Origin of the sequence: Virgibacillus salinus (genome assembly GCF_900102415.1) — a bacterium.
Taxonomy (GTDB): Bacteria; Bacillota; Bacilli; order Bacillales; family Amphibacillaceae; genus Lentibacillus; species Lentibacillus subterraneus.
In genome coordinates this window covers 1-115,343 of sequence record NZ_FNKD01000001.1, presented here as the reverse complement: position 1 = coordinate 115,343, position 115,343 = coordinate 1, and the positions used below count along the sequence as shown (strand labels likewise).

The 115,343-nt window shown below is 37.4% G+C and carries 112 protein-coding genes, 3 tRNA genes, 1 rRNA gene, 1 other RNA gene, 1 pseudogene and 1 other annotated feature (1 of these 119 running past the window's edge); of the genes and pseudogenes, 86 read left to right on the top strand and 32 right to left on the bottom strand.

Going from position 1 to position 115,343, the window contains the following annotated elements; translation table 11 throughout:
* From rplI to BLS02_RS00600, 3 genes are all read right to left on the bottom strand, one after another.
* Positions 1-307, bottom strand: the 5' portion of a protein-coding gene (gene rplI / locus BLS02_RS00610) for a 50S ribosomal protein L9 (RefSeq protein ID WP_092491034.1). It extends 140 nt beyond the left edge of the window; the window shows 307 of its 447 coding nt (coding positions 1-307); the start codon lies at positions 305-307; its stop codon lies off the left edge, out of view.
* Positions 308-470: 163 nt separating this feature from the next.
* Positions 471-2,432, bottom strand: coding sequence for a DHH family phosphoesterase (locus BLS02_RS00605; protein ID WP_092491033.1), 1,962 nt, complete (start codon positions 2,430-2,432; stop codon positions 471-473).
* A gap of 28 nt (positions 2,433-2,460) precedes the next feature.
* A complete protein-coding gene (locus BLS02_RS00600) occupies positions 2,461-3,408 on the bottom strand; it encodes a YybS family protein (protein WP_092491032.1) in 948 nt (315 codons plus the stop codon).
* A gap of 230 nt (positions 3,409-3,638) precedes the next feature.
* Between BLS02_RS00600 and BLS02_RS00595 the strand changes: the two genes are divergently transcribed.
* Genes BLS02_RS00595 through BLS02_RS00580 form a run of 4 tightly spaced genes read left to right on the top strand, consistent with a single transcriptional unit; the run spans position 3,639 to position 6,236 of the window.
* Positions 3,639-4,127, top strand: coding sequence for a DUF1189 family protein (locus BLS02_RS00595; protein ID WP_092491031.1), 489 nt, complete (start codon positions 3,639-3,641; stop codon positions 4,125-4,127).
* A gap of 11 nt (positions 4,128-4,138) precedes the next feature.
* Positions 4,139-4,906, top strand: coding sequence for a molybdate ABC transporter substrate-binding protein (gene modA / locus BLS02_RS00590; protein WP_092491030.1), 768 nt, complete (start codon positions 4,139-4,141; stop codon positions 4,904-4,906).
* Between the two features lie 14 nt (positions 4,907-4,920).
* Complete coding sequence (gene modB / locus BLS02_RS00585) at positions 4,921-5,598, top strand: molybdate ABC transporter permease subunit (protein WP_092491029.1); 678 nt, start codon at positions 4,921-4,923, stop codon at positions 5,596-5,598.
* Between the two features lie 17 nt (positions 5,599-5,615).
* Positions 5,616-6,236: an ATP-binding cassette domain-containing protein gene (locus BLS02_RS00580; protein ID WP_092491028.1), complete on the top strand. Its 621-nt coding sequence runs from the start codon at positions 5,616-5,618 to the stop codon at positions 6,234-6,236.
* A gap of 378 nt (positions 6,237-6,614) precedes the next feature.
* Here BLS02_RS00580 and rpsR read toward each other — a convergent pair whose 3' ends face one another.
* The 7 genes from rpsR to BLS02_RS00540 all read right to left on the bottom strand — a co-directional run bounded on the left by rpsR (position 6,615) and on the right by BLS02_RS00540 (position 11,345).
* A complete protein-coding gene (rpsR, locus tag BLS02_RS00570; protein WP_092491026.1) occupies positions 6,615-6,845 on the bottom strand; it encodes a 30S ribosomal protein S18 in 231 nt (76 codons plus the stop codon).
* 39 nt (positions 6,846-6,884) lie between these two features.
* Positions 6,885-7,373 (bottom strand): single-stranded DNA-binding protein, encoded by a 489-nt coding sequence (gene ssb, locus BLS02_RS00565; RefSeq protein ID WP_092491025.1) that lies wholly within the window; start codon positions 7,371-7,373, stop codon positions 6,885-6,887.
* Between the two features lie 15 nt (positions 7,374-7,388).
* Entirely contained in the window at positions 7,389-7,679 is a 291-nt protein-coding gene (rpsF, locus tag BLS02_RS00560; protein WP_092491024.1) for a 30S ribosomal protein S6, read from the bottom strand.
* Positions 7,680-7,820: 141 nt separating this feature from the next.
* Positions 7,821-8,921 (bottom strand): redox-regulated ATPase YchF, encoded by a 1,101-nt coding sequence (ychF, locus tag BLS02_RS00555; protein ID WP_092491023.1) that lies wholly within the window; start codon positions 8,919-8,921, stop codon positions 7,821-7,823.
* 212 nt (positions 8,922-9,133) lie between these two features.
* Positions 9,134-9,331 (bottom strand): DUF951 domain-containing protein, encoded by a 198-nt coding sequence (locus BLS02_RS00550; protein WP_092491022.1) that lies wholly within the window; start codon positions 9,329-9,331, stop codon positions 9,134-9,136.
* Between the two features lie 14 nt (positions 9,332-9,345).
* Entirely contained in the window at positions 9,346-10,248 is a 903-nt protein-coding gene (locus BLS02_RS00545; RefSeq protein WP_092491021.1) for a mechanosensitive ion channel family protein, read from the bottom strand.
* 74 nt (positions 10,249-10,322) lie between these two features.
* Entirely contained in the window at positions 10,323-11,345 is a 1,023-nt protein-coding gene (locus BLS02_RS00540) for a YkvI family membrane protein (protein WP_092491020.1), read from the bottom strand.
* Between the two features lie 88 nt (positions 11,346-11,433).
* Between BLS02_RS00540 and yyaC the strand changes: the two genes are divergently transcribed.
* Positions 11,434-12,060 carry a spore protease YyaC gene (gene yyaC / locus BLS02_RS00535; RefSeq protein ID WP_092491019.1) on the top strand — a complete coding sequence of 209 codons (627 nt, stop codon included), beginning with the start codon at positions 11,434-11,436 and terminating at the stop codon, positions 12,058-12,060.
* Positions 12,061-12,102: 42 nt separating this feature from the next.
* On the opposite strand, the gene BLS02_RS00530 is transcribed toward yyaC, so the two are convergent.
* The 13 genes from BLS02_RS00530 to rpmH form a co-directional block, all read right to left on the bottom strand.
* Positions 12,103-12,807, bottom strand: coding sequence for a DUF554 domain-containing protein (locus BLS02_RS00530; RefSeq protein WP_092491018.1), 705 nt, complete (start codon positions 12,805-12,807; stop codon positions 12,103-12,105).
* A gap of 27 nt (positions 12,808-12,834) precedes the next feature.
* Positions 12,835-13,989, bottom strand: a complete 1,155-nt coding sequence (locus BLS02_RS00525) for an aminotransferase class V-fold PLP-dependent enzyme (protein WP_092491017.1) — start codon at positions 13,987-13,989, stop codon at positions 12,835-12,837.
* A 177-nt stretch (positions 13,990-14,166) separates the two neighbouring features.
* Entirely contained in the window at positions 14,167-15,003 is an 837-nt protein-coding gene (locus BLS02_RS00520; protein ID WP_092491016.1) for a ParB/RepB/Spo0J family partition protein, read from the bottom strand.
* On the bottom strand, positions 14,984-15,757 hold the full coding sequence (locus BLS02_RS00515) for a ParA family protein (protein WP_092491015.1): 774 nt from the start codon (positions 15,755-15,757) through the stop codon (positions 14,984-14,986). The genes BLS02_RS00520 and BLS02_RS00515 overlap by 20 nt, the downstream gene beginning before the upstream one ends.
* Before the next feature lie 200 nt (positions 15,758-15,957).
* Complete coding sequence (gene noc, locus BLS02_RS00510) at positions 15,958-16,818, bottom strand: nucleoid occlusion protein (RefSeq protein ID WP_092491014.1); 861 nt, start codon at positions 16,816-16,818, stop codon at positions 15,958-15,960.
* 304 nt (positions 16,819-17,122) lie between these two features.
* Entirely contained in the window at positions 17,123-17,839 is a 717-nt protein-coding gene (rsmG, locus tag BLS02_RS00505; protein ID WP_092491013.1) for a 16S rRNA (guanine(527)-N(7))-methyltransferase RsmG, read from the bottom strand.
* 23 nt (positions 17,840-17,862) lie between these two features.
* Complete coding sequence (gene mnmG, locus BLS02_RS00500) at positions 17,863-19,749, bottom strand: tRNA uridine-5-carboxymethylaminomethyl(34) synthesis enzyme MnmG (protein WP_092491012.1); 1,887 nt, start codon at positions 19,747-19,749, stop codon at positions 17,863-17,865.
* Positions 19,750-19,777: 28 nt separating this feature from the next.
* Positions 19,778-21,154, bottom strand: a complete 1,377-nt coding sequence (mnmE, locus tag BLS02_RS00495; protein ID WP_092491011.1) for a tRNA uridine-5-carboxymethylaminomethyl(34) synthesis GTPase MnmE — start codon at positions 21,152-21,154, stop codon at positions 19,778-19,780.
* A 194-nt stretch (positions 21,155-21,348) separates the two neighbouring features.
* On the bottom strand, positions 21,349-22,335 hold the full coding sequence (locus BLS02_RS00490; RefSeq protein WP_092491010.1) for a M20/M25/M40 family metallo-hydrolase: 987 nt from the start codon (positions 22,333-22,335) through the stop codon (positions 21,349-21,351).
* A 961-nt stretch (positions 22,336-23,296) separates the two neighbouring features.
* Positions 23,297-23,911 carry an RNA-binding cell elongation regulator Jag/EloR gene (gene jag / locus BLS02_RS00485; RefSeq protein ID WP_092491009.1) on the bottom strand — a complete coding sequence of 205 codons (615 nt, stop codon included), beginning with the start codon at positions 23,909-23,911 and terminating at the stop codon, positions 23,297-23,299.
* Positions 23,908-24,678, bottom strand: a complete 771-nt coding sequence (gene spoIIIJ / locus BLS02_RS00480) for a YidC family membrane integrase SpoIIIJ (protein WP_092491008.1) — start codon at positions 24,676-24,678, stop codon at positions 23,908-23,910. Before spoIIIJ ends, jag begins: the two co-directional genes overlap by 4 nt.
* A 202-nt stretch (positions 24,679-24,880) precedes the next feature.
* Entirely contained in the window at positions 24,881-25,234 is a 354-nt protein-coding gene (rnpA, locus tag BLS02_RS00475; RefSeq protein ID WP_092491007.1) for a ribonuclease P protein component, read from the bottom strand.
* Positions 25,235-25,442: 208 nt separating this feature from the next.
* Positions 25,443-25,577, bottom strand: coding sequence for a 50S ribosomal protein L34 (gene rpmH / locus BLS02_RS00470; RefSeq protein ID WP_092491006.1), 135 nt, complete (start codon positions 25,575-25,577; stop codon positions 25,443-25,445).
* Between the two features lie 589 nt (positions 25,578-26,166).
* On the opposite strand from rpmH, the gene dnaA reads away from it, so the two are divergent.
* The 8 genes from dnaA to BLS02_RS00430 all read left to right on the top strand — a co-directional run bounded on the left by dnaA (position 26,167) and on the right by BLS02_RS00430 (position 36,908).
* Positions 26,167-27,519, top strand: coding sequence for a chromosomal replication initiator protein DnaA (gene dnaA / locus BLS02_RS00465; protein WP_092491005.1), 1,353 nt, complete (start codon positions 26,167-26,169; stop codon positions 27,517-27,519).
* Positions 27,520-27,704: 185 nt separating this feature from the next.
* Positions 27,705-28,841: a DNA polymerase III subunit beta gene (gene dnaN, locus BLS02_RS00460; protein WP_092491004.1), complete on the top strand. Its 1,137-nt coding sequence runs from the start codon at positions 27,705-27,707 to the stop codon at positions 28,839-28,841.
* 162 nt (positions 28,842-29,003) lie between these two features.
* On the top strand, positions 29,004-29,222 hold the full coding sequence (yaaA, locus tag BLS02_RS00455) for a S4 domain-containing protein YaaA (RefSeq protein ID WP_092491003.1): 219 nt from the start codon (positions 29,004-29,006) through the stop codon (positions 29,220-29,222).
* Between the two features lie 15 nt (positions 29,223-29,237).
* Complete coding sequence (gene recF, locus BLS02_RS00450; protein ID WP_092491002.1) at positions 29,238-30,350, top strand: DNA replication/repair protein RecF; 1,113 nt, start codon at positions 29,238-29,240, stop codon at positions 30,348-30,350.
* Between the two features lie 15 nt (positions 30,351-30,365).
* Positions 30,366-30,644, top strand: a complete 279-nt coding sequence (remB, locus tag BLS02_RS00445; RefSeq protein ID WP_092491001.1) for an extracellular matrix regulator RemB — start codon at positions 30,366-30,368, stop codon at positions 30,642-30,644.
* A 63-nt stretch (positions 30,645-30,707) separates the two neighbouring features.
* On the top strand, positions 30,708-32,615 hold the full coding sequence (gene gyrB, locus BLS02_RS00440) for a DNA topoisomerase (ATP-hydrolyzing) subunit B (protein WP_439144708.1): 1,908 nt from the start codon (positions 30,708-30,710) through the stop codon (positions 32,613-32,615).
* A gap of 589 nt (positions 32,616-33,204) precedes the next feature.
* Entirely contained in the window at positions 33,205-35,712 is a 2,508-nt protein-coding gene (gyrA, locus tag BLS02_RS00435; protein ID WP_092490999.1) for a DNA gyrase subunit A, read from the top strand.
* A 98-nt stretch (positions 35,713-35,810) separates the two neighbouring features.
* Entirely contained in the window at positions 35,811-36,908 is a 1,098-nt protein-coding gene (locus BLS02_RS00430; RefSeq protein WP_092490998.1) for an HD-GYP domain-containing protein, read from the top strand.
* Here the strand turns inward: BLS02_RS00430 and BLS02_RS00425 are convergent.
* Positions 36,905-37,858 carry a YaaC family protein gene (locus BLS02_RS00425; RefSeq protein WP_092490997.1) on the bottom strand — a complete coding sequence of 318 codons (954 nt, stop codon included), beginning with the start codon at positions 37,856-37,858 and terminating at the stop codon, positions 36,905-36,907. The genes BLS02_RS00430 and BLS02_RS00425 overlap by 4 nt on opposite strands.
* Positions 37,859-38,051: 193 nt before the next feature.
* Between BLS02_RS00425 and guaB the strand changes: the two genes are divergently transcribed.
* From guaB to proC, 9 genes are all read left to right on the top strand, one after another.
* Positions 38,052-39,524 carry an IMP dehydrogenase gene (guaB, locus tag BLS02_RS00420; RefSeq protein ID WP_092490996.1) on the top strand — a complete coding sequence of 491 codons (1,473 nt, stop codon included), beginning with the start codon at positions 38,052-38,054 and terminating at the stop codon, positions 39,522-39,524.
* A gap of 236 nt (positions 39,525-39,760) precedes the next feature.
* Complete coding sequence (locus tag BLS02_RS00415) at positions 39,761-41,098, top strand: D-alanyl-D-alanine carboxypeptidase family protein (protein WP_092490995.1); 1,338 nt, start codon at positions 39,761-39,763, stop codon at positions 41,096-41,098.
* Positions 41,099-41,156: 58 nt separating this feature from the next.
* A complete protein-coding gene (pdxS, locus tag BLS02_RS00410) occupies positions 41,157-42,041 on the top strand; it encodes a pyridoxal 5'-phosphate synthase lyase subunit PdxS (RefSeq protein WP_092490994.1) in 885 nt (294 codons plus the stop codon).
* Between the two features lie 15 nt (positions 42,042-42,056).
* Positions 42,057-42,647, top strand: coding sequence for a pyridoxal 5'-phosphate synthase glutaminase subunit PdxT (gene pdxT, locus BLS02_RS00405; protein ID WP_092490993.1), 591 nt, complete (start codon positions 42,057-42,059; stop codon positions 42,645-42,647).
* 31 nt (positions 42,648-42,678) lie between these two features.
* Positions 42,679-42,898: a binding site (T-box leader), on the top strand.
* Between the two features lie 527 nt (positions 42,899-43,425).
* A complete protein-coding gene (gene serS, locus BLS02_RS00395; protein WP_092490991.1) occupies positions 43,426-44,700 on the top strand; it encodes a serine--tRNA ligase in 1,275 nt (424 codons plus the stop codon).
* A 192-nt stretch (positions 44,701-44,892) separates the two neighbouring features.
* Positions 44,893-45,234: a P-II family nitrogen regulator gene (locus tag BLS02_RS00390; RefSeq protein ID WP_092490990.1), complete on the top strand. Its 342-nt coding sequence runs from the start codon at positions 44,893-44,895 to the stop codon at positions 45,232-45,234.
* Between the two features lie 18 nt (positions 45,235-45,252).
* On the top strand, positions 45,253-46,614 hold the full coding sequence (locus tag BLS02_RS00385; protein WP_092490989.1) for an ammonium transporter: 1,362 nt from the start codon (positions 45,253-45,255) through the stop codon (positions 46,612-46,614).
* A 331-nt stretch (positions 46,615-46,945) separates the two neighbouring features.
* A tRNA-Ser gene (locus BLS02_RS00380) sits at positions 46,946-47,038 on the top strand.
* A gap of 186 nt (positions 47,039-47,224) precedes the next feature.
* The gene (gene proC / locus BLS02_RS00375) at positions 47,225-48,040 is read left to right on the top strand and encodes a pyrroline-5-carboxylate reductase (RefSeq protein ID WP_092490988.1); all 816 of its coding nucleotides are present in this window, start codon (positions 47,225-47,227) and stop codon (positions 48,038-48,040) included.
* 16 nt (positions 48,041-48,056) lie between these two features.
* On the opposite strand, the gene BLS02_RS00370 is transcribed toward proC, so the two are convergent.
* The 3 genes from BLS02_RS00370 to BLS02_RS00360 all read right to left on the bottom strand — a co-directional run bounded on the left by BLS02_RS00370 (position 48,057) and on the right by BLS02_RS00360 (position 49,902).
* On the bottom strand, positions 48,057-48,395 hold the full coding sequence (locus tag BLS02_RS00370; RefSeq protein WP_092490987.1) for a hypothetical protein: 339 nt from the start codon (positions 48,393-48,395) through the stop codon (positions 48,057-48,059).
* 161 nt (positions 48,396-48,556) lie between these two features.
* The gene (locus tag BLS02_RS00365; RefSeq protein ID WP_092490986.1) at positions 48,557-49,240 is read right to left on the bottom strand and encodes a deoxynucleoside kinase; all 684 of its coding nucleotides are present in this window, start codon (positions 49,238-49,240) and stop codon (positions 48,557-48,559) included.
* Between the two features lie 14 nt (positions 49,241-49,254).
* The gene (locus tag BLS02_RS00360) at positions 49,255-49,902 is read right to left on the bottom strand and encodes a deoxynucleoside kinase (RefSeq protein ID WP_092490985.1); all 648 of its coding nucleotides are present in this window, start codon (positions 49,900-49,902) and stop codon (positions 49,255-49,257) included.
* 533 nt (positions 49,903-50,435) lie between these two features.
* Between BLS02_RS00360 and BLS02_RS00355 the strand changes: the two genes are divergently transcribed.
* A tRNA-Arg gene (locus BLS02_RS00355) sits at positions 50,436-50,508 on the top strand.
* A gap of 498 nt (positions 50,509-51,006) precedes the next feature.
* On the top strand, positions 51,007-52,722 hold the full coding sequence (gene acsA / locus BLS02_RS00350) for an acetate--CoA ligase (RefSeq protein ID WP_092490984.1): 1,716 nt from the start codon (positions 51,007-51,009) through the stop codon (positions 52,720-52,722).
* 82 nt (positions 52,723-52,804) lie between these two features.
* Here acsA and hmpA read toward each other — a convergent pair whose 3' ends face one another.
* Positions 52,805-54,040, bottom strand: a complete 1,236-nt coding sequence (gene hmpA, locus BLS02_RS00345; protein ID WP_175559409.1) for an NO-inducible flavohemoprotein — start codon at positions 54,038-54,040, stop codon at positions 52,805-52,807.
* 141 nt (positions 54,041-54,181) lie between these two features.
* On the opposite strand from hmpA, the gene BLS02_RS00340 reads away from it, so the two are divergent.
* Entirely contained in the window at positions 54,182-54,619 is a 438-nt protein-coding gene (locus BLS02_RS00340; protein ID WP_092490983.1) for an Rrf2 family transcriptional regulator, read from the top strand.
* Between the two features lie 501 nt (positions 54,620-55,120).
* The gene (locus BLS02_RS00335) at positions 55,121-55,639 is read left to right on the top strand and encodes a type 1 glutamine amidotransferase domain-containing protein (protein ID WP_092490982.1); all 519 of its coding nucleotides are present in this window, start codon (positions 55,121-55,123) and stop codon (positions 55,637-55,639) included.
* A gap of 115 nt (positions 55,640-55,754) precedes the next feature.
* On the opposite strand, the gene BLS02_RS00330 is transcribed toward BLS02_RS00335, so the two are convergent.
* A complete protein-coding gene (locus BLS02_RS00330) occupies positions 55,755-57,044 on the bottom strand; it encodes a glycoside hydrolase family 18 protein (RefSeq protein WP_092490981.1) in 1,290 nt (429 codons plus the stop codon).
* Positions 57,045-57,107: 63 nt separating this feature from the next.
* On the bottom strand, positions 57,108-57,641 hold the full coding sequence (locus BLS02_RS00325; RefSeq protein ID WP_092490980.1) for a cysteine hydrolase family protein: 534 nt from the start codon (positions 57,639-57,641) through the stop codon (positions 57,108-57,110).
* A 39-nt stretch (positions 57,642-57,680) separates the two neighbouring features.
* On the opposite strand from BLS02_RS00325, the gene tadA reads away from it, so the two are divergent.
* The 18 genes and pseudogenes from tadA (at position 57,681) to rsmI (ending at position 70,102) form a co-directional block, all read left to right on the top strand.
* Positions 57,681-58,172: a tRNA adenosine(34) deaminase TadA gene (gene tadA / locus BLS02_RS00320; RefSeq protein WP_439144707.1), complete on the top strand. Its 492-nt coding sequence runs from the start codon at positions 57,681-57,683 to the stop codon at positions 58,170-58,172.
* 64 nt (positions 58,173-58,236) lie between these two features.
* Positions 58,237-58,502: signal recognition particle sRNA large type (gene ffs / locus BLS02_RS00315), an RNA gene on the top strand.
* Between the two features lie 197 nt (positions 58,503-58,699).
* Positions 58,700-60,391, top strand: a complete 1,692-nt coding sequence (gene dnaX / locus BLS02_RS00305) for a DNA polymerase III subunit gamma/tau (protein WP_092490977.1) — start codon at positions 58,700-58,702, stop codon at positions 60,389-60,391.
* Between the two features lie 23 nt (positions 60,392-60,414).
* On the top strand, positions 60,415-60,732 hold the full coding sequence (locus BLS02_RS00300; protein WP_092490976.1) for a YbaB/EbfC family nucleoid-associated protein: 318 nt from the start codon (positions 60,415-60,417) through the stop codon (positions 60,730-60,732).
* Positions 60,733-60,743: 11 nt separating this feature from the next.
* The gene (gene recR, locus BLS02_RS00295; protein WP_092490975.1) at positions 60,744-61,340 is read left to right on the top strand and encodes a recombination mediator RecR; all 597 of its coding nucleotides are present in this window, start codon (positions 60,744-60,746) and stop codon (positions 61,338-61,340) included.
* A 94-nt stretch (positions 61,341-61,434) separates the two neighbouring features.
* Positions 61,435-61,659: a YaaL family protein gene (locus BLS02_RS00290; protein WP_092490974.1), complete on the top strand. Its 225-nt coding sequence runs from the start codon at positions 61,435-61,437 to the stop codon at positions 61,657-61,659.
* Between the two features lie 70 nt (positions 61,660-61,729).
* Complete coding sequence (locus BLS02_RS00285; RefSeq protein WP_092490973.1) at positions 61,730-61,993, top strand: pro-sigmaK processing inhibitor BofA family protein; 264 nt, start codon at positions 61,730-61,732, stop codon at positions 61,991-61,993.
* A 572-nt stretch (positions 61,994-62,565) separates the two neighbouring features.
* Complete coding sequence (locus BLS02_RS00280) at positions 62,566-62,757, top strand: sigma factor G inhibitor Gin (RefSeq protein ID WP_092490972.1); 192 nt, start codon at positions 62,566-62,568, stop codon at positions 62,755-62,757.
* 82 nt (positions 62,758-62,839) lie between these two features.
* Positions 62,840-64,267 carry an aminotransferase class I/II-fold pyridoxal phosphate-dependent enzyme gene (locus BLS02_RS00275; RefSeq protein ID WP_092490971.1) on the top strand — a complete coding sequence of 476 codons (1,428 nt, stop codon included), beginning with the start codon at positions 62,840-62,842 and terminating at the stop codon, positions 64,265-64,267.
* Positions 64,264-64,945: pseudogene (tmk, locus tag BLS02_RS00270) on the top strand (dTMP kinase). The gene BLS02_RS00275 and the pseudogene tmk overlap by 4 nt, the downstream one beginning before the upstream one ends.
* On the top strand, positions 64,914-65,243 hold the full coding sequence (locus BLS02_RS00265; RefSeq protein ID WP_092490969.1) for a cyclic-di-AMP receptor: 330 nt from the start codon (positions 64,914-64,916) through the stop codon (positions 65,241-65,243). The pseudogene tmk and the gene BLS02_RS00265 overlap by 32 nt, the downstream one beginning before the upstream one ends.
* Before the next feature lie 132 nt (positions 65,244-65,375).
* Entirely contained in the window at positions 65,376-65,816 is a 441-nt protein-coding gene (locus tag BLS02_RS00260; protein ID WP_245736156.1) for a YaaR family protein, read from the top strand.
* A 30-nt stretch (positions 65,817-65,846) separates the two neighbouring features.
* A complete protein-coding gene (gene holB, locus BLS02_RS00255) occupies positions 65,847-66,836 on the top strand; it encodes a DNA polymerase III subunit delta' (RefSeq protein ID WP_092490968.1) in 990 nt (329 codons plus the stop codon).
* Between the two features lie 4 nt (positions 66,837-66,840).
* Positions 66,841-67,665, top strand: a complete 825-nt coding sequence (locus BLS02_RS00250; protein ID WP_092490967.1) for a PSP1 domain-containing protein — start codon at positions 66,841-66,843, stop codon at positions 67,663-67,665.
* Positions 67,666-67,715: 50 nt separating this feature from the next.
* Positions 67,716-68,024, top strand: a complete 309-nt coding sequence (gene yabA / locus BLS02_RS00245; RefSeq protein WP_245251766.1) for a DNA replication initiation control protein YabA — start codon at positions 67,716-67,718, stop codon at positions 68,022-68,024.
* 195 nt (positions 68,025-68,219) lie between these two features.
* The gene (locus BLS02_RS00240) at positions 68,220-68,966 is read left to right on the top strand and encodes a tRNA1(Val) (adenine(37)-N6)-methyltransferase (protein ID WP_092490965.1); all 747 of its coding nucleotides are present in this window, start codon (positions 68,220-68,222) and stop codon (positions 68,964-68,966) included.
* The gene (locus tag BLS02_RS00235) at positions 68,953-69,246 is read left to right on the top strand and encodes a GIY-YIG nuclease family protein (RefSeq protein WP_092490964.1); all 294 of its coding nucleotides are present in this window, start codon (positions 68,953-68,955) and stop codon (positions 69,244-69,246) included. The genes BLS02_RS00240 and BLS02_RS00235 overlap by 14 nt, the downstream gene beginning before the upstream one ends.
* Positions 69,224-70,102, top strand: a complete 879-nt coding sequence (rsmI, locus tag BLS02_RS00230; RefSeq protein ID WP_092490963.1) for a 16S rRNA (cytidine(1402)-2'-O)-methyltransferase — start codon at positions 69,224-69,226, stop codon at positions 70,100-70,102. Before BLS02_RS00235 ends, rsmI begins: the two co-directional genes overlap by 23 nt.
* Positions 70,103-70,415: 313 nt before the next feature.
* Here the strand turns inward: rsmI and BLS02_RS00225 are convergent, their stop codons facing one another.
* On the bottom strand, positions 70,416-70,694 hold the full coding sequence (locus tag BLS02_RS00225; protein WP_092490962.1) for an AbrB/MazE/SpoVT family DNA-binding domain-containing protein: 279 nt from the start codon (positions 70,692-70,694) through the stop codon (positions 70,416-70,418).
* A 356-nt stretch (positions 70,695-71,050) separates the two neighbouring features.
* On the opposite strand from BLS02_RS00225, the gene metG reads away from it, so the two are divergent.
* The 26 genes from metG (at position 71,051) to BLS02_RS00095 (ending at position 96,692) form a co-directional block, all read left to right on the top strand.
* Positions 71,051-73,009 (top strand): methionine--tRNA ligase, encoded by a 1,959-nt coding sequence (gene metG / locus BLS02_RS00220; RefSeq protein WP_092490961.1) that lies wholly within the window; start codon positions 71,051-71,053, stop codon positions 73,007-73,009.
* 138 nt (positions 73,010-73,147) lie between these two features.
* The gene (locus tag BLS02_RS00215) at positions 73,148-73,924 is read left to right on the top strand and encodes a TatD family hydrolase (RefSeq protein ID WP_092490960.1); all 777 of its coding nucleotides are present in this window, start codon (positions 73,148-73,150) and stop codon (positions 73,922-73,924) included.
* 240 nt (positions 73,925-74,164) lie between these two features.
* Entirely contained in the window at positions 74,165-75,358 is a 1,194-nt protein-coding gene (locus BLS02_RS00210; protein WP_092490959.1) for a G5 and 3D domain-containing protein, read from the top strand.
* Positions 75,359-75,429: 71 nt separating this feature from the next.
* Positions 75,430-75,996 (top strand): ribonuclease M5, encoded by a 567-nt coding sequence (gene rnmV, locus BLS02_RS00205; RefSeq protein ID WP_092490958.1) that lies wholly within the window; start codon positions 75,430-75,432, stop codon positions 75,994-75,996.
* Positions 75,986-76,867 (top strand): 16S rRNA (adenine(1518)-N(6)/adenine(1519)-N(6))-dimethyltransferase RsmA, encoded by an 882-nt coding sequence (gene rsmA, locus BLS02_RS00200; RefSeq protein WP_092490957.1) that lies wholly within the window; start codon positions 75,986-75,988, stop codon positions 76,865-76,867. Before rnmV ends, rsmA begins: the two co-directional genes overlap by 11 nt.
* A gap of 246 nt (positions 76,868-77,113) precedes the next feature.
* Positions 77,114-77,986: a sporulation peptidase YabG gene (gene yabG / locus BLS02_RS00195; protein ID WP_092490956.1), complete on the top strand. Its 873-nt coding sequence runs from the start codon at positions 77,114-77,116 to the stop codon at positions 77,984-77,986.
* Between the two features lie 304 nt (positions 77,987-78,290).
* A complete protein-coding gene (gene veg / locus BLS02_RS00190) occupies positions 78,291-78,551 on the top strand; it encodes a biofilm formation stimulator Veg (RefSeq protein ID WP_092490955.1) in 261 nt (86 codons plus the stop codon).
* Positions 78,552-78,597: 46 nt separating this feature from the next.
* Positions 78,598-78,954 carry an SCP2 sterol-binding domain-containing protein gene (locus tag BLS02_RS00185; protein ID WP_092490954.1) on the top strand — a complete coding sequence of 119 codons (357 nt, stop codon included), beginning with the start codon at positions 78,598-78,600 and terminating at the stop codon, positions 78,952-78,954.
* Between the two features lie 105 nt (positions 78,955-79,059).
* On the top strand, positions 79,060-79,242 hold the full coding sequence (locus tag BLS02_RS00180; RefSeq protein ID WP_092490953.1) for a small, acid-soluble spore protein, alpha/beta type: 183 nt from the start codon (positions 79,060-79,062) through the stop codon (positions 79,240-79,242).
* Positions 79,243-79,480: 238 nt separating this feature from the next.
* A complete protein-coding gene (ispE, locus tag BLS02_RS00175; RefSeq protein WP_092490952.1) occupies positions 79,481-80,338 on the top strand; it encodes a 4-(cytidine 5'-diphospho)-2-C-methyl-D-erythritol kinase in 858 nt (285 codons plus the stop codon).
* Between the two features lie 66 nt (positions 80,339-80,404).
* On the top strand, positions 80,405-81,217 hold the full coding sequence (gene purR, locus BLS02_RS00170; RefSeq protein ID WP_092490951.1) for a pur operon repressor: 813 nt from the start codon (positions 80,405-80,407) through the stop codon (positions 81,215-81,217).
* Between the two features lie 301 nt (positions 81,218-81,518).
* Entirely contained in the window at positions 81,519-81,809 is a 291-nt protein-coding gene (gene spoVG, locus BLS02_RS00165) for a septation regulator SpoVG (RefSeq protein WP_092490950.1), read from the top strand.
* Positions 81,810-82,517: 708 nt separating this feature from the next.
* A complete protein-coding gene (gene glmU, locus BLS02_RS00160; protein WP_092490949.1) occupies positions 82,518-83,897 on the top strand; it encodes a bifunctional UDP-N-acetylglucosamine diphosphorylase/glucosamine-1-phosphate N-acetyltransferase GlmU in 1,380 nt (459 codons plus the stop codon).
* A gap of 14 nt (positions 83,898-83,911) precedes the next feature.
* On the top strand, positions 83,912-84,865 hold the full coding sequence (locus BLS02_RS00155) for a ribose-phosphate diphosphokinase (RefSeq protein ID WP_092490948.1): 954 nt from the start codon (positions 83,912-83,914) through the stop codon (positions 84,863-84,865).
* 199 nt (positions 84,866-85,064) lie between these two features.
* On the top strand, positions 85,065-85,694 hold the full coding sequence (locus tag BLS02_RS00150; RefSeq protein ID WP_092490947.1) for a 50S ribosomal protein L25/general stress protein Ctc: 630 nt from the start codon (positions 85,065-85,067) through the stop codon (positions 85,692-85,694).
* Between the two features lie 124 nt (positions 85,695-85,818).
* Entirely contained in the window at positions 85,819-86,379 is a 561-nt protein-coding gene (gene pth, locus BLS02_RS00145) for an aminoacyl-tRNA hydrolase (protein WP_092490946.1), read from the top strand.
* Between the two features lie 76 nt (positions 86,380-86,455).
* Complete coding sequence (locus BLS02_RS00140; RefSeq protein ID WP_092490945.1) at positions 86,456-86,686, top strand: anti-sigma-F factor Fin; 231 nt, start codon at positions 86,456-86,458, stop codon at positions 86,684-86,686.
* A 142-nt stretch (positions 86,687-86,828) separates the two neighbouring features.
* Entirely contained in the window at positions 86,829-90,353 is a 3,525-nt protein-coding gene (gene mfd, locus BLS02_RS00135; RefSeq protein WP_092490944.1) for a transcription-repair coupling factor, read from the top strand.
* A 136-nt stretch (positions 90,354-90,489) separates the two neighbouring features.
* Complete coding sequence (gene spoVT, locus BLS02_RS00130) at positions 90,490-91,026, top strand: stage V sporulation protein T (protein ID WP_092490943.1); 537 nt, start codon at positions 90,490-90,492, stop codon at positions 91,024-91,026.
* A 576-nt stretch (positions 91,027-91,602) separates the two neighbouring features.
* Complete coding sequence (locus BLS02_RS00125) at positions 91,603-93,198, top strand: putative polysaccharide biosynthesis protein (RefSeq protein ID WP_092490942.1); 1,596 nt, start codon at positions 91,603-91,605, stop codon at positions 93,196-93,198.
* A complete protein-coding gene (gene mazG, locus BLS02_RS00120) occupies positions 93,182-94,630 on the top strand; it encodes a bifunctional methyltransferase/pyrophosphohydrolase YabN (RefSeq protein ID WP_092490941.1) in 1,449 nt (482 codons plus the stop codon). Before BLS02_RS00125 ends, mazG begins: the two co-directional genes overlap by 17 nt.
* A 5-nt stretch (positions 94,631-94,635) precedes the next feature.
* The gene (locus BLS02_RS00115; protein WP_092490940.1) at positions 94,636-94,893 is read left to right on the top strand and encodes an RNA-binding S4 domain-containing protein; all 258 of its coding nucleotides are present in this window, start codon (positions 94,636-94,638) and stop codon (positions 94,891-94,893) included.
* 59 nt (positions 94,894-94,952) lie between these two features.
* Positions 94,953-95,252, top strand: a complete 300-nt coding sequence (gene yabP / locus BLS02_RS00110) for a sporulation protein YabP (RefSeq protein WP_092490939.1) — start codon at positions 94,953-94,955, stop codon at positions 95,250-95,252.
* Complete coding sequence (yabQ, locus tag BLS02_RS00105; protein WP_092490938.1) at positions 95,249-95,848, top strand: spore cortex biosynthesis protein YabQ; 600 nt, start codon at positions 95,249-95,251, stop codon at positions 95,846-95,848. The genes yabP and yabQ overlap by 4 nt, the downstream gene beginning before the upstream one ends.
* A gap of 6 nt (positions 95,849-95,854) precedes the next feature.
* Positions 95,855-96,235, top strand: coding sequence for an FtsB family cell division protein (locus tag BLS02_RS00100; RefSeq protein ID WP_092490937.1), 381 nt, complete (start codon positions 95,855-95,857; stop codon positions 96,233-96,235).
* Positions 96,236-96,308: 73 nt separating this feature from the next.
* Positions 96,309-96,692, top strand: a complete 384-nt coding sequence (locus BLS02_RS00095) for a S1 domain-containing RNA-binding protein (RefSeq protein WP_092490936.1) — start codon at positions 96,309-96,311, stop codon at positions 96,690-96,692.
* Positions 96,693-97,506: 814 nt separating this feature from the next.
* Here the strand turns inward: BLS02_RS00095 and BLS02_RS00090 are convergent.
* Positions 97,507-97,580, bottom strand: a tRNA-Met gene (locus tag BLS02_RS00090).
* A 424-nt stretch (positions 97,581-98,004) separates the two neighbouring features.
* Between BLS02_RS00090 and spoIIE the strand changes: the two genes are divergently transcribed.
* From spoIIE to BLS02_RS00005, 16 genes are all read left to right on the top strand, one after another.
* Positions 98,005-100,455 (top strand): stage II sporulation protein E, encoded by a 2,451-nt coding sequence (gene spoIIE, locus BLS02_RS00085; RefSeq protein WP_092490935.1) that lies wholly within the window; start codon positions 98,005-98,007, stop codon positions 100,453-100,455.
* A 378-nt stretch (positions 100,456-100,833) separates the two neighbouring features.
* On the top strand, positions 100,834-101,574 hold the full coding sequence (locus BLS02_RS00080; RefSeq protein WP_092490934.1) for a VWA domain-containing protein: 741 nt from the start codon (positions 100,834-100,836) through the stop codon (positions 101,572-101,574).
* Positions 101,537-102,475 carry a protein kinase domain-containing protein gene (locus tag BLS02_RS00075; protein ID WP_092490933.1) on the top strand — a complete coding sequence of 313 codons (939 nt, stop codon included), beginning with the start codon at positions 101,537-101,539 and terminating at the stop codon, positions 102,473-102,475. Before BLS02_RS00080 ends, BLS02_RS00075 begins: the two co-directional genes overlap by 38 nt.
* A gap of 89 nt (positions 102,476-102,564) precedes the next feature.
* Positions 102,565-103,959, top strand: coding sequence for a tRNA lysidine(34) synthetase TilS (tilS, locus tag BLS02_RS00070; protein WP_092490932.1), 1,395 nt, complete (start codon positions 102,565-102,567; stop codon positions 103,957-103,959).
* Between the two features lie 10 nt (positions 103,960-103,969).
* The gene (gene hpt / locus BLS02_RS00065) at positions 103,970-104,518 is read left to right on the top strand and encodes a hypoxanthine phosphoribosyltransferase (protein WP_092490931.1); all 549 of its coding nucleotides are present in this window, start codon (positions 103,970-103,972) and stop codon (positions 104,516-104,518) included.
* A 190-nt stretch (positions 104,519-104,708) separates the two neighbouring features.
* Positions 104,709-106,766, top strand: a complete 2,058-nt coding sequence (ftsH, locus tag BLS02_RS00060; protein ID WP_092490930.1) for an ATP-dependent zinc metalloprotease FtsH — start codon at positions 104,709-104,711, stop codon at positions 106,764-106,766.
* 297 nt (positions 106,767-107,063) lie between these two features.
* On the top strand, positions 107,064-107,846 hold the full coding sequence (locus tag BLS02_RS00055) for a type III pantothenate kinase (protein ID WP_092492183.1): 783 nt from the start codon (positions 107,064-107,066) through the stop codon (positions 107,844-107,846).
* 18 nt (positions 107,847-107,864) lie between these two features.
* Entirely contained in the window at positions 107,865-108,746 is an 882-nt protein-coding gene (gene hslO, locus BLS02_RS00050) for an Hsp33 family molecular chaperone HslO (protein ID WP_092490929.1), read from the top strand.
* Positions 108,747-108,762: 16 nt separating this feature from the next.
* Complete coding sequence (locus BLS02_RS00045) at positions 108,763-109,662, top strand: peptidylprolyl isomerase (protein WP_092490928.1); 900 nt, start codon at positions 108,763-108,765, stop codon at positions 109,660-109,662.
* A 117-nt stretch (positions 109,663-109,779) separates the two neighbouring features.
* Positions 109,780-110,712, top strand: coding sequence for a cysteine synthase A (cysK, locus tag BLS02_RS00040; RefSeq protein WP_092490927.1), 933 nt, complete (start codon positions 109,780-109,782; stop codon positions 110,710-110,712).
* Between the two features lie 265 nt (positions 110,713-110,977).
* Complete coding sequence (gene folP, locus BLS02_RS00035; protein WP_254788683.1) at positions 110,978-111,811, top strand: dihydropteroate synthase; 834 nt, start codon at positions 110,978-110,980, stop codon at positions 111,809-111,811.
* Positions 111,804-112,169 (top strand): dihydroneopterin aldolase, encoded by a 366-nt coding sequence (gene folB, locus BLS02_RS00030; RefSeq protein ID WP_092490926.1) that lies wholly within the window; start codon positions 111,804-111,806, stop codon positions 112,167-112,169. Before folP ends, folB begins: the two co-directional genes overlap by 8 nt.
* Entirely contained in the window at positions 112,166-112,678 is a 513-nt protein-coding gene (gene folK, locus BLS02_RS00025) for a 2-amino-4-hydroxy-6-hydroxymethyldihydropteridine diphosphokinase (RefSeq protein WP_092490925.1), read from the top strand. The genes folB and folK overlap by 4 nt, the downstream gene beginning before the upstream one ends.
* Complete coding sequence (locus BLS02_RS00020; RefSeq protein ID WP_092490924.1) at positions 112,648-112,872, top strand: helix-turn-helix domain-containing protein; 225 nt, start codon at positions 112,648-112,650, stop codon at positions 112,870-112,872. The genes folK and BLS02_RS00020 overlap by 31 nt, the downstream gene beginning before the upstream one ends.
* 338 nt (positions 112,873-113,210) lie before the next feature.
* Positions 113,211-114,695, top strand: coding sequence for a lysine--tRNA ligase (gene lysS, locus BLS02_RS00010; protein WP_092490922.1), 1,485 nt, complete (start codon positions 113,211-113,213; stop codon positions 114,693-114,695).
* Positions 114,696-115,140: 445 nt separating this feature from the next.
* Positions 115,141-115,343 (top strand): 16S ribosomal RNA (locus BLS02_RS00005); the annotation flags it as partial.

The window sequence follows — 115,343 nt, the reverse complement described above, 5'->3', positions numbered from 1 at the left end:
TAAGGACTTCAGCAATTTGTTTACTTGTGATAGAACCGAATAAACGTCCGTTATCTCCAGATTTTGCTTTCACTTCAACATCAATTTCAGCTAACTTAGCTTTAAGCTGCTCAGCCTCTTCTACTTCTTTCTGTGCTTCTTCCTGTTGTTTATTCTTTTTAGCTTCCAGTTCTTTCATATTACCTGAAGTAGCTTCTTTTGCCAGGTTATATTTTAGTAAATAATTACGTGCGTAGCCGTCAGAGACGTTTTTTACTTCACCTTTTTTACCTTTTCCTTTTACATCTTTTACAAAAATTACTTTCATTTTTTGTCTCCTCCTTCATAGAAAACTTGGCATTTTAATGGGATTCTTATGAAAGCTTGCTTTGCTTTCATAGAACCCCTTATACTTTGGAGTTCAAGCCATAGTTGCACTTTTACTAACCTAAAAAGCTCTAACTTTATTGTAATTTCATTTAAAACGACTGTTAACTTGCAAAATATTCCTCTATTATATCCTTTAATAATGCTTCTGCATCATCTATTGTCGTATCCTCAATTTGAGTGGCAGCGTTTGTTAAATGCCCACCACCATTCATTTTTTCCATGATAATCTGAACATTTACTTCTCCAAGCGAACGGGCACTGATACCGATTCGGCCATCACTTCGTTCTGATATCACAAATGAAGCGTTAATACCGCTCATCGTTAGGAGCGTATCCGCTGCCTGTGCTATTAATACGCCACCATATATTTCTTCTGGTTTTCCTTTGGAAATAGCAATCGAATCCCGATAAACTTCAGCACGCTCGATTAGCTTACTGCGTTTAATATATATATCCAAATCTTCCTTCATAAATTGCTGTACCAACACGGTATCTGCACCTTTTGATCGTAAATAAGATGCCGCATCGAACGTACGCGAACCTGTTCGTAATGTGAAACTTTTGGTATCTACAATAATCCCCGCCAATAATGCTGTAGCTTCAAGCATTTTTAATTTAAGGCTTTTTGGCTGATATTCCAGTAATTCAGTAACCAGTTCCGCTGTAGAGGATGCATATGGCTCCATATAAACGAGCGTTGGATTATCAATAAATTCCTCTGCACGCCGATGGTGGTCAATAACAACTTTATACTCACTTTTACTCAACAAGCGCTGATTCGAGACCATCGATGGCTTGTGTGTATCAACAACTACAATAAGGCTTCTGCTCGTTACTACTGCTTCCGATTCCTCCGGGTCTATGAAATGTTCCCATAGCTCTTCATCCTCTTTTATTCCCTCAACAAGTCGGTAAACACCTGTATCTACGTCATCTGGATCCAATACAATATATCCTTCAACACCATTGGTCTTAGCAATATTTAATATACCAATTGCTGCACCAACCGAATCCATATCTGGTGATTTATGGCCCATAATAATAACATTATCACTTTCTTTAACTAGTTCTTTTAATGCATGTGAGATAACACGCGCTCGTACGCGGGTACGTTTTTCCATTGGGTTGGTACGTCCACCGTAAAAGCGAACTTTTCCAGCTTCATCTTTAATTGCAACCTGATCGCCACCCCGACCTAGTGCCAGATCAAGGCTCGATTGTGCTAATTCACCAAGCGTTGGAAGTTCGACACTTCCTAGACCAATCCCAATACTCAATGTAATCGGAATGTTTTGTTCGGCATTAAGTTCACGTACTTCATCCAGAATATCAAATTTTGATTTTTCCAGCTGATCCAGAATTTCTTTTGTCGAAACAGCCAGAAAACGATCCTGAGACGTTCGTTTCATATATATTCCATAATCATGTGCCCAATTATTTAACACAGAGGTAACCTTTGAATTTAATTGACTCTTTAACGTATCATCCATGTTTTGAGTAATTTCCTCGTAGTTATCAAGGAAAATTACTAACAGAACAGTTTGCTCATTTTGGTATAGCGTTTGTATTTCCGATTGTGTCGTTCGGTCAAACAGATATAGTAACCGTTCTTCCTTCTTTATTGTTGTTTGAAATTCAAATCCTTCCACATTGAACCATAATTCATCTTTACTTTCTTTAATTCTTGAAGTTAAATCATCAGATAGCGTATTAACTGATTTCCCAACTAAGGTATCTTCATCAGCAAAACGGTTCATGTAAGGATTTGCCCATTCAATAAAATAATCTTCATTATACAGAATGATTCCTATTGGCATTTCCAACAAAGCCTCTTCCCCAACACGTTTAATTCGATGGGAAAGTGTAGCTATATATTCTTCAGTTTCATTCTGCAGAGTTCTTTCCGTTCTTATACTATAATAAATCGACGCTGCTAATAGCAATGCCATCAACAATCCTAGCATCCATTGAAAATACCAAATAAACCCAAGCAGAGTAACGGACAAAAGGTAAATAACCCATAAGTGTCTGCTAAGTTTTGGTCTCCTTTGTAAATCGTGCATATAATCAGCTCCTACTACTTACTCCCACTTAATTCTTACCCTTTGAAATACGATCTCTTAGTGAGAATCCTATATCAATTATACCTAAGAGACGTACAAAATATAGGAAGAAAAATGGGAAAAGTATTGTCAATATAACACTTACTACTGGTAGTGCTTTTGACTTGTTTTTCTGATGAGCATAGAAAAAAATAAAAGATAATCCTTGCAACGTCATTAACATTCCTGCAACTATCATCACATTGTTTACAGCCAAATATAACGTACTCGATGGATCGAGTTCAAAAAATGTGAAAATCAATGCGAAGAAATAAATCCAAACTAATGAAACCGGTAAGCGCAACATACGAAACGGAGGAAATCCCAAATCCTTGCTGTCTAATCGATTGATCACTTTATAACTTACCCATTGACCAATAAAAGCCATAAAAATTCCAATGAATGCTATTCCAGCGGGAACCAGAGTCGAAAGCATACCAATCTGTTGTTCCAGTAACTCAACCTGTTCTTCTGCTTGATCCATAAGCCCAAATTGTTCCATTAAATCTTTAACCGTTTGTACATACTGGTTAAGTATTTGGTCTATTTCATTCATCAAATTCACTTGTAAAACGAATTGACTAAACACAAAAATAAATAAAAGTCCCACTACAAAACCTATCGTTCCTCTTCCCCATGTTTCATACGCGGGTAACTTTTTATGAATAGCACTACCAAGCATTATACCACCAAGACCCATTAGCACGGTTAACGGCAGGCTAATTATCGTTGCAAATAGAATAGATAATACAACCGCAACCCCAAACATTAAAAGAGAGGGCTTCCAATTATGTCTGGAAGCAAATATTATGAAAGGTACTGGCAGTAAAAATGTAGCAACTATTGTTATTACTGGTACAAAAGCTGCGATTAACAGCAATATAATATATATTGCTGTAAGCATGGCACCTTCTGTTAAAATTTTTGATTGATTCATGTATTGCACCTACATATCTAATTAATTTATCTCATTACAATATGATAACACGATTTAAGCATTAATTGGTATTCGAAATAACTGATTCTAATATTTCCCGGGTAATAACTTGTTGAATTTTGTAGACAAACAATAAAAATCAACGAATTTTCAAGGCCAGGAAGCGAATTTATTACAGATTTTTATTATAATGGATCTAATGGAAGATTCTAAGATGAAGGATGAAACTAATGATTTTATTGCATGCATTCTTAAACAGTGTTAAATTGCCAAATAAACAGGCAATGTTTAAATTAAATCGAATCGGAATGGACATTACTGTATTATATATGTCTATTCTTGTATTGCTTGTTTCTATTCCGTCGCTAGTTGACCGACTAACAGCAACTGGTGGTGCAAGTGCTGATGTGCAGTTATTTTTACTGTTCGTGTACTTTTTCTTATTTTATTACTTACCATTAATTATAATGGTTTTTCTGCTGCTTTCACTAATTGCTTACATAGGAACGGGCATATCCCGGTTAATGAGACGTAAAATCAGATTCCCAATACTGTGGAAAATGAGTGCTTATACAGCAACTATCCCTTTTTTACTATATACAATCATAGCTCTGATTTTTAAGATAGATGTTATGTATTTATGGATTTTCTTAATCTATTCTATTCTTTTTATAGTAAAAATAATCACCATTTATCCCAAGCGGAAAATTCGAAAATAGGAGTTTTTTTAATGAAATATATTGTATACATTCTTCTTGCATTATCTCTCCTGATTAACGCAGGCTGCAGCGATCAGGATAGTACTAAAGAACATGAGCTCTTCATATCAGCTGCATCAAGTTTATCCAATGTACTGTCAAAGCTAGCTGAAGCGTTTGAATCGGAACATCCAAATACGAAGCTTACATTAAACTATGGAGCTTCTGGCAAGCTTGCACAGCAAATACAGCAAGGTGCACCTGTTGATTTATTTCTGTCAGCAGACCAAAAATGGATGGACAACCTAGCAGAGCAAAAGATGATTCTCGATGATACAAGAATAAATTTTACACAAAATAAACTTGTACTAGTCTCAACAAATAATGCTAATCTATCCATTGATTCATTGAAAGATTTACCTTCTAGCGGACTGGACCAAATAGCAATTGGAAACCCTGAAAGCGTACCTGCAGGAAGTTATGCAAAAGAAGCATTAACCGCAAGTGGAACTTGGAAAAGTATAAAAAGTCAGCTTGTTCACGCCAAAGATGCACGACAAGTGCTTACATACGTTGAATCCGGTAACACTGACATTGGATTTGTTTATGCCAGTGACCTGAATCGTTCTAAAATGGTAACAGAGGTTACTAAAATAGATGAATCGTTGTATAAGAGAATCGATTATCCTGCCGCTGTAATTACATCAAGTGACACCATGGAGAAGGCAAAAGCATTTATCGACTTTCTGCAAACAGATGAAGCACAATCGATATTGGCCGAATATGGATTTAACTCTTAAGGGTGGGAACTGAAATGGACTACACACCATTATTTCTATCACTGAAAATAGCCAGTATTGCAACAGCTATAGTTGTAATTATTGGCATTTTCCTTGCTAGAATTATCTCCCGCTATCGATTTCCCGGAAAGAGAATACTAGAATCACTGTTAATGCTTCCATTGGTGCTTCCACCTACTGTTGTTGGATTTGGACTGCTTTATTTGTTTGGCAAAAATGGTCCATTCGGAAGTTTATTACTAGATCTGTTTGGTATTCAGATTGTATTCACATGGTTTGGGGCAGTGTTAGCTGCAATTGTCGTTTCCTTTCCATTAATGTATCAAAGCGCTGCCGCTTCTTTTCAAAATTATGATGCCAACATCGAAAATGCTGCATTGACGATGGGCGCATCAAAGTGGACGGTGTTTTGGACAATAACCTTTCCATTGGCATGGCCCGGATTATTAGCAGGGTTGGTATTAACATTTGCTCGGGCGCTTGGCGAGTTCGGCGCGACACTTATGATTGCCGGCTATATTCCAAATCAAACAGAAACAATCCCACTTGCCATCTATTTTGCTGTTGATGCTGGGAATATGGATGCTGCAGTGTTTTGGGTTATCAGTATTATCGCTGTTGGATTCACCGCCATTCTGTGGTTGAATTGGTGGAGTGGGCGGAATATTTTAAGATTTACAAGTGACAAATGAGCTAGGTGGGGTGAATAATGCTTTCATTGAAGATAAAGAAAACACTTAAAGCATACACGCTTAATGCTGTGTTAAACGTTAGCGAGGAAATTATAGTATTAACCGGACCATCTGGTGCTGGCAAAACCACAACATTGAACTGTATCTCAGGACTTATTCATCCTGATTCTGGTGAAATCGTATTAAATGACCGGATTCTTTTTCAGAAAAAAGAAAAGCCAATTCCTGTTCAAAAACGGAATATAGGATATGTGTTTCAGAATTATGCTTTATTCCCTCACATGACAATTAGAGGTAACATCAATTACAAAATGAAAGATATTAAACTTGTTAATACATTAGTTAACGTTGTTGGAATCGAACATATCCTTGAAAGTTACCCTGCTGAAATATCAGGTGGCGAGAAACAACGTGCAGCCCTCGTGAGAGCCTTAGCTACTAAGCCGGAGGCACTACTGTTGGATGAGCCTTTTTCCTCCTTAGATGATGAGACAAAGGAAGAATGCCAGAATGAACTACTGCGTCTGCATGCCATGTGGAAAATACCAATTATCATGGTTACACATGACCTTAAAGAAGCTGAGAGACTGGGCGATCGTATTCTGAGAATAGAACAAGGGAAAATAATCGATAATTGAGTGATTGTTGCGCCAACGATGGCGAAAGTCAAGATGAATCTTATGCTTGGAAAGCGAAAAGGATACACGAAGAGCGTAAGCTGCCCCACAGGACGTGGGGTAGTTCGACGTTGCCACAGGATGTGGTGGTATTAGTCGAACATCCTTTATTTCTTATCGTAGACACGGGGAGGGAAGTCTACTATGCGCTAGGCGCTGGCCGGTGAGAACGCCACGTCCTGTGGCGTCACCGGCACTAGTACATCCTGTACGTCGGAGCTGGAAGTCGCTGATTCGGAAGTCCAGTTATCCACAGCACTTAAATTTTATAATTTCCTAAGCAATAAAAAAAGCCTTTTGATAGTATTTACACTGTCAAAAGGCTTTTTATTGCTATTATTACTCTGTTACATATGGCAATAATGCCATTGTACGAGAGCGTTTAATCGCTTTTGTAAGTTTACGTTGATATTTTGCAGAAGTTCCAGTTACACGACGAGGAAGAATTTTCCCACGTTCTGAAATGAAACGTCTTAGTAAATCAACATCTTTATAATCGATGTGTGTAATTCCGTTGGCTGTGAAATAACACACTTTACGACGCTTTGCACGTCCGCGACGAGCTGCCATTAATACCCCTCCTTCTTTTTAGATTAACACTCTATCTATTTAGAATGGTAAATCATCGTCTGATATATCGATAGGCTCACCGTTGTTTTTGAACGGTTCCTCTTCGTTTTGATTTTGATTTTGATTTTGATTTGTTTGGTTCTGATTCTGGTTTTGACTTTGATTTTGTTGGTATCCTGATGCTTGTTGTCCACTGCTTTGTGAAGAACCTTTAGATTCAAGGAATTGAACACTGTCTGCAACAACTTCCGTTACAAATACAGTTTTCCCATCCTTTCCTTCGAATGTACGCGTTTGTAAACGTCCATCAACACCAATCAAACTGCCTTTTTTCATGTAATTTGCCAGGTTTTCTGCCGGTCTGCGCCAAACAACACAGTTGATAAAGTCAGCATCACGGTTACCTTGCTGATTTGAAAAAGGTCGATTAACTGCTATCGTAAAGTTGGCTACTGCCACTCCATTTGGTGTATAACGTAGATCAGGATCCTTCGTTAACCTGCCGACAAGTACGACACGATTCAACATCAGAACCACCCCTTATTATTGATCATCTTCTCGAATTACCATATGACGAATAATATCATCAGAAAACTTAGCTAAGCGATCAAATTCATTGATTGCATCTGCATCACTAGTAAAGTAAATGACTACATAATATCCATCACGATAATCATTGATTTCATATGCAAGACGTTTCTTGCCTTTTTCATCAACTTTTTCAATCTCCGCCCCATTGTCAGTTAAAACTTTATTAAAGCGCTCAACTAAAGCTGTTTGAGCTTCGTCTTCAATATCTGGGCGGATGATATACATGATTTCGTATTTTCTCATCCGGTACACCTCCTTTTGGTCTTAGCGGCTTCATTTAGTCAATGAAGCAAGGAGTAATCTTGTTTCATTACTCACAACATCGTATTATACCAAATATTATTATAAAAAACAACCATTCGAGGGATCCTGCTACGTTAAAGTTTACACATTAAAGCGAAAATGGATTACATCGCCATCTTTCACGATATATTCTTTACCTTCTAATCGGACATTTCCTTTTTCACGTGCTTGCGCCATTGCTCCTGCATCCATAAGATGATCATAGGATACGGTTTCGGCACGAATAAAGCCTTTTTCAAAATCTGTGTGAATAATTCCCGCAGCCTGTGGTGCTTTTATTCCTTTACGGAAAGTCCATGCACGCACTTCCTGTTCACCAGCAGTAAAATAGGTTGCCAAGCCCAATAAGTTATAAGAAGCTTTGATAAGCTTATCTAACCCAGATTCAGAAATACCTAAATCATCAAGAAACTCTTCCTTTTCCTCCTGATCAAGTTCAGCTATTTCTTCTTCAATTTTTGCACAAACTACAATTACCTCTGCACCTTCTGCCGCTGCATACTCTTTCACCCTTTGCACATTTTCATTTGCGTCAGGCTCGGTAATTTCTTCTTCACTTACATTTGCTACATACAGTGTTGGTTTACTAGTTAACAAATGAAGCCCTTTTACTATTTTCCAATGTTCTTCCGAAAACTCCAAAGCTCTTACAGGTTTTTCTTCTTCAAGCCCTGCTTTAAGCTTAAGGAGAATGTCATGCTCTGCAATAGCTTCCTTATCCTTCTGTCTAACAAGCTTTTCCACCCGTTGTATCCGTTTGTTTACAGATTCTAAGTCGGCTAAAATAAGCTCAAGATTGATAATCTCAATATCATCTATTGGATCAATTTTACCTGATACATGCGTAATATTATCATCTTGAAAACAACGCACAACTTGGCAGATTGCATCAACCTGGCGAATATGGGATAAAAATTGGTTTCCCAGTCCTTCCCCTTTACTCGCCCCTTTCACAATACCAGCAATATCGGTAAATTCGAATGCTGTTGGTACTGTTTTTTTCGGTTTTACTAATTCTGTTAATTTATTTAAGCGATTGTCTGGTACTTCTACAATCCCTACATTTGGATCAATGGTTGCAAACGGGTAGTTCGCAGCCTCTGCTCCAGCTTGTGTAATTGCATTAAACAATGTTGATTTACCAACATTGGGAAGTCCAACAATTCCTGCTGTTAAAGCCATTCAACTTTCACTCCTTAAGGATTTCATTCATATGAACGCGTTAGTCATATCAATTATAGATACAAGATGTTAAATTGACAAGCAATGAAAAAGCAAAAATAAGCAATTATAATTGCTTATTTTCATAGAGTGCTTCCACAATTTTTATTTTTCATTGATCATACCACAACTATAATTAATTTTTTTAGACACTTAAAAGAATTTTAGACAAATTATTCTTCTGCCTTCACAAGTATTTTTTTCATCTTTTTAGCGAATTCTTTCCTTGGGATCATGACGCTGTGATCACATCCCATACACTTAATTCGGATGTCCATACCCATTCGAACAATTTTCCAGCGATTTTCACCACAAGGATGCTGTTTTTTCATCTGAACAATATCATTTAATTCAAATTGTTTATCCGACATGTCGCACCCCCCTTTTATAATTCCTTGTCATGATTTAGCTCTAATGAAGTCGGTTCTTGGTTTCTGGAATACATCACTAGACGTGGTGATGGAATTTCAATACCTTCTTTATATAATACCTCCTGGACTTCTTTTCGAACTATTCGTGCACCTGCCCATTGATAGACTGGCAATGTTTCAGCAATAATACGAATTACATAATGAGAACTTTCCAATGTTTGTACACCTATTATTTCTGGAACTCGAACGATTTCTTCATATTTATCCGGCAATGTCTTACTCACACTCTCGATTATTTTCTCGGCACTGCCAACGTCACTCTCATAAGGTACGTTTACATCCACAACCGCAAGACCATTATAAATTGAATAATTAGTAACCTGGGTTACGTTTCCATTTGGAAGTACATGCTGTTCGCCAGTCCAGCTTTGAATTTTAGTTGTACGCATCCCGATTTCTTCTACTGTTCCTTCAACACCTGAAGTAAGTATATAATCCCCTACAGAAAATTGATCCTCAAAAATTATGAAGAACCCGGAAATAATATCACGTACAAGGTTCTGTGCACCGAAGCCTATAGCTAAACCTGCAACACCCGCACCAGCCAGCAAAGGCCCTATTTTTTGACCTAATACATTGTCTAATATCATTATAATTGCTGTAAAATACACGGTATACTTTAATGCATTTTTAATCAGTTTTTTAAGGGTATTCTCTCTTCTTTCTGTTATCCGAAAAGGACCACGTGATTTATTTTGGAAAACACGGCCTATTACATTATTTCCAACACGAATTATAACTATCGATAGGAATATGATTAAGATAATCTCAATTAATCCCTGCCCAATAACTATCCATAATTCAGGACCTGCAATATAGTCCCATAACTGCTCAAATTTATTTTTGATAAATTCCAAAATAAAACCTCCGACGTTCAACTCTATAGCTAAATTCTACAATAATGCCTCTATCATTGAAAGAGAAGAGAAATTCATTTATTATTTTCCATTTTTTTCCATATAGGGTAAAGTAATAATCTTGTTAATACATATAAATTAAGAATACCATATATCGGATAAATATAGCTTATTAACGTAGAGAAACCTAATGTCGTTAATGGAATCATTGCTATTAATATGAGAATGACTAATAACCAAATTGGCACATTTATTATGCTTTGGAGTCTGGAAACTATACCTAAAACCCCTGCAGCTGCCGTCGTAAAGATAGCAAACCATAGAAGGATTGACATAAATATAAGCATTCCAAATGGGTAGTGCTTTAGTATCGCGAATAATGGTATTTCATATAAAAGTAATTCATCTGCTATCTGTATTAAACTATTATTATATATGAATGATATCGTACCCAAGGTTAAACCGCTGCCAAGTGAGGCAATCCATATTTCCTGCTTGGATCTAACTTTATTTCCTATCGCTCCCAACACCGCAATTAAAGGTAAAATATTCAATGCTGTAAAAGGAAATGCTGCAGTCCAATTTCGTTGTTCAGACAAATGTGAAAACAATGAAAGTTCTTGATCCATTGTAAATATTAACAAAATATACAGAAGTCCACCAAGTAATAATGGCAAAATAACCTGATTCATTGCCAACAGTCCACTAATATCTTTCAAAAACAAAATAATTAAGCAAACTGCGATAACAAGCACTCCCCACCAATAGGAAAAGTTAAATGCTTGTCCCGTAGCACCACTACCAGCAATCATCACAACTGTTGTAGTAAATAAATATAAAAATATCATAACATCATATAGTTTTGTTAATTTAACTCCTACTATATCACCAAGTACCGGTAAATAGTCAGTTGACTGTTTTTCATAGCTTACATTCATTATTACATTACAGCATATCGAAAAAAATAACGTAAACAACAAAATGGCAAGTCCACTTTCATGACCAAAAAATTGCCATAATTCCCTGCCAGAAGCATATCCAGCCCCAATAGTTGTACCAATAATTAAAAACATCCACTTTAGACCAGCTCTCCACATCGCATTTCCTCCATTATTTTTCGTATCTACGTATAGATCGATAATTTTTTCCGTATACTTATACCAATATGTTTATGGAGGATAAGCTATGAATCTTATAAATCGTTTTGTTCCAAAAAATGATAAATTGCAATTGTTACATACTGACCCTACCCTAACGGATGCTATGAGCGAGAGGTTAATTTCTTGGTTTCCTAAGATACCTCGTGAATATGTTGTTGTTTGTATTGGAACCGATCGATCAACCGGGGATGCACTTGGTCCATTGACAGGATCCTTTTTTTCAGAAATGAAACCGAAACATATAAATGTTTATGGGACATTGGCAGACCCTGTTCATGCCATAAATCTAGAAGATCATATTAAATTAATAAATGCCCAACACAAAGAAGCATTTATTATTGCTGTAGATGCATCATTAGGGAAAATGACATCTGTGGGCAGTATCATTTCAGATGTTGGATCATTGAGGCCTGGAGCAGCATTAAATAAGAATCTTCCTTCTGTCGGGGATATTCATATTACTGGTGTGGTTAATATAAGTGGATTTATGGAATATTCTATCTTACAAAATACAAGATTATCACTTGTTGTAGACATGGCTAAGTCCATTGCTGCTTTACTAGAGGCATTAGATCAGCAATTAACATATAACAGGCCTTTACCAGCTATTATTGCTTCGAACCAAAAACGTAATAGAGGTGTAGAAGCCTAACTTGTTTTACATTAAAAAGAACCCTACTATATTGTAGAGTTCTTAGAATAATAAATAGATATAATAGACAAATCCTACTGTAAGAAGAGAGGGCAACAAATTTCCAACTCGTATCTGGACGATTTTCAGTAGATTTAATCCAATTGCTACGATAAGCAACCCGCCCACTGCAGTTAATTCTACAATCAATCCATTTAAAAAAGATTCAGGAAGCAGCTTTTCAATTTGCGTAGCTAAAAGTGCTATTGAACCTTGGTAAAGTAGAACAGGAATCACAGAAAATATGACACCAAACCCCAATGTTGTCGTTAATACTAGAGCAACGAAGCCATCGATCACGCCTTTTGTAATAAGAACTTCATGGTCTCCTCGCAGACCACCATCTAAAGCTCCAATCACAGACATAGCTCCTATAACAAATATTAGTGAGGCCGTTATAAATCCTTGTGCGATACTAAAATTGTCGTTTGTTGTCGTAAATCGGCCACCTATCCATGCACCTAGTCGATTTAAACCTTCTTCCACATGAATAAATTCTCCAATAATTGCACCAGTTAATAGACTCAATAACACAACAACAATAACTTCAGTAGTAAATGCCATTTGCATACCAATTAATATAACCGCAAGCCCAATTCCATGCATTACCGTTTCTTTATATCTTTCTGGTATTTTCGTAAAAAATAACCCTATTAAACACCCTGCTATAATAAGTGCCCCATTTACCAATGTTCCAAATAAGACCATAACTACAACTCCATTTGTTAGTAAATATTAAATCAAATTATATGAAGATGCTATTTCATCTATCGCTATAATGAATGCATCGACTTCTTCTTTAGTATTATATATACCCAGACTCGCCCTGACCACACCTTGATCAGTTGTGTTTAATGATTCGTGTGTTATCGGACTGCAATGAAGCCCTGATCTAACAGCTATTTTATAATGCGAGTCAAGGATCATCGCTATTTCCTGTGAAGATATATTAAAGATATTAAATGCCACAATCGGAATTCGGCGTTTATGCTTGGTTGGTCCGTAACAAGTAACCCCTTCAATATTTTCTAATCCTTCTAATAGTGTTCCTGCTAAAAATGTTTCACGTGGAACATTTACATTTTGTCTACTTTCAAATGCTTTTAGAGCAGCATTCAAGCCAGAAATCCCTGGGGTGTTTAATGTGCCACTTTCGAGTTTTTCAGGCATTTGACAAGGTTGCTCAGGTGCTACTGAAAAAGCGCCTGTCCCTCCCTGAAAAATTGGTTGAAGTTCAATATTTCCTTCAATTAGCAGCATACCTGTCCCCTGAGGTCCCATTAAACCTTTATGTCCGGAAAAGGCCATTAAATCTATTCCTATTTGACTCATATGTATAGGTATATGACCAGCAGTTTGTGATGCATCAACAAGTGTTAATACATTTTGACTCGATGCGATGCCAGTTATTTCTTCAATTGGTAATAGTGACCCAGTAACATTTGATGCATGTGTCATTGTTATTAGTTTGGTATTAGAATTAATGGATTTCTTTATATGTTCGATAAATGATCTATCATCTTCATTCCAATTAATGTATGAGATTTCAACACCACAGGTACGCTTAAGGTTCTCCAGGGGTCTCCGTATGGAGTTATGTTCAATTCTAGTGGCAATAATGTGATCTCCTTCTCGCCAAGGCAGACCCTTAATTGCTTGATTCAATGCGCCTGTTGCATTCTGGTGGAATATTGCTTTTTTAGGATCACTACAACCAAATATGCGAGCGGCTCTTTCTCTAGTATCCTGTATTATTTCAGATGCTTTTCTGGCTAATTGATGACCACCTCTGCCCGGGTTAGCTCCAACTTCGTTAAGTGCGAAAATCATTGCCTCCCCTACCTCTACTGGTTTTGGAAAAGATGATGCAGCCTGATCAAAATATATCATAACTAAAACACACCACTTCTTGTCAAAATTTTAGAAAACTAGGCATTCACCCAGTCTTAATGGCGTATGCCTAGTTTCACTTGTGCATTAAGAAAGTATTTATACTTCCTAACTGCCAAAAAAAGACTGACTATTTAATGAATCAACCTTTAAAAAGTCAGTCGTTCCTATTCATTACTAGTCCAATGTTTCCAATATACGCTGTAAGTCATCATTAGAGTAGAATTCTATTTCAATTTTCCCTTTACGTTTACCTTGGTTTATTGTCACAGCAGTACCTAGACGTTCACGCAATATTGATTCTCTTTCCTGAAGAAATATATCTTTTTTTGGCTTTTCTTTTTTCTTCTTACCAGCATTTTCATTCATTTCAAGAATGTATTGCTCTACTTGCCTTACATTCATCTTTTCTTTTCGTATTTTATCAACAAACGGCAGAACCTTCTGCTTATCTTTAATACCTAACAAAGCACGACCATGTCCCATCGTAAGTTCTCCGTTGTTTATGTAGGCTACAACTTGATCAGGAAGTGAGAGCAATCGAACAATATTAGCAATATGGGATCTACTTTTACCTAAACGCCGTGAAAGTTCATCTTGCGTAATTTCCAATTCATTCATCAAATTTTGATATGCATGTGCTTCTTCAATCGGAGTTAAATCTTCCCGTTGAAGGTTTTCCAATAAGGCAACTTCCATCATCTTTCCGTCAGTCAATTCTTTTACTACGGCTGGAACATTCTCAAGCCCGGCTTCCTTTGCAGCACGAAAGCGTCGCTCTCCTACAACAACCTCATAGCCTTTAATGCTTTTACGTAAGATTAAAGGCTGAATTATACCATATTCCAGAATTGAATCCTTTAGTTCCTCTATTGCATCTGCGTGAAAAGTTTTTCTTGGTTGATAAGGATTTGGTCGGCATTCATTAATGGGAACTTCCTGAATAACGTCGTCATCCTTCTCTTCTACGTCTGGGAAAAAAGCATTAATCCCCTTACCTAACCCTCTCGCCATTACTCATCACTTCCTTCGCTAATTCAAGATATACCTCAGAACCTTTTGATTTTGGATCATATGTTATGATAGGTTCCCCGTGACTCGGCGCTTCACCTAATCGAACATTTCTAGGGATGACTGATTTGTATACTTTGTCCTGAAAGTACTTTTTCACTTCCTCAATGACTTGTATGCCAAGGTTGGTTCTTGCGTCAAGCATTGTTAATAAAACACCTTCAATCATTAATGATTTATTTAAATGCTTTTGCACCAAACGAATGGTGTTTAATAACTGGCTTAGACCTTCTAATGCATAATACTCACATTGAACTGGTATTAATACAGTATCAGAGGATGTAAGTGCATTAATAGTAAGCAATCCTAAAGAAGGTGGACAATCAATTATAATATAATCATACTCTTCTTTTAGATTTTCCAAGGATTTTTTCAATCGAATTTCACGCGAAATAGTAGGAACTAATTCAATCTCAGCTCCCGAAAGTTGAATCGTAGCAGGTATAATGTCCAAATTCTCAACTTTAGTAGGGACACATACCTCTTCAGCAGGTAAATCCTCTACCAGTACATTATAGATACATTGATTCATGTCAGCTTTGTTAATGCCAACTCCGCTCGTGGCATTACCTTGAGGATCAATATCCACAATCAAAACTTTATTCTTCAAGTGTGCAAGACCTGCACTTAAGTTTACCGATGATGTTGTTTTTCCGACGCCACCCTTTTGATTGGCTATGGCTATAATTTTACCCATGCTGTCACCTACCTAAAATCTATACTTATTATTCTATCACTTTTTTTAGTAAAAGACCTATTAATATAGTTGATTGTTTAAAAAAATATTTAGAAATCTACTAACTGCTAATATAATGTTAAAAACCACTCATCTTTATTAGCAAAGATGAATGGTCCAATTGTGAATTTTAAAGGTATCTCATATAAATGAACAAAATATTATTTCTTTTTCGGGATTTTAATCGTTATTTGATAGAATTCATCGAGATCTTCCTCATTTGATTCCACATCAATACCAGTATCTGAAACCATACTTAATGACTGTCGAATGGTATTCATAGCAATTCGAATATCCTTATTTACACCTTTAAGTTTAGCTTGTTTTTTAGTCGGCTTATCTTTCGGCTGGTTCAACTTAGTAATATATTCTTCTGTCTGTTTTACATTTAATTCTTTTTCAAGAATTGCATTTAGGACTTTCAGTTGTTCATCGGGCTCGCTCAACTTTATTAACGCCCTAGCATGTCGTTCTGTAATATCCTTCTTTAATATCGAGTGCCTAACTTCCTCTGGCAGCTTTAGTAACCGTAATTTGTTAGCAATGGTTGATTGGTTTTTACCTAAACGTTGAGCTAAAGCTTCCTGTGTTAATGAATGCATTTCTAATAGACTAGCATATGCGCTTGCTTCCTCTATAACAGTTAATTCTTCTCGTTGAAGGTTTTCAATTAAAGCAACAGACGCTGTTTCTGCATCAGACATACCGCGGATGATAGTCGGTATGTTTTCCCATTCTAGTAGCTTTACAGCACGCCACCTTCGTTCACCGGCAATAAGTTCATACATTTCCCCATCATCAATTTTACGAACCACTATCGGCTGAATCATTCCATGTGTATGTATAGTTTGAGCTAGTTCTTGGATTTTATCGTCATCAAATACCGACCTTGGCTGGAATCTATTCGGTTCTATTTTCTGAACAGAAAGTTGGATTACTTCATCTGGATGGTACTTTTCTTCTTCTGATTCAGAATCAGATTTATCTCCCGAACCGAAAATTCGGTTAAAAGGGCTTACCATTACCAAACACCACCTTTATTAATACTATATAACAAAAATTGCTATATTAGAAAACTTTGGCTTATCGCCACGCATTAACGGCGATAAAATTATTTATACTTTCTTAACTGCTTAAAACTAGTAAAATGTTTCACGTGGAACATTTTTAAAAAGTTAAAACTATTAACAAGAAAAAAGCGCAGTATAAACACTGCTGCGTGTGAACGATATAACTCAGTTTATAAACCTATTTTATCATATATATACCTAGAAGAGTATTAAATAGAAAAATATTATTTCAGCAATCAGTTACCTATGTAGTAGTTTAGATAATTGGATTTTTACCTGGAACGCCAGGCTTTCTTGGATATTTATTTGGGGTATTACGTTTTTTATTTATAACAATAATAGACCTTTCGCTATTTTCATTTGGTAATGTAAACGTGTGTACAGAGTCCAGTTCCCCTCCCAGTAAATTAATTACTGTATTTGAATCATTTACTTCCTGATCACTTTGGGAACCTTTCATGGCTATAAATTCACCGTTCTTTGTTACTAGTGGTAAACATAACTCACTCAGCACAGTCATTCGTGCAACTGCCCTTGCTGTGACTATATCAAATGATTCTCTGAATTTTTTGTTTTTCCCAAAACTTTCCGCACGATCATGGTAAAAAGCCACTTTACTTATATCTAATTTTAAAGCTAATTCATTTAAAAATGTAATACGTTTCTTTAATGAATCCACAATTGTCACTTGTAAATCCGGAAAACATATTTTAAGTGGAATACTAGGGAAACCAGCCCCAGCACCCACATCACAAATATGCAGTTCTTTAGTAAAGTCATGATAAAAGGCTGCGGAAATCGAATCATAAAAATGTTTTAAATAAACATCTTCCTCATTCGTTAAAGCAGTCAAATTTATTTTATCATTCCATTCAACCAAAGTTTGAAAATAAATAGCAAATTGCTCTATCTGTTTATCTGTTAGTTCAATACCTTTTTGACGTAATGCTTCAACAAATTGTTCTGGATTCATAAAATAGAGCACCTCACACTCAATTAATTAGCAACTCGAGCAATTTTTCCCTGTTCAATATAGACAAGTAATATCGACACATCTGCTGGATTCACACCTGAAATACGAGATGCCTGACCAACTGAAAGTGGACGAACTTTTTTCAGTTTTTCTTTGGCTTCAGATGCAATCCCGCCAATATCATCATAATCAATATTGTCTGGAATTTTTTTATCTTCCATTTTAAGCATACGTTCCACTTGTTCGTTTGACTTCTTAATATAACCTTCATATTTTACTTGTATTTCAACTTGTTCCCGAACATCATGTGGAAGTAATTCATTTGGTTCAATTACTTTTTCAAGCAAATCATACGTTATTTCTGGTCTTTTTAGTAAATCATATGCTTTAACCGCTTCTTTTAACGGTGTAGCATTTGCTTCATTCATCATTTGTTGTACATGCTCTTCTGGCTTAATGACAATTTTTGACAATCTTTTCTTCTCTTCTTCTACCAATCGTTTCTTTTCAACAAATTTATTATAACGTTCTTCAGTTATTAAGCCTAGTTTGTAACCTGTTTCAGTCAAACGCAAATCTGCATTGTCATGACGTAGTAACAAACGATATTCTGCACGAGATGTTAGAAGACGATACGGTTCATTCGTTCCTTTAGTTACAAGATCATCGATCAGTACGCCAATATAAGCCTGAGAACGATCTAGAATTAATGGATCTTTTCCAAGTACTTTAGAAGCTGCATTAATTCCAGCCATAATTCCTTGCGCACCTGCTTCTTCGTAACCGGAAGTTCCGTTTATCTGGCCCGCAGTAAAAAGTCCTGGGATTTCTTTCAATTCTAATGTTGGCCATAACTGTGTAGGAACAACTGCGTCATACTCAATCGCATATCCTGCACGCATAATTTCAGCATTTTCCAGACCTGGAACTGATCTAACCATATCATGTTGAATAGATTCTGGAAGTGAAGTTGATAACCCTTGCACATAAACCTCTTCCGTATCTCTTCCTTCTGGCTCAAGGAAAATTTGGTGTCGTGGTTTATCATTAAATCGAACAATTTTATCTTCAATTGATGGACAATAACGTGGACCAGTACCACGTTTCATTCCAGAATACATTGCAGATAATGACAAATTATCATTAATTAGCTGATGGGTAACTTCATTCGTGTACGTTAACCAGCAAGGAATCTGATCCAGAATATATTCAGTTGTTTCATATGAAAAAGCTTGTGGTTTATTCTCACCAGGCTGGATTTCCGTTTTTGAATAGTCAATTGTATGGCTATTCACACGTGGCGGTGTACCAGTTTTAAACCGGGTAATTTCAATTCCAAGCTTTTCAAGATGCTCAGATAGTTTTACTGATACACGTTGATTGTTTGGACCACTTTCATATTCAAGGTCTCCCATTAACACTTTACCACGCATAAACGTACCTGTTGTAACAATTACAGTCTCTGCATGATAAGCAGCTTTTGATTCGGTAATAACCCCTTTACATACACCATCTTCCATTATTAGTTCATTTACCATACCTTGTCTTAATGTTAGATTTTCTTCGTTCTCAATAACATTTTTCATTTCTTTTATATATAAAGGTTTATCAGCTTGGGCACGTAATGCCTGTACTGCTGGCCCTTTTCCTGTATTTAACATGCGCATTTGAATATGAGTTTTATCAATTACTTTTGCCATTGCCCCACCTAATGCATCTATCTCACGTACGACAATTCCTTTAGCAGGCCCGCCTAATGATGGGTTACACGGCATAAAAGCTATCATATCTAAATTCAATGTCAGCATAAGTGTTTTTGCACCCATTTTAGATGCAGCAATACCAGCTTCTACACCTGCATGACCTGCGCCAACAACGATTACATCATAATGTCCTGCATCATATACCATACTTTGTCATCCTTTCTAATTTTTAAAGCTACTTTCCTAAACAAAATTGTGAAAATAACTGATCAATTAAGCTGTCACTAGCAGTATCTCCAATTATTTCCCCTAAAAACTCCCATGTTCTTGTTACATCGATTTGAACAATATCAAGTGGCATATTCATATCAAGGCTTACCATTGCATCTTCAAGTGCTTGTTTAGCTTGCTTTAGCAATTGAATATGTCTTATATTTGAAACATACGTCAAATCTCCGGCATCAAGTTCTCCAGCAAAGAATGTCTTAGCAATTGCGGACTCCATTTCATCAACACCCTCTTCTTTAATTAATGAAGTTGAAATGACTGGTTTACCATCAGCTAGTTCATTGACTTTATTCATATCAAGTTTTGGTTCCAAATCAGATTTATTAATAATAACAATATAATCCAATCCTTGAACAGCCGCAAAAAGTTTCTCGTCCTCAATGGTTAATTCTTCATTATAATTTAATACAAATAATATAAGATCTGATTCTTTCAACACTTTTCTAGACCGTTCAACACCTATTTTCTCAACAATATCTTCCGTTTCTCGGATACCAGCTGTATCTACAAGCCGAAGTGGGACACCCCGAACATTAACATATTCTTCAATCGTATCACGAGTTGTACCAGGTACTTCTGTTACAATTGCTTTATTTTCTTGAACAAGTGTATTCATTAATGAAGATTTACCAACGTTTGGACGTCCAATAATTGCTGTTCCTAAACCTTCACGCAAAATTTTTCCTTGCTTTGCAACCTGTAAAAGTTCCTCTATTTCAGCATGCACTTCTTTTGATTTGCTACGCATCATTTCGTTCGACATTTCTTCGACATCATCATACTCAGGGTAATCAATATTAACCTCTACGTGGGCAACTGTTTCAAGTAACTCCTGTCTGAGCCGTCCAATCAGTGCTGATAATCGTCCGTCCATTTGTTTTAACGCTACCGACATAGCTTTGTCCGTTTTAGATCGAATCAGATCCATTACAGCCTCTGCCTGTGATAAGTCAATTCTGCCATGCAAAAATGCCCGTTTTGTAAATTCTCCCGGTTCAGCAATTCGAACTCCTTCTCCAAGTATTATTTCCAAAACTCGGTTTACAGCAACCATACCACCGTGACAATTGATCTCAACAATATCCTCACGTGTGAATGTTTTTGGAGCACGCATCACCGAAACCATCACTTCCTCAGCAACATCATTTGTCGCAGGATCGATAATTTTTCCATAATGAATGGTATGCGAATCGACGTCAAGCAAGTTTTTCCCTTGGAACAACCCAGCTGTAACAGGAATTGCTTTTGGGCCACTTAATCGCACAATTGCAATTGCCCCTTCACCTATTGGTGTCGATATCGCAGTAATTGTATCTGTTTCCATTTCTCTCACCTCCATCATTTTCAACTTTAATTTAATTTATATTTAATTGCTTATATTTTTATTGTCACTAACTTAATAGAATATCACATTTTTAATCAAAAATAAACTTATCCACAATTACAAAAAACAAACATTAAAAAACCTTTTATCCACATGTGAATAAAAGGTTTTTTAGAATTGAAACTTATTAACAATTAAAGATTTGGTTCTTCATAATAATAATCCACAGGAACTGGTGCTACATTTGATCTCTCTAGTGCAGGTGTATCCTTCCGAGCCGCCTGATAAATAGCTGAGCCAACTATATCTGCCACATTTTTTAACTTTTCTTTACTAATGTGTTCCATTACATCATCTTCCGTATGATACCACGGCTCCAGAGGTGTATGAATAAATAATGCTGCAGGGATTCCTAAATTATGAAAAGCAACATGATCACTTCTGCCAAGCTCACTATATGGAACAAGTTCACTTACTCTGGAACCTGCTGCAGAACCGAGATCGGTAACTGTATTTTTTTCTCCATTAGCAGTAAACATTACAAGGTCTCCTGCATCTTCACTGCCAACCATATCCATTTGGAACATCGCAACCGTATTTTCGGCATCCTCAGCTGACATTGCTTCTGCATATTTACGTGATCCCCATAGACCATATTCCTCAGCACCAAATGCAACAAATTTAATTGACGTATCTGTTGGTGTACTTGCATACACCCTAGCTAGTTCAAGAAGAGCCGCAGTACCTGATGCATCATCATTTGCACCTTGTCCCCATGGCACAGAGTCATGATGTGATCCTACTATAATTTCTTGGCCAGTATCATGCTTTTTCAATGGCTCTTTCGTAGCTTCTACATTGTAGGAAGTAACTTCATCTCCACCCGAAGGAAAGGTAAATTCTTGTACAGAAACATTCTCATAACCATAACTTTCAAATTGGTTAACAAGGTACTCAACCGTCTCTAATTCACCTTCAGTACCAGCACCTCGCGAGCCTATCTCTTCTGATAAATAAGCAACATGATTATATATATTATCAACGTTCACCCGCTTTACGACTTTATTGTCAAAAGCTTGACTAGATTGAGTGTTTGAAGCATCTTTTGGTGCTGCATATACTGGTGTACCTATCATAAGTAAGATCACCAATATAAGTAATGAAATCTTTTTGTGTTTCATAGAATCCACTCCTTTTTCGATTTAAGTAATCATTCGATAATAGTTAAGTGAATTCCTCTTTATTTCATATAAACAGTAAAATAGTTTGATTAGAAACATACTTTAATTGCTTTAACCATCCTTTAGTACTACTTAGTAAACATAAGTTATCACAAGAATTTAATGGCGAAATTCTTAGCTGGTTTTATGAAGCTAGTACAAAAGTCAAAGTGAAATTCGAACTATGATTCAAAATTCTTGAAATAGAATTCGTATTAGTTCGGGTTTATTTTGCAGTTTAGTATGTATAACTACTTCTTACTGCATAAGTGCAACTATGGCATTCACCAAAAGGATTGGTGAATGTCTGGTTTTCTAATGTTGCTAATTAGATATAAACTGCGAAGTACTTTTAAAAATTTTGAGTGCTATTATGCCGCTCCGGAAATACACTTCGCGCACCTAGGGCGGCTGATGAGCCTCCTTGCTCCTACGTCGCTGCGTAGTCTCATCTAGGCCTCAGCTCCCACAGGAGTCTACGTGTATTTCCTCCGCTGTTGACTGGAGTAGGAATCGCTATTGAATAAATGTGTGACAGCTACACTAGTCCGGGTGAGCGGAGGGCGGTGACTCCTGCGGGAATAGCACGTGTCCGAAGACCCCGCAGTGCGACTAAATGAAGGCCGACTAAAACCGTCCTTTGCGGACAGCGTCGGCATACCCCTTGCCGGGGCAAGGGGGCTGAGGCCGTGCCCTAAGGTGCGCATCCGCCCGTAGCGACCCCGGACGGCGGGACGAGAGTTTATAGAGATTATTCTAGTAGTTACTTCGCAGTTTATATCAACTACGTATTAGATCCAACTATAGAAAATGAACGTTCTAAACATCCTATCCTGTTATTAGTCTTCTTTAATGTAGTTCCAGTCTCTAATATTGCATTAAAAAAAATCCCTAGGTAATTACCTAGAGATTTTAATAGTATTTATGGTTTTATAACAATATGGCGATGCGGCTCTACACCATCTGAATAGGTAGAAATCTCTTTATTTCGCTGCAAAGCACTATGAATCAGTTTACGTTCAAATGCTGGCATTGGTTCAAGCGCAACTTTCTTGTTTAGACGTGTCGCTTTATCAGCCATTTTATGTGCAAGGGATTCAAGTGTTTCTTTTCTGCGTCCTCGATACCCCTCTGCATCAACAGTGACAGTGTAATAAGCTTTCCCATCCTTATTTAGTACAAGATGTACTAAATATTGGATTGCATTTAGAGTTTGGCCACGTTTCCCAATCAATAAAGCTATCTTTTCACCATATAATTCAAACGTTACGTGTTTATCTTCAACAGTTGTTGTGATTTGAGCGGAAACATTCATATTTTCCGTTACTTCTTGCAAAAACTTTTCAGCTTGTTCTATTTGGTTTTTAACAATTATAACTTTCACTATTGCTCGTTTTGAACCAAATATACCCAAAAGTCCTTTCTTGCCTTCATCAATAACATCTACTTCTACGTGGTCCCTTGTTGTGTTTAACTGCTCTAATGCTGATTGGACCGCTTCTTCAACAGTTTGTCCGCTAGCAGTTATTTCTCTCACTTTTCGTCTCCTCCAGTACTTGCGTTTTTCATCATTGGTTTACGGATGAATAACGTTTGTGCCACCATAAAGATATTACCAACTACCCAGTACAACGCTAACGCTGATGGGAAAAACATTGCAAAAACGGTAATCATAATTGGCATCACATACAGCATAACCATCATTTGCGGGTTTTGTGCTGCAGGGCTGCCTGCCATCATTAACTTTTGCTGTAGAAAAGTAGCACCACCAGCAACTATTGGCAAAATGAAGAATGGATCTGCTTCTCCTAATTGGAACCATAGAAAAGTATGTCCCTTAATTGCTTCAGTACGCATAATAGCGTGGTATATTGCAATCAATATCGGCATTTGCACAAAAATAGGCAAACAGCCTGCAAGTGGGTTTACCCCGTGTTTCTGGAATAGAGCCATTGTTTCCTGTTGTAATTGCTGCTGTGTTTTCGCATCTTTTGAACTATATTTCTTTTGGATTTCTTTAAGCTCAGGTTGAATATCCTGCATTGCTTTTGAACTCTTTAATTGTTTCACGTTTAATGGTAATAATACTAAACGGACAATTATGGTAACAATTACAATTGCTAACCCGTAGTTACCATCAAACAGTTCAGCAAAGTATGTAATTAACCAGGACATTGGAAATACAAACCATTCCGCCCAGATTCCTTTTGTATTTTCATCAATTGGTTGATTAACATCCATACAACCAGAAAGAACTGCCAGCAACCCTATTAAGATAACAAGCAAATAAAACTTTTTACGCAAATTGTTTCCTCCTAACTATTCGAACAGCGCAAACACTTGTCCAAGTGCTGGTGCTAAACAACAATCCCCTTAGAAAACCTGGCATTAGCCAAGCCTTAATGACGAGTGCCTTAGTTGCACTTATGAAATACTTTCTTAACCCCTAAAATAACCATTCTAATTGCTATTTTATCATTAAATGATTATAAGATTCTATATAAATTCATAATTGATTACTTTTTTTTAATAGACGCTCTCTTGATAATAAATGAATTAAACTTTTTTTTACTTCATGAAAGTTCATCTTTTTTGTTGGCTGGCGTGCAATGATTACCATGTCAAATGTGGGTAGCACTTTCTCATCCAACTCATGAAAAGCTTGCCTTAAATAACGCTTGATCCGGTTTCTCATAACAGCATTTCCAATTTTTTTCCCTACTGAAATACCAATACGAAAATGATCCTGGTCTGGTTTTTTTACATAATAAATGACAAGCTGCCGATTAGCAAAAGACTTTCCACTCTTGAATACATATTGAAATTCTTCATTATCCTTTATTCGAAATATTTTTTTCATGATTTATCACCTTTATTAATCAAAAGCTCAAGCGTCTATAACCACCTAAAAAGTAAACTTTACGCTTAATAAGCAGCGGCCCTTAACCTAAGAACCACTGCTCTATTAGATAGTCTGGCTTACCGCCAAATCTTTTAGTCCTAATTTTTCATATGCCTAAAATAAAATTCTACAGTGGAAAAAAGACCACTGAGATCTTTTCAGTGGCCTATGCAGACAATACTTTTCTTCCTTTACGACGGCGACGAGCCAAAACTTGACGTCCATTTTTTGAACTCATTCGAGTACGAAAGCCGTGTACTTTTTTACGTTTACGATTATTTGGTTGAAACGTTCTTTTCATTTATCTTGCACCTCCCTGAGGAATTAAAACTCCAAATTACAAATAACTTATCTAGTAGACAGTCTAAATCATTATACTTAAAACATACAACATCTGTCAACTTCTATGTATGATTTTTTATCCACATAACGATGTTAAAATATAATTTTCCTAAATTTATTATCCACAACAATTATCGACAAGATAACCACATAATATTTTGGTGTGGATAAATCCTGTCTACATGTGCTGGTTTTTGTGGATAACTGTCGAATAGCCGTTGCAACTTCTCTATTTTTTTGGTATTATATTTGTGTTTTAATATGTGTAAATCTATCTTCATGTTTTTGATTATCCACAGACTGTGGAAAAAATGTGGACATTTGTTCACACCTCTGTTCATCAGTTTATCAACAATACTGTGGATATCGTATATAACCTGACTAAACCTTGTGTACTTCTGATCTTTATATCCACAATAAAATTAATATGTTTTTATTTTTATTTTATACATAACACCTTTCCGTCTTTCATTGTAACCAGTACATACTGAAAGATTGAGAGAGGTTTTTTCTATCACTTATTTAGTAATTGAAAGGGGTGAGCCAGTTTGGAAAACATTGATGAATTATGGACAGCAACATTAGAAAAAATTGAAGAAAAGATCAGCAAACCTAGTTTTGACACTTGGTTAAAAAATACAAAAGCCGAAAAGCTGGAAGAGGATACATTAATTGTGTCAGCACCAAATGAATTTGCACGAGACTGGTTAGAAGGCAGATATACGCAATTGATTGATGATATTTTAGTTGATATCACTGGTGCTAACTTATCTACTCAATTCATTATTCCAGAATCACAAGAGCAAGTAGACGAAATTAATGCTGCTCCTAAAAAAGTACCAACAATGAAAAATAATGGTGGTTTTGATGCACCTAAAACTATGCTCAACTCAAAGTATACCTTTGATACATTTGTTATTGGATCAGGTAATCGCTTTGCACATGCAGCTTCCTTAGCAGTTGCTGAAGCTCCAGCCAAAGCATACAATCCACTATTTATATATGGTGGTGTTGGACTTGGGAAAACACATTTAATGCATGCGATTGGTCATTATGTACAAGACCATAATCCTGAAGCAAAAGTAGTTTATTTATCATCTGAGAAATTTACAAATGAATTTATCAACGCCATTATGGATAACAAAGCAACTAGTTTCAGGAACAAATATCGAAATATTGATGTTTTATTAATTGATGATATTCAATTCCTTGCTGGTAAAGAACAAACCCAGGAAGAATTTTTCCACACATTTAATACGTTACATGAAGAAAATAAGCAAATTATTATTTCCAGTGATCGTCCTCCTAAGGAAATACCTACACTAGAGGATCGATTGCGCTCACGATTTGAATGGGGCTTAATTACAGACATTACTCCACCAGATCTTGAGACAAGGATTGCTATTCTGAGCAAAAAAGCTAAAGCAGAAGGACTTGATATTCCAAATGAGGTAATGCTTTATATTGCTAATCAAATCGATACAAATATTCGTGAATTAGAGGGGGCGTTAATTCGAGTTGTGGCTTATTCCTCATTAGTAAATCAGGATATTGACGCATCACTTGCAGCTGATGCACTAAAGGATATAATTCCAAGCAGTAAACCACGTACTATAACAATTCACGGAATTCAAGAAGCCGTAGGAGAAAAGTACAATATTAAACTGGAAGACTTTATGGCAAAAAAACGCACCAAATCAATTGCTTTTCCTAGGCAAATCGCGATGTATCTTTCGAGAGAACTTACTGATTTTTCATTACCGAAAATAGGAGAAGAGTTTGGTGGCCGTGATCACACAACCGTTATACACGCACATGAAAAAATAAGCAAAATGATGGAAAATGATACACTAATGCACAAAGATATTGAAGATTTAAAAGAACAATTGAAATCTTTATAACCTATCAACATGTTAATAATGTTAATAGAGGAACGAACTTATAAACATTCTGTCCACATGGGGATAACTTTATGTTTCTAGAGTTTAAAATGGTTATCCACATAATCACAGTCCCTATTACTATTATTACTATATTTTTATAAATAAAAGATATAATATATGCCCAAAAAAGGAGAATAAATTCAATGAAATTTATTATTCAGCGCGATCAATTAATGGCTGGTGTACAAGACGTAATGAAAGCAATCTCATCCAGAACCGCAATACCCATCCTTACAGGGATGAAAATTGATGCAAAATCAGACGGAATTACTTTAACAGGAAGTGATTCAGATATCTCAATTGAGTCCTATATTCCAGCTGAAGAAAATGGAATTGTTCATGTAGAGCAAATAGAAGAAGGCAGCATTGTATTACAAGCTCGCTATTTTCCCGATATTGTTCGTAAACTTCCAGAAAAAACTGTTGAAATTGAAGCAGATTCTAATTTGAAAGTGACCATCCGTTCAGGTAAAGCAGAATTTAATTTAAATGGACAAGACGCTGAAGAATATCCACAACTACCAAAATTGCAAACTGATAATAGCTTTGAGATACCAACTGATTTATTTAAAAGCTTAATTAAACAAACTGTCTTTGCGGTATCAACAATGGAAACACGCCCTATCCTAACTGGTGTAAATGTGAAACTGGAAAATGAAACATTAATTTTCACTGCAACGGACAGTCATCGTCTAGCATCACGCGAAATTCCTGTTAAAGAAAGCAATGGAAATCTACCAAGTATTGTTGTTCCAGGAAAAAGTTTAACTGAACTTAATAAAATATTGGATGATACCGAAGAAAACGTCGAAATAAGTGTTACCAATAATCAAATTCTGTTCCGTACAAAACACTTAAACTTCTTATCCAGATTATTGGATGGAAATTATCCAGAAACATCACGCTTAATTCCAGAGCAAAGCAAAACAATATTACATGTAAAAACAAAAGAACTTATAAATACTATTGATCGTGCATCTCTTCTTGCAAAGGAAGAACGAAACAATGTTGTTAAATTAACTACAAAAGGTGATAACGTATTGGAAATTACAAGTAACTCACCTGAAGTTGGACGTGTTGCAGAAGAAATCTCTGTACAATCCATTGAAGGTGAGGAATTAAAGATTTCATTCAGTTCTAAATATATGCTCGACGCTTTAAAGGCCATTGAAAATGATGAAGTTAAGGTTGAATTTACAGGGGCTATGAGGCCATTTATTATAAAACCAGCAAATAATGATCCGATATTACAATTAATCCTACCTGTTCGAACATATTAAATAAGCCAAAAATAAAATTAAAAGGCTCTTATCTGAATGGATAAGGGCTTTTTTAAGCATTTGAGGGTCTTGCCTTCCCTAAACACCAAAACTTTAGTAAAATAGAATGAAGGTACATTTGAAACGTTATTTACAATACTTTAAAAAGATTTGGTGATAAAAATGCACGAAAAAATTGAAATAAATACGGACTATATTACACTGGGCCAGTTTATAAAATTGATAAATATTTTGGAGTCAGGTGGTATGGTTAAGGCATTTTTACAGGACCAAGGCGCATTGGTTAACGGCGAATTGGATCATCGCAGGGGCAGAAAACTTTATCCAGATGATGTGGTAGAGATAGAAAGTATTGGATCTTACATTGTTACTAAAGACTAATCGTGAGGAATTTCCATGCATATTGAACAGTTACAATTAAAAAATTACCGAAACTATGACCAGTTGGATATTTCTTTTGATGATAAAATTAATGTTATTATTGGTGAAAATGCCCAAGGGAAAACGAATCTGATGGAAGCTATTTACGTTCTTGCGTTTACAAAGTCACATCGAACTCCTAGGGAAAAAGAACTTATCCAATGGGAGCAGGAATATGCTAGAATAGAAGGTAGGGTTACCAAACGAAAACAGTCGTTTCCACTTGAAATTATTCTATCGACAAAAGGTAAAAAGGCAAAGTTAAATCGAATTGAACAAAAAAGGTTAAGTGATTACATTGGTGCCTTGAATGTCGTAATGTTTGCACCAGAGGATTTAACGTTAGTAAAAGGACCTCCGCAAATTAGAAGACGTTTTATTGATATGGAGCTTGGGCAGATTCAGCCGAGGTATATTTATCATTTAGGACAATACCAAAAAATCCTGAAACAGCGAAATCATTTATTAAAACAAATGCAACGCAAGGAAAAACAAGATCGAACCATGTTGAACGTATTAACAGAACAACTTATTGAACATGCTGCAACCCTTTTAGAACGCAGATTTATTTTTTTGGAATTACTCCGAAAGTGGGCTAGTCCTATTCATTATGGAATAAGTCGAGAATTGGAAAAACTTGAAATCAAGTACACCTCGACAATTGAAGTATCAGAAGCGGCAAATAAGGAGAAAATAGATTCTATATATACAAATAAATTTCACGAGATTCAAGAAAAAGAAATTGAACGTGGAACAACTTTAATTGGGCCACATCGAGATGACTTAGTGTTTCATGTAAACAATAAAGATGTTCAGACATTTGGTTCACAGGGACAGCAAAGAACAACAGCATTGTCTGTGAAACTTGCTGAGATAGAATTAATCTATAATGAGGTTGGTGAATACCCAATTTTGCTACTTGATGATGTGTTAAGTGAACTTGATGATCATAGACAATCCCATTTACTAAATACAATTCAAGGGAAGGTTCAAACCTTTGTATCCACCACTAGTGTAGATGGTATAAATCATGAAACTTTAAGAGAAGCAGAATTGTTTCACGTAAATAATGGGGCTGTAGATACATAACTGTGGAGGGATACGATGTTTATACATATTGGGAATGACAATGTTATCCAATCAAAAGACGTTATTTCGATAATTGATCGAAATGTCGTAACATCTTCAATCATCATGGAAGAGATGATGAATCATGTAAAAAGTCAAGAAAAGGTTTTAGGTCCAACTGATGAGGCGAAGTCAGTTGTCATAACCAACGAGGAAATTTATTTTAGTACATTATCGGTTTCAACTTTAAAAAAACGAGCCAGTATGATCTCGACAATTAGTAAACTGGATGATTTTTCAGACGAGCTTGAGTAAAAGCAATAATTCAAAATGTTTAACCTCTAAAGAAACGTAGGTGAAAAGATGTCAGACGAAAAAATGAGAAACGAAGAAGCATATGGTGCAGATCAGATACAAGTACTTGAAGGATTGGAAGCAGTACGAAAAAGACCTGGCATGTATATTGGGTCAACTAGTGAAAGAGGTCTTCATCATCTAGTTTGGGAAATTGTAGATAATAGTATTGATGAGGCGTTGGCAGGCCATTGTGATCACATTCAGGTAATAATAGAAAAGGATAATAGTATCACGGTAAAAGATAATGGACGTGGTATCCCTGTTGGTATTCAGAAAAAAACCGGGAAACCAGCACTTGAAGTTATTATGACTGTTCTTCACGCCGGTGGTAAATTTGGCGGTGGCGGTTATAAGGTTTCTGGTGGATTACATGGTGTTGGTGCCTCTGTTGTTAATGCTCTCTCAAGTAACTTGGAGGTCTATGTTCATCTCGATGGCAAGGTTTATTTTTTAGGTTTTGAAAAAGGTGTACCACAAGGTGAGATTACTGTAGTTGGCGAAACAGATATTACGGGAACAGTCACTCATTTTAAGCCAGATCCGGAAATTTTTACGGAAACGATAACATATGAATTTGAAAAACTAGAACAACGTGTACGTGAACTTGCCTTTCTAAATAAAGGATTAGCAATCACACTTGAAGATAAACGAACAGATGAAGAACCTGTTAATTATTTTTACGAGGGTGGTATCAAATCATATGTAGAATATATTAACCGTACTCGTGAAGTTTTACATGAACCATTTTATGCTGAAAGTGAAGAGCAGGGAATAGCTGTTGAAGTTGCCATTCAATATAACGATGGATTTGCAAGTAATATTTATTCCTATGCAAACAATATCCACACAATTGAGGGCGGTACACATGAGTCAGGATTTAAAACAGGATTAACACGTGTGATTAACGATTATGCACGTAAAAACAATATGTTTAAAGAAAATGATCCAAATCTGACAGGTGATGATGTACGTGAAGGGATGACTGCAATCATTTCGATAAAGCACCCTGATCCGCAGTTTGAAGGACAGACCAAAACAAAGCTGGGAAATAGTTTAGTCAGAACTGTAACGGACGCAGCATTTAGTGAAACATTTTCTAAATTCCTTTTTGAAAATCCTGATGTTGCCAAAATAGTGGTTGAAAAAGGATTAATGGCATCACGTGCCAGAATGGCAGCAAAAAAGGCCCGTGAACTTACGCGACGTAAAAGTGCACTTGAAATCTCAAATCTTCCTGGTAAACTAGCTGATTGTTCTTCAAAAGACGCCAAAATTAGTGAATTATATATAGTTGAGGGTGACTCTGCCGGTGGTTCAGCAAAACAGGGACGTGACCGTCATTTCCAAGCTATTCTGCCATTACGTGGTAAAATCTTAAACGTTGAAAAAGCGCGCTTGGATAAAATTCTTTCCAATAACGAGGTTCGTTCAATGATCACTGCACTTGGCAGCGGAATTGCAGAGGACTTCGATATAACAAAAGCACGTTACCACAAAATTGTTATTATGACAGATGCTGACGTTGATGGCGCTCATATTCGTACATTACTTTTAACCTTTTTCTATCGTTATATGCGTCCGTTGATTGAACATGGCTATATTTATATTGCTCAACCGCCATTGTATAAAGTTCAACAAGGTAAGGCAGCTCATTATGCGTATAACGATAAGGAATTAGATCGGATTATGGCAGAAATCCCTAAATCCCCTAAACCGGGACTGCAGCGTTACAAAGGTCTTGGTGAGATGAATGCAACACAGCTATGGGAAACAACAATGGATCCAGATACACGGACATTGCTTCAAGTTGATTTAACTGATGCAATAGATGCTGACCAGGTTTTCGATATGCTAATGGGTGATAAAGTAGAACCACGCAGAAACTTCATCGAGGAAAATGCTCAATATGTTCAGAATCTGGATGTTTAAGTAAGGCTGTTTTTATGAATTTTGTTTCTCTAAACCTTTAACCAGTGATTCACAGGAGTCAACTGTCTTCCGTTACAACCAAACGCCACGATAGCGAAGGAAATACACGAAGACTCCTGCGGGACAGCGAAGACGGTGAGACCCCACAGTGAGCGCCCCTTGCGAGCGAGGAGGCTCAGCGCGATCCCGCGGAAAGCGTAGTGAATTTCCGAAGCGACATTATGTGGATGTTTGGCAACCGCAACACGGTCACGTTCTGTGACCAATGTTTACAGCTGAGGTCCCACGCGTATCGGAGTATAGAGGTTTTTCTGTCAAAAACGACAGTCTCTTTAAAAAATAGCTTTAAGAAAAAAGCATAAGTGCAATTAAGCATACGCCATTAGTGCTTGGCGATAAGCCAAGTTCACTAATGAGATAAGAAAATTTGATGATATCTGTTTAGTGCAAGTCGTAAGTAAGGCGTCAGCACTTTGTTTTAGCAGTTAAGAAAGTATAAATACTTTCTTACTGCATAAGTGCAACTAAGGCTTATCTATATTAAGGCTTGGCGATAAGCCAAGTTTTCTAAAGATTTGGAGGTAATTTAATGGTGGATCAACAACGTCCAAACGTTCAAGAAATTAATATTGGCCAGGAGATGCGTACGTCGTTTCTTGATTATGCAATGAGTGTCATCGTATCACGCGCATTACCAGATGTACGTGATGGAATGAAGCCTGTTCATCGTAGAATATTGTACGCAATGAATGATCTGGGTATGCACTCTGATAAAGCTTACAAAAAATCGGCACGTATTGTCGGCGAAGTAATTGGTAAGTATCATCCCCATGGTGATTCTGCTGTATATGAGGCAATGGTTCGTATGGCTCAGGATTTCAGCTATCGCAACATGCTAGTAGATGGTCATGGTAACTTTGGATCTGTAGATGGGGATTCAGCAGCAGCAATGCGTTATACAGAAGCAAGAATGTCTAAAATATCGATGGAACTTTTACGCGATATTAATAAAGATACAATTGATTATGCGGATAACTATGATGGAACAGAACGTGAACCGGTAGTATTTCCGGCACGTTTTCCAAATTTGCTTGTTAACGGGACTTCAGGTATTGCAGTTGGGATGGCAACTAATATTCCACCACACAATCTTGGGGAAACAATTGATGCTGTTTTAGCCGTTAGTGAAGACCCAGAGATTACAATTGATGAATTAATGGAAAATCATATTTATGGCCCAGACTTTCCTACAGCCGGTCAAATCCTTGGACGAAGTGGAATTCGTAAAGCATTTGAAACAGGAAAAGGTTCCGTCTTAATTCGTGCCAAAGTACATATCGAAGAACAGTCAAATGGTAAACCTAAAATTATCGCAACTGAATTACCATATCAGGTAAATAAAGCGAAACTAATTGAGAAGATTGCCGAACTTGTTCGCGATAAGCGGATTGATGGTATTACCGATTTACGTGACGAATCAGACCGTAATGGATTACGCGTAGTTATGGAGTTACGTCGTGATGTGAATGCAAATGTTGTATTAAATAACTTATACAAATACACGGCATTGCAGACCACTTTTGGTATAAATACGCTTGCACTTGTTGACGGACAGCCGAAAGTGTTAAACATTAAACAATGTCTGGAACACTATTTAGAGCACCAAAAGGTAATTATTAAGCGTCGGACAGCCTTTGAATTACGTAAGGCTGAAGCACGCGCGCATATCCTGGAAGGTCTTCGTATTGCGTTGGACCATCTGGATGAAGTTATTTCGTTAATTCGTAATTCAAAAACTGCGGATATCGCACGTGAGGAATTAATCGAGCGTTTCGGATTAACAGAAAAACAATCGCAAGCTATTCTGGACATGCGTCTGCAGCGCTTAACTGGGCTGGAACGTGAAAAAATAGAAAATGAGTATAGTGAGCTTATTCAGCTAATAAATGAATTAAAGGCTATTTTGGCAGATGAAGAGAAAGTTTTAGAAATAATCAGAGAAGAACTTAGTGAAATTAAAGAAAAATTCAATGACCAGCGCCGTACAGAGATTATTATTGGCGGAGCGGACTTTTTCGAAGACGAAGACTTAATTCCAGAAGAAAATATTGTTATAACACTTACACATCAGGGTTATATTAAACGTCTTCCTGCATCTACTTATCGCACACAAAAACGTGGTGGTCGAGGTATTCAGGGAATGGGAACGAATGAAGACGATTTTGTTGAACATTTGGTATCTACTTCAACACATGATACGGTGCTGTTCTTTACAAACAAAGGGAAAGTGTACCGATCTAAAGGATATGAAGTTCCTGAATTTAGTCGTACCGCAAAAGGTATTCCGATTATAAACCTACTGCAAATTGAGAAGGATGAGTGGATTAACGCTGTTATTTCGGTCAATGAATTCAGCAGTGACTGGTACCTGTTCTTTACGACAAGGCACGGAATCTCAAAACGTACGGAACTCTCGAATTTTGCCAATATCCGTAAAGGTGGACTGATTGCTGTAGGACTTCGAGAAGAAGATGAATTAATTTCCGTGCGATTAACTGACGGTACAAAAGATATTATGATTGGTACAAGAAATGGCTATCTGATTCGCTTTCCTGAGGATCAAGTACGTTCAATGGGAAGGACAGCAGCAGGGGTTCGTGGTATTTCCTTACGAGGTGATGATGAGGTAATATCCATGGAAATTCTCGATGAAGGCGTACAAGTAATGCATGTGACAAACAAAGGTGTCGGAAAACGCACCCCTGAAGACCAGTACCGAATCACTAAGCGTGGTGGTAAAGGTATCTTCACGTGTAAACTTGATGACACGAATCATGTTGTTGCAGTAAAAGCTGTAACTGGAGACGAAGATATTATGCTAATTACAGTAGCAGGTGTTCTCATTCGTATTCCTGTAGAAAGCATCTCACAAACAGGCCGTAATACACGAGGCGTTCGTTTGATTCGTTTACAGGAAGAAGAAGAAGTTGCTACAGTTGCTAAAATTGAACGTGAAGAGGAAGAAGAAGAAATAGATGAAGAAGAAACAGAATCATTAGAAGAAAGTACAAATGATAATCTCGATCAGGAAGAATAACAACAGGATGATGATGTAATTTTGCAGGTGACTCTACAAGGGAAATAGTCAATCATTCTCTGGAGTCACCTTTTGTATTACATAAAGGGGGGAAACTAATGCGTGTGGAACCATCACAACTAGTTCCAGGCTGTGTATTGTTAAACAATGTTATAGGAAAGTCTAACAGACCAATTATTCCACAGCACACTGTTTTAACCGAGGAGCATATCACCCTGCTGCAAAAGTTTTTAGTTGAGACTGTCGATGTATCTGCAACGCTTGCAGAAGGAGAAGTGTTTAAACCTAGGTTTGTAGAGAAAGAAGAAGTAAAGAAAAAGGAACACTCTAGTAAGAAACAGAACTTGGAATCCTTTGAAGATCATTATAAAAATGCTGTAGATGATTATAAAAAGCTATTTACAAAATGGCAAAGTAACCTAGCTATTGATATGCCTGAAGTTCGTAAAATACTAATTCGGCTTTTAGAACGAATTGACGATATTAGTAGAGCAGTATACACTTTACATCACTACGCTACTAAAGAGGATTATATTTTTCATCATAGTGTAGCTGTTGGAATTCTCTCGGCTTATCTGGCGAGAAAAATGGGGTTTGAAAAAGGAGAATGGCTGCAGATCGGATTGGCGGGGGCATTAAGTGACTGCGGGATGGCTCGACTTGATGATGCCATTGTTACGAAAACTGGTTCACTAACCTACTCTGACTACCAGGAAATAAAGAAGCACCCAACCTATTCATATCGCTATGTTGAAAAAATCCCTACTATTACGAAAGAAGTAAAATTAGCAGTGTTACAACATCATGAACGAATGGACGGGTCAGGTTATCCAATTGGTTTATCAAAAGATAATATTCACATCTATGCAAGAATAATTGCAGTATGTGATACGTACCATGCAATGACTTGTGAGCGCTTATATAAAGATAAGCAGTCCCCTTTTAACGTTATTGAAAAGTTGCAGAGTGATCAGTTCTCAAAACTTGACCATCAAGTAGTGCAGACATTTATTAATAGCCTAGCCAATTTTTCAATTGGAACAAAGGTGAGGCTATCGACGAATCAATTAGGCGAAATAGTTTTTGTTGAAGAAAGGTACCCTACCAGGCCAATGGTAAGAGTCGAGGAAACAAATGAAATTGTTACATTAAAAAATAAAACTTCTCTATTTATAAGTGAAATCATTGGGAACTAGTTATCAAGGCTAGTTCTCTCTAATAATTTTTCTTCTAGTAGTAATGGTATTTTTTCTGCTGTATTACTTAAAAAGTGTGAAATGAATGGAAAATCAATGTCGGATTTAGCTGACAAGAGATCTCCCCACCATTCTGATTCATATCGACACAACATGCTTAAATTGTATAAAAGCAGATAATGAACACTCACTTCCGAACTCGGTAAATACATTCTCCGGTAAAGTGGAAAATAAATTAAATTATTCTTTATATGAGTCAAAAATGGGCCGGTGGATTTATGAAATGGTACTGATAATTTTATACAGAAGGAGTTTTTATTGATTTTTGTCTGTTCAATTTCTGGTAAGTAAGATTTTATTCGTTGGGTGAACGATTTTGCTGTTAAATGATAGTTATCCAATAATTCATTTGGAAAGTGCAATTCTTTCTTTCCAACTTCTCCAACAACAACCATTTTCTTTTGATTATGAAACGTGAATAGTGGAGAAATTTCAGGGATTACCCCTAATAGATCTTCCATTTTAAATTTTTCAAAAGGTGATTGACTTATGGAAAACAAATGCTTAGAAAAATAAGGAAATAATCCATTTTGCTGGGTTTTAACCTCATCATCCATAAATGAATAGTTCTTTTTCTTGCGTTTTCGACTTGAAACTCCGTGTGCAAGGATTGTTGTTGACTCTGGGTAATGTGGGCGGATTGTTAGTAAATTAGCTTTAATTAAATGTACCATTCCATAGAAAAACATAATAGGCTGGAAAAGGATATCTAGATTTTTACCATTTTCGTAAAATTGAATTCCATGATCTAAGTAATACATGAACGAATTACAGTTTTCATAGCTCTTCGTTGCTGCATCAACCCCATCCAATTTTTGATAACAATCATATAAAAAGGTTTGTGCTGTTTGCTGCGATTGGAGGTATGTAAAAAGATCTCTATCTTTCATAAATATATCCCTTTCTAATGTTAAAATATTTTGAATCTACTTTCTATTTTCATCAACCTATTCTCTTGTTGAAAAAGCGCAAGAGTTGACGTATTGTAAATAACAATAGAATTGCTAGTATAGTTTGACCAATAGAATGGAATTTAGTCACTTTATGAGGATGTTCAATAATTTGGATAGGAGGAGAAAATTTATGCGTGAAGACAAGTTTACCAAAGAAGGATTAACGTTTGATGATGTTTTATTATTGCCTGCTAAATCAGAGGTATTGCCAAAAGATGTGGATGTTAGTACAGCGTTATCGAATAAAATGAAACTTAAGTCACCATTCATTAGTGCTGGTATGGATACCGTTACGGAATCAGGAATGGCTATTGCAATGGCACGTCAAGGTGGACTTGGTGTCATCCATAAGAACATGTCAATTGAAGATCAAGCAGAACAGGTGGATCGCGTAAAACGTTCCGAAAGTGGTGTTATAACCAATCCATTTTCTCTGACACCAGAGCATCAGGTATATGATGCTGAACATCTGATGGGTAAGTTCCGTATATCGGGCGTTCCAATCGTAAATAACATAGATGAACAGATTTTAGTAGGTATTTTAACAAATCGAGATTTACGGTTTATACAGGATTACTCCATCTCTATCAAAGAAGTTATGACAAGTGAAAACCTGGTAACCGCCCCTGTTGGGACAACATTGAACGAAGCAGAAAAGCTTCTTCAGAAACATAAAATTGAAAAACTTCCACTTGTCGACGAAACAAATATGCTTAAAGGGCTAATTACCATTAAAGATATTGAAAAAGTAATTGAATTTCCAAATTCAGCAAAAGATGAACAAGGCAGATTACTTGTAGGTGCGGCTGTAGGTGTTACAGGGGATTCGTTAAAACGAATTGAAAAACTTGTGGATGCTGGTGTTGATGTAATTGTTATCGACACAGCACATGGCCATTCAGCTGGAGTATTAGAGCAAGTTCGCCTTGTACGAGAAACATACCCTGATTTGGATATCATTGCTGGAAACGTTGCGACAGCAGATGCGACTGTTGAATTGATTGAAGCTGGTGCAACTATTATTAAAGTTGGAATAGGACCAGGGTCAATTTGCACAACTAGAGTAGTTGCTGGTGTAGGTGTACCACAAATTACAGCCGTACATGATTGTGCAACAGCAGCCGATAAATATGGTGTTTCCGTTATTGCTGATGGTGGAATTAAGTATTCTGGTGATATCGTAAAAGCACTGGCATCTGGTGCAAGTGCAGTTATGCTTGGCAGTTTGTTTGCCGGTGTACTAGAAAGTCCTGGTGAAACTGAAATCTTCCAAGGGAGACAATATAAAGTTTACCGCGGAATGGGATCAGTAAGTGCGATGAAAGCAGGCTCGAAGGATCGCTATTTCCAAGGTGCAGAAGAAGATGCTAAAAAACTTGTACCGGAAGGCATTGAAGGAAGAATTGCTTATAAAGGGCCCCTTGCCGATACAATTCATCAGTTAGCTGGTGGATTACGTGCAGGAATGGGATATTGTGGAACGGATTCGATTGATTCATTGCGCAATGATTCTCGTTTTATCCGTATTACCAATGCAGGTTTGAGAGAGAGTCATCCACATGATGTGCAAATCACAAAAGAAGCACCAAATTATTCGGTTTAATGAATTAAAATAGTAAGGATTTCCTATTAAAATTGAAATAGATAGGGACTTTTCTCTGTCTATTTTTTTGGCCTTATTTATGGTAAAATATCAAAGGTAAATCTAAATTTTTAGTAGTTAATACTTTCTTAGCTACATAAGTGCAACTAAGGCACTCGCCTTAAAGCTTGGCGAATGCCAAGTTTTCTAATAGAGTGTTAAATATATATCATTTTTGGGTGGAGGTAGAGAATAAAGTGAAACATAAATTAACAAAAGGTATGTCATTTTTACTTATTGCTATCGTAATGGTGACTACAATAATCGGACAACCACTTTCTGCAAAAGCAGCAGAAACGTTAGAATTACAAGCAGAGTCAGCTATTTTAGTTGATTCGGAGACTGGGAAGATATTGTTTTCGAAAAACCCTGACATCGCATTACCTCCAGCTAGTATGACTAAAATGATGACGGAGTATCTTGTCCATGATGCCATTGAGAATGGTGAAATTGAGTGGGGTACGACAACACAAATTAGTAATTATGCTTATAGTATATCAGCAGATTCATCCTTTTCGGGAATTGGTCTGACACAGGATAAACCCTATACGGTAGAAGAATTATATAATGCAATGGCCGTCTTTTCAGACAATGGAACAACAATTGCCTTGGCAGAGCTGATTGCAGGTTCTGAAGGTGACTTTGTCAAAATGATGAATGACAAAGCAAAAGAAATGGGACTTCCTGATTATAAATTCGTCAATTCAACGGGGCTTCCAAATTCTTCACTAGGGGAAAATGTACCTAAGGGAACAAGTCCGAGCGATACAAACTTGCTGTCAGCAAAATCAGCAGCAATACTTGCATATAATTTGGTAAATGATTATCCGGAATCATTAGATATTTCTAGTCAAATTGAGAGCGAGTTTGAAGGATACACAGTGGAAAACTTAAACTGGATGCTTCCCCATGAAGCAACTTACCTTCAGCAATTCCATTATGAAGGTGTGGATGGGCTAAAAACAGGTCATACTGATCTTGCTGGTTACTGCTTCACAGGTACAGCACAGGTTGATAACAATCGTTTAATTTCTGTTGTTATGAAAACAGAAAGTGAAGCAGCACGTTTTGAACAAACAGCAAAATTGTTGAACTATGGATTTAACAATTTTGATCAGAAAGAACTATTCGCTAAAGGATATCAATTGGAAGATAAATCAACACTCCCTGTTGCAAAAGGGAAAGAAGATACTGTCCAAATTGCAACAAACGATTCATTTGAGGTACCGGTTAAAGGCGATCAGGCAGAAAATTACAGTATTGAATACCATTTGGATAAAGATAAATTAAATAAAGATGGTGAGTTAACCGCACCAATTAAAAAAGATGAAAAAATAGGTACTGCTGAACTTGTCTTCAATGGCGAAGTAAATTATGGCTATATTTCAGATGAGAGCAGTAAGAATACAGTTGATCTTGTAGCACAGGACGCTATTGAAAAAGATAATTGGTTTATGCTTACCCTCGGTGCAATTGGTGACTTTTTTACAGGCTTGTTTAGTACAATCGTCGATACCGTTAAAGGTTGGTTCTAAGACAAATAAGTAGTAAAATAGTCTTGGTAGAGAGTTTTGCAAAACAGGAGGAATTAATATGACAAATACAGGTACAGAACGTGTAAAACGTGGTATGGCAGAAATGCAAAAAGGTGGCGTCATCATGGATGTCGTAAACGCAGAACAAGCAAAAATTGCAGAACAAGCTGGAGCTGTAGCTGTAATGGCGCTTGAACGTGTACCATCAGATATCCGCGCAGCTGGTGGCGTAGCTCGTATGGCAAGTCCTGAAATTACAGAAGAAGTGATGAATGCCGTTTCTATCCCAGTTATGGCAAAAGGAAGAATTGGACATATCGTTGAAGCTCGTGTACTTGAGGCAATGGGCGTTGACTATATTGATGAGAGTGAAGTTTTAACACCAGCAGATGATGTATTTCATTTAAAAAAATCAGACTACACTGTACCATTTGTCTGTGGATGCCGTAATTTGGGTGAAGCTGCACGCCGAATTGGTGAAGGTGCTTCAATGTTACGTACAAAAGGTGAGCCTGGTACAGGGAATATTGTTGAAGCAGTCCGTCACATGCGTCAGGTACAGTCTGAAATCAGAATGTTAACGGCAATGTCTGAAGACGAAGTGATGACTTTCGCAAAAGAAATCGGTGCACCGTACAATATATTATTAGAGATTAAAGAAGAAGGTCGTTTACCAGTTGTAAACTTTGCAGCAGGTGGTATTGCAACACCGGCTGATGCAGCGTTAATGATGCAGTTAGGTGCAGATGGTGTATTTGTTGGTTCTGGAATTTTCAAATCAAACAATCCTGAGAAGTTCGCAAAAGCAATTGTTGAAGCAACAACACACTATACAGATTACAAGTTGATTGGTGAGCTTTCCAAAGGCTTAGGTAACGCAATGAAAGGTATTGAAATGGGTACATTGGAAGCGCACGATCGTATGCAAGATCGCAGTGAATAGAAAGAAGGAATACACATGAATACAATCGGTGTGCTGGCATTACAAGGTGCTGTTCGTGAACATATTCGTTCTATCGAGGCAACAGGTGCAAAAGCAGTTGAAATAAAACGTAAAGAACAGCTTGAAGCTATTGATGGCTTAATTCTTCCTGGAGGAGAAAGTACTACAATGCGCAGGCTAATTAACAGCTATGACTTTTTCGATGCTATTCAAGCATTTGGGAAACAAGGCAAGCCAGTATTCGGCACATGTGCAGGTCTTATTTTGATGGCAAATGAAATTGAAGGTCAGGGTGATAGCCACTTAGGGTTAATGAATATGAAGGTTGCACGCAATGCATTTGGCAGACAAGTAGCAAGCTTTGAAGCTGATTTAAAGGTTACACATGTAGGCGATGATTTTAATGCAGTATTTATCCGTGCACCATATATCTTAGAAGCAGGAACTGAAGTAGAAGTTCTTGCAACCTATCAGGAACGAGCTGTTGCGGCTAAACAGGGACATTATTTATGTACAGCATTTCATCCTGAATTAACGGATGATAATCGTTTTATTGAATATTTTGCCCAAATGGTGGAACAATCTAAAAAAACACTTGCATCTTAGTCTGAAGTTGGCTATGATATATCATAATATGTAATCAGTAATGAGAGGAATTAGTAACAGGAGCTCTTATTTCAGAGAGTCGGTGGCAGGTGAGAACCGATATGAGACGTCTTGTGAATCCATCCTCAAACTGGTTTACTGAATTTTTAAGTAGGTAAACCCGGTTAAAAACCGTTATTTTATTTGAGCCGGAAGAGATTTTATCTCTTCAACAAGGGTGGCATCGCGGGAATAATACTCTCGTCCCTATTATATTAGGGACGGGAGTTTTTTATTTAGGCTATGTTCTATAAAATTGCGAATCTTAGCAAGTAGTTGAAATAAACTGCGATGTAACATGGAAAAATAGCTGAGTTCTATGACACCGCTTCGGAAATACACTTCGCTTTCCACGGGCGGCTGGCGAGCCTCCTCGTGCTGCGCACTCCGGGGTCTGGCCGATGCCTTTCCTCCCGCAGGAGTCTTCGTGTATTTCCTACGCTGGGATTTGCTCATTTTATCCTACCTGAGAAGGCTGAGGCCGTGTCCATGACTAGTAAGACATTGTAAAAGCGCTAGCTTAAGCAGATGTCACATTGGTACCCGGAGCGATGAAAGCGAAGTATTCTGCCGTAACGAATCGAAGCACTCAGCCATCATTAAAAAAAGGGAAAGCAGCATGAAAAAGTTTTTACTGTGTCGTAGTTTATATCAATAGCAACAAACTGTTAGAAAACAGCCTTTAGTTTTAAAAAAACAAGCTGGTATCAGACAATAACTATAACAAGGAGGATTTAACATGCTTGATATGAAATTTTTGCGTAATAATTTTCAGGAAGTGAAAGAAAAGTTGGCCCATCGTGGTGAAGATTTATCAGAACTGGATAAGTTTGGTGAACTGGATGAAAGACGCAGGAAGTTAATCGCTGAAACTGAAACGATGAAAGCCAAGCGTAATGAAGCGTCTAAACAGATTTCTGTCTTGAAAAAGGAGAAGAAGGATGCAGAACCTGCGATTAAAGAAATGCGTGAGGTTGGCGAGCAAATTTCTACGCTCGATAAAGAATTAAAAGATATAGAGGAAAAATTAAATTATATGATGTTATCTATTCCAAATATCCCACATGAGAGTGTTCCTATTGGTGAAGATGAAGAGGATAATATAGAGGCACGGAAATGGGGAGAAAAGCCAACATTTGATTTTGAGGCAAAACCACATTGGGATGTAGCAACCGACCTTGATATTCTTGATTTTGAACGTGCTGCAAAGGTAACCGGAAGTCGCTTTGTATTTTATAAAGGGCTTGGTGCAAGGCTTGAGCGTGCATTGTTAAATTTCATGATGGATTTGCATGCTGATGAGCATGGCTATGAGGAAATGCTGCCACCATATATGGTTAATCGAACAAGTATGACTGGAACAGGCCAGCTTCCAAAGTTTGAAGAAGATGCGTTTAAAATTGCTGATTGGGACTACTTTCTTGTGCCGACAGCTGAAGTTCCTGTAACAAACTATTATCGTGATGATATTTTAATGAATGATGATTTGCCTAAAAAATATGTAGCGTTTAGTGCATGTTTCCGTTCTGAGGCTGGATCTGCTGGAAGAGATACGCGTGGTTTAATTCGTCAGCATCAGTTCAATAAAGTTGAACTTGTTCATTTTGCAAAACCGGAAGATTCCTATGAGACATTAGAGACGTTAACAGGAAATGCGGAAAAAGTGCTTCAGTTGTTAAACCTTCCATACCGAGTTATGAGCATGTGTACAGGTGATTTAGGTTTTACCGCTGCTAAGAAATATGATATAGAAGTATGGATTCCAAGTCAGGACACATATCGGGAAATTTCTTCTTGCTCTAATTTTGAAGATTTCCAGGCAAGACGTGCAGGAATTCGCTTCCGTCGTGAAGAGAAAGGAAAACCTGAATTTGTTCATACATTAAATGGATCAGGCCTGGCACTAGGTCGTACTGTAGCGGCCATCTTAGAAAATTGTCAACAGGAAGATGGCTCTGTTGCAGTGCCAGAAGTACTGCGTCCATATATGGGCGGAAAAGAAGTAATTAAATAAAAAAGATAAGTTACCGAGAGCTTGGACGTTTTTCCAAGTTCTTTTTTTATGCAATTTTTTGCAAACGTTTTCGTTTAAATTTTCAAAATAATTTTATAAATGCCCTTGATTTTTTAAATATTATAACTTATGATAATTAACATAACTTTTAATGTTAATAAACTTAACATTAAATGAATAGGAGGTTAACATATGAAAAAGATAGAAGCGATTATTCGCCCGGGAAAGTTTCAAACACTTCGTGATAGACTATTTTCTATTGGGATAGGAGGTTTAACTGTAACGGAGGCTGCTGGGACTGGAAAACAAAAAGGGCAAACTGGAGTTTTTCGCGGGACTACTTTCCAAGTACAGTTATTACCAAAAGTTAAGGTGGAAATAGTAGCTGATGAACATCAAGTAGATGAAATAATTGATTTGATTATTGAAAGTTGCAGTACAGGGGACATTGGTGACGGCAAAATATTTATCTCACCAATTGAACAAACGATTCGAATTCGAACAGGCGAACGTGGAGAAAATGCAGTTATCTAATATTTAGGAGGTAAATACATGTTCAAAAAAAGTATACTTTTATTTATTATTTTTCTTTCGATATCTTCAACAGCTTATGCTGCGCCAACTTCGGAATCCCTGCAGTTATCCGTTAATCTTGTTTGGGTAATGGTAGCTGCGTTTTTGGTATTCTTTATGCATGCAGGATTTGCGATGGTTGAGACGGGGTTCACAAGAGCTAAAAATTCATTGAATATTTTAATGAAAAACTTTATTACAATCAGTGTTGCTGCAATACTGTTTTATATTTTAGGGTACGCATTAATGTTTGGTACCTCATTGGGGAAAATTATTGGGATTGACGGATTTCTATTAAATGGTGTAGAAGATATCAGTTTTTTCGTCTTCCAGGCAATGTTCGTTGCGACTTGTGCCACAATAATTTCTGGTGCAGTTGCTGAGCGAATGAAACTAAGCAGTTATGTATTTATTGTTGTCGCCATGACAGCGGTGATTTACCCGATAGTTGGGCACTGGATTTGGCAAGGAGATGGATGGCTAACGACTTTAGGATTTAGTGATTTTGCCGGCTCTACAGTAGTTCACTTAACAGGTGCTGTTGGGGCACTTACAGCTGTTTTATTTTTAGGACCCAGACTTGGAAAATATACAGGCAAGAAGGTTAATGTGATACCAGGACATAACGTTCCGATTGGAGCGCTTGGGATATTTATTCTATGGTTAGGATGGTTTGGGTTTAATGGAGGAAGTACATTGGCTGCGGACCCACAACTTGTACCAATGGTAATTGGTACAACTCTTTTATCAACATCAGCGGCATTAGTATCATCAGCTCTTTATACGAAGCTTCGTTTTAAAAGAGTAGATGCTTCCTTATCACTTAATGGCGTATTGGCTGGACTAGTAGGGATTACAGCTGGTTGTGCTGAAATATCTCTTGGGGGTTCCGTGTTAGTCGGTGTGATTTCAGGTTTAGTTCTAGTTGAAGGAATTCGTTTACTAGATACCAAATTAAGGATTGACGATCCAGTTGGTGCAATTACTGTTCATGGAATTTGTGGTATTTGGGGAACGCTTGCAGTAGGATTATTCTCTACTTCAAATGGTCTCTTCTATGGTGGTGGCATCTCTCAATTAATGATCCAACTGATAGGAGTACTTGCTGTAGTAGCATGGACAATGGGAGCAATGGGAACATTCTTGTATATCGTTACACGCTTCTCTTCTATTCGAGTTTCTGAAGAAGAGGAAATTGCTGGCCTTGATTTTGCGGAACACGGTTCAAATGCTTATGAATTAAAAGAAGTTATTTTAACAGATGATTCTGAACCCATTACTGGTAAACTTGCCTTTGCTGATCGTTTAAACAATTTATCCAGCGCAGAAGAAAAAGGATAAATATGTTTTTAAGCTATCTTTGTTTTAATATTATAAAGTTCTCCAGGAGCCATGGTAAATCCAGGGATTTACCATGGCTATTTTTAGGCAGTTAAGAAAGTATAAATACTGTCTTACTGCATAAGTGCAACTAAGGCACTCGCCATTAAGGCTTGGCGAATGCCAAGTTTTCTAAGCAGATAAAAGTATAGCTACTTTCTTACTGCATAAGTGCAACTAAGGCAATTCGCCAAAAGGCACGCCGAATGCCAAGTTTTCTAATAACAGATTAAAAATTGTAAATTCCGTTTGACAACGTATTTCATGCATGATATATTATATTTTGTCGCATGGAGGTATACCCAAGTCTGGCTGAAGGGATTGGTCTTGAAAACCAACAGGCGGGTCAAACCGCGCGGGGGTTCGAATCCCTCTACCTCCTCCATTTAATTTAAAAAGCTAATAAATTTAGAGATAATAACATGAACCGTTACTAGTGTAGCGGTTTTATTTATGTGGTAATGTTTTAAATATAGTACATATTATTAATACAGTAATTATTATTAATATGATGATACGGAAATCATTTCAATGATAGAACGGTTTTTAACTAAATAGGAGGTAAGAAGAAATGCTGAAGAAAGTTTCTTTTATGGGCGCTGGATCAATGGCTGAATCAATTATTGCAGGTATTTTGAATAAAGACTTTTTAACGAAGGAACAAATTTTTGTAACGAATAGAAATAATCAGGAACGTTTGGATAAACTTCAAGAAAGCTATCAAATACAAGTGATTAAGGATAAACAAGAGGTAATCACCGACGCTGATATAGTTATGTTATCAATGAAGCCTCATGATATGGAAGCAGCTATTGAGTCAATTAAGGAACATATTCAGCCTAATCAATTAATTGTATCTGTTGTAGCTGGTGTTTCGTCGGACGATATTTCTAATTTATTTGGCAAAGAAGTACCGGTTATACGGGCAATGCCAAATACATCGGTAGCAATTGGAGCATCAGCAACTGCTGTCTCAAAAGGGAAACACGCGACCGAAGAACATATCAATGCAGTTATTGAATTATTTAATACAATTGGCACTGTAACCGTTGTGAATGAAGCGGATATGCATACAGTAACAGGTATTTCCGGAAGTGGCCCTGCATATATTTATTACTTTGTAGAAGCAATGGAAAAGGCAGCTGTCGATGCTGGCTTGGATAAAGAGGTTGCCAAAGATTTAATTACCCAAACTGTTGTTGGGGCTGGAGAAATGCTTAAACACTCCGGACAGACAGCCGGAGAATTAAGGGAAAATATAACAAGCCCAGGAGGAACCACTCAATCAGGTCTTGAAGCGTTAGCTTTTAATGACTTCCAGGAGGCTGTTATAGAATGTGTGAAAAGCGCACGTGAACGCTCAATTGAATTAGGGGATAAGATATAATTGAAAGGAACTTGGCTTATGCGCCAAGTTCCTTTTTTTCATCTGTTAATGCTTGTGTATGCAGTGTTGCAATCATTCCATAAAATGCATAGAAAAACTCATCAGGTGCAACTACTCGAATATGTCCAACTTCACTTGTATCAAACTCCATCGCTGCCTCTAGCAATCGATATGTTGAATAGGCATAAAAGCAGAAGTATTTATAATCAAATCTAGGCATCTTCTCATAAATAACTGCAATCTCTTCCCTGTATATGTCAAAGTTGTTTACAGATTCATCGACAAACGTTTGCAGATCGGATAAATCTGCCTCAACAACTAAGTCTTTTTCATTTTCCATACGTATGTTAGCCATTTAATTCATCCCTTCTATTTAATTCTCGTCCATCTTCTACTATATATAAATTACCTTATAAAATCGGTGATTCATGTCACTGTTTAACAAAAAATAATCTTATTAAAACAAAATTAACCAAAGAAAAAGGCGCTCCATTTCTGGAACACCTTATTTTAAAATTATTTTATTAGTTCTCTCGTTTTCCATTTCCGTGATTGTTGGATAAAGTGACCAATCTTTTCTAAAATTGGTTCGATTGACCCTTCTTGTTCGATTAAGTCATAATCTGAAATGTTTATTCGTAATATTGGGCAAGAATTAAAGTTATTAATCCAGTTTTCATAGCGATTATACATTTCTTCCCAATAGGAAATTGGTGTATTTTTTTCCATCTCTCGACCTCGTGATTGAATTCGCTCCACGACTTCATCAAAAGTTCCTTCCAGATAAATCAAAAGGTCAGGGTGCGGGAAATATGGGGTCATAACCATTGCTTCAAAGAGATTTGTGTATGTTTCATAATCAGTCTTTGACATTGTTCCATTATCGTAATGCATTTTCGCAAAAATACCAGTATCTTCATAAATGGAACGATCTTGGATAAAGCCACCGCCATATTCAAATATTTTCTTTTGCTCCTTAAAACGTTCAGCTAAAAAGTATATTTGCAGATGGAAGCTCCAGCGTTCAAAATCATCATAAAACTTTCCTAAGTATGGGTTAGTCTCAACTTTTTCAAGTGAAGTTTTAAATTTTAAGGCATTCGCTAACGCCTTAGTCATTGTTGATTTTCCCACTCCTACTGTACCGGCAATTGTAATGATGCTATCATGCGGTATTTGGTATTTATCTCGTAAATTCATTGCTTTGATCCCCTTTATCGTTTGGAAGTAACTTTATGGTTATCTAGCTGGTTTTCCACCTGTCTAATAATCATATTTAAATCATCCTGCTGCTTTACAAAATCAGTCTCATCACCATTTATCCGAATGACGGGAATTTCCGGATGAAGCACTTCGAATTCGTTCATATAGTCCTCATAGTCCTGTGCTAGCTGCGCAAGGTATGAAGGTTTAATATTCTGCTCAATATCTCTCCCACGCAAGCGAATTCGTTTTAAAATTGTATCAAGACTTGCGTGTAAATAAATCATCATATTCGGAACAGGCATATCCTTCGTTAGAATGTGATAAATCTGTTCATATTTTTCAAATTTATCTGGTTGCAACGTTCGTTTGGCAAAAATCATGTTTTTGGATATATGATAATCGGCAATAACTGCCTTATTTTGATTTAAGTATTTTTTTTCGATATCTTCCAATTGCTTGAATCGATTGCATAGAAAAAACATTTCCGTCTGAAAGCTCCACTCATCAATATCGTCATAAAATTTACCGAGAAACGGATTTTCTTCAACAATTTCCTTTAATAAATGAAAATCAAAATGGACAGAAAGCTTTTTTGCAAGTGATGTCTTTCCAATTCCAATTGGCCCCTCTATTGCAATGAACGGAACCTCTGCCATAACTTTCCCTCCAATCAACATAACAATATTCGACATATATTTCTTATTTTAGCATAATAAAAAGCTCAGTTCCATGTGTGAAAAGTATTCATGCTTTTCAATCTGTTCTCTGTATTGTATTATTGTTAGTGTTGGTTTTTAATTAGGCTTTTTTGACAAATTTTGTTGCTATTTAACCATCGCAGTTAATCTTTTGCACCACTCCGGTACCAATGCAACATCTGCTCAAGCTATCACTTTAGCAGTCTTACTAGCCATGGGCTCACTCATCAGGGTTATGAGAACCCGGACGCTATTCAAATAGCGTGAAACGTATCTTCATCGGGGTTATGAGAACGAGAACACTGTTCAAATAGTGTGAAACGTGTCTTCATCAGGATTATGAGAACCCGAACTCTGTTTAAATAGTGAGAAACGGTCACTCATATCGAAGTTATGAGCCCCGGTTGAGTATTTTTCCATGTTACTTCGCAGTTTATATCTTTTGTGCCAGAAACAACAAACTTTTAGAAAACAGCTTTTAATTATTATTTGCCCCCGTAGCTCAGGGGATAGAGCATTGGTTTCCTAAACCATGTGTCGCAGGTTCGAATCCTGCCGGGGGCATCAAGCGTTAATATGTCGGTATTTATAGTGTTCATTCATTTCGCTGTTATTCGGTAAGCACATGATCTAACTTAATATGTACGGTAAGTAAACCTCTTTCTGATCGGGAAGAGGTTTTTTTGCAGTTAAGCCAGGTTTTGTATGGAATCAACAGAATAATCTCTAATGGAGCTGGAACTTGCTAGTCACAAAAAAGCTAATTTTAGTAAAGGATGCATAAAAGTCATACAGAAGGAAATAAATTTAAATAAAACAATAGGTTCCGGCCGAAGTATTATGATAAGCGCAATTATGGAAAGGGTTCTCATTCCCTTATCTATGCTTGCGTTTTATTATTTTAAGTAAAATACTTTTAAATTGTCACAGAATGTTCTAAAATAGAAATTAGTTACCGAAATGTTTAAACAATTTATATAATTGCATATTTACTGTGATTAAATCGTAATCCTAGTATAGGGATTTGAAAACGATTTCAAAATTTTATGACGAGGTGATAATATGGACATGCAGCGTATACCCGCTCAAGACGGTATTTACAACTTACAAAACTTTGACAAAACACGTGAAACATTTTCATGGGAAGATGTAAAAAAGAATTTCAGCTGGAATGAAACTGGAAAAGTTAATATTGCTTACGAGGCGATTGATCGTCACGCAGAAGATACAGATAAAAAAGATAAGACTGCTTTACTTTACTCTTCACCTGATCGTGAGGAGAAGTTGACTTTTGATGAGTTAAGTAAGAAAAGCAACCAGTTTGCAAACGTATTAAAAAAATATGATGTTGAAAAAGGGGATCGTGTATTTCTATTCCTTCCAAGAAGTCCTGAGTTTTACGCGGCATTTTTTGGGATATTAAAAACGGGAGCAATTGCTGGTCCGTTATTTGAAGCATTTATGGAGCAAGCAGTGCGCGATCGGTTGCAGGACAGTGAAGCAAAAATGCTAATTACGACACCAGATCTACTTGGACGTGTCCCACAAGAGGATCTACCTGATCTTGAGAAAATCGTATTGGTTGGCGATCATAATGAGTCGTCTGATAAATATATTGATTTTCAAAAGGAAATGAAAGAGGCATCTACTGATTTTGATATTGAGTGGGTTGATTTAGAGGATGGAATGTTAATCCATTATACATCTGGATCAACCGGGAAGCCTAAAGGTGTTTACCACGTTCACAATGCGATGATTCAACACTATGCAACTGCTGAGTGGGTTCTTGATTTGAATGAAGATGATGTATATTGGTGTACAGCTGATCCGGGTTGGGTTACAGGTACAAGTTATGGCATATTTGCCCCTTGGCTAAAAGGTGTTACGAATGTTATACGCGGAGGGCGGTTTTCCCCAGAAAATTGGTACGGAACCTTGGATAAATTTAACGTAACCATTTGGTACACAGCACCGACTGCATTACGCAAGCTTGTCAGTGCTGGTGAAGATGCTGTGAAGAAACACGACTTATCATCATTGCGTCATATTATGAGTGTTGGTGAACCATTAAACCCAGAAGTTATTACCTGGGGAATGAAAGCCTTTGATTTAAGAATTCATGATACATGGTGGATGACAGAAACTGGTGCACAGCTTATTGTTAATATACCATCAGAAGAAATTCGTCCTGGATCAATGGGTAAACCAATCCCAGGTGTTGAAGCATCAATTGTTGATAATGAAGGAAATGAGCTCCCGCCAAACCAAATGGGAAATTTGGCAATTAAAAAAGGCTGGCCTTCAATGATGCGTAAGATATGGAACCGTCCGGAAAAATTTGAAAGTTACTTTGTTAATGGCTGGTATGTATCTGGAGATAGTGCATATAAAGATGAAGATGGCTATTTCTGGTTCCAGGGCCGCTTGGATGATGTTATTAACACATCTGGTGAGCGTGTTGGACCATTTGAAGTTGAAAGTAAGCTGATTGAGCACCCTGCTGTTGCAGAAGCTGGCGTAATTGGGAAACCAGATCCAGAGCGTGGCGAGATTATTAAGGCGTTTATCACGTTAAATGATGGTTACAAAGATTCACCAGAATTACTTGAAGAGATACGTCAATTCATTAAAACTGGCCTAAGTGCACATGCTGCACCTCGCGAGCTAGAAGTGAAGGATGCCATTCCAAAAACGCGCAGTGGTAAGATCATGCGTCGTCTTCTGAAGTCATGGGAGTTAGGGTTGCCGACGGGAGATACATCGACATTAGAAGAATAGAAAGTAAGGGTGCCTATTTGGCACCCTTTTTTAGCAAGTGAGAAAGTATTTACTCTTTCTATCTGCATAAGGCATTTTCTAATTAATCTTTTATTTCTTCCGATGGCCCAAAGAATTCATAGTTTATATCTTTGTCTTCTACCTCAAATTGAGATAGACTTTTATAGATTGATTGCATAAAGCCCTTCGGACCGCAAAAGTAGAATGCAGCATTATTGGTAGGCAGTATAGTGGATAAATAGTTATAATCAATATAGCCCACTTTATCATAAAATTTATTGTCATTATCGGTCGGGTTGTCATAAACGGTGTACGTATGCACCTGATCATGCTTTTTATCTAATTTTTGTATAGCCTCTCTCATTGCGTGTACTTTGCCATTCTGCGTTGCATGAATATAATAGATTTCACGTTCCGGCTGATTTTTAATCGTACTTTCCAGCATGCTCAAGAGTGGCGTTAATCCAACCCCTCCACTTATTAACACTAAAGGTCTAGTATCTTGGGAATCAAGCGTGAAATACCCTGATGGGGCTGTGATTGGTAAAATACTTCCTTTATTGATATCTGAATGCAAATAATTAGAAATGATGCCTGGTGGATGCCCATTAAGACCATCTTCTCGTTTAACACTAATCCGGTAAGCTCCACCACCAGGTGCGCAAGATAGGCTGTACTGCCGTAAATAGTTATATGGCGCTCCTTCTATTTCCGCTTTAACAGTGATATATTGTCCAGGTTGATGGATGGCACACGGTTCTCCATCCGCAGCCTCAAGATAAAGTGAGGTGATTACATCACTCTCCACCACCTTGTCCACAACAATGAAGTTACGGAACCCAGACCAACCACCGATAGTTTTCTCTGCCTCCTGATACATCTCTTTTTCAGTAGAAATAAATACGTCAGCAATTACCGAGTAAGCTTTTTCCCATGCAACAAGAACTTCTTCATCAGCCGAGTCGTTCAATACCTCCTTAATGGCAGCCAATAGATTTTCGCCTACTATCGGATAATGCTCAGGCTGGATATTTAGACTTTTATGTTTGTGCGCAATCTGTTTAACTTGCGGCATTATTTTTTCAAGTTCGTCAATATAGAATGCTGCAGAATACACTGCATTTGCCAGTGCTTTAGACTGGTTACCTTTTCGCTGATTGGTCTGATTGAAGATGTTTTTTAGCTCGGGGTTATTTTTAAATAATAGCTGATAGAAACGTTTGGTGATGTCTTCCCCTCTCTCTTGCAAAAGTGGTACAGTAGATTTTACAATATCCTTTGTTTGTCTATCTAACCCTGTTGTTATATTTGTTACCAACACAAAGCACTCCCTTTATTACAATTAAAGATGTATTTAAAATACATCTTTAATTGTAAAATACTGTTTACACTGTCTCAATAGGGGAAAAGTCCTTCATTAGATGACAAATTTGTGAAGTTAGTGATAAGGAGACTAAAAATGAATCTCAAAAAATATACCGATTATGGAATCCGTGTATTAATATTTACAGGAATGAAGCCTAAAAATGAGTTGGCCAGTATCAAGGAAATCTCGGAAACTTTTGCAATCTCAAAGCATCATCTAGGTAAAATTGTTTTTGAGTTAAGTAAACTTGGCCTTGTCGATACTGTACGAGGGCGGAATGGAGGCATCCAGCTGGCAATGCCTCCGGAAGAAATCAATATTGGGCATACGGTTCGAAATCTGGAAAATGATGCAGTGGTCGTCGAGTGCTTTGATAAAGGAACTAATCAATGTGTTATCTCTCCAGCCTGCAATTTAAAACATGTTTTCAGTGAAGCACTAAATGCCTTTTTTCAAGTACTTGATCAGTATACTTTAAAGGATATGATAGTCAATGACAAACGGCTACGTGAACTGATGGGTATGAGGTAAACGGGTTCACTTCAAAGGTGCAAACACAATAAAATACACACGAGGTTTCGCTTGTTTTACTGTGATTTATGGTGTGATTTCAGCGGAATGTGAATCACACAAACCAGTGAAGTGGATCGTGGTTCCGTTAAATGAGTAAAAAAGCCGTCCTAGAAGGTTGAAACGGTTCCTGGTTCCGTTATTTAGCTAATAACAATGAAAAATGTGGCTGAAAGAGTAATTAGCGGAATGAGGATCCGCCAAATCAGTGGGTGCCAGCCTGTCTAGTGAATAAATACACTTAAACTCGGCTGCTAAGAGGTATTAGAAAGGCTTGGAGAATTATCCAAGCTATTTTTCACTGTAAATTTAACGGTGAAAATTATGTGATTATAGGTGAGACTTCACTTGTGATGTTGCACCTCACAAGTGATCCCGTTAGTATGAGGCGGGGTTGTTTTAATTTGTATAAAATGGGAATACTCATTTATGAATCATCTTCTTAAAAGGAGTGGATCACAAATGGGTAAAAAAATAGCAGCAGTATTAACAAATATGTTTGAGGATGTAGAATATACAGGTCCAGCAAAAGAATTTAAGGATGCTGGACATGAAGTGGTAACCATAGAAAAGGAAAAAGGAAAACAAGTAACCGGTAAAAATAACGAGGCAACTGTCATCATTGATGAATCGATTGATGATGTGAATCCTGAAGAATTTGATGCATTATTTATTCCTGGTGGATTTTCACCTGATCAATTACGTGCCGATGAACGGTTCGTGACCTTTGCCAAGCATTTTATGGATGTAAAAAAACCGGTATTAGCAATTTGCCACGGTCCTCAGCTATTAATTACAGCTAAAACATTAGAAGGACGCAAAGCTACAGGTTTTAAATCTATTCAAGTGGATATGGATTACGCTGGTGCAAATGTAAAAGATGAAGAAGTTGTTGTTTGTGACAACCAGCTGGTTACAAGCAGGCAGCCAGATGACATTCCTGCATTTAATCGGGAGTCATTAAAGCTTTTAGATAAATAATAAAACGAACAAGAGGGCTAGGACAAAAGTGTTTTAGTCAAAGTGAAATCCGAACTATGATTTGAAATTCTTGAAAAGAATTCGAATTAGTTCGGATTTATTTTTCTTTATATCTTTATTCCAGTTTTTCAATTGTAAAGTTATCCTGCAGCAGGAGCCAGTTTTGTGGAAATGCTAACCCTAGTTTCCAATAACTGATTCCACGCAATCCTAATTGTTTTATCAAATCAAATTTCGCCTGTATTGACCTGGCATCTTCAAACCATACCTCATGCTGATTACCCTGGTCATCTGTATACGTATAAAATGGTGCCTGTGCTTCTGTATCGTATTCAATAGCTACGTTCTGTTCTCTGGCTCTGGCGATTGCTTGTTGCGGGCTGAGTGCTTCAGCAGGTTCACCACCTTCTTCATAAGGTAGTGTCCAGTCATAGCCGTATAGATTTTGCCCTAATAATATTTTGTTTGCAGGCATTACACTTAAGGCAAAGTTAACGACTTTGCGGACTTCGTTTATTGGTGATACAGCTCTTGCTGGTCCGCCGCTATAGCCCCATTCATAGGTCATTAACACTACAAAATCGGCTAATTCACCATGTACCGCATAGTCATGGGCTTCGTACCATGCGCCCTCTTGTTCTGCACTGGTTTTTGGAGCTAGTGCAGTCGACATTAATAAACCGGCTTCTGAAAGCCGCTGCTTTGCTTTACGTAAAAAATTATTATACGCTTCTCTATCATCTGGCGGCAAGAATTCAAAGTCGAAGTGAACATCACTAAATCCAACTTCATTTGCTACATTGACGATGTTGTCCAGCAGCGTATTTTGTACTGCTTGAACGGTTACGATAATATGACCTAGATCTCTGCTGAAAGATCCTTCTTCCAAGGTAGTTACTACGAGCATTAGTGAAACATTCTGAGCATCTGCAATTTGCTTAAAGTTATCAAGTGGTGGTGCTGTAAGGGTTCCATCACGACCCACCCGATAGCTAAAAGGGGCAAGATACGTAAGGTATGGAGCATTTTTTGTTGCGGAGTTAACTAATGTTTCTGAAACTTCATCACCTGTAGGCTCAATATAAGCATTAACAGTAATTTCGCGTTTTTGTCTGGCGGGTATATATAAGCGTTGGCCAACAGATAATATGTTTCCTACCTGTAAGTTATTTATTTGAGCTAATTGCTGATATGACATACCAAACTTTTGAGAAATAGAATACAAGCTATCACCGGGTTGAACAACATAAAACTCACCAACGATAGGAATTACTAGCGATTGACCTACAACAAGGTTATCTGGTGTATCCAGTTCATTGGCATCGATGACATCACTAGGGTTGGCCCCGTATGTATTTGCAATTGCATTTAGTGTATCCCCTTGTTGTACAACATAAATTTGCACAAGAATCCCTCCCACGATTTCGTCCTACTTACACTTTATGAGGGGGAGGGGGCAGATATACCTTTAGATTGGTTTAGTATTTGCATCCATAACGGAACGCATTAAATATAGCGCATATTCATTACCTTCTTTTTCTTCAGATGCCATACAATTTTCAGGGATATGCATGGAGTATTGATACATATAGGCATCTTTTGCAGTAAACAAAATACATATATCTCCAGCAATCCCTGCCAGGATTAAATGGGTTTTGCCTAAGTCGTTTAGCAAGGCATGAAGTGGAGTTTGGAAAAAGGCTGAATGTTGTGGTTTAATTAGAAAATAATCGTCATCATCTGGCTTCAAATCTTGAATAACGTGCTTGCTAAAGTCATTCTCGCAATGATCAATAATTTTACGAAAGTCTGCCTGCCACAAGCCATAATGATCATTTACATAGATAATTGGTATATTACTTTCTTTGCCAAAAGTTCTTAAACGCTTTAAATGTGGTAAAATTTCATTAGTGTTTTTGAGAAGTTTTTCACTGCCATCGAAATTAAAATGGTTAATGATATCAATAAATATAATTGCACTATTATCAATGTAAGTTTTCATAGGGAGACTCCTTTCTTTTTTTCATTATTACCTATATTGATGATTTCAAACTTAGCGGGGTGTTTGGATTTGGATGATGTAATATATATGCGTGATGCAATAAATCAAGCGATAAAAGCAAGAGAAATTGGTGAGGTTCCTATAGGAGCTGTAATTGTATTCAAGGGTGAAATTATTGCGGCAGGATACAATTTACGTGAAACTTCACAGGAAACTTTATCCCATGCTGAGCTGATTGCTATAAAAAAAGCGAACGAAAAAATCGGCAGTTGGAGGCTTGAGGACTGTACGTTATATGTGACGCTCGAACCTTGTCCAATGTGTGCTGGTGCAATTGTGCAATCACGAATTAAGCGTGTCGTATTTGGAGCAATTGATCAAAAGGCAGGCTGTGCAGGCACGTTGATGAATTTATTGGATGATGAACGTTTTAATCATCAGGTTGAACTTACAAGTGGCATTTTGGAAGAGGAATGCGGAAATCTGCTGACTGATTTTTTTAAGGTTTTGCGAAAAAGGAAAAAGGAATAACTTCCAAATAATCTCATCAATTTCTGATTGCATTATTACTGTAAAATCGTTATAATTGTTATTGCCGTGCTAAGTGGGGAGGTAGCGGTGCCCTGTACTCGCAATCCGCTATAGCGAGGCTGAATTCCCATTCGAGGTAAGACGACTTTAGGGTCTGCCTTAAGGGATTGGTGTTGACGCCGAGGTCCTGCGCAACAGAGACCCATGAATTCTGTCAGATCCGGAAGGAAGCAGCAGTAAGTGGTTATCTCAGTGTGCCGCGGGGAAGCCTAGGCCGAGCCATGAACTTGAGTAACGCTTAGGGGCGCCTTATCGACAATGGGTGCACGGTATACATATTTAAAGGCTGTATCAATATCCACTGTGATGTTTGATACAGCCTTTTTTAGTTGTAACATGTTTATCAATGAAGATGAACGATTTAGCACTTTATTATTACCAAATAAAATGAATTATACGTTAAGGTTCACATTCACCCCCATAATCGAGTATAATTTAGATAGAATTCACAAAGGGGAACGTTCATTATGAGCTATCAAGCTTTATATCGTGTATGGCGTCCGAGAAACTTCCAGGATGTTGTGGGACAATCACATATTACTAGAACTTTGCAAAATGCTATAGTACAGGAGAAGTTCTCGCATGCGTATATATTTTCCGGACCACGTGGAACGGGGAAAACAAGTGCTGCTAAGATTTTCGCAAAAACGATAAACTGTGAAAATGCCCCTGTGAAAGAACCATGTAATGAATGTGCTTCATGCCGTGGAATTCAGGATGGTTCCATTTCTGATATAATTGAGATGGATGCTGCATCACATACAAGTGTTGAAGATATTCGTGATATTCGTGATAAGGTTAGATATGCATCAAGCTCGGTGCCTTACAAGGTATACATTATTGATGAGGTTCATATGATCTCGACGAATGCATTTAATGCATTGCTGAAGACATTGGAGGAACCTCCAAAGCATGTTGTCTTTATTTTGGCAACAACCGAACCGCATAAAATACCACTGACGATTGTTTCGAGGTGCCAGCGCTTTGATTTTAAACCGATTTCGAGTCAGTCGATTGTCGAACGAATGCAGTCAATTATTGAGGCAGAGGGGATAACAGTATCACCGGAAGCTTTAGAAACGATTGCGTTAGCTGCAGAGGGTGGTATGCGTGATGCTTTAAGTATTCTCGATCAGGCAATCTCCTATAGTGAGGAAGGGGTTGAGCTGGAAGATGTCCTTGCAGTTACTGGTGGCGTCTCGCAGGAAATATTAACGGATATTGTTAAAGCAATGCATGAAAAAGATGTACAAGGTGCTTTATCATTACTGGATGAGTTAATTCAACACGGAAAAGACCCAGCACGATTTGTATATGATCTCATTTATTTTTCACGCGATTTATTGCTTTACAAAAGCGCGCCAAACTTAGAAGGTATTCTGGAACGGGCGATCATCGATGATAGTTTTAAACAACTTGCCGAGAATGTTTCAATTGAATGGATTCAAGATGCAATCATGCAGCTCAATCAATGTCAGCAGGAAATAAAATGGACAAACAGCCCGAAAGTATTTATCGAAATTGCTTTACTTACGATTACGAATAAAGGCTATAGGGAAAATGAATCAAATAACGCTGCTGATTCCGATGCCATTACAAAACTATTAAGCAGGCTGGAGCATTTAGAAAAAGAACTGACAACATTAAAAGAATCCCCTGCAAATACAGGTCGTCAAGCCCCATCAAACGAGCCAAGGCGATCACAGCCAAGAACAACAAAGAATAGTTTTAAAGTTCCATATGAAAAAATCCGACATGTACTTCAGGAAGCGCAAAAACCAGCGTTAAAAGAAGTGCAATCACAATGGGCTTCATTTTTAAATAAACTGAAGACGACTAGTGCCCCTGCACATGCAACTATACAGGATAGTAAGCCTGCAGCAGCATCAGATCAGGCACTTGTAGTTCAATTTAAGTACGAAATTCATTGTTCTTTATTTATGGATAATCGTGAAACAATTGAATCTGTGCTGACTAGTGCTACGGGTAAAAATTTAACAATTATTCCAATCCCAGCTAATAATTGGCAGGAATTACGCAATGAATATATAAGTAAGCAAGAACAAGCAGCAACCACTGAGGAAGGCCAGCAAGAGGACCCGTTAGTTGAAGAAGCAAGGAAACTTGTTGGTGATGACTTATTGGAAGTTCACGATTAATAAATTTTGAGGAGGCGATTTCCATGAAAGGTGGAAATATGGGTAACATGATGAAGCAAATGCAAAAAATGCAAAAGAAAATGATGGCGGCACAGGAAGAATTACATGAAATGAGTTTTGAGTCATCTGCAGGTGGCGGTATGGTTACTGTAGTTGCAAACGGAAAAAAAGAAATTACTGATGTTCAAATCAAGGAAGATGTGGTCGATCCAGATGATGTGGAAATGTTACAAGACCTGATTCTTACAGCAACAAATGATGTTATAAAGCAAATTGATGATAAAACAAATGAAACTATGGGACAATTCACACAAGGAATGAATATGCCTGGAATGTTCTAGGAGGCACTTTGATGTATTATCCAGAACCGATTTCCAAATTGATTGACAGTTTTACAAAATTGCCAGGTATCGGACCTAAAACAGCTGTTCGTCTGGCGTTTTTTGTGTTAAATATGAAAGATGATGATGTACTGGATTTCGCAAAATCACTAGTTAATGCAAAGCGTGAACTAACACATTGTTCGACTTGTGGTCATATAACGGATCAGGATCCATGTTCCATTTGCCAGGATACTTCAAGAGACCAGTCGATTATTTGTGTTGTTCAAGATCCTAAAGATGTTATTGCAATGGAAAAAATGAAAGAATTTCATGGCAAATATCATGTACTTCATGGTGCAATATCACCGATGGATGGTATCGGGCCAGAAGATATAAATGTGCCTGATTTGATTAATAGGTTAAAGGATGAAGAAGTGGAAGAAATAATTCTCGCAACAAATCCGAACATCGAAGGGGAAGCAACAGCAATGTATATTTCAAGGCTTGTTAAACCATCAGGAATCAAGACAAGCCGAATAGCACACGGGTTGCCTGTCGGTGGAGATTTAGAATATGCTGATGAAGTAACCTTATCAAAAGCATTAGAAGGAAGAAGAGATTTGTAGCACTATCAGCTATAAAATTCCAACAAGCAGAAAGAGAACGAGACTTTCGCCAAACCAGGTGATAAGTCAAGTTTTCTAAAAGTTAGGTGACAACATGGCTAAAAAAAGCAAAAAGCTGAAGCGCACAGTTGATGAGCAATTATTAGGTTCTATTTTCACACTAGAGCGAGAATGGAAACAAATCCAGTCGCTTGTCGAAAAAAGTATTGAGCCAACAGTAGATGGTTATTATAGGGAAAATATTTCACAGGTAAAGTACTTGTTTTTATTACGTGAAGCACGACGAAGAAAAATTAGTGCAATTCGATATAATAAATAGTTTTAAGTTCTTTTTCTTGATTCCTTTTCATATGTAAGTAGAAAGGGACAAGTAAAAGGAGTGTTTTGACTTGGGTTCAACAATAGTTATATCGATTATGGTTGCTTTAATAGTAATCCTATTATTCGTAGGTGCTCCTGTGAAACCAATGCGCTTTATTGGAAGCAGTACCATTAAATTGGGAATTGGCATTTTGTTTTTATTTTTCTTTAATGTATTTGGAGGGGCTATCGGGTTGCATATTCCTATCAATCTATTTACCGTAGTTATATCTGGTTTTTTAGGCTTGTTTGGTGTAACCTCTCTCGCCGCTATTCATCTATTTGTTATATAACCAATAAGCGTTAAATGCATGTGGAATCTATATGAATCCACATGCGTTTTTAATTGTTTAGGAAACTATAAAATTTAAGTGCTGTGTATAACTGGACTCCCGAATCAGCCACGTCCAGCTCCGACGTACAGGACGTACTAGTGCCGGTGACGCCACAGGACGGGCGTTCTCACCGGCCAGCGCCTAGTGGACTTCCCTCCCCGTGTCTACGATAAGAAATAAAGGATGTTCGACTAAAACCACCACATCCTGCGGCAACGTCGACCTACCCGCAGCGCTGAGCACAGTCCATACGGCACTGAACAGGCGCTTGCGCCTTTGTTCTTTGTGGTCTGTATTTTACTAAAGGATTGTTGTTGTTTCAGTATGAGATCTTGTATCATTTCATAACGGCTAAAAAGATATAAACTGCGAATTAAAGGTGAAAGAAAAATGTAAGAAATATTTTCTGAAATGTGGAAACATACAGGCTAACAGCACATATAGTTATGAATAAGAAGTTTCGTTGTTTCAAAGATTTTATGTATATATTTCGTTAGATTAGGAGATACTAAGCTAACGGAGGTGGGGAGATGAAACAAGTAATTTTAAACGAACGCTGTGGCATTTGTGAAGAGGAGAAAGAAAGAGGAATTCATTTATACAAACTATTTATCTGTTGTGAATGCGAAAGAAATATGATTCACACGGAGCCAAGAGAAGAAAAATATCATTATTATCTACAAAAATTAAAAAATATGAATCAACCAACATTATATTCATAAATAGTAAGGTCTTTGCAGTTATACTTGCAGAGGCCTTTTTTGTTAGGATAGAAGAAGATGAAAAAAGAGGATGGAATGTCATATGAAACAAAAAGCAACACCGTTATTTGATGCACTTCAACAGTTTTCTGAGATGAACCCTATTTCCTTCCATGTGCCAGGTCATAAGAACGGAGAAATCTTCCCGGAAAATGTCCAAACCTATTTCAGTTCTATTTTAAAGCTGGACACGACTGAACTTTCAGGCCTTGATGATTTACATTCCCCACATGGCACAATAGCGGAAGCACAGAGTCTTGCCGCTGAATATTTCGGGGCCGATGCCACTTATTTTCTTGTAGGTGGAAGCACTGCTGGAAATCTTGCAATGATTTTAGCAACATGTTCGACTAATGAAAAAGTAATTGTACAGCGCAATAGTCATAAATCAATATTCAATGGATTGGAATTAAGTGGAGCGAGACCCATTTTTATTACACCTGAATTTGATAATTCAGTAGATCGATATACGGCTCCAAACATCAAAACGCTAAAAGGTGCGTTAGAACAGCATCCCGATGCAAAAGCTGTTGTATTGACCTATCCGGATTATTTCGGCAAAACATTTCCGATTAAAGAATCGATTGAACTTGCACATGAATATAATATACCAGTACTTGTTGATGAGGCTCATGGTGTACATTTTTCAATTGATAAAGCTTTTCCGCAGTCAGCACTCGATCTAGGAGCAGATGTAGTAATCCACTCCGCACATAAAATGGCACCAGCAATGACAATGGGTTCTTTTTTACATTTTCGTTCAAGGCTTGTATCAAAAGATAAAATTACGCATTATTTGCAGTTAATTCAATCGAGCAGCCCATCCTATCCGTTAATGGCATCATTGGATATTGCTCGTTCGTTTCTGGCAACAATGAAAGCAGAAGATATAGATAACATTATGGAAAGTGTTGCAATGGTGCGAGATATACTTGAGGTTCCGGATCTATGGGATATTCTTCCAGCGAACGATCCATTAAAAATAACCCTACAGTTGAAAGATGGGGTTTCTGCAAAGGGTGTAGCAAGTCTTCTTGAAAATCAGCATGTTTATCCGGAACTTGTTACGCATAATCAGGTATTATTAATTCATGGTCTGGCTCCATTTGAAAACATCAATCATCTAAAAAAAGCAGTAAAACGAATAAAGGAACAATTAAAAATTTGCCCAAATCATGCTACAATAGAGATAGACAATCTATTTACAGATATTCATGAGCTTACTGTTTCCTATCAAACATTACAGCAACGAGATACATTAAAAGTTCCACTTAATAAATCATCCGGATATGTTGCAGCAGAAGCGATTATCCCATATCCACCTGGAATACCGCTTATTTTAAAGGGTGAACGGATTACAGATAAACATATTAATATAATTAGACATCTAACAGAACAAGGCGTTGAGATACAGCATCGTGATAAAATGAATGGAATTAGCGTTCTAAATACAAAGGAGCAAATTACGTGAGCGGATATTTTATAACAGTTGAGGGTGGCGAGGGTGCAGGCAAATCATCTATTCTCCAAACTCTAGGAAAAAAACTAACAGCTATGGGCTATGATGTTCTAACTACACGTGAACCTGGTGGAATTGAAATAGCGGAGAAGATACGAAAAATAATTCTTGATCCAACACATACAACTATGGACGGAAGAACCGAAGCTCTACTCTATGCAGCCGCACGCCGACAACATTTGGCTGAAAAGGTATTACCCGCCTTAGAAAGTGGGAGAATCGTATTATGTGACCGTTTTATTGATAGCAGTTTAGCCTATCAAGGTTACGCAAGGGGTCTTGGGATGGATGAAGTTTTTACGATTAACCAATTTGCCATTCAAGATTGTATGCCCGATATGACAATATTTTTTGATATTGAACCAAAAAAAGGGTTAGAGCGAATTTCGGCGAATAAAGATAGAGAGAGAAACCGTTTGGATTTGGAAAATATTCATTTCCATGAACAAGTTTATCAGGCATATCAAAAGCTTGTGCTTAAATTCCCTGAGCGTATCCAAGTCATAAATGCTAATCAGCCTTTCGAACAAGTTGAAGCAGATGCAATGAATCTTATAGTTTCCCGTTTAACAAATAAAGCGTAAGGGAGGTAAGAATAATGAAGTTAATTATTGCTGTTATTCAGGATAAAGATACTAACCGTCTTACTGATGCTTTAGGCGGGGAAAACTTCAAGACAACAAAGCTTGCAACAACTGGAGGGTTTTTAAAAGAAGGCAATACCACTTTAATGATTGGCTGTGAGGATGAATATGTCGATGAAGCCTTAAATATAATCCGGGATAATTGCTCTCAACGCGAACAGATGGTTGCACCTATTTCTCCAATGGGTGGGAATGCAGATTCGTATATTCCAAAGCCTGTAAAAGTTGAAGTCGGTGGTGCAACAGTATTTATCCTGCCAATTGAATCATTTATGCAGTTCTAACATTTGGCACTTATAGTAAAGATTGTTGCTTTGAGAGAATAGATATAAACTATGAAGATGAAAAAGCACCAATGCGTACTGAAAACAGCCTGAAATCTATAGTAACTCAATAAACAGAAAGGGGCTGATCCTGTGAAAATTAATCAGGAACTTCCATCACAAATGGACACGACAACTAAAAACCAGAAAGCTGCTGCCGATGGTCGCCCATCCTTTAATGGAATGGTTCAGTCCCAAACACATAAATTAAAGCAGCAAGAAGTTCAGCAATTAATGAAGAACATTACGATTCAAGGAGATAAGCTTGCTCGTTTTCGTTCTTTTAGGGATTTGGTAAAGTTTAAACGGATGGTCAAAGGATTTTTACAAGAAACAGTCTATAATGGACTCGATTTACAGAAGTCACATAGCTTTAGTATGGAAGGTAACAACAGCAAACTGGCAATCGTTAAGGAAGTCGACGATAAGTTAATTGAATTAACCGAAGATATAATGAATCAGGAAAAAAAGACAGTAGATCTGCTTGGCCTTATTGGAGAGATAAAGGGTTTACTGGTTAATTTATATACGTAAAGGATCGATCTAAAGTAAGGGCGGGGAATTATGAAAACGTGGTCTGAAGTAGCAGAAATCCAGCCATTAGCGAGTAAGATAATCACCAATAGCATTAAAAAAGACCGCATATCGCATGCCTACTTAATTCAAGGCGAACGAGGAACAGGAAAAGAATCAATTGGTTTATTATTAGCAAAGGTTCTGTTTTGTACCCATAGGACTGATGTGGAACCTTGCCAGGAATGTAATGAGTGTAAACGAATAGATTCAGGGAATCATCCAGATTTGCATTGGATCGAACCTGACGGACAATCGATTAAAAAAGAACAAATTGAACATCTGCAAAAAGAATTTACGTATTCAGGACTAGAATCCAGTCAGAAAGTATATGTGATCAAAGGTGCTGATACGTTAACAACAAATGCAGCGAATCGTATATTAAAGTTTTTGGAAGAACCCAGCAAGAAGACTACTGCAATTATGATGACTGAGAATAGCCAGTCAATTATTTCCACTATTCGTTCACGCTGTCAGGTAATTGATTTACAGCCGTTAAATCCGCAAGCTTTTCAAAAGCAACTACTAGATTCTGGTATGTCTGAGAGAAATTCAATTCTAATGAGCGCTATGACGAATAATTTGGATGATGCAATCGCCTTGAATGGAGATGAGTGGTTTGCGCAGTCGCGAAAATTAATGGTACAATTAATAGAAATGTTTTCAAAGAATCCAGATGAGGTTTTTTTATTTATTCATAATCACTGGATGCCACATTTTAAGGATAGAAAACAACAAGAACAAGGGCTGGATTTATTAATGCTAGCTTTTAAGGATATTCTTTATTTTCATATCGGTAGAGAAGAAGCGATGGTAGTCTTCGCGAAGGATGATGAAAAAGTAGAAGGGCTTGTGATGTTCTTTTCACAGGAAAAATTACTAGCCATCTTAAATAAGCTTCTTGATGCTAAACGCAAATTGAAGCAGAATGTTAACCCAACACTGGTAATGGAACAACTTACCGTTCAAATACAGAGGTGATTTAATGATTGAAGTTATAGGAGTCCGTTTTAAAAAAGCGGGTAAAATATATTATTTTGACCCAGGAGATAGCAACATAGAAGTAGATAGTTATGTTGTTGTGGAAACGGTTCGCGGAATTGAATTTGGAAAAGTTGTTATCAAGAACAAGCAAGTCGATGAGGAGGATGTTGTTCTCCCTTTGAAGAAAGTTATTCGAATAGCTGATGAGAAAGATAAACGTACCGTTGTTGAAAATCAAGAGCTTGCTGATAAAGCTTTAAAAACTGGTACGGAAAAAATCATCGAGCATAATCTAGATATGAATCTAGTGGAAGTAGAGTTTACGTTTGATCGTAATAAGATAATTTTCTATTTTACGGCTGACGGTCGAGTTGACTTCCGTAACTTAGTAAAAGATCTTGCTGCGCAGTTCAAAACCCGAATTGAACTTAGACAGATTGGTGTGCGTGACGAGGCAAAAATGTTAGGTGGTATTGGACCGTGTGGCAGAATGCTTTGTTGCTCCACGTTTTTAGGGGACTTTGAGCCAGTATCTATTAAAATGGCTAAAGATCAAAACCTTTCATTAAACCCTGCAAAGATTTCTGGGTTATGTGGGCGGCTTATGTGCTGTTTGAAGTATGAAAATGATGATTATGAAACAGCAAAGCGTGATTTACCTGATATTGGGCAGGCTATTACCACACCATATGGTACTGGTAAAGTAGTTGGCCTAAACATCTTAGAACGAATCGTTCACATAGAAATGCCTGAAGCGGAACGTGTCATTGAATATACATTAGATGAACTAATTGATGAAGGAATAATTGCGCAAGCCACAGACTAGTGGGGTGAAGAGGCGTGAAGAAACGGGAAATTTTTGATCAGGTATCTGATATGGAAAAGCAGATAGGTGAGTTATACGAACAGCTAGGAGATTTAAAAGGCAGGTTGAGTGATCTTTTAGAAGAAAATCATCGTCTTGCAATGGAGAATCATCATTTACGTAATCGTTTAGAAAGTACGGATGAAGATTTTAAAGAAGATGAGATAGTCGATCATTCTAAAGATATTCCTGGTGAGGGCTATGATAACCTGGCGCGACTTTATGAAGAGGGTTTTCATATTTGTAACGTTCATTTTGGAAGTCCGCGTCAGGATGAGGATTGTTTGTTCTGTCTGTTATTTCTGAACAAAACGAAATAGGAAATAGTTGGAATAGCTGTCTCTAGCAATTAGGGGCAGCTATTCTAAGCATTTAAGAAAGTATAAATACTTTCTTACTGCATAAATGAAACTAAGGCATGCACTCCTAAGCATAAGGTTCTATGAAATCACAATACTTTTTCATAAGATTATCTTTAACAATAAGTTTCTAACATAGTAAGGATGGAAATCAAAATGGTACCATTATATGACGATGAACGACATGATTATTTATTAGCGAACGAGAAGATGCATATTATTCAGAGTCCTACTGTGTTTTCCTTTTCACTTGATGCTGTTCTACTTGCGCATTTTGCATACGTACCGATTAAGAAAGGAAATATCTTGGATCTGTGTACAGGGAATGGGGTCATTCCTCTTTTGCTGTCCCAGCGAACAAACGCATCAATAATTGGTGTGGAAATTCAGGAAAGAATAATTGATATGGCAATGCGCAATGTTACTCTAAATGAATTAGGTGAACAAATCTCGATGGTTCAAGGTGATTTAAAGGAAATGCAAGCTGAATTGGGTCATAGTAAATTTGATGTGGTGACATGCAATCCGCCATATTTTCGTACACCAGAAAAAACCGAGCACAATAAAAACGAATTCCTAACGATCGCACGACATGAAGTTTATTGTACATTGGAAGATGTAGTCAAGGCTTGCAAGTTACATGTACGCCCTGGCGGGAAAGTCGCAATGGTACATCGGCCAGGAAGGCTAGTGGATATTATTGCTTTATTCCGTAAATACAGGCTGGAGCCAAAACGCATTCAATTTGTTTATCCTAAACAGGGGCGCGATGCGAATATGCTTTTAATTGAGGGCACACGAGATGGGAAAGCAGACTTAACTATTCTGCCTCCATTATTTATTTATCATGATGACAATACGTATACGAAGGAAGCAGAGGATATTATTTATGGACGTCAATGAACATACAGTTTATATTTTAAAATGTAAAGATAAAACACTATATACTGGCTACACAAATGATTTGGAGCACAGAGTAGCGATGCATGAACAAGGTAAAGGTGCTAAATACACACGTGGTCGCGGACCTTTTCAAGTGGTTTTTGTGGAAAGATTTTCCACAAAAGAGGAAGCTTTACAAAAGGAATATCAGGTTAAACAGCTTTCACGTAAGGAAAAATTTCAACTAATTCGGGACAAGCTGAAAGAAGTGATTCAATATGAAAATACAGAAAAGCTTTAATAACCAGGTTGAAGGTGCTGTTTACGTAGTTCCAACCCCAATTGGAAATTTAGAAGACATTACCTTTCGGGCATTAAAAATATTGAAAAGTGCTGCTGTAATTGCAGCAGAAGATACAAGAAATACGAGAAAATTGCTCAGCCATTTTGAAATATCAACTCCGCTTGTCAGCTATCATGAACATAATAAAGAATTTCGTGAAAAAGAGTTGATTGATCGTATTGAAAATGGCGAGTTGGTTGCGGTTGTAAGTGACGCTGGTATGCCGGCTATTTCAGATCCAGGATATGAATTGATTCAAGCAGCGATTAAGGCGGATCAATCAGTTATAGTATTACCTGGAGCGAACGCAGCTTTGTGCGCGCTGGTTGGATCAGGATTACCTTCGGCTGAATTTCATTTTTATGGTTTTTTACCACGGAAAAAGAAAGATAAGGCAACTGAGCTGGAACGGTTAAATTCCTTACAGGCAACGTTACTTTTTTATGAATCTCCATATCGATTAAAGGATACCCTGAAAGTAATGCATGAGCAGCTCGGTAACAGGCAAATAGTTGTAGCACGTGAACTTACCAAAAAGTTTGAAGAATATGCACGAGGAACAGTGGAGGAACTCCTGTTATGGGCTGAAGAGAAAGAGCTTAAAGGTGAGTTCTGTCTGGTTGTAGAGGGAACAAGTGAGGTATCTATCGTTGAAAATGAACTTTGGTGGAGTCACCTTTCCATTACTGATCATGTAACACATTATATAGACGAAGAGGGCCTATCAAGTAAGGATGCAATTAAACGAGCAGCGGTAGACAGAAATATGGCAAAACGTGATGTATATCAAGCTTTTCATGTTGATGTTAATTAAAAAGGCTGCTTTCTAAAAGGATTGTTTCCTTTTCCAAGCAAAGAATCTTAACGTAGTTAAAATAAACTGTGACGTAATGTTGAAAAATAATTTAAGCGCTATGAGACTGCTCCGGAAATACACTTCGCTCTCCGCGGGCTTACGCTGAACCTTTTTGCAAAGAACGCTGCGTGGTCAGAGAGCCAAACTACTCACTCGAATCGGTTGCCCTTAGTCAGTGTCGCAGTTTATTTATAATTGCAACAAACCTTTAAAAAACAGCATTAAAAAAGTGGCTGACGATTTGATTCGCGTCAGCCACTTTTGTCACATATTATTTATTTAGTCGTGATTGAATTTCATTAATAAGGTCTTGTGCTCCTTCAGGACTAAGAACGACTTTACCATTTGCTAATGATAAATTCTCATCGGATGTGTCTCCAGTTACTTGGCAAGTCATATTCGGCTTGTATTTTTGTAATACAATTTTGTCGTTGTCAACATAAATTTCCAGAGCGTCTTTTACATGAATATCGAGTGTGCGGCGCAATTCAATAGGAATAACTACTCGTCCTAATTCGTCAACCTTTCGTACAATTCCTGTGGACTTCAAATTCCATTCTCCCCCTCTAACGGATAGAAAAACGTGACACACCACCTATTTATAGGGATGCTGCTTAGCTTTTCTACTACTAACATTAATAAATTTTTTTCGGCATGTTTCGACATGTATATTAAATATATAGTACCAACCATTGCCAGTAGTGTCAACAGATTTTTAGTCTAAATTAAAACAAATGAGAAAATTTCGTTAACTGTGTAATTAGTTAATAATTTAGTCAACTATCGTTTATCGAAAATAATTCAATTGGCAATACTAATTAGATATGAAACGTTTATGTCACGTGAGTGGAAAACTTATGATAAAATCGCTACAATAGAATTAGTGATTGAGGAGGTAAGAGAACAATGCCAAATGAGCAAAATACATTTTATATAACCACACCAATTTATTATCCAAGTGGCAATTTACATATTGGACATGCTTATTCAACTGTGGCGGGAGATGCGATTGCCCGTTATAAACGATTACGCGGCTATGATGTTATGTACTTGACAGGAACTGATGAGCACGGACAAAAAATCCAGCGTAAAGCTAAAGAAAAAAATATGGAGCCACAAGCATACGTGGATGAAATTGTAAGTGGTATTCAGGATCTTTGGAAAAAATTAAAAATAACAAATGATGATTTCATCCGTACTACCGAGGAGCGTCATAAAAAAGTTGTAGCACAAATATTTGATCAGCTTTTAAAACAAGGTGATATTTATTTGGATGAATATGAAGGCTGGTATTGTACATCTTGTGAGTCATTCTTTACTGAGCGTCAATTGGATGATGGTCATTGTCCAGATTGTGGCGGTCCTGTCGAAAAAGTAAAAGAAGAATCATACTTTTTCAAGATGAGTAAGTATGTTGACCGACTTCTTGCATTTTATGAAGAAAATCCGCAATTCATTCAGCCGGAGAGCCGCAAAAATGAAATGCTGAATAACTTTATTAAGCCGGGGTTAGAGGATCTGGCGGTATCCAGAACTACTTTTGATTGGGGCATAAAAGTTCCCGGTGATCCGAAGCACGTTATTTATGTATGGATTGATGCACTTACAAATTATATCACGGCACTTGGCTATGGCACGGATGATGATGGTTTATATCAGAAATTCTGGCCTGCCGATGTTCACCTGATGAGTAAGGAAATTGTTCGTTTCCATACGATCTATTGGCCTATTATGTTAATGGCATTGGATCTGCCATTACCGACAAAAGTTTTTTCCCACGGTTGGATTTTAATGAAAGATGGTAAGATGTCCAAGTCAAAAGGGAACGTTGTTGATCCGATTAAATTAACGGATCGTTATGGCCTCGATGCATTACGTTATTATTTACTTCGTGAAGTTCCATTTGGATCTGATGGTGTGTTTACACCTGAAGGGTTTGTGGATCGCACAAATTATGATTTAGCAAATGATCTTGGTAATTTACTAAATCGCACGGTAGCAATGATTGAGAAATATTTCAATGGGGAAATTCCTGCATACAAGGCATCGGAGACAGATATTGAACAATCACTTGAAGAGTTACAGAAAGACACAATTGAAAAAGTGGAAGATTCAATGGAAAATATGCAGTTCTCAGTTGCGTTAGCTTCCTTGTGGCAGCTTATAAGCCGTACGAATAAATATATTGATGAAACTGAACCATGGATATTAGCTAAAGATCCATCGAAACAAGAACGTTTAGGAAATGTTATGGCCCACCTTACTGAGTCATTACGTAAAGTGGCAATTATGCTTCAGCCATTCTTGACAGAAGCCCCTACAGAAATTTTCAAACAGCTAGGTGTAACAGATGATTCGCTGAAAGAGTGGGACAGTGTTCATTTAAATGGAGAAATTAGAACAGGAACATTTGTCAAAAAAGGGGAACCTATCTTTCCTCGCTTAGAAGTAGAAAAAGAAGTAGAAACGATTAAGGCAATGATGCAAAAACCGGCCCAAGAAGAAAAGAAGGCTGTAAAACAAGCACCAGAGCAAAAAGAGGAAATTGCTTTTGATGAATTTATGAAGCTTGATATGCGTGTTGCTGAAGTTCTTAAAGCGGATACGATAAAAAAGGCCGATAAACTATTAAAGCTACAGCTGGATATAGGAACTGAAAAACGTCAAGTAGTATCTGGAATTGCAGAGCATTATAAACCTGAAGATCTAGTTGGGAAAAAAGTAATCTGTGTAACGAACCTGAAAGCCGTTAAACTGCGTGGAGAAATGTCAGAAGGTATGATTCTCTGTGGTGAAGATAATGCAGGGAAATTAGTACTTGCTTCTGTAGAACAAACGCTGCCGAATGGTTCTGTAGTGAAGTAAAGCTTAGGAAAAGGTCAGCTCAATGAGTATGGCCTTTTCTACTATTTGCAGTTAAGAAATTATAAATCCTTTCTTACTGCTTAAAAGCAACTAAGGCTTGGCGATAAGCCAAGTTTTCTAAATGAAGGAGTGATTAATGTGCTATTTGATACACATGTCCATGTGAATGCAGCACAGTTTTCAGAGGATCGTGATGAAACTATCCAGCGTGCATTTGATGCTGGGGTAAAATATATGGTAGTGGTCGGGTTTGATCGTGAAACAATTCCGCCAGCTATTAAAATAGCTGAACAATACGAAACAATCTATGCAGCAGTCGGCTGGCACCCAGTGGATGCAGTTGATATGACAGATGAAGACTTGGCCTGGATTGAAGAATTATCTGCACATCCAAAAGTAGTTGCTATAGGCGAGATGGGCTTAGACTATCATTGGGACAAGTCTCCGAAAAAAGTTCAAAAAGACGTCTTTCGCAAGCAAATTCAACTAGCTAAAAAATTAAATATGCCGATTATTATTCATAACCGTGAAGCAACCGAAGATATTATCGAAATTTTACAGGAAGAAAATGCAAAAGAGATCGGTGGGATAATGCATTGCTATAATGATTCAGTTGATTATGTACAAGCATGCCTGGATATGAATTTCCATATATCGCTTGGAGGTCCTGTAACATTTAAAAATGCGACAATGCCAAAAGAGGTGGCTGTAGAAGTACCTTCAGACCGGCTATTGATAGAAACAGATGCACCATTCCTCGCTCCGCATCCAAACAGAGGGAAACGAAACGAACCATCATATGTTAAATTGGTGGCGGAGAAAATAGCTGAACTAAGGGAAGTTCCATTCGATGAACTTAGTCAAATAACGACAGAAAACGCCTTTTCTTTGTTTAAAATTGGAAAAAATACATGAAATTTGATGAAATATAAATGTAATAATTGAATATGAAAATGGATATTCTTTTGAGACTAGCACTAATGTTAGTCTCTTTTTTTTAGTGAGAAAAGCAAGTCATACCAAGGTTTGGGGGTTGACTGTTATACAGTGGTAATTATTTGTAACTTGAATGTAAACAAACCGTAAACGGATTATCGTTGAAATTGCATACAAGTATTAATATAATCAAAGTCGCGGTAGAAGGAGGCAAAAAGCATGAAGATTTTTTCAAAGCTGTTGCCGGCGTCTAAAATGAAGCTGGTTATTTCTGTTGTTGGTGTATTGGCACTGCTTGTATTTTCTGGAGTTACACTATTCGAAGCAACGAAAGCAGAAGTGGTAATAACAGAAAATGGTGAAAAACAAAAGGTCAAGACACACGCAAATACAGTTGATGAACTATTGGCTGAATTAGGGATTACGTTTAGTAAACATGACAAACTATCACATGATATGGATGCAAAAATAGACGATGAAATGAACATTACATACAAAGAAGCTAATAAAATAACGGTAACAATAGATGGCAAAGAACACATATATCATACAACGGTAGATACAGTCGGAGAATTCCTAAAGGAAAATAATATGACATTATCGGAACATGATGAAGTTTCACATGGTAAGTCAGACGCTGTTAGTGAAGGACTTGAGCTTTCCATTGATAAAGCTTTTCAAATCACCATTAATGATGGTGGAAAGAATAAGAAAGTTTGGACTAACGGCGGAACAGTCGATCAAGTATTAGAGGAAAGCGAAATTTCCTACGATAAGTCAGATAAGATTAAAGTAAACACAGATGGTAAGGTCACCGAAAACACCACTATTAAGGTAGTCCGTGTTGATAAAGAAACTGTTGAAGTAAAGAAAAAAATTGATTATAAAACAGAAAAACGCGAAGATAATAACCTTGAAAAAGGGAAAAAACGCGTTATTGAAGAAGGTAATGAAGGCTTACTAGTTAAAACGTTTGAAGTTATTAAAGAAAATGGAGAAGAAGTTGAACGTAAACTTATTAGTGAAGAGATAAAGCAGGAAAGTGAAAACCGTGTTGTTGCTTTTGGAACGAAAGAAGAAAAGGAATTGGTAACAGTTTCAAGCAGTAATGATTCTGGTGGAAAAGTATATTCGATGCGGGTAACTGCATACAGTGCTGATTGTGTCGGATGTTCAGGTTATACTGCTACAGGAATTAATTTAAATGCTAATCCAAACAAAAAGGTCATTTCTGTTGACCCAAGTGTTATTCCGTTAGGGACAAAAGTATGGGTAGAAGGATATGGAAATGCAATCGCTGCAGATACTGGTGGTGGCATTAATGGTAATCATATTGATATCCATTTGCCGACAAGAGCTGATGCATTCGCCTATGGAACAAGAAGTAATGTCAAAGTTAAAGTTTTAGATTAATACATGATATAATGCTCTTACCATGGTAAAGTGGTAGGAGCATTATTTATTATTGAAACGAGGATATTACGTTGAATATTAAGGAAATTATCGTTGTTGAGGGTCGTGATGATACAGCTAAGATCCGTCAAGCTGTTGAGGCAGATACGATCGAGACAAATGGATCAGCTATTGATAACATAATTCTAAAACAAATACAGCATGCTAAGGCTAAACGAGGCGTTATAATTTTTACCGATCCGGATTATCCAGGTGAAAGAATTCGTCAAATCATTGATAAGGCTGTTCCTGGCTGCAAACATGCTTTTTTAACACGTGATAAAGCGCGTGCAAAACATTCTAATAAAAGTCTTGGAATTGAACATGCATCTATTGCAGCAATCCAACAGTCATTACAAGACGTTTATGAACTAAAGGATTTGGAAGAAAGTGAAATAACGAGAGAGGATCTAATTACATATGGATTAATTGGGAGTCCTCAAGCTAGTTACAGAAGAGACCGTCTTGGTGAATTACTTCAAATTGGACATACGAATGGAAAACAGCTGCTTAAGCGTCTTACCATGTTTCAAATAACGAAAGACCAATTTGAGCAATCGATAAACCAAGTACTGCAGGAGGAAAAGGATGACAACTAAAAAGATTGCTACCCCTAAACGAACACAGGAAATATTGAAAAAATATGGATTTTCCTTTAAAAAGAGCTTGGGACAAAATTTTCTGATTGATGTAAATATCCTTGAAAATATTATTAAAGAGGTCGGTATCGATAAATCCACTCTAGCGATTGAAATAGGCCCAGGCATTGGAGCGTTGACAGAGCAGTTGGCACTTCACGCGGACCAAGTTATTGCATATGAAATTGATCAGCGTTTATTGCCAATTTTGGAAGATACATTAAAGGAATATGAAAATGTCCAGGTTGTTCATCAGGATATATTGGATGCAAATGTTGATGAAATAATTAAGAATCATCTTAAACCAGATCAACCGGTTCATGTTGTAGCAAATTTGCCGTATTATATTACAACTCCCATTTTAACGAAATTGTTACGCGACAAACTACCTGTAACAAGTTTTACAGTAATGATTCAAAAAGAAGTTGCCGAACGAATGGCTGCGAAACCAAACAATAAAAGCTATGGGTCATTAACTATCGCTGTTCAATATTATACAAATGCTGAAGTGTTGATGAATGTCCCAAAAAGTGTTTTTATGCCACAGCCAAATGTTGATTCAAGTGTCCTAAGACTGACAACCAGGGATGAGCCTCCTGTCCAAGTAAATGACGAAGATTATTTTTTTTCAATTGTACAGGCTTGTTTTGCGCAAAGGCGGAAAACATTACGGAACAACCTGGTGCGTTATTTTAATGATACATATGACAAAGAAATGATTTCTGTGATACTGGAACGCATTGGTATTGATGGAACAAGGCGTGGAGAATCATTGAATATGCAGGAATTCGCATTACTAGCTAATGCTTTTCATCAAGCTGCAGAAAAATAGTCAAAAGCTATTGCTCTTTATTGCAATAGCTTTTTTATGCAGTAAAAAAGAATTTTATTATTGCATAAGATCAATTAAGGATTGCACTCAAAGTATAAGGGGTACTGGTTCAAAGAAAGTAAAATACACTTACATAAGAATTCCTTTAACGAATGCGAAGTTTTCTAAAATGGCACAGAAGAGCCCTTATTTTCATAGTCTATGATAGGAATGCTTTCATCCGAATGAAGGCTGTGAGGTGGCTTTATGAGCTTTTCAATAGGGGAATTAGTAACACGTATATCACATAAACATGATTTGTTATTTCGAATTGCATCGTTGTCAGAGGATACTGCGGTTGTTCATGGCGAAGATATTCGCCTTATTGCAGATGCTTCTTTGGACGATTTAACGCATGTCCAGGAAAGAGATCTACAAAAAAGGAAGCAGAAAGAAAAGGAACAGGAGGAATTTTCCTACCGACTATTTAGGCAGGACTATCAGTTAATGAAAGAAAAACGTGATTATCAATCAAGTGATGGGTATCAGAACACATCCAGTTTTTTTCAATTACCTGCAAAAGTACTGCATATAGATGGAGATCGAACCTATTTAAGAAAGTGTATCGATTTATATAACCGGATGGGTTTACAGGTTCACGGAGTTTACGTTAATGAAAAAGAGATGCCATTTGAAATTGGGGGATTAGTGGAAAAAATTCAGCCCAATATCATTGTCATTACAGGTCATGATGCCTTTTCCAAGAATAAAGGACTAAAAAACGACCTTCGCGCCTATCGTCATTCAAAATATTTTGCCGAAACGGTTCGTGCGGCACGGCAGAAAACACCACATTTAGATCAGCTTGTTATATTCGCAGGTGCTTGCCAATCCCACTTTGAATCACTGATTAGAGCGGGAGCAAACTTTGCAAGTTCCCCATCACGTATAAATATTCATGCCTTGGATCCAGTCTATATTGCAGCGAAAATTGCTTATACCCCATTTATGGAAAAAGTGAGTGTATGGGATGCGTTGCGCAACACATTAACTGGTGAGAAAGGTATGGGTGGAGTGGAAACTAGAGGACTCCTCAGAACGGGAATGCCTTATATTGCGAACGATGAATCCGAAGAATGAAGCTGATGGAGGAGACCTCAGCTTCATTCTTGGCAGTAAGTATAAATACTCTTTCTTGCTCATAAGTACAACTAGGGATTTCATTCTAAAGTATAAGGGTTCGATACGTTTTCATAAGAATTCCGCTACTTCAAGCTATGATATGTAACAAAATTTAATACATAATTTGTTAACATTTTGAAATAATAGGTTAAGAAGCTGAATTTACTTGTTGACATAGAAAATAACATACTGTTATAATGTTATGTTTTATTTGACGATTATACAAGCTTGTGATATTATAACAATAGTGAGGTGGAGTATAGTGGCTAAAACATTAATAGAAATTAAGCAAGGTCTTGAATGCCAAATTGGTAAGCGATTAAAACTCAAAGCCAATGGTGGTAGAAGAAAAACAATTGAACGATGCGGCATTTTGGCGGAAACATATCCTTCTGTTTTCATTGTTGAATTAGACCAAGATGAAAATTCATTCGAACGTGTTTCATACAGCTATGCAGACGTGTTAACAGAAACAGTAGAATTAAACTTTAATGAAGAGAGAGCGTTAATGGTAGAGCAGTAAACCCAAGTTTACTGCTTATATTTTTATCCAAAAAGGGGGAGCATAGATGGAATCATTGGAAAAGTCACCGGTTAAAGAGGTCTGGGACTTGATTGATCAGCTGTTGCAAGCCAACAAAGCTCCTTATGAAGATGTGAACGCAATTTATCAGTTTCATTTAATAGATGAGGAAGATGGGCATTACCAATTAGAATTTAAAAACGGAGTAGCAATGATTTATTATACAAATGAAAAAGACCCGGACTGTATCTTGAAGATGAAAGTAAAACATTTCAAAAAATTTTTGCTCGGCAATTTAAATAGCACGACAGCTTTCATGACCGGAAAACTTAAAATTGATGGTAATATAAGTTTGGCATTAAAATTAGAAGCTATACTGAAGCAATACCAATTAGAAAGCTAAAATATTTCCTTTTTTGTATACATATAACGGGAGTATGTTGCAGATATATACATAAGCTACAAATGTCGTAGGAAGGAACTCTTATACGAAAGGGGATGTTCTTTCATGGCTAGACGTGGTGGAATGATGTCGGACCAATTGAAAGAAGAAATTGCCAAAGAGTTAGGCTTTTACGACACAGTAAAACAAGAAGGATGGGGCGGCATAAAGTCAAGAGATGCCGGGAATATGGTGAAACGTGCATTGGAAATGGCCGAGCAAAATATGAATCAAATTGGCAGACCCTAAAAGGGGTTTGCCATTTTTGTACACTAGTATTGAACGCATTCCATACCTCACAGTACAATCTTCTCGTGTTTTTGTATCCAGGCTGGCTCCTTGTGTTCGCGATAGAAGCAAATAGACACTTCGAACGCAAAACCATCTGTTCTACGGTTTTTTTGCTTATGCATGTCACCCAAACCAGTCGCCTTCGCTTTTAATTTTATGATACAATTTGGTTAATTTTATAAAGTGGGTGACGGAGATGGTTTTATTTGAAAGAGCGCCAGCCAAAATAAATTTATCGCTTGACGTCCTTGGCAAACGTGACGATGGTTACCATGAGGTTGAAATGATAATGACAGCTGTAGATTTAGCTGATCGTGTTGAATTATATTCCGTTTACGGGGATATGATTGAGGTATCCGCTGATAATCAGTATGTTCCAAATGATGAGCGGAATCTTGCTTATAAAGCAGCACTTGCTTTTAAAAATAAATACCAGATAAATTACGGCGTTAGAATTGAAATAGAAAAGAATATTCCCGTTTCGGCTGGTCTGGGTGGTGGGAGCAGTGACGCTGCTGCTGTACTGCGTGGACTGAATCGTATGTGGTCTGTTGGTGCATCTTTAGAAGAATTAGCGGAGCTAGGAGCAGGTATCGGGTCTGATGTACCATTTTGTATTTATAGTACTACTGCACTTGGTACCGGTCATGGTGAAAAAATTCGTGAATTAGCCGCACCACCGCCTTGTTTCGTTATACTAGCAAAGCCGAATATTGGAATTTCCACGCGGAGTATCTTTCAAAAAATAAATATAGAAGAAATTATGCATCCAGATACAAATGAAATCATTCGTGCTTTGGAAGAAAAAAACTTCTCCAATTTATGTGCGAATATTGGTAATGCATTGGAAACTGTGACATTTTCGTTATGTCCGAATGTACAACATATTAAGGAAAGAATGGTACAGGCCGGAGCATCTGGCGTCTTGATGAGCGGAAGTGGTCCAACTGTTGCTGGGCTTGTCGAGCACTATAGTAAAGCAAAACGTATCTATAACGGCTTAAGGGGATTTTGTGATGAGGTCTATATTGTTCAACTTCTTGATCGTCGTTAAGACTTGATTAAATACGTATAATAATGATATATTTAATAATAATTATTCGGTTTTAGAGGTGTGTTTATGAAAAGAAGTGATCGATTAGTCTCATTAACAAATTATTTTTTTGAAAATCCTAAGAAACATACGTCATTACCCTTTTTTTCTACTAAATATAATGCAGCCAAATCATCAATAAGTGAGGATTTGGTAATTGTTGACCGTGTGATGCGGGAGGAAGGAATAGGTCATTTGCAAACTCTTCCTGGTGCCTCAGGTGGTGTCAGGTATATTCCAAACCTTTCAAGGGAAAACAGCAAGCAATTTATACAGGATCTCTGTAATACGTTGGAGGACCCTGGGAGAATACTTCCTGGTGGCTACTTATATATGAGTGATATTTTAGGTGATCCAAACATGGTTAAGCAAATAGGGCGAGTTCTCGCTTCAGCCTTCTCAGACATGGAAATTAATGTTGTGGTAACAGTTGCAACGAAAGGAATTCCGCTTGCGTATGCAGTAGCATCTTTTCTGAATGTACCTGTTGTAATTGTCAGAAGGGATCCAAAAGTAACAGAAGGGTCTTCTGTAAGCATTAATTATGTTTCCGGATCATCCCGCAAGATTCAGACGATGGTGCTCCCTAAGCGAAGTTTACAGGATAATGCCAATGTTTGTATTATTGACGACTTTATGAAAGCCGGTGGCACAATTACAGGGATGACAAGCCTATTAGATGAATTTAATGCAAATGTAAAAGCTATTGGTGTTCTGGCAGAAGCGGATGATGAAGAAGATGAACGAGTAGTAGAAAATTATACTTCATTAGTTAAAATCACCAATGTAGATATTAAACAGAAAAATATTGAGGTTTTGCCTGGTAATCTGCATGCCTGAATCAAAAAAATCTTTCAATTTATGAAAGATTTTTTTTTGCAGTTTAAAAAGTATAAAAAATTTCCTACTGCATAAGTGCAACTAAGGCATTTTGCCTAAAGGATTGAACTCCAAAGTATAAGGGATTCTGAGAAAGCAACAATACGCTTTCATAAGAATTCCTTTAACGTATGCCAAGTTTTCTTAAGCTTTTTTAAGCTTTTTTAGTCTTTTTAAATTTTTTTTAAAAATAAGCAGGAATTCTCATTGTTTTGTTGAATTATTGATAATAAGTTCAAAAGGGAAAAGGTGGTGAAACATCATGGAAGTAACTGACGTAAGATTACGCCGCGTTAACACAGAGGGAAGAATGCGAGCAATTGCATCGATTACTTTGGATCAGGAGTTTGTTGTCCATGATATCCGTGTCATCGATGGGAATAATGGATTATTTGTAGCTATGCCATCCAAACGTACTCCTGACGGTGAATTCAGGGAAATTGCGCATCCCATTAATTCCAATACTCGTGCAAAAATACAGGATGCGGTACTAGAAGAATACCGTCGTGCTGGTGAAGAAGAAGTGCGATATGAAGAAGCTGGCGCTTCCTAATAACATGATCAACGAGAGGTCTAATCTGCAACCAGGTTAGCCTTCTTTTTTTGTAATTAAATATGACGGAGTGTATTTCTAAGGCTCTTTTCGTAAATTTAACCCTTGCAGATGATATAAACTGCTTCACGGTGAAAAATTTCATTAATGTTGTTTTCTCTTATTCTAATGATAGTTGAGTTCTTTGAATCGTTCAGTCAGAATACTTCGGTCTCACCGCTTCGGTATCATTGCGAAATCTGTCGCGTATTTTTCCATACCTAGAATAAAAAAGAACTGCGAGTTTCTTGGCAGTTAAGAAAGCATAAATCCTCTCTGAAGATTTAAATGTCTTATTTTAATCCATCACAATATACATTTGTTAACTTCCAGGATATAGTGTACATAATCCAGCGTAGGAGATACACGGAGACTCCTGTGGGGAACCGGCTAAAAAAGGTCACGTCCTGTGACCAACGCCGGTACTAGAACGTCCTGTTGGTCGCAGCAACAGCTGAAGATCCCGCAGGAAGTGGTTTTTGCTTCCGAGGAAGCTGAAGCGTTGCCCTAAGGTGCGCGAAGTGTATTTCCGAAGCGGTGTCGTAGCACTCAAGTATTTTTTCACAGTGCTTTTTCCAAAAATTATTAATCTCCATACGCTTGTATCTGTTGAAATCATCTCTTTTTTGAGATATATTCATAATGGATAATTAGAATGGAGGATTCTTCATGGTGAACCGTTATGCTATCATTCTTGCAGCTGGACAAGGCACAAGAATGAAGTCAAAACTATATAAAGTACTTCATCCTGTATTAGGCCGTCCAATGCTGCAGCATGTAATAGGACAATTAAATGCTGTACAGCTGGATGAAATGGTTACGATTGTGGGTCATGGTGCTGAAGAGGTGTCTGATCATATTGGAGACCAAAGCAAGTTTGTCATTCAGGAAGAACAATTAGGAACTGGACATGCAGTATTACAGGCAGAGGAATTATTAAAAGATAAAGAGGGAACAACTATTGTAGTGTGTGGAGATACTCCATTAATTACAAGCACAACATACCGGGCGCTCTTTGATCACCATGAACGAGAAGGTGCTAAGGCGACAATTTTAACAACAAAAGTTCTAAACCCTACAGGTTACGGTAGGGTTATTCGTAATGAAAATAACGAAGTAGAGCGGATTGTTGAACACAAAGATGCAGATGATCAGGAACTGTTAGTTGATGAAATCAATACGGGTACATACTGTTTTGATAACAAGGCACTATTTCAGGCTCTGCAAAAAGTTTCAAATGATAATGTGCAAGGTGAATATTATTTGCCGGATGTAATTGAAATTTTGCGAAGTCAGGACGAGAAGGTTAGTGCTTCAATCACACCAGATTTTGAAGAAACACTTGGTGTTAATGACCGTGTAGCATTAGCTAAGGCCGAAGCAACAATGAAGAAGCGTATCAATGAAAAACATATGCGAAATGGGGTTACAATTTTAGACCCTGATAACACATATATAAGTCCAGATGTTACAATTGAACAGGATGTCTTGATACATCCAGGATCGCTTATAAAGGGTAAATCGATTATAAGAACCGATGCTGAAATAGGTCCGCATAGTGAAATTATCGATTGTTCTGTTGGTGAAGCAAGTATTGTCAAACAAAGCGTTGCCAAAGATAGTAAAATAGGTAGTCGTGTACAAATTGGACCATATGCTCATATCCGACCAGAAGCATCAATCGGTGATGACACAAAAATCGGGAACTTTGTTGAAGTGAAAAAGACAGTCATCGGAGATAAAAGTAAAGTTTCCCACTTAAGTTACATTGGTGACGCAGAAGTTGGAAGTAATGTAAATATCGGTTGTGGAACGATTACGGTTAACTATGATGGGAAAAATAAATATTTAACCACAATTGAAGATGATTCCTTTATTGGCTGCAATTCCAATCTTATTGCCCCAGTTACAGTAGGGAAAGGTTCTTATGTTGCTGCAGGATCAACGATTACGAAGGATGTGCCTGAAGATTCATTATCTGTTGCACGTGCAAGACAAACGAATAAAGAAGGCTATGCATCAAGGATAAAAAACAGAAATAAAAACTAACGGAGGGTTATCTCATGGCATCTAGCTACAAGGATCGGTCTTTGAAAGTCTTTTCACTGAATTCAAATCGTCAATTAGCTGAGGACATCGCTAGCCATATTGGTACAACATTAGGTGAGTGTACGGTTTCTGCTTTTAGCGATGGTGAAATTCAAATTAATATTGAGGAAAGTATTCGCGGGTGTGATGTGTATGTCGTTCAATCAACTTGTGCTCCAGTTAACACACACATTATGGAGCTATTAATTATGATTGATGCACTAAAACGAGCTTCAGCAAGATCAATTAATATTGTTATGCCATACTACGGTTATGCTAGACAAGACCGTAAAGCAAGGTCAAGAGAACCAATTGCTGCTAAGCTTGTAGCTGATTTGCTTGAGACAGCTGGCGCTAGTCGTGTAATTACACTTGATTTACATGCACCGCAAATTCAGGGTTTCTTTAATGTTCCGATCGATCACTTGCAAGGTGTGCCAATTTTATCTAATTACTTTGAAACGAAAAGTTTTGAGGACTTAGTTATCGTCTCACCCGATCATGGTGGTGTAACACGTGCACGAAAAATGGCCGATCGCTTAAAAGCACCAATTGGTATAATCGATAAACGGCGTCCTCGTCCAAATGTTGCAGAAGTTATGAATATCGTTGGTAATATTGAAGGCAAGACAGCAATTCTTATAGATGATATTATCGATACTGCAGGTACAATTACATTGGCAGCAAATGCATTAATTGAAAATGGTGCTAAAGAAGTTTACGCCTGCTGTACACATCCTGTTTTATCAGGCCCAGCGATTGAGCGAATTGATAATTCGAAAATAAAGGAACTGATTATTACGAACTCAATTCCACTTCCTGAAGATAAACAAAGTGAAAAAATTACCGAATTGTCGGTTGCACCGTTAATTGGTGAAGCAATTATTCGTATACATGAATTGCAATCAGTAAGTATTCTATTCGATTAAACGTTTAAGATGATAAAAATACGGGAATAAAAAATGCGTAGAAATTTTGTCTATTACTAAAATTATGTTTTAATAGTAAGAGATGATTAGCAAACTTGGGCTTATCACTACCTAATGGTAAGCTTTAGTTGCTAGGAAAGATTTTTGCCATATAAACTTGGTCAAGTACCAAGTTTTTAAATAATGGAGGGTGATAAACATGGCAGTAAAACTAAAAGCAACAAAACGGGAAGATCATTCAAAATCTGCAACAAAACAAATCCGTGAAAGTGGAGATGTTCCATCTGTTGTATACGGGAAAGATAAGGAAGCTAAAGCGATTGCTGTAAATAGCATTGACTTAGTAAAAACTGTTCGTGACGAAGGCAGAAACGCAATAATTTCACTTGAAATTGAGGGTGATAAAGCCGAAGATGTAATGCTGCACGAATATCAAATGGATTCAATTAAAGATGAATTAATTCATGCTGATTTCTATATCGTGAATATGGCTGAAGAAATGGACGTAGAAGTACCATTAAATCTCGAGGGCGAGGCATTTGGCGCTAAAGAAGGCGGTGTCCTGCAGCAGCCATTGTTTGAATTACAGGTAAGAGCGAAACCAGCAGATATTCCAGAGCAAATCTCTGTTGATGTTTCAGAACTTGGAATCGGTGATACGATTGCAATTGCCGATTTACCAAAAGCAAGTAAATATGAATTTCTAGAAGATGCAGATACCACTGTTGCAACGGTAGTACCACCAGATACACTGGATGAAACTGAAGAGGAAGCAGATGAAAATGCTGAACCTGAACTAGTTGGTGCGAAGGACGATGAAGAAGAGTAAATAATTTTGACTATAAGCATATGAACCCTCCTATTCTGTATAGGAGGGTTTTGCTTTATTTTCTGACATAAAGACAGTACAATATAAAAAGTTAGATAAACTAGTCCATAAAGGAAGTAGCAAAATGAAATGTATCGTTGGGTTAGGAAATCCAGGAAGAAAATTTAAAAAAACACGCCATAATATTGGATTTATGGTAATTGATGAATTAGTGGATCGCCACAATTGGAAACTAAAGAAGGACAAGTTCAATGGAAAATCAACGGTTGAGTTTCTTGGAAATGAAAAAGTTATTCTCCTGCAGCCACAAACATATATGAACCTCTCGGGTGGATCTATTCGTCCGTTAATTGACTTTTATAATATTGCTGTTGATGATGTTCTTGTGATTTATGATGACCTCGACCTTCCAACAGGTAAAATCCGGTTACGTCAAAAAGGCAGTCACGGCGGTCATAATGGAATTCGTTCCACTATTGAACATTTAGGTACCAAAGAATTTAAACGGCTTAGAATTGGTATTGGACGTCCTTCAGGTCAAATGCAAGTAGTTGATTATGTACTTGGATCATTTCCGAAAGAAAAACATGAAGCGGTTGATTCCGGTATTCAAAAAGCAGCAGACGCATGTGAAGCATGGTTAGAAAAGTCGTTTTCTGAAGTAATGAATGAATTTAATAATTAAAACCACATATAGTATAAAAAGATGCTTTTCGGATAAACTTTATTGTACCCCATGTTTATTCGAGGAGGTTTTTTGTATGTCTATTGTCTATAAATGCAGACATTGTGGACATGAAATTGGTAAATTAAATCAGCAAGTAATAGATACGTCGATGCTGGGATGGAATAAATTATCAACTGAGGATAAACAAGAAATGATTCACTATCAGAATAATGGTGATGTTCATATTCAAACCATTTGTGAAAACTGTGAAGAATCGCTTGGCAGCCATCCACAGTATCATGAGTTAGACTATTTCATACAATAACATACGCAAGATAGCTTTGGTTATTTCATAAACGTTAGTGATCGCTTAGCAATGTAAGTACAGGAAAGAAATACTACTAGTTGCTATGCGATACAACTCAACGCTAGCCAAGGCATTTTTGCACTTAAGCAGGTGGGGAAAAATGAAAGGGATTAATGATTATCTACGTTCAAAAGAAGATGTTGAATCAATAATTAACGGAATTTCTGGAGGGATGAAAGAACAGCTTGTTGCGGGGTTGTCAGGTTCTGCAAGAAGTTTACTTGTATCTATTATTAATGAATCATTACATAAACCAGTCTTACTTATCACACATCAACTTGTACAAGCGCAGCAGTTGTATGATGATTTGGCAGAGTTTATGGGTGATGAACAAATACATTTGTATCCTGTCAATGAATTGATTGCATCAGAGATTGCTGTCGCCAGTCCTGAATTAAGAAGCCAGCGAATAGATGCGTTGACTGAGTGGTCACAGAAAAAATCAGGTATTTTAATTGCTCCGGTAGCTGCCTTAAAACGTATTTTGCCACCAGCAAGTTATTGGCGTGATTATCAGTTACGTTTTACCTTTGGCGAGGATATTGATGTTGAAAAATACCTATCATCTTTGGTAGATATGGGATATGAACGGACAACTATGGTCACAGCACCTGGAGAATTCAGTCGCCGAGGCGGTATTATAGATATATATCCTGTAACGGAATTGAACCCAGTCCGTATTGAGTTATTTGACGACGAAATAGACTCCATACGTTTTTTTGATGTGGACTCACAGCGGTCCTTGGAAAAAAAGAAGGAAATAACAATTGGCCCCGCTACTGAGCTTCTGTTAAGTGAACAAGATATGGTAACGGGGGCACAACGTGTAGAAAAGGCGCTATCTGAATCGCTGAAGAAATTAAAAAAACCGGAAGCGAAAGAAACCCTGATTGAAGTAATGGAACACGATATTGAACGATTAAAGAATCTTGAACGATTTCAGGAAATGTATAAATATATTGGCTTTCTGTATAATAATCCTGCTAGTTTGTTAGATTATTTACCTGCAGACGGTATGGTAATTATGGATGAAATGAGCAGAATCCAAGAAACAGCAACACATTTGGATTCAGAGGAAGCAGAATGGTACAGCAACCTATTAGAGACGAACAAAATGGTGCGAGGTAGTAGGTTTTCCTTTGATTGGCATACAGTATGGGAAAACATGACGCAACAGCGTCTTTATATGTCGGTTTTTTTACGACATATACCGAATACACAACCGCAAAATATTATAAATTTGTCCTCTCGAGCTATGCAGGAGTTTCATGGGCAAATGAATTTGTTTCAGAATGAATTAAAACGTTGGGAAAAAGGTGATTTTTCTGTTGTCGTTTTGGCGCCAAACGAAAAAAGGGCTGAAAAAATTCATTCCATTTTTTTAGACTATGATATTGATTCAGTTGTTTCAAGTAAGCTGGAGCTTCCTGTTACTAAACCAACGATAGCTGTTGGTAATATCAGCAGTGGTATTGAAATGCCGATGCACAAATTGGTGTTAATTACGGAAAATGAATTATTTAAAAAGAAAATGAAACGTACACGTAAGAAGCAAAAGATCTCTAATGCTGAACGTATTAAGGACTATCAGGAGTTGAAAGTTGGAGACTATGTTGTTCATGCTAACCATGGAATTGGAAAGTATTTAGGTATCGAAACACTTGAGGTTAGTGACATGCATAAGGATTATATGCTGATTAAATACTCTGGTGATGATAAACTCTTCGTTCCGATTGATCAGATAGATTTAGTACAGAAATTCGTTGGCTCAGAAGGTAAGGAACCGAGATTATATAAACTAGGTGGAAGTGAATGGACGAAAGTAAAACGTAAAGTACAATCGTCCGTGGAAGATATCGCTGATGACCTAATTAAGCTATATGCTGAACGTGAAGCACGAAAAGGTTATTCATTCAGTGAAGATACAGAAATGCAACGAGAATTTGAAGCTTCCTTTGCATACCAGGAAACCGAAGATCAGATAAGGTGTATTGAAGAAATCAAGCATGATATGGAAAGAGAACGTCCAATGGATCGGCTGCTTTGTGGTGATGTTGGTTATGGGAAAACGGAAGTAGCCATTCGTGCAGCCTTCAAAGCGGTGGCGGATGGAAAACAAGTGGCTATCTTAGTTCCAACGACAATATTGGCGCAGCAACATTTTGAAACCATTAGTGAGCGGTACTTAGATCATGCGGTAAATATCGGTATATTAAGTAGATTTCGAACGAAAAAGCAACAGAAGGAAACAATGGATGGGCTTCGAAAAGGGTTGGTCGACATAGTAATCGGAACACACCGTTTACTATCAAAAGACGTTCAATTTCGTGAATTAGGACTGCTCGTTGTTGATGAAGAACAGCGCTTTGGTGTGAAACATAAAGAAAAGATTAAAGAGCTTAAAACAAATGTTGATGTACTTACATTAACAGCAACACCGATTCCAAGAACACTTCACATGTCGATGCTAGGAGTCCGTGATTTATCTGTAATTGAAACACCGCCAGAAAATCGTTTTCCGATCCAGACGTATGTAATGGAATATAATCCAATTTTCATTCGAGAGGCAATTGAACGGGAAATGTCACGAGGCGGACAAGTATTTTTCCTCTATAATCGTGTCGAAAATATTGATAGTGTAGCGCGTGACCTTGGTATGCTTGTTGATGATGCAAGAATAGCTGTTGCTCATGGCCAGATGAATGAGACAGAGTTGGAAAATGTTATATTTGCCTTTTTGGAAGGTGAGTATGATGTACTTGTTAGTACAACAATTATTGAGACAGGTGTTGATATTCCAAATGTTAATACATTAATAGTTAATGATGCTGATCGAATGGGCTTAAGTCAGTTGTATCAGCTTAGAGGGCGTGTAGGCAGGTCGAACCGAGTAGCATATGCATATTTCACCTACCAGAAGGATAAGGTACTTACTGAAATTGCTGAAAAACGTTTGCAAGCGATTAAAGAGTTTACGGAGCTTGGTTCTGGATTTAAAATCGCCATGCGTGATTTGTCAATACGTGGTGCTGGGAACTTATTAGGGTCACAACAACACGGCTTTATTGATTCGGTAGGATTTGATATGTATTCCCAAATGCTGAAAGATGCAATTGACGCACGTAAGTATGGAAAAGAACTCGATGAAATTAAGGCATTTGAACCAGAATTAACACTTAATCTTGACGCTTATATTCCTGATACCTATATCAAGGATGAAAAACAAAAAATTGAAATGTATAAACAATTTCAAACAATCGATTCATCGGATGACATTGAAGATTTACGAGATGAATTAATCGATCGATTTGGTGATTATCCAGAAGAAGTGGAGCATTTATTCGTAGTATCATCGTTAAAAAGGTTAGCGAAGCAACAACGAGTCGAAACGATAAGTGAAAAGAATAAAAAAATCGAATTGCTTGTAGATGGTGACCGCAGTCAGCAGATTGATGGATCGAAATTATTCGAGCTTGCAAATAGTTTCGGTCGCGACGTCCAGCTTGGGACGGAAGGAAGTAATTTAAAGGTGATATTCAAATGGACACGTGATACACATCACCAACGTTATGAAATAGTCGAAAACTTTATCGCACAATTGTCAGAAGTCAATAGGGATGATTAGAAAATCCCACTGTATGATGTATAGTTCTTAGAAGTTGATTTATACTATAGGCACAACTGGTGTTTTTTTCACATTGAGGTAAACATTGAAATTACATACACCAGAGACAATCATCATAGGAAAGTGAGGCTTCATAATGAAGGCAACAGGAATTGTACGTCGAATTGATGATTTAGGCAGAGTAGTTATCCCAAAAGAAATCAGACGAACATTGCGTATTCGTGAAGGAGATCCATTAGAAATATTTGTTGATCGTGAAGGTGAAGTAATTTTAAAGAAATATTCACCTATTAATGAACTGGGGAGTTTTGCAAAGGAATACGCAGAAGCATTATTTGACTCATTGCACTATCCTGTTTTAATTTGTGATCGCGATGAAGTTATAGCTGTAGCTGGTGAATCAAAAAAAGATTATTTAAATAAAAGTATAGGGAAACAACTCGAAAAGACGATGGAAGATCGGTTACTCGTATTTGAAACAGAACAAGCTACACTAGAAATCACCCAAGGAAAAGATGAAGAAATTGATTCGTATTGCATTAGCCCTATTATAGCAAATGGTGACCCGATTGGCTGTGTCATGATGTTTTCAAGAGATGGCAAAAAGCTTAGTAATGTCGAACAAAAAAGTACTGAAACGGCTTCAAGCTTTTTGGCCAAGCAAATGGAATAGTTGTAGGTAAGAACAAAGGCCAGTTAGCAAAATTACTGGTTTTTGTTCTTTTTTTACGGCTGTTTTTTGCTGTAATTGTATAAACTGCATCACAGTAGAAATTTTCCCTTGTGCTAATTTCCATTGTTCTAATTATGGTTGAGTGCTCAACAGTCACTCATCAAGGTTATGAGAACGCGAATGCTTTTCAAAAAGCGGGAACCGTGTCTTCATCAGGGTTATGAGAACCGGAATGCTGTTCAAATAGCGTATAATGGTCACTCTCAGGGATGAGATTCACTACTTGGAAATACAACAATGTATTTGAAAGCTAATAGGTCCCCTCCACCTACTATCGTTTGTGAATGAACAAAAAGTGGCATTGTTAGATAAAAATTTTTTTTGCAGGTGCCACTTTTCACACGCAAGGCTCGATTGTACTAGTAAGAATGGTAGGATAGCTGGTATGCTATAATTGTTTAAAAATGGTTAGAAAACTTGGCTTATCGCCTAGTCTTTATATAGATAAGCCTTAGTTGTACTTATGCAGTAAGAAAGTATTTATACTTTCTTAACTGCCATAGAAAGGCGTTTTTCATGGACGGGAATGAGACCAACAAATTAGTAAAAGGTGCATTGCTTCTTACATTGGCAGGATTAATAAGTAAGGTACTGAGTGCCGGCTATCGGATTCCACTGCAGAATCTGACAGGGGATATGGGTTTTTATATCTATCAACAAGTTTATCCGTTCCTTGGTATTGCTTTGATTTTGTCATTATACGGATTTCCTTCAGCTATATCGAAAATTACTGTGGATTTAAAAGCACAGGGGATGGGGCCGTCGTTTGCCCGTTTTTATGTACCCATATTTTTGCTTTTATTTTCCATTAGCAGTGGTATTTTTTTATTCCTATTTTTTAATGCACAGGAAATTGCTGTGTGGGTGGGCGATGCAAATTTAAAAGATACATATGAATTAGCTGCTTTTGCCTTCTTACTCATTCCTTTTTCAGCTCTGTTAAGAGGCGTGTTTCAAGGAATGAAGCAAATGAAGCCCACAGCATATTCGCAGGTTGGCGAACAATTCATTCGTGTATTCCTAATTATTTTAGCAGCGGTATTCATTTTTATTAAATCAGGTGATATATATAGCATTGGACAAGCTGCAGCAATTGCTTCATTGTTTGGAGCATTAGCTGCAATTTTCATACTTGGTTTCTTTTTTATAAGAATGAAGCCTACAGTGAATCAGCATTTTGATATTCCATGGAATTACTATATCAGTACATTATTAATCTTTGGCATGATAGCTGCGTTAAACCACATGCTATTAATTATTATTCAATTTGCCGATACGTTTACGCTTGTTCCTGGTCTTATGGAGCATGGATTGTCAGATGTTGATGCAATGGAGGCAAAAGGAGTGTTTGATCGAGGCCAGCCTTTGATACAGCTTGGAACTGTTTTAGGATCTTCATTTGCTCTAGCATTGATACCAACGATTTCCAGGCGTAAGCTTGATAGTGATCCCAAAGCATTTCACGCATATATTGAAAGTGCACTAGTCGTAAGTTTTTACTTAGCTATTGGTGCGACAATTGGGTTAATTATTATTTTTCCAGAAGCGAATACACTGTTATTTCAGAACGGAAAGGGTACGGCAAGTTTACAGATTCTAGTCATTTCTATTTTTTTAAGTTCGATCGCAATTACTGCTGCATCTATTCTTCAAGGATTAGGGTATATTAAAAGGACAGCGGGATTTATACTTGTTGCCTTTTTCATAAAATGGATTACCAATCAGGCTCTTGTGCCATTGTTTGGAATAATGGGCAGTGCCATTGCTACGGTGTTCAGTCTGACAATACTTGCTGTACTTATGCTGTTGGCATTGAAAAGAAAGCTGCCAAATCTGAAGGTAGAAAAGCATATCAATTGGCGTGCATTTACCATAGCTGCAACAGGAATGATTATCTATATATTTTTAATAGATAATCTCTTGCCTGGCAGTTCATCACGTTTTGGTTTACTGCTATATGTATTATTTGTCGTAATAACTGGAGCGCTTCTCTACATTATTTTGTTATTAAGGTTTAGGGCGTTTACTAACCAAGAAATATCGATGCTCCCATTAGTACCGATATTGACCAGAATCCATAGAGGGAGGGAATATAGTGGGAAACAAGATTGAAATTATCGGCCTTGGGTCAGGAGACCTTGACCAGCTGCCGCTTGGAATTTATAAAAAATTATCGAATACAAGCAATTCTATTTTTGCGCGAACTATCAATCACCCGGTGATAAATACCTTGCAGGATGAGGGGGTAATATTTACATCGTTTGATGAAATCTATCAAACAACGGAACAATTCGATGAAGTATATCGTCGTATTGTGGATTCATTAATTGAAGAGTCCCACCAATCACCCGTTATCTACGCAGTGCCCGGCCATCCTATGCTTGCTGAAAAAACTGTTCAACTGTTGCTGGATCAGGATGAAGTATTGGTGGAAGTCATTGGTGGACAAAGCTATCTGGATGATTTGTTTACATCATTACGAATTGATCCAATCGAAGGATTTCAGTTTATTGATGGAACAGGGTTTAACCGCAACCAGTTAAATTACCGGCAGCATATCATTTTTTGTCAGGTCTATGATCAGTTTATCGCGTCAAATGTAAAATTGGAGTTGCTTGAGGATTTGCCTGCAAGCTATCAAGTAACGATAGTTGAAGCGGCTGGCAGTAACCAGGAAAAAATTACGAAAGTCCCTTTAGAGGAACTTGATTATTCATTGAAAGTTAATAATTTAACTTCCGTTTATATCCCTCCAGCCCCTGCATATATGCTTAACCATACGTTTTCAAGATTGCGGGAAGTAATTGCTGTATTGCGTGGACCTAATGGATGCCCATGGGATAAAAAACAAACACATGAAACACTACGTGAGTATGCAATCGAGGAAGTATACGAAGTAATAGAAGCAATTGATAATCAGGATGATGAAGGCATTGTGGAAGAGTTAGGTGATCTTCTATTGCAAGTATTGCTTCATAGTCAAATTGGCGAGGATGACGGATATTTTACAGTTGATGACGTTATTCGTTCGATTACGGATAAAATGATTCATCGCCATCCACATATTTTTGCTGACAAAACAGTCGAATCTATTGAGGATGTATACAAGACATGGGATGCAATAAAGCAGGAAGAAAAAGGAGACTATCGTAAATCGGTGCTGGATGGTATTCCCGCTGGTTTACCAGCATTAGCAAGAGCATTCAAACTTCAGAAAAAAGCAGCTAAAACAGGGTTTGATTGGGTTGATATAAAGGATATATGGAAGAAGCTGCAGGAAGAGCTGGATGAGGTTGATGAAGCCATTGTAAGCCAAGACAAATCAGAAATAGAAAAAGAACTAGGCGATGTTCTATTTGTACTTGCAAACATATCAAGGTATTATAAAGTAAATCCGGAAATTGCTTTAAATCTAACGAACCAGAAGTTTCATTCACGATTCTCCTACATTGAGGAACAATTGGAGAGCCAGGGGAAAGACCTTTATGAAACAACCTTGGAAGAAATGGACTACTACTGGAACCAAGCAAAAAGAAGAGAGTGATAGAATTGCGTTTAGACAAATTTTTAAAGGTTACAAGACTAATTAAACGCCGTACAATGGCAAAAGAAGTAGCTGATCAAGGTCGGATTACCATTAACGGTAACAAGGCTAAGGCATCATCAATTGTATCTGTTGGCGATGAACTGGTCATTAAGTTCGGGCAAAAGTTGGTAACACTCGAAGTGAATGCCTTAAAAGAAGCTGTGAAAAAAGACGAAGCAGAAATGCTCTATAAAGTAATTAAGGAAGAGAAAGTTAATTAGAATAGTTCTACACTTGTCCTTCTAATCATACAGTAATAATGATAAGGAGGGCGATATGTATGAATTACTATGAAAAAGATAGTGTTACACGTGTCCAGCAGGAACATGTTGTGAAAGTTAATAATCGAAAAGAATTGGAAATAACCGGTGTTAAAGAAGTTGATAGTTTTGATAATGAAGAGTTTTTATTAGAAACTGTTTTGGGGTACTTGATTGTTCGAGGACAGAATTTACAATTGAAAAATCTGGACGTTGGGGAAGGTTTAGTCTCAATCAAAGGTAAAATATATGAGCTTTCCTATGTGGATGAACATCAGCAGGAGAAAGCTAAAGGATTCTTTAGCAAGCTATTCAAATGACACTTAGCGTTCAATTCCTGACCATGCTTTCTATGGTTTTAGGTGGCTTCTATTTGGGTATAATAAACGATACCTATCGCAGGTTTTCAATCCACTGGAAGCAAAATAAAATTCTTTCTTATTTCATGGAAATTAGTTTCTGGCTAACTCAGACTATGTTATTATACTATCTGTTATTCCGAGTAAATAGTGGAGAGCTACGCTTTTATGTGTTTATTGCCTGTTTACTCGGCTTTTCTGTCTACCAGGTAACAACTGCAGGTGCGTATAAGCAACTGCTGGAACATATAATTCGAATTGGGTTGAAGATTTATCAATTTATTGAAAAATTGGTACAAGTACTCTTTATTACGCCAATAAAGTTTATTGTTCACTTGCTGATAGTATCTCTTTTGTTCATCGGAAATGTGCTATTCACCATCATTCGATATACGTTTAAGTTGATTTATATTCCATTATCTTGGGTATTTCAGACTCTTTTCCGTTTGCTGCCAAAAAATATCCAAAATAATTTACACAAAATTGCAGGGTTTTATAGTACAATAGAGAATATATTTAAGAAATGGATGAAAAATATTTTGTTTAAGAGGAGGTAGTTGCCTATGCCTACAAAAAAGAAAACAGTAACAAGATTGGATTCGAATTACGTTGAACAGTACGATGCATACATAGAAAGACAAAAGAGAAAAAAACAGCGTCTTATTCGCCGTCTAGTATTATTTTCTGTTGTCGTATTAGTTGTGATTGGAAGCATGGCAACATACCACTTTAAACAAGTTTCGCTTCAGGAAAAAAAAGAAGAACAATATAATCAAATGGAAGAGAAATTAGCTACTATGGAAAATGAGGAAGAAAACCTTCGTGAAGAAATTAAGTTGCTGAATAATGAAGAGTATATACTAGAGATTGCTCGAACGAACTATTTCCTATCAAAAGAAGGGGAATTAATATTTAAAATTCCTGATGAGGAGCCATCTTATTGACACACTTTTACAAGCTTAGCTATAATATATAAGAACTATATTTTTTAAACTTTTAAGGAGGAGCATTTTTTTTATGTCAATCGAAGTAGGCAGCAAGCTGCAGGGAAAGGTAACTGGTATTACTAATTTTGGGGCTTTTGTTGAACTTGGTGAAGGTAAAACTGGCCTAGTCCATATTAGTGAGGTTGCCGACAACTATGTTAAAGACATTAATGAACATTTAACTGTTGGTGATGAGGTAACAGTGAAGGTTATTAATGTTGAAAAGGATGGTAAAATTGGCTTATCCATTAAGAAAGCAAAGGATAAACCAGTGCGCCCAAAAAATAATCGTGATCGCGGTGAAAACTTTGAATCTAAAATGAATAAATTTCTTAAGGATTCAGAAGACCGTTTAGCCTCTTTGAAAAAGCACACAGAATCCAAACGTGGAGGTCGAGGTGCTAAAAGAGGATAGCAACTGCTGTCTATGATAATGCTCTATGATATAAATGAACTGAACAGGAATCGCTTTTAGAAGCGGTTCCTGTTTTTTTGCAGTTAAGAAAGCATAAATACTTACAACGGTACGTATTTGATATAACTTCGAACTAACTGTTGGAATAATCTCTATAAACTCTCGCCCGCCGTCCGGGGTCGCTACGGGCGGATGCGCACCTTAGGGCACGGCCTTAGCCTCCGTTGCGAAAACCACTCTGCGGGGTCTTCGGACACGTGCTATTCCCGCAGGAGTCACCGCCCTCCGCTCACCCGGACTAGTGTAGTGCTGTTACACATTTATACTATAGCGATTCATACTCGAGTCAACAGCGGAGGAAATACACGTAGACTCCTGTGGGAGCTGAGGCCAAGATGAGACTACGCAGCGACGTAGGAGCAAGGAGGCTCATCAGGCCCTAGGTGCGCGAAGTGTATTTCCGGAGCGGTATAATAGCACTCAAACTTTTTAAAAAGTACTTCGCAGTTTATATTTTTATGTGTACAAACTTTCATCAATGTTGTCAAGGCAACAATTAAAAATGGTCTGGGATTATCAAGATAGCTGTTTGAGCTTATTCTATAGATGTGAAAGAAATTCAACTCAAGTAGTGTATCTTCAGCCTTTCTTATTCCTTCAAGGTTTTTGCGTTCAATTTATGTTGCGAAATTTGAAAGAGTTAATATAAGCTTCATTGCCTGAAAATTCAACAATAATTTACGAAACGAGCCTAACAAAAAAAGACCTGCAGTTAAGTGTTTTTAACACTTCTGCAGGTCTTTATTATTAAGGATAGCGGCGGAGGGGATCGAACCCACGACCTCACGGGTATGAACCGTACGCTCTCGCCAGCTGAGCTACGCCGCCAAAATGAATCACAAGTGATATAATACAACAGGGTTATATATGTGTCAATGAGTAATTTTGGAAAAAGGGAGGAGTTTGTCGTTTTTTATTAAGAATTATTAAGTAAATACGTGATAAGGTGATTTTATTGAGAAACGACACGAGATACTGTTAAACCAACTGGAAAGATATAGACAAAGGATCTTATATTTTATGGACAGTTAATAAAGTATAAATACTTTCTTAGTGCATATGTGCAACTAAGGCTTGGCGATAAGCTAAGTTTCTAATCTTTAGACAATAGTAAACAGAATACGGAAGGTTATGTAGAATACCGCTTGTCCATATAGAATACAGTCGAACGATTTTTTAAACTTGCTCTCTTATTTTGACAAAAAAACAATGCATAGTGTGATTTAATGTTTGAAAGAGGGAGTGGTATTCTATGATGGATTCAATTCCAAGGTTGGAATCCGACGCAATCGGCGTAAATAAAAACCTGCTACAAAGGTTTCGTAAGTGGATGTCTTCGCATGCTACATCATTATTATTCGAAAAAGGATGGCTGTTCTATATAGTTGGTTTTTTATTGGGACGAGCTATCATATTATCAGTTGTCTCACCATTTGCTGTTGCTTTTTTGGCAACCATTTGGTTTATACATAAGGACAAGGCAGCGAAAGTAATGCTTGCAGTCCTGGCTGGATCATTAAGCTTTTCACTTGTTCATGGGGTTTTTATTGCGTTAGCAATGATTGTTTTTATTTTTTTGGCAGCATTATTTAAACATGCCAAAAAACAGCAAGTCTATATTCCGCTATTTGTGTTCTTCTCCACTTTAGGTCCAAGGCTTTTTGTGTATTCTGCTACAGATCAGCTTTCATCGTATGAATGGATGCTCATAGTTGTTGAAGGAGTACTTGGAGCTGTCCTTGTACTAATCTTTATGCAGAGTATTCCATTATTATCACCAAATAGATATAAACCTGCGTTAAAAAATGAAGAAATTGTTTGCATGATTATCTTGCTTGCATCGATATTGACAGGAACAATAGGATGGTCATTTTATGACGCCTCAGTTGAGCAAATATTTTCCCGTTACTTTGTATTGTTACTCGCATTTGTTGGAGGTGCGGCAATTGGGTCAACTGTAGGGGTAGTAGCTGGGCTTATCTTGTCGCTGGCAAATGTAGCAAATCTCTACCAAATGAGCTTGCTTGCCTTTTCAGGGTTGTTAGGCGGATTATTGAAAGAAGGAAATAAGATTGGGGTAAGCATTGGACTTTTAGTTGGGACATTTCTAGTGGGCATTTATGTAGATGTTGGGACAATAGTACCTTCTCTTATCGAGACATCCATTGCAATTTTATTCTTTATTTTGACACCGGCAAGCTGGTTTAAGAAACTATCACGTTATATTCCAGGAACTGAAGAACATACAAATGAACAAGAACAATACTTGCAAAAAGTTCGTAATGTTACCGCTAAGCGGGTTGAGCAATTCTCCGATGTATTTGAAGCGCTTTCAAAAAGTTTTACCTCATCTGAGGAATTTAAGGAAGAAGATATTCAAGACAAGCGTGAGACAGATTATTTTTTAAGTCAGGTTACCGAGAAAACGTGTCAGTCCTGCTTTATGAAAGATCGCTGCTGGGAGAAGCAGTTTGATAAGACTTACTCTCTAATGGAAAATCTGAAGGATGATCTTGCAGAAGGTAAAGAACCAAGTCATAAATCAACTCGGGAATTTGAAAACCATTGTGTAAAATCAAAAAAAGTAATTGACGTAATGAAAGAAGAAATATCATCGTTTGAAGCAAATAAAAAATTAAAGAAACAGGTGATTGAAAGCAAGCGCTTTGTCGCTGACCAGCTTCAAGGGGTTTCGGAAGTCATGGAGGATTTTGCTAACGAAATCCTTAAGGAACGTCAGCATCATGAAAAACAGGAAATGCAAATCATCCATACGCTCAAGCATATGGGTATTGATTTAGAGAAGCTGGATATTTATCAGTTGGATAAAGGAAATGTAGATATTGAAATGACGCTATCTTTTTATGATTATCATGGTGAAGGGGCAAAAATAATTGCGCCTGTATTATCCGATATATTAAACGAAATGATTATTGTTAAGCAAGAAGAGGTTTCACCATTCCCAAATGGCTACTGCTATCTGGCATTTGGATCTGCCAAAGAATATGTAATTGATACTGGCATTGCCAATGCTGCCAAAGGCGGAGGGCTTATTTCAGGAGATAGCTATACAACTATAGAACTTGGTGCCGGAAAATATGCAATGGCTATTAGCGATGGTATGGGTAATGGCCAACGTGCAAGTGAAGAAAGTAAAGAAACGTTACGGCTCCTCCAGCAAATTTTACAAACTGGAATTCCGGAAAAAGTTGCGATCAAATCAATCAACTCAATCCTTGCACTGCGAACTACCGATGAGATGTTTGCAACATTAGATTTGGCTGTTATAAATATGCACAATGCATTTGTTCGTTTCTTAAAAATTGGCTCGACTCCAAGTTTTATCAAACGTGGGGAAGAAATGATCAAGGTGGAAGCGAGTAATCTGCCAATGGGGATTATACAGGAATTTGACGTTGATATCGTTGGTGAGCAATTAAAATCAGAAGATATTTTAATTATGATGAGCGACGGTATATTTGATGGGCCAAAACATATTGAAAATACGGATGTTTGGTTGAAGCGGAAAATTCGTGAAATGAAGACGGATGATCCTCAGGAAATAGCAGATTTACTACTTGAGGAGGTTGTCCGAACAAGGTCGGGAGCAATTGAAGATGATATGACGGTGGTTGCTGCTAAAATAGTTAAAAATACACCACAATGGGCTTCGATACCAACTTACACCGAAAAAGCGCAATAACGGATGCTAAAAAAACTGGTACTCTAACGGAGTATCAGTTTTTTAGCAGTTAAGAAGGTAGCATGTTTGCAAAGTGCATTGCGAAATACAAATAAAAGTCAGCAATGTGAATCCTCGTTCCACTAAACGGCAGATTTAGTGTTCTAAGGGGGGTGAAACGGATCCTCATTCCGCTAATAGCGAAAAATCAACGAAATATAAGGTTAAAAAGACAAATAACGGAATGAGGATCCTAAAACATGCCCTAAATGAGGGATTTGTAATGAATAACGGAATGAGGATCCGCCTGGTCAGCAGTATCCCCATTTCAAGGAGTAAACGTATATTTTTAAACGATGTTGGCGATGATGGTAGTGGATTAGCTGGGAGGTATGTTAAGTGAAAAAAGGAACACTAAAACAGATTCTATTGATAACGGATGGTTGCTCTAATAAGGGTGAGGATCCAGCCGCAACTGCTGCACTGGCACATCAGCAAGGTGTGACGGTTAATGTGATTGGTATTTTAGATGATGATCAGACTGAGCAGCCAGAAGGGTTGGAGGAAGTTGAAGATATTGCGCTTTCTGGTGGCGGTGTAAGTCAACTCGTCTATAAACAGTCACTATCACAGACAGTACAAATGGTTACAAAACAAGCAATGACACAAACTTTACAAGGATTTGTTAATCAGGAATTAAAGCAAATTTTAGGTCCAAATCAGAATCTCGAGGATATCGAACCGGAAAAACGCGGGGAGATTATGGAGGTTGTGGAGGATATGGGTGAAACGTGTGATTTGGAAGTTCTCGTGTTAGTTGATACAAGTGCGAGCATGCATGATAAGCTTCCAACAGTAAAAGAGGCTCTAATTGACCTTTCGATAAGTTTAAATGCACGAATTGGAAGGAATCGATTCTGTATTTTTAGTTTTCCAGGCAAACGAAAGGATATTCAAAAAGTATTCGACTGGTCGCCAAAGCTTGATTCAATATCGACAGTATTTCCAAAGCTAAGCAGTGGAGGAATTACGCCTACTGGACCTGCTATACGTGAAGCGATGTATCAGTTTGGAAAGAAAGGATTGCTAAGGAGCTTGAGGGATGAAGATGAACCAGGCATGGAAGAAGCATGGAATTGATATTAAGCCAGGAACAATTATAAGTGGAAAGTGGCATAAGCATCGTTATGTAATTAAAAAGAAGCTTGGTCAAGGTGCAGTTGGATCAGTTTATCTCTGTGATAGGAATGGTAAGCAAGTTGCATTGAAAATAAGTGATAAAAGCACATCAATGACAATGGAAGTAAACGTTTTGAAATCGTTGAAGAAGGTCCAAGGGAATCGTCTTGGGCCTTGTTTATTGGATGTGGATGATTGGGAGTTTGCGCAAAATACAAAGTATGCTTTTTATGTTATGGAATATTTACATGGAGAAACCCTGTCAAGCTTTATTAACCGTAATGGCGATGAATGGATCGGTGTGTTTATGCTGCAATTACTAGACGATTTAGAGCGCCTGCATCAGGCAGGATGGGTATTTGGGGATTTTAAAACAGAGAATCTTATTGTCCTATCATCGCCGCCAAAGGTTCGCTGGATTGATGTTGGCGGCACAACACAAATCGGCAGAGCGATTAAGGAATATACAGAGTTTTATGACCGGGGTTACTGGGGGTTTGGTTCAAGACGTGCGGAACCAAGCTATGATTTATTTGCTTTTGTTATGGTATTTTTAAACATATACTATCCCAAAAGATTTGATAAGGGCTCACAGCCAAAATCAACACTTTTTAAAAGGCTAGATGATGTAAAGCAGTTACGTATGTATCGAAATTGTCTTAAAGATGCACTACTTGGCAAATACAAGACAAGCGGACAGATGAAGAACGAAATAACAAAGACATTACAGGCTATAAAAAGCTCAAGAAAATCTAAAAGAAGAGCGGGTAAATCAGTATCTAAAGGCACCTCTTTCGTAGAAGCTGGTGGAATTTTTCTAATTGCATTATTTTATTACCTTTCATCGATACTATTACTTTGAGGTACGTAGTATTGCTCTTTGTTAGGATGCGTTTTTATGGTAGGATAAAAGGGGTATTAAATTAGTTTATTCATGGAGATGGGCAAGCAATGATTAGTAAAGTTAATGCATTTATAAAAAAAAATCAATTGCTTAAAAATAATTCGACCGTCCTGCTTGGTGTTTCCGGTGGCCCTGACTCGATGGCACTTCTACACTATTTTCAGTCAATCCAGGAAAAATGGAATTTGAAACTTATTGTATTGTCTGTTGATCATCAGCTAAGAGGCGACGAATCAAGAGATGACCTTGATTTTGTTAAACATATTTGTGAAAAATGGGGCGTACAATTTATTGGGGCCTCTTTGAATGTTCCGTCGTATAAACTGGAGAAACAGGTTGGAACTCAGGTTGCCGCTCGGGAGGTACGATATGAATTCTTTGCGAAACAAATGAGTGAGTTTAATGCTGATTACTTAGCACTGGGGCACCACGGTGATGATCAAGTTGAAACGATGCTGATGGGATTAGTACGGTCAGCCACTACAAAGTCATTGGCAGGTATTCCGTTAAACCGGTCATTTGTGACAGGTGAGATTATTCGCCCTTTCTTGTGTGTTACGAAAGATGAAATTGAAGACTACTGTAGCAAAAACAGGATTGACCCACGTAGAGATCCATCTAACGAACAAACAGCCTATACTAGGAATTATTTCAGAAAAGAATTGCTCCCAATACTAAAAGAGAAAAACAGTAATATACATACAACAACACAGTACCTAAGTCAGTCACTTCAAGAGGATGAACAATTTCTGGCAGGTGAAGCAGCCAAATTGGTCAATGATCTTGTTGTGTTTACGGATTCGGATAAAGAGGCATCCTTTACTATTGACTCATTTAAAACAAGCCCGCGTTCTTTACAAAGGCGAGCCTTTCATCTAATATTAAACTATCTATATAAAGAATTGCCTAAAAATTTATCATATGTGCACGAGGAACAATTTTTTGCGTTGTTGGAAAGTGATAGTGGTAATGTCCAGATTGATTTTCCCGACAGTTTAAAGCTCAGGAAAATATATCAAAAAGCGGTATTTTGCTTCTCAAATGACCAATCCCATCCTGTTTCTTATCATAAAATTGTAGATATTCCAGGTGAAGTAAAGTTACCAAATGGTATAACGGTAACTGCCAATTATACGGGTTGCCCCGATTCGAATAGCGACACTGAATACATATGTAATAAAGCTAGTGTCGCATTGCCCTTACATATAAGGACACGTCAAAATGGTGATCGAATGAGCTGGAGAGGGTTAGAAGGAAGTAAAAAGGTTAAAGATATTTTTATTGATGCTAAAATCCCGCTTGGTAAACGAGATACATGGCCAGTGTTAACTGATGATGATGGAGAAATATTATGGCTGATTGGCTTAAAAAAAGGACAACCACCAATACAAGCAAAAGAAGGCACATATATTCAATTAAATTACGATACAGGTAATGTGTAGGAGGGGCAACATGCATAACGATATTGAAAAAGTATTGATTACAGAAGAAGAAATCTCGGTAAAATGCGCAGAACTTGGTAAACAGCTTACTGAAGAATATGACGGTAAGTTTCCGTTAGCCATCGGCGTTTTAAAAGGTGCTATGCCATTTATGTCAGATATTCTGCGCCGTACAGAAACACACCTGGAAATGGACTTTATGGATGTATCAAGCTATGGTGGCAAAATGCGTTCATCCGGTGAGGTGAAAATTGAAAAAGATTTAAATACGAAGGTAGAAGGTCGGGATTTATTAATTATAGAAGATATTATCGATAGTGGCCTTACACTAAGTTATTTAGTCGATTTATTTAAATATCGTAAAGCTAAATCAATTAAAATTGTCACTTTACTTGATAAGCCTTCTGGTAGAACCGCACATATTAAAGCAGATATTATTGGATTTGAAGTACCAAATGAATTTGTAGTAGGCTATGGATTGGATTATGAAGAGAAATATCGCAACTTACCGTATATTGGGGTGTTAAAACCGAAAATATATGGAGGAGAAGAATCATAAAAATAATGCCAGGCACAATAGGGATATATTCTTCACAAAAATGTAATAAATTCCGTATATGCTACACGGTATGGAATATGGATGAAGCAGGCTTAAATTAATATTAAAACGTAAGTGGAATTAGTTGTATTAGCACTTTTTCCTATGGTAATATTGTTTGTAGTTTTTCCCGCTTGGGAGGAGGTAAGTAATGAATCGGATATTTCGTAATGTGATCTTTTATTTACTCATATTCTTAGTCGTTATAGGCGTTATAGGGGTATTTAATGGACAAAATGATGAAGCAACAGAATATGATGTGCAAGAATTTACAAATGTATTAAATAGTGGTGACATCGAAGAAATGACGATGCAGCCATCAAATGGAATAATACGCATTACTGGTGAATTGGGTGGAGGAGAACAGTTTGTCGCTCAAATTCCTGATAATACGGAAATTGTCTCGAATATTACACAACAAGCCACTGAGCAAAGTGTACTTAATGTGAAAGAAGAGGAACAGCCAAGCGGATGGGTAACTTTTCTAACGACGATGATTCCATTTCTAATATTAGGGTTATTTTTCTTCTTTATTCTAAGCCAGGCTCAAGGTGGCGGCGGCGGACGCGTCATGAACTTTGGTAAGAGTAAAGCGAAAATGTATACTGAAGATAAGAAAAAAGTCCGCTTTAAAGACGTAGCCGGTGCAGATGAAGAAAAGCAAGAACTTGTTGAAGTTGTTGACTTTCTGAAGGATCCGCGTAAATTTACAGCTGTCGGTGCACGTATTCCTAAAGGTGTACTACTGGTAGGACCTCCAGGTACAGGTAAAACATTACTTGCACGTGCAGTTGCGGGTGAAGCGGGGACACCATTCTTCTCAATCAGTGGTTCTGATTTCGTTGAGATGTTTGTAGGTGTAGGTGCTTCACGTGTACGTGACTTGTTTGAAAATGCGAAGAAAAATGCACCATGTATTATATTTATCGATGAGATTGATGCAGTTGGACGTCAGCGTGGTGCTGGTCTTGGTGGTGGACACGATGAACGTGAACAAACCTTGAACCAGTTATTAGTTGAAATGGATGGTTTTGGAGCAAATGAAGGAATTATCATGATTGCTGCAACAAACCGCCCAGACATTCTTGACCCGGCATTGTTACGTCCGGGACGATTTGACCGTCAAATAACGGTAGACCGCCCAGATGTTAAAGGCCGTGAAGAAGTGTTAGAAGTACACGCTAAAGATAAACCATTGGATAGTACGGTGGATCTTAAAACAATTGCAATGCGCACACCAGGATTTTCTGGTGCTGATTTGGAAAATCTATTAAACGAAGCTGCATTAGTTGCAGCGCGTCATGACCAAACTAAAATTGACATGTTGGCTGTTGATGAAGCTATCGACCGTGTTATTGCCGGTCCAGCTAAGAAGAGCAGAGTTATTTCACCTAAAGAGCGAAATATTGTTGCTTACCATGAGAGTGGACACACAATAATCGGAATGGTATTAGACGATGCAGACTTGGTACACAAGGTTACGATAGTACCACGTGGGCAAGCTGGCGGATACGCAGTTATGCTGCCAAAAGAGGATCGTTACTTTATGACGAAGCCGGAGTTATTTGATAAGATTACCGGCCTCTTAGGTGGTCGTGTATCAGAAGAAATTATCTTTGGTGAGGTAAGTACTGGTGCGTCAAATGACTTCCAGCGTGCAACAGCTATTGCTCGTAAAATGATTACTGAATATGGTATGAGTGATAAAATTGGTCCACTTCAATTTACAAGTGGCGGTGGTGAAGTATTCCTTGGCCGTGATATTCAAAACGATCAGAATTATAGTGATGCGATCGCACATGAAATCGACCAGGAAATGCAAAACTTTATCAATTATTGCTATGACCGTGCAAAAACAATTCTAACTGAAAATAAAGATAAGCTTGAGCTAGTTGCTAAAACACTTCTTGATGTAGAAACCCTGGATGCAAAACAAATCAAAGGACTATTTGAAGATGGTGTACTTCCTGAACCTGAAGAGGATGACAATGAAGCTAAGACAGTTGAAGTTAAAGAAGCAGATGAAACAAAGTCCCCAGAAGAAGATAGCGATATGAAAGTAAATATCCAATCTAAAAACGATGACGATGTAACACCAGAGACTTTTGAAGAAGCTAAACAAAAAGCAGAAGAAAAGAAAAAAAGTGAACGCGAAGAAGAAAAAGAAGATAATGATACAAATACTTCTTCGGATGATAAAAAACAATAAGTTCTCTATCATACAGCCTCTCATGAAAATGAGAGGTTGTTTTTTGCAGTTAACAAGTATAAAATCTTTCTTACTGCATAAGTGCAACTAAGGCTTGGCGATATGCCCAAGTTTTCTAAGCTGTTTAGCATACTGAAAAAGGTGGATGAAGATTGAATAGATTAGGCGGTAACTGAATTAGTCCAATCACATCCTGCCAATGTTTTGAATATAAGTTCGTAGGCTTTTTATTGCATTACAGAATTATGGTATATTAATAAGATAGAAAATAACTGCAGCGGGAAGGTTTGGTTGGAAATGCTTTTTGTGCTCGACGTAGGAAACACAAACACTGTTTTAGGTGTCTTTGAGAACGATAAATTAATACACGAGTGGCGTATCAAGACAGATCGTTATAAGACGGAAGATGAGTTTGGTATGCTTATTAAATCTTTACTGGAACACGAAAGTATTTCATTAACAGATGTAGATGGAGTAATCATTTCTTCTGTTGTACCCCCAATTATGTTCGCGCTTGAAAAAATGTGTAAAAAGTATTTTAAGCTGCAGCCATTAGTGCTCGGAAAGGAATCGGTACACACGGTTTTAGATATGGCTTACCCAAACCCTGAAGAAATTGGCGCAGATCGAATTGTAAATGCGGTAGGTGCAATCCAAGAATACGGTTCACCATTAGTAATAATCGATTTCGGTACAGCAACGACTTATTGTTATATCAATGAAGATAAAGCGTATCAGGGTGGTTTGATTGCACCAGGTATACATATATCAATGGAGGCATTATACAGCAAGGCGTCGAAGCTCCCTAAAATTGAAATTCAGGCCCCGCATAATGTGGTCGGAAGCTCGACTGTTGAAGCTATGCAATCAGGTGTCTTTTATGGATATGTTTCACAGGTTGATGGCATAGTAAATCGTATGAAGCAAGAGAATAAAGCAGAGCCAAAGGTGATTGCTACTGGAGGATTGGCCACTTTGATTTCAGATGCATCTGAGACAATCGATTACGTTGATAAGCATTTGACATTAAAAGGCTTGTATTTAATTTATAAGAGAAATATCCAAAAGGAAAATTCCTAAAAGGAGACTGAATACAACATGAAGGACTATTTAGTGAAAGCGACAACTTACAATGGAATGGTGCGCGCGTACGCAGTAACCTCAACCAATACGGTGGAGGAAGCGCGCAGACGACAGGATACATGGGCTACTGCATCTGCGGCGTTAGGGCGTACTATTACTGTTACTGCAATGATGAGTGCAATGCTGAAAGGTGATGATTCAATTACGGTAAAAGTCGAGGGAGATGGACCGCTTGGGGTCATGGTTGCTGATGGTAATGCGAATGGAGATGTCCGTGGATATGTCACAAATCCCCATGTTGACTTTGATTTAAATGAACAAGGTAAACTGGATGTTGCGCGCGCTGTTGGAATACAAGGGAACATAAGTGTTGTAAAAGATTTAGGGTTGAAAGATAATTTTACCGGGCAAGTTCCTATTATTTCTGGTGAGATTAGTGAAGACTTCACTTATTATTTCGCAAACTCTGAACAAGTTCCTTCTGCTGTAGGGGCAGGTGTATTAGTAAATCCAGACCATACAATATTAGCTTCAGGTGGTTTCATCATTCAGGTTATGCCAGGAGCTGATGAAGAAATGATTACTCGGCTTGAGGAAAAAATTCAGACATTCCCAGATATCTCGAAGTTGATTAGGGAAGGAAATTCTCCAGAGCAAATTTTGGAGCGTCTTTTTGATGATCAAGAAGTCAAGGTTCATGAGCAACTTCCAATCTCGTTTCAATGTAAATGTTCAAAGGATCGCGTGCAACGGGCTATTATTGGATTAGGAAGTGAAGAAATCCAAAATATGATTGATGAAGATCAAGGTGCAGAAGCGACATGTCATTTCTGTAATGAAGTTTATCAATTTTCAGAGCAGGAATTAGAAACACTTAAACAATCAACAAAGATATAGTTGAAAGGAGTTACCGATGAAGAAAAAATTTCTACTGGCAGTAATAGTGGTATTGCTCATCACAAATGTTGCTACTTTGCTTATTTGGAATAATGATGAGAATGTGATCCTCGACAATAATGATACAAAAATAGACCAAAAAAAACCTGTTGCTACTGTTAATGGTGAGGAAATTCCATACGAACAATGGATGAAATCCTTGCGAGGAAATTATGGGGAAGAACAACTAAAGGGAATGATTAATCAAGCGGTTGTAAAACAGCTAGCTGATGAAAAAAATATTAAAATAAATGATAAAGTTATTGCCAGGGAAATAGCACTGCTTACATCTATGCAAAGTCCCATGTCTGCTGAGGAAATGAAACAAAAAGAAGACGAGTGGCGTGAGGATATCTTATATCGTTATCAATTAGGTGCACTTTTAACAGCTGATTCTTCAATACCAGAAGAAGAGATTAAAGCACACTTTGACGAGTACGGTGATCAATATAATTTTCAAGCTTCACTGCAAATTTCTCATATTATAGTGCCGAATTTTGAAACGGCTGAAAAGGTTAAAAAGGAACTTGATAACGGTGCATCATTTGATCTACTGGCCCAAGAATATTCAACGGATGAAGAAACTAAAGCTAGCGGAGGATATTTAGGACTATTCGTGAATGAAAGCAAGTTCTTACCTGGGGGCTACTTGGAAGCAGCCTCTTCAATGGATGAGCAGACATATAGTGATCCTTTTCAGAGTGATACAGGTGTAGCTATTATTTATCTTCATCAAAAACTGCCATCTATAACATTTGAATACGATGAAATAAAACCATATATTAAACGCGAGCTTGCTTTAGGAGAATCTAATCAAACGCTGACTGCCGATCCGCTTTGGGATAAATTAGACATTGATTGGGTATATGAAGAATAAGCTAAATTAGATGTAGGTATTTTACCGATTTTCTTACGTTTCAGTTGACATTATTTTGATTTAAACGTACATTATAATTAAATCCTACAAAAACACTAGGAATTAGGAGGAATTGTAATGAGAGTGGCTGACAATATAACTGGCTTGATTGGGGAAACCCCGATAGTAAAATTGAATCGTACCGTAGATGATAATAGTGCAGATGTGTATTTAAAATTGGAATTTATGAATCCAGGAAGTTCTGTAAAAGACCGTATTGCTTTATCAATGGTTGAAGCAGCAGAAAAAGAAGGCGTTTTAAAAGAAGGCGACACAATCATTGAGCCAACGAGCGGAAATACAGGAATTGGTTTAGCAATGGTGGCTGCTGCAAAAGGATATAAATCTGTACTTGTAATGCCCGATACAATGAGTAAAGAGCGTCGTAACTTATTAAGAGCTTATGGGGCGGAGCTAGTTTTAACACCTGGGGCCGATGGTATGAAAGGTGCTATTAAAAAAGCTGAAGAATTAAAAGGCGCAAATGGCTATTTCATGCCTCAACAATTTAACAATGAAGCAAATACAGAGGTCCACGAACGAACAACTGGTAAAGAAATCGTAAGCCAGATGAGTGAGGGTCTCGATGCATTTGTGTCTGGTATTGGTACAGGTGGGACAATTACTGGTGCTGGTAAAGTATTAAAGGAAAACTTTAATGACGTAAAAGTTTATGCAGTTGAACCAGATGATTCCGCTATTCTATCTGGTGGATCTCCGGGTCCGCATAAAATCCAAGGTCTTGGAGCCGGCTTTGTACCTAAGATCCTAAATACTGAAATATACGATGAAGTTATACGAATCTCAAATGATGAGGCTTTTGCTACATCACGAGAAGTCGCAAAACGTGAGGGTATTTTAGGTGGCATTTCAGCTGGTGCAGCAGTTGCAGCGGCAAAAAGGGTTGCTAAACAACTAGGTAAAGGCAAAAAAGTACTTGCGGTAATTCCTGATAATGGTGAACGTTATCTATCAACACCATTGTACCAATACGATACAGAAGATGAATAATTTTTCGTGATTTAGAAGAAAGGGTTAGCATCCGTAAATAGGTGCTAGTCCTTTTTTCGATTTAGCAGTATAAATACTTTCTTACTGCATAAGTGCGACTAAGGCTGTCGCCATCAAGGGTCGGCGAAAAGCCAAGTTTTAAACATACTTAACATTTTATTAAGGGAATTTAATGCCCTGCACCTAATCGAACAGACACTTGCGCTTTTGTTCTGCTATGATACGATAGTAACCGAAATAATCAGATGTGAAAGAAGGTTGTGCTTTGAATTTAAAAACGAACTTAATAACATATGATTTAGCTAATCGCACACATGTTATGGGGATACTGAATGTAACTCCTGATTCTTTTTCAGATGGTGGAAGTTATACATCTATAGACCGGGCAGTCGAACAAGCTGTTGCAATGGAGAAGCAAGGTGCAGATATTATAGATATAGGCGGGGAATCCACACGCCCAAACCATCAACCGGTATCAGCCGATGAAGAACTTGAACGTGTCTTTCCGGTTATTCGTAAGGTAAAAGAAGTGGTAAGTATTCCGATTTCAATTGACACATATAAGGCAGAAACAGCAAGACAAGCAGTTAAGGCAGGTGCAGATATCATAAACGATGTTTGGGGAGCTAAAAGAGAGCCTGAAATAGCTGGAGTTGCAGCAGAATACAATGTCCCAATTATTTTGATGCACAATAGAATAAACAAGGATTATACGTCACTTATTGATGATATGAAGCAGGACTTACAAGAGAGCATCGATATTGCTTTAAAAGCTGGCGTCACAAATGAAAATATTATTCTTGATCCGGGAGTCGGATTTGCTAAAACTGCAGCAGATAATTTGGTCGTTATGAACAATCTGGAGAAATTTGCTGTTCTAGGATATCCGATATTATTGGGAACATCACGTAAAACATTTATTGGTGAAATTTTAGATGTACCACCAGAAGAACGTGATAATGGTACAGGAGCAACAACGTGCCTTGGCATCACCAAAGGTACCCAGATTATCCGAGTTCACAATGTAAAACTGCATGTTGAACTTGCTAAGATGATGGATGCAATGCTCGGAAAAGGGGGGACGGAAACCCTTGGATAAAATTTTAATTAATCAAATGGCTTTCTATGGCTATCACGGCCTTTTTCCGGAAGAAAATAAACTTGGTCAACGATTTTATGTTGATGTGCAACTAATGCTTAACCTGAAAAAATCAAGTAAATCTGATGATATGAATGACTCAATCAATTATGGAGATGTATATGAACTTGTAAAAGGAATAATGGAAGGGAAGCCTAAAAATCTGATTGAAGCTGTTGCTGAAGATATTGCCAAGGATTTATTTCATGAATTTAATTTACTTAAAGCTTGCACAGTGAAAGTTACTAAGCCTGACCCTCCTATACCAGGTCATTATCAATCAGTAGCAGTAGAAATCACTCGGGAGCGAGCGGAATGAAGACTGCATACATTGCCTTGGGGACAAATATTGAACCTAGGGAAGAATATCTAACATCAGCGCTAGAAATACTGCGAAAAGACAATAAAATTCATATTAATCAACAATCATCTATATATGAAACGGCACCAGTTGGTTATGCTGACCAAGCTGATTTTTTGAATATGGTGATTGAATTGGAGACATTTTTATCAGCTTTCGATCTGCTGGAACTTTGTCAAACCATTGAAAGGCAATTAGGGAGAAAAAAGCTAATACGCTTCGGACCCCGAACAATTGACCTTGACATTTTAGTCTATAATCAAGAAAATAGAAAAACAGACGTTTTAACAATTCCGCACCCTAGAATGCATGAACGCGCATTCGTGCTTATTCCGTTACATGAGATAGCACCTGGATTGTTGTTGTACAAAGGTGGTAAGACAGTGTCGGATTGTATAAAAGCACTCTCTGAAAGCGACATAAAGGATGTAACGCGATGGACAAACAAAGGCTTGGCAGAAGAATAAAAGCATTTCGCAAATTAAAAGGATATACACAAGTGGAGTTAGCTTATAAATTAGATCTCCCTATTATTACACTAGGTAGCATTGAGCGAGGTAAGCAAGAGGCTTCGGAGAAATTATTGGATCACATAGCTGATACATTATCTGTAACTAAAAAAGAATTGACTAAAGCGGATGAAACCACCAAGGAGGAATAATTCATATTTCAAATTGGTGATGTAACGATACCGAATAGAGTTGTCTAAGCTCCCATGGCAGTTTTTTCAAATTATGCCTTCCGTCTGATAGTTAAGGATTTCGGAGCGGGCAAAGCTTTTAATATTGGAAGCTTAAAAGCATCTACGAAAGAACTGCCAGTTGCTTGCTGGCGTTTTTTGTTGGTGGTTAATAAAGTAAAATACGCTTTCATGAGAATCCCTTTAAAGAATACTAAGGTTTCTATAGATGAAAGAAATTTTGTTTTTCTATATACTTGTATATAATGTGGGATATTGAGGTCGGTATTCAGTCGATAAAAAATATTGGAGTGATAGTTGTGTCAGAAGAATTAAATGATCATATGAAAGTTCGTCGTGAAAAATTACAGTCCTATAAGGAACAAGGTGTTGACCCTTTTGGTGGGAAATTTGAACGAACAGATTCAGCAGAAGATTTAATTTCGAAGTACGACCAATTTTCTAAAGAAGAGCTAGAAGAAAAGACAGATAAAGTTACAATTGCCGGGCGTGTGATGACAAAACGCGGAAAAGGAAAAGCTGGTTTCGCACACCTTCAGGATTTAAGTGGACAAATCCAAATTTACGTTCGCAAAGATATGATTGGTGAAGAGGCATATGAAGTGTTTAATTCAACCGATATGGGAGATATTGTTGGAGTTACCGGTGTTATGTTTAAAACAAAAGTAGGTGAGATTTCAGTAAAAGCTTCAGAGTTCACCTTACTAACGAAATCCTTACGCCCGCTCCCAGAAAAGTATCATGGGCTAAAGGATATTGAACAACGTTATCGTCAACGTTATCTTGACTTAATAACAAATCCTGATAGCAGAGAAACGTTTGTGTTGCGCAGTAAGATCATCCAATCGATGCGCCATTACTTAGATGGACAAGGATTTCTTGAAGTGGAGACTCCAATGATGCATGGTATCCCAGGTGGCGCTTCTGCTCGTCCATTTGAGACGCACCATAATGCACTGGATATCCCATTATACATGCGTATTGCCATTGAGTTACATCTAAAACGATTAATTGTTGGCGGATTAGAAAAAGTATATGAAGTTGGTCGAGTATTTCGTAACGAAGGAGTTTCTACACGGCACAACCCTGAATTTACGATGATGGAACTTTATGAAGCATATGCAGATTTTCATGATGTCATGTCCTTAACAGAGAATTTAATTGCACATATTACAAAAGAAGTATTAGGTGACACAACTTTAATGTATGGGGACTATGAAGTAAGTCTTGAACCTGAATGGAAAAGACTTCATATGGTTGATGCTGTAAAAGAATATACAGGGGCGGACTTCTGGAAAAACATGAGTGATGAAGATGCAAGGGTATTAGCTAAAGAACACGGTATTCAAATTAAGGATACCATGACATTCGGCCATATCCTTAATGAATTCTTTGAACAAAAAGTAGAAGAGGAGTTAATCCAGCCGACATTTATTTATGGACACCCGGTTGAAATTTCCCCGCTTGCTAAAAGAAATGAGGAAGACGAACGGTTTACTGATCGCTTTGAATTATTCATTGTCGGTCGTGAGCACGCAAATGCCTTTAGTGAATTGAACGACCCTATTGATCAACGGGAAAGATTTGAATCACAAGTTAAAGAAAGAGACGAAGGAAATGATGAAGCACACTTAATGGATGAAGACTTTCTGGAAGCGTTGGAATATGGTATGCCACCAACAGGCGGGCTAGGTATTGGCATTGATCGCCTTGTTATGCTATTAACCAACTCACAATCAATTCGGGATGTACTTCTATTCCCGCAAATGCGTAATAAACAATAAGCTTATTCAGTTGAACAACTTGGCATAACTGTAATTTCTGTGCGAGTTGTTCTTCTTTTTTAATTTTAAATCACTGTTGTGACGGGATTGGATAAAATGCCCAATAATTTTTATGTATTTCCTATTGATTTAGGGTAATAATCATGGTAAATTATTAAACGTTGCTTAAATAACTGCAACAAAAACTTATCATCTTTTCAGCGAGTTCTTCTTGCATTTTTCTTAAAAACAAGATTAAAAAATTATTGACTTTGCTATTGGAAGATGGTATATTAATTAAGTCGCCATTTTGAGAGGCGGAAATGAAATTTGCTCCTTGAAAACTGAACAAAACAACCAGTATGTCAAGAAAACAGGTTAAAAGTTAAACTTTTAAACCCTGATTTCAATTTTTAAAGCTAAGACAATAGGTGATTGATTGGTGTCAATCATATTCAAACTAACTTTTATGGAGAGTTTGATCTTGGCTCAGGACGAACGCTGGCGGCGTGCCTAATACATGCAAGTCGAGCGCGGGAAGCAGACGGATCCCTTCGGGGTGAAGTTTGTGGAACGAGCGGCGGACGGGTGAGTAACACGTGGGCAACCTACCTGTAAGACTGGGATAACCCCGGGAAACCGGGGCTAATACCGGATAACATTTTTCAG

Coding starts and splice junctions, on each gene's coding strand:
- BLS02_RS00605 (WP_092491033.1), bottom strand. CDS start 2,432: ATGCACGATTTACAAAGGAGACCAAAACTTAGCAGACACTTATGGGTT.
- BLS02_RS00600 (WP_092491032.1), bottom strand. CDS start 3,408: ATGAATCAATCAAAAATTTTAACAGAAGGTGCCATGCTTACAGCAATA.
- BLS02_RS00595 (WP_092491031.1), top strand. CDS start 3,639: ATGATTTTATTGCATGCATTCTTAAACAGTGTTAAATTGCCAAATAAA.
- modA (WP_092491030.1), top strand. CDS start 4,139: ATGAAATATATTGTATACATTCTTCTTGCATTATCTCTCCTGATTAAC.
- modB (WP_092491029.1), top strand. CDS start 4,921: ATGGACTACACACCATTATTTCTATCACTGAAAATAGCCAGTATTGCA.
- BLS02_RS00580 (WP_092491028.1), top strand. CDS start 5,616: ATGCTTTCATTGAAGATAAAGAAAACACTTAAAGCATACACGCTTAAT.
- rpsR (WP_092491026.1), bottom strand. CDS start 6,845: ATGGCAGCTCGTCGCGGACGTGCAAAGCGTCGTAAAGTGTGTTATTTC.
- ssb (WP_092491025.1), bottom strand. CDS start 7,373: ATGTTGAATCGTGTCGTACTTGTCGGCAGGTTAACGAAGGATCCTGAT.
- rpsF (WP_092491024.1), bottom strand. CDS start 7,679: ATGAGAAAATACGAAATCATGTATATCATCCGCCCAGATATTGAAGAC.
- ychF (WP_092491023.1), bottom strand. CDS start 8,921: ATGGCTTTAACAGCAGGAATTGTTGGACTTCCCAATGTTGGTAAATCA.
- BLS02_RS00550 (WP_092491022.1), bottom strand. CDS start 9,331: ATGTCGGATAAACAATTTGAATTAAATGATATTGTTCAGATGAAAAAA.
- BLS02_RS00540 (WP_092491020.1), bottom strand. CDS start 11,345: ATGTGGAGAGCTGGTCTAAAGTGGATGTTTTTAATTATTGGTACAACT.
- yyaC (WP_092491019.1), top strand. CDS start 11,434: ATGAATCTTATAAATCGTTTTGTTCCAAAAAATGATAAATTGCAATTG.
- BLS02_RS00530 (WP_092491018.1), bottom strand. CDS start 12,807: ATGGTCTTATTTGGAACATTGGTAAATGGGGCACTTATTATAGCAGGG.
- BLS02_RS00525 (WP_092491017.1), bottom strand. CDS start 13,989: ATGATATATTTTGATCAGGCTGCATCATCTTTTCCAAAACCAGTAGAG.
- BLS02_RS00520 (WP_092491016.1), bottom strand. CDS start 15,003: ATGGCGAGAGGGTTAGGTAAGGGGATTAATGCTTTTTTCCCAGACGTA.
- BLS02_RS00515 (WP_092491015.1), bottom strand. CDS start 15,757: ATGGGTAAAATTATAGCCATAGCCAATCAAAAGGGTGGCGTCGGAAAA.
- noc (WP_092491014.1), bottom strand. CDS start 16,818: ATGGTAAGCCCTTTTAACCGAATTTTCGGTTCGGGAGATAAATCTGAT.
- rsmG (WP_092491013.1), bottom strand. CDS start 17,839: ATGAATCCAGAACAATTTGTTGAAGCATTACGTCAAAAAGGTATTGAA.
- mnmG (WP_092491012.1), bottom strand. CDS start 19,749: ATGGTATATGATGCAGGACATTATGATGTAATCGTTGTTGGCGCAGGT.
- mnmE (WP_092491011.1), bottom strand. CDS start 21,154: ATGGAAACAGATACAATTACTGCGATATCGACACCAATAGGTGAAGGG.
- BLS02_RS00490 (WP_092491010.1), bottom strand. CDS start 22,335: ATGAAACACAAAAAGATTTCATTACTTATATTGGTGATCTTACTTATG.
- rnpA (WP_092491007.1), bottom strand. CDS start 25,234: ATGAAAAAAATATTTCGAATAAAGGATAATGAAGAATTTCAATATGTA.
- rpmH (WP_092491006.1), bottom strand. CDS start 25,577: ATGAAAAGAACGTTTCAACCAAATAATCGTAAACGTAAAAAAGTACAC.
- dnaN (WP_092491004.1), top strand. CDS start 27,705: ATGAAATTTATTATTCAGCGCGATCAATTAATGGCTGGTGTACAAGAC.
- yaaA (WP_092491003.1), top strand. CDS start 29,004: ATGCACGAAAAAATTGAAATAAATACGGACTATATTACACTGGGCCAG.
- recF (WP_092491002.1), top strand. CDS start 29,238: ATGCATATTGAACAGTTACAATTAAAAAATTACCGAAACTATGACCAG.
- remB (WP_092491001.1), top strand. CDS start 30,366: ATGTTTATACATATTGGGAATGACAATGTTATCCAATCAAAAGACGTT.
- gyrB (WP_439144708.1), top strand. CDS start 30,708: ATGAGAAACGAAGAAGCATATGGTGCAGATCAGATACAAGTACTTGAA.
- gyrA (WP_092490999.1), top strand. CDS start 33,205: ATGGTGGATCAACAACGTCCAAACGTTCAAGAAATTAATATTGGCCAG.
- BLS02_RS00430 (WP_092490998.1), top strand. CDS start 35,811: ATGCGTGTGGAACCATCACAACTAGTTCCAGGCTGTGTATTGTTAAAC.
- BLS02_RS00425 (WP_092490997.1), bottom strand. CDS start 37,858: ATGAAAGATAGAGATCTTTTTACATACCTCCAATCGCAGCAAACAGCA.
- guaB (WP_092490996.1), top strand. CDS start 38,052: ATGCGTGAAGACAAGTTTACCAAAGAAGGATTAACGTTTGATGATGTT.
- pdxS (WP_092490994.1), top strand. CDS start 41,157: ATGACAAATACAGGTACAGAACGTGTAAAACGTGGTATGGCAGAAATG.
- pdxT (WP_092490993.1), top strand. CDS start 42,057: ATGAATACAATCGGTGTGCTGGCATTACAAGGTGCTGTTCGTGAACAT.
- serS (WP_092490991.1), top strand. CDS start 43,426: ATGCTTGATATGAAATTTTTGCGTAATAATTTTCAGGAAGTGAAAGAA.
- BLS02_RS00390 (WP_092490990.1), top strand. CDS start 44,893: ATGAAAAAGATAGAAGCGATTATTCGCCCGGGAAAGTTTCAAACACTT.
- BLS02_RS00385 (WP_092490989.1), top strand. CDS start 45,253: ATGTTCAAAAAAAGTATACTTTTATTTATTATTTTTCTTTCGATATCT.
- proC (WP_092490988.1), top strand. CDS start 47,225: ATGCTGAAGAAAGTTTCTTTTATGGGCGCTGGATCAATGGCTGAATCA.
- BLS02_RS00370 (WP_092490987.1), bottom strand. CDS start 48,395: ATGGCTAACATACGTATGGAAAATGAAAAAGACTTAGTTGTTGAGGCA.
- BLS02_RS00365 (WP_092490986.1), bottom strand. CDS start 49,240: ATGAATTTACGAGATAAATACCAAATACCGCATGATAGCATCATTACA.
- BLS02_RS00360 (WP_092490985.1), bottom strand. CDS start 49,902: ATGGCAGAGGTTCCGTTCATTGCAATAGAGGGGCCAATTGGAATTGGA.
- acsA (WP_092490984.1), top strand. CDS start 51,007: ATGGACATGCAGCGTATACCCGCTCAAGACGGTATTTACAACTTACAA.
- BLS02_RS00340 (WP_092490983.1), top strand. CDS start 54,182: ATGAATCTCAAAAAATATACCGATTATGGAATCCGTGTATTAATATTT.
- BLS02_RS00335 (WP_092490982.1), top strand. CDS start 55,121: ATGGGTAAAAAAATAGCAGCAGTATTAACAAATATGTTTGAGGATGTA.
- BLS02_RS00325 (WP_092490980.1), bottom strand. CDS start 57,641: ATGAAAACTTACATTGATAATAGTGCAATTATATTTATTGATATCATT.
- tadA (WP_439144707.1), top strand. CDS start 57,681: ATGATTTCAAACTTAGCGGGGTGTTTGGATTTGGATGATGTAATATAT.
- dnaX (WP_092490977.1), top strand. CDS start 58,700: ATGAGCTATCAAGCTTTATATCGTGTATGGCGTCCGAGAAACTTCCAG.
- BLS02_RS00300 (WP_092490976.1), top strand. CDS start 60,415: ATGAAAGGTGGAAATATGGGTAACATGATGAAGCAAATGCAAAAAATG.
- recR (WP_092490975.1), top strand. CDS start 60,744: ATGTATTATCCAGAACCGATTTCCAAATTGATTGACAGTTTTACAAAA.
- BLS02_RS00290 (WP_092490974.1), top strand. CDS start 61,435: ATGGCTAAAAAAAGCAAAAAGCTGAAGCGCACAGTTGATGAGCAATTA.
- BLS02_RS00280 (WP_092490972.1), top strand. CDS start 62,566: ATGAAACAAGTAATTTTAAACGAACGCTGTGGCATTTGTGAAGAGGAG.
- BLS02_RS00275 (WP_092490971.1), top strand. CDS start 62,840: ATGAAACAAAAAGCAACACCGTTATTTGATGCACTTCAACAGTTTTCT.
- BLS02_RS00265 (WP_092490969.1), top strand. CDS start 64,914: ATGAAGTTAATTATTGCTGTTATTCAGGATAAAGATACTAACCGTCTT.
- holB (WP_092490968.1), top strand. CDS start 65,847: ATGAAAACGTGGTCTGAAGTAGCAGAAATCCAGCCATTAGCGAGTAAG.
- BLS02_RS00250 (WP_092490967.1), top strand. CDS start 66,841: ATGATTGAAGTTATAGGAGTCCGTTTTAAAAAAGCGGGTAAAATATAT.
- yabA (WP_245251766.1), top strand. CDS start 67,716: ATGGAAAAGCAGATAGGTGAGTTATACGAACAGCTAGGAGATTTAAAA.
- BLS02_RS00240 (WP_092490965.1), top strand. CDS start 68,220: ATGGTACCATTATATGACGATGAACGACATGATTATTTATTAGCGAAC.
- BLS02_RS00235 (WP_092490964.1), top strand. CDS start 68,953: ATGGACGTCAATGAACATACAGTTTATATTTTAAAATGTAAAGATAAA.
- rsmI (WP_092490963.1), top strand. CDS start 69,224: ATGAAAATACAGAAAAGCTTTAATAACCAGGTTGAAGGTGCTGTTTAC.
- metG (WP_092490961.1), top strand. CDS start 71,051: ATGCCAAATGAGCAAAATACATTTTATATAACCACACCAATTTATTAT.
- BLS02_RS00210 (WP_092490959.1), top strand. CDS start 74,165: ATGAAGATTTTTTCAAAGCTGTTGCCGGCGTCTAAAATGAAGCTGGTT.
- rsmA (WP_092490957.1), top strand. CDS start 75,986: ATGACAACTAAAAAGATTGCTACCCCTAAACGAACACAGGAAATATTG.
- yabG (WP_092490956.1), top strand. CDS start 77,114: ATGAGCTTTTCAATAGGGGAATTAGTAACACGTATATCACATAAACAT.
- BLS02_RS00185 (WP_092490954.1), top strand. CDS start 78,598: ATGGAATCATTGGAAAAGTCACCGGTTAAAGAGGTCTGGGACTTGATT.
- BLS02_RS00180 (WP_092490953.1), top strand. CDS start 79,060: ATGGCTAGACGTGGTGGAATGATGTCGGACCAATTGAAAGAAGAAATT.
- ispE (WP_092490952.1), top strand. CDS start 79,481: ATGGTTTTATTTGAAAGAGCGCCAGCCAAAATAAATTTATCGCTTGAC.
- purR (WP_092490951.1), top strand. CDS start 80,405: ATGAAAAGAAGTGATCGATTAGTCTCATTAACAAATTATTTTTTTGAA.
- spoVG (WP_092490950.1), top strand. CDS start 81,519: ATGGAAGTAACTGACGTAAGATTACGCCGCGTTAACACAGAGGGAAGA.
- glmU (WP_092490949.1), top strand. CDS start 82,518: ATGGTGAACCGTTATGCTATCATTCTTGCAGCTGGACAAGGCACAAGA.
- BLS02_RS00155 (WP_092490948.1), top strand. CDS start 83,912: ATGGCATCTAGCTACAAGGATCGGTCTTTGAAAGTCTTTTCACTGAAT.
- BLS02_RS00150 (WP_092490947.1), top strand. CDS start 85,065: ATGGCAGTAAAACTAAAAGCAACAAAACGGGAAGATCATTCAAAATCT.
- pth (WP_092490946.1), top strand. CDS start 85,819: ATGAAATGTATCGTTGGGTTAGGAAATCCAGGAAGAAAATTTAAAAAA.
- BLS02_RS00140 (WP_092490945.1), top strand. CDS start 86,456: ATGTCTATTGTCTATAAATGCAGACATTGTGGACATGAAATTGGTAAA.
- mfd (WP_092490944.1), top strand. CDS start 86,829: ATGAAAGGGATTAATGATTATCTACGTTCAAAAGAAGATGTTGAATCA.
- spoVT (WP_092490943.1), top strand. CDS start 90,490: ATGAAGGCAACAGGAATTGTACGTCGAATTGATGATTTAGGCAGAGTA.
- BLS02_RS00125 (WP_092490942.1), top strand. CDS start 91,603: ATGGACGGGAATGAGACCAACAAATTAGTAAAAGGTGCATTGCTTCTT.
- yabP (WP_092490939.1), top strand. CDS start 94,953: ATGAATTACTATGAAAAAGATAGTGTTACACGTGTCCAGCAGGAACAT.
- yabQ (WP_092490938.1), top strand. CDS start 95,249: ATGACACTTAGCGTTCAATTCCTGACCATGCTTTCTATGGTTTTAGGT.
- BLS02_RS00100 (WP_092490937.1), top strand. CDS start 95,855: ATGCCTACAAAAAAGAAAACAGTAACAAGATTGGATTCGAATTACGTT.
- BLS02_RS00095 (WP_092490936.1), top strand. CDS start 96,309: ATGTCAATCGAAGTAGGCAGCAAGCTGCAGGGAAAGGTAACTGGTATT.
- spoIIE (WP_092490935.1), top strand. CDS start 98,005: ATGATGGATTCAATTCCAAGGTTGGAATCCGACGCAATCGGCGTAAAT.
- BLS02_RS00075 (WP_092490933.1), top strand. CDS start 101,537: ATGAAGATGAACCAGGCATGGAAGAAGCATGGAATTGATATTAAGCCA.
- tilS (WP_092490932.1), top strand. CDS start 102,565: ATGATTAGTAAAGTTAATGCATTTATAAAAAAAAATCAATTGCTTAAA.
- hpt (WP_092490931.1), top strand. CDS start 103,970: ATGCATAACGATATTGAAAAAGTATTGATTACAGAAGAAGAAATCTCG.
- ftsH (WP_092490930.1), top strand. CDS start 104,709: ATGAATCGGATATTTCGTAATGTGATCTTTTATTTACTCATATTCTTA.
- BLS02_RS00055 (WP_092492183.1), top strand. CDS start 107,064: ATGCTTTTTGTGCTCGACGTAGGAAACACAAACACTGTTTTAGGTGTC.
- hslO (WP_092490929.1), top strand. CDS start 107,865: ATGAAGGACTATTTAGTGAAAGCGACAACTTACAATGGAATGGTGCGC.
- BLS02_RS00045 (WP_092490928.1), top strand. CDS start 108,763: ATGAAGAAAAAATTTCTACTGGCAGTAATAGTGGTATTGCTCATCACA.
- cysK (WP_092490927.1), top strand. CDS start 109,780: ATGAGAGTGGCTGACAATATAACTGGCTTGATTGGGGAAACCCCGATA.
- folK (WP_092490925.1), top strand. CDS start 112,166: ATGAAGACTGCATACATTGCCTTGGGGACAAATATTGAACCTAGGGAA.
- BLS02_RS00020 (WP_092490924.1), top strand. CDS start 112,648: ATGGACAAACAAAGGCTTGGCAGAAGAATAAAAGCATTTCGCAAATTA.